The organism is Pleomorphomonas koreensis DSM 23070 (assembly GCF_000425185.1).
Lineage (GTDB): Bacteria > Pseudomonadota > Alphaproteobacteria > Rhizobiales > Pleomorphomonadaceae > Pleomorphomonas > Pleomorphomonas koreensis.
Genome location: NZ_AULH01000013.1, coordinates 55974 through 167916, shown reverse-complemented (window position 1 = coordinate 167916; position 111943 = coordinate 55974). Strand labels below are relative to the sequence as shown.

At 68.6% G+C, this 111943-nt stretch carries 102 protein-coding genes, 1 pseudogene and 1 riboswitch (1 of these 104 running past the window's edge); of the genes and pseudogenes, 36 read left to right on the top strand and 67 right to left on the bottom strand.

All coding sequences use genetic code 11. The features are described from left to right. The first annotated feature begins 71 nt into the window (after positions 1-71). Both H512_RS0112535 and H512_RS26365 read left to right on the top strand, forming a co-directional pair. On the top strand, positions 72-1016 hold the full coding sequence (locus tag H512_RS0112535) for a nucleoside hydrolase (protein WP_026783752.1): 945 nt from the start codon (positions 72-74) through the stop codon (positions 1014-1016). A 99-nt stretch (positions 1017-1115) separates the two neighbouring features. Continuing rightward, the gene (locus tag H512_RS26365) at positions 1116-1730 is read left to right on the top strand and encodes a DUF2155 domain-containing protein (protein ID WP_084798457.1); all 615 of its coding nucleotides are present in this window, start codon (positions 1116-1118) and stop codon (positions 1728-1730) included. 72 nt (positions 1731-1802) lie between these two features. Here H512_RS26365 and aat read toward each other — a convergent pair whose 3' ends face one another. Next, the gene (aat, locus tag H512_RS0112525) at positions 1803-2489 is read right to left on the bottom strand and encodes a leucyl/phenylalanyl-tRNA--protein transferase (protein WP_026783751.1); all 687 of its coding nucleotides are present in this window, start codon (positions 2487-2489) and stop codon (positions 1803-1805) included. Positions 2490-2613: 124 nt separating this feature from the next. Here aat and H512_RS0112520 point away from each other — a divergent pair, with 124 nt between their 5' ends. From H512_RS0112520 to H512_RS25820, 3 genes are all read left to right on the top strand, one after another. Beyond that, on the top strand, positions 2614-3714 hold the full coding sequence (locus tag H512_RS0112520) for a GNAT family N-acetyltransferase (protein WP_026783750.1): 1101 nt from the start codon (positions 2614-2616) through the stop codon (positions 3712-3714). A 138-nt stretch (positions 3715-3852) separates the two neighbouring features. Further along, positions 3853-4410: a menaquinone-dependent protoporphyrinogen IX dehydrogenase gene (gene hemG / locus H512_RS0112515; RefSeq protein WP_026783749.1), complete on the top strand. Its 558-nt coding sequence runs from the start codon at positions 3853-3855 to the stop codon at positions 4408-4410. A gap of 153 nt (positions 4411-4563) precedes the next feature. Then, positions 4564-5706: a DUF2778 domain-containing protein gene (locus tag H512_RS25820; protein ID WP_084798456.1), complete on the top strand. Its 1143-nt coding sequence runs from the start codon at positions 4564-4566 to the stop codon at positions 5704-5706. On the opposite strand, the gene H512_RS23810 is transcribed toward H512_RS25820, so the two are convergent. Beyond that, positions 5693-6580: a lipid kinase gene (locus tag H512_RS23810; protein WP_084798455.1), complete on the bottom strand. Its 888-nt coding sequence runs from the start codon at positions 6578-6580 to the stop codon at positions 5693-5695. The genes H512_RS25820 and H512_RS23810 overlap by 14 nt on opposite strands. Positions 6581-6587: 7 nt before the next feature. Continuing rightward, a complete protein-coding gene (locus tag H512_RS26360; protein ID WP_084798454.1) occupies positions 6588-7214 on the bottom strand; it encodes an exopolysaccharide biosynthesis protein in 627 nt (208 codons plus the stop codon). A 360-nt stretch (positions 7215-7574) separates the two neighbouring features. On the opposite strand from H512_RS26360, the gene H512_RS0112495 reads away from it, so the two are divergent. Both H512_RS0112495 and H512_RS0112490 read left to right on the top strand, forming a co-directional pair. Next, the gene (locus H512_RS0112495) at positions 7575-8969 is read left to right on the top strand and encodes an amino acid permease (protein ID WP_026783748.1); all 1395 of its coding nucleotides are present in this window, start codon (positions 7575-7577) and stop codon (positions 8967-8969) included. A 123-nt stretch (positions 8970-9092) separates the two neighbouring features. Further along, entirely contained in the window at positions 9093-10103 is a 1011-nt protein-coding gene (locus H512_RS0112490; protein WP_026783747.1) for an LLM class flavin-dependent oxidoreductase, read from the top strand. Positions 10104-10107: 4 nt separating this feature from the next. On the opposite strand, the gene H512_RS0112485 is transcribed toward H512_RS0112490, so the two are convergent. Beyond that, entirely contained in the window at positions 10108-11106 is a 999-nt protein-coding gene (locus H512_RS0112485) for an aldo/keto reductase (RefSeq protein WP_026783746.1), read from the bottom strand. A gap of 183 nt (positions 11107-11289) precedes the next feature. Here H512_RS0112485 and H512_RS0112480 point away from each other — a divergent pair, with 183 nt between their 5' ends. Beyond that, positions 11290-12447 (top strand): iron-containing alcohol dehydrogenase, encoded by a 1158-nt coding sequence (locus H512_RS0112480; protein WP_026783745.1) that lies wholly within the window; start codon positions 11290-11292, stop codon positions 12445-12447. Between the two features lie 147 nt (positions 12448-12594). On the opposite strand, the gene H512_RS0112475 is transcribed toward H512_RS0112480, so the two are convergent. The 4 genes from H512_RS0112475 to eno all read right to left on the bottom strand — a co-directional run bounded on the left by H512_RS0112475 (position 12595) and on the right by eno (position 22123). Continuing rightward, complete coding sequence (locus H512_RS0112475; RefSeq protein WP_036791449.1) at positions 12595-18072, bottom strand: MG2 domain-containing protein; 5478 nt, start codon at positions 18070-18072, stop codon at positions 12595-12597. A gap of 146 nt (positions 18073-18218) precedes the next feature. After that, positions 18219-20060, bottom strand: coding sequence for a single-stranded-DNA-specific exonuclease RecJ (gene recJ, locus H512_RS0112470; protein ID WP_026783743.1), 1842 nt, complete (start codon positions 20058-20060; stop codon positions 18219-18221). Positions 20061-20124: 64 nt separating this feature from the next. Next, the gene (locus tag H512_RS0112465; RefSeq protein WP_026783742.1) at positions 20125-20703 is read right to left on the bottom strand and encodes a DJ-1/PfpI family protein; all 579 of its coding nucleotides are present in this window, start codon (positions 20701-20703) and stop codon (positions 20125-20127) included. Positions 20704-20845: 142 nt separating this feature from the next. Continuing rightward, the gene (gene eno / locus H512_RS0112460) at positions 20846-22123 is read right to left on the bottom strand and encodes a phosphopyruvate hydratase (protein ID WP_026783741.1); all 1278 of its coding nucleotides are present in this window, start codon (positions 22121-22123) and stop codon (positions 20846-20848) included. 482 nt (positions 22124-22605) lie between these two features. Here eno and H512_RS0112455 point away from each other — a divergent pair, with 482 nt between their 5' ends. Beyond that, a complete protein-coding gene (locus H512_RS0112455) occupies positions 22606-23877 on the top strand; it encodes an NAD(P)/FAD-dependent oxidoreductase (RefSeq protein ID WP_026783740.1) in 1272 nt (423 codons plus the stop codon). 68 nt (positions 23878-23945) lie between these two features. On the opposite strand, the gene H512_RS0112450 is transcribed toward H512_RS0112455, so the two are convergent. The 6 genes from H512_RS0112450 to H512_RS25815 all read right to left on the bottom strand — a co-directional run bounded on the left by H512_RS0112450 (position 23946) and on the right by H512_RS25815 (position 32116). Then, on the bottom strand, positions 23946-25328 hold the full coding sequence (locus tag H512_RS0112450) for a class II 3-deoxy-7-phosphoheptulonate synthase (RefSeq protein ID WP_026783739.1): 1383 nt from the start codon (positions 25326-25328) through the stop codon (positions 23946-23948). A 498-nt stretch (positions 25329-25826) separates the two neighbouring features. Next, positions 25827-26261, bottom strand: a complete 435-nt coding sequence (locus H512_RS0112445) for a DUF1489 family protein (RefSeq protein WP_026783738.1) — start codon at positions 26259-26261, stop codon at positions 25827-25829. A 38-nt stretch (positions 26262-26299) separates the two neighbouring features. Beyond that, positions 26300-27223, bottom strand: coding sequence for a LysR family transcriptional regulator (locus H512_RS0112440; RefSeq protein ID WP_026783737.1), 924 nt, complete (start codon positions 27221-27223; stop codon positions 26300-26302). 21 nt (positions 27224-27244) lie between these two features. After that, entirely contained in the window at positions 27245-28291 is a 1047-nt protein-coding gene (locus tag H512_RS0112435) for a YeiH family protein (RefSeq protein WP_084798453.1), read from the bottom strand. A 114-nt stretch (positions 28292-28405) separates the two neighbouring features. Then, entirely contained in the window at positions 28406-30325 is a 1920-nt protein-coding gene (locus tag H512_RS0112430) for an ABCB family ABC transporter ATP-binding protein/permease (protein ID WP_053239819.1), read from the bottom strand. Between the two features lie 123 nt (positions 30326-30448). Next, complete coding sequence (locus tag H512_RS25815) at positions 30449-32116, bottom strand: LysM peptidoglycan-binding domain-containing protein (RefSeq protein WP_053239818.1); 1668 nt, start codon at positions 32114-32116, stop codon at positions 30449-30451. A 473-nt stretch (positions 32117-32589) separates the two neighbouring features. Here H512_RS25815 and H512_RS0112420 point away from each other — a divergent pair, with 473 nt between their 5' ends. Then, a complete protein-coding gene (locus H512_RS0112420) occupies positions 32590-33189 on the top strand; it encodes an LOG family protein (protein WP_026783734.1) in 600 nt (199 codons plus the stop codon). A 6-nt stretch (positions 33190-33195) separates the two neighbouring features. On the opposite strand, the gene H512_RS0112415 is transcribed toward H512_RS0112420, so the two are convergent. The 10 genes from H512_RS0112415 to H512_RS0112370 all read right to left on the bottom strand — a co-directional run bounded on the left by H512_RS0112415 (position 33196) and on the right by H512_RS0112370 (position 44206). Beyond that, a complete protein-coding gene (locus H512_RS0112415) occupies positions 33196-34500 on the bottom strand; it encodes a hypothetical protein (RefSeq protein ID WP_026783733.1) in 1305 nt (434 codons plus the stop codon). 88 nt (positions 34501-34588) lie between these two features. Next, positions 34589-36193: a citramalate synthase gene (gene cimA / locus H512_RS0112410; RefSeq protein WP_026783732.1), complete on the bottom strand. Its 1605-nt coding sequence runs from the start codon at positions 36191-36193 to the stop codon at positions 34589-34591. 29 nt (positions 36194-36222) lie between these two features. Next, entirely contained in the window at positions 36223-37176 is a 954-nt protein-coding gene (pip, locus tag H512_RS0112405) for a prolyl aminopeptidase (RefSeq protein WP_026783731.1), read from the bottom strand. A 3-nt stretch (positions 37177-37179) separates the two neighbouring features. Further along, positions 37180-37659, bottom strand: a complete 480-nt coding sequence (locus tag H512_RS0112400; protein WP_026783730.1) for a GFA family protein — start codon at positions 37657-37659, stop codon at positions 37180-37182. 25 nt (positions 37660-37684) lie between these two features. Further along, on the bottom strand, positions 37685-39049 hold the full coding sequence (cysS, locus tag H512_RS0112395) for a cysteine--tRNA ligase (protein WP_026783729.1): 1365 nt from the start codon (positions 39047-39049) through the stop codon (positions 37685-37687). A 279-nt stretch (positions 39050-39328) separates the two neighbouring features. Beyond that, a complete protein-coding gene (locus H512_RS0112390) occupies positions 39329-39850 on the bottom strand; it encodes a CreA family protein (RefSeq protein ID WP_036791444.1) in 522 nt (173 codons plus the stop codon). 95 nt (positions 39851-39945) lie between these two features. Further along, positions 39946-40695, bottom strand: coding sequence for a GDSL-type esterase/lipase family protein (locus H512_RS23790; RefSeq protein WP_053239817.1), 750 nt, complete (start codon positions 40693-40695; stop codon positions 39946-39948). 23 nt (positions 40696-40718) lie between these two features. Further along, positions 40719-42095, bottom strand: a complete 1377-nt coding sequence (gene gltX, locus H512_RS0112380) for a glutamate--tRNA ligase (RefSeq protein ID WP_026783727.1) — start codon at positions 42093-42095, stop codon at positions 40719-40721. Between the two features lie 94 nt (positions 42096-42189). Next, positions 42190-42642, bottom strand: a complete 453-nt coding sequence (locus H512_RS0112375) for a DNA polymerase III subunit chi (RefSeq protein ID WP_026783726.1) — start codon at positions 42640-42642, stop codon at positions 42190-42192. A 70-nt stretch (positions 42643-42712) separates the two neighbouring features. Then, positions 42713-44206, bottom strand: a complete 1494-nt coding sequence (locus H512_RS0112370) for a leucyl aminopeptidase (protein WP_026783725.1) — start codon at positions 44204-44206, stop codon at positions 42713-42715. 227 nt (positions 44207-44433) lie between these two features. Here H512_RS0112370 and H512_RS23785 point away from each other — a divergent pair, with 227 nt between their 5' ends. From H512_RS23785 to rsmA, 6 genes are all read left to right on the top strand, one after another. Next, entirely contained in the window at positions 44434-45585 is a 1152-nt protein-coding gene (locus H512_RS23785; protein WP_053239816.1) for an LptF/LptG family permease, read from the top strand. Beyond that, positions 45582-46676 carry an LPS export ABC transporter permease LptG gene (gene lptG / locus H512_RS0112360; RefSeq protein ID WP_026783724.1) on the top strand — a complete coding sequence of 365 codons (1095 nt, stop codon included), beginning with the start codon at positions 45582-45584 and terminating at the stop codon, positions 46674-46676. Before H512_RS23785 ends, lptG begins: the two co-directional genes overlap by 4 nt. 47 nt (positions 46677-46723) lie before the next feature. Beyond that, entirely contained in the window at positions 46724-49057 is a 2334-nt protein-coding gene (locus tag H512_RS23780) for an LPS-assembly protein LptD (RefSeq protein WP_053239815.1), read from the top strand. Positions 49058-49162: 105 nt separating this feature from the next. Next, positions 49163-50128 (top strand): SurA N-terminal domain-containing protein, encoded by a 966-nt coding sequence (locus H512_RS0112350; RefSeq protein WP_026783723.1) that lies wholly within the window; start codon positions 49163-49165, stop codon positions 50126-50128. 23 nt (positions 50129-50151) lie between these two features. Next, on the top strand, positions 50152-51168 hold the full coding sequence (pdxA, locus tag H512_RS0112345; protein WP_026783722.1) for a 4-hydroxythreonine-4-phosphate dehydrogenase PdxA: 1017 nt from the start codon (positions 50152-50154) through the stop codon (positions 51166-51168). Continuing rightward, positions 51165-52007, top strand: coding sequence for a 16S rRNA (adenine(1518)-N(6)/adenine(1519)-N(6))-dimethyltransferase RsmA (rsmA, locus tag H512_RS0112340; protein WP_026783721.1), 843 nt, complete (start codon positions 51165-51167; stop codon positions 52005-52007). Before pdxA ends, rsmA begins: the two co-directional genes overlap by 4 nt. 97 nt (positions 52008-52104) lie before the next feature. Here the strand turns inward: rsmA and H512_RS0112335 are convergent, their stop codons facing one another. Then, positions 52105-53460, bottom strand: a complete 1356-nt coding sequence (locus H512_RS0112335) for an esterase-like activity of phytase family protein (protein ID WP_026783720.1) — start codon at positions 53458-53460, stop codon at positions 52105-52107. 690 nt (positions 53461-54150) lie between these two features. Between H512_RS0112335 and H512_RS23775 the strand changes: the two genes are divergently transcribed. Next, entirely contained in the window at positions 54151-56184 is a 2034-nt protein-coding gene (locus H512_RS23775) for a HAMP domain-containing methyl-accepting chemotaxis protein (protein ID WP_053239814.1), read from the top strand. 60 nt (positions 56185-56244) lie between these two features. Here H512_RS23775 and H512_RS0112325 read toward each other — a convergent pair whose 3' ends face one another. The 9 genes from H512_RS0112325 to H512_RS0112285 form a co-directional block, all read right to left on the bottom strand. Continuing rightward, positions 56245-57357, bottom strand: a complete 1113-nt coding sequence (locus H512_RS0112325) for an ABC transporter permease (protein ID WP_026783719.1) — start codon at positions 57355-57357, stop codon at positions 56245-56247. Position 57358: 1 nt separating this feature from the next. Next, the gene (locus H512_RS0112320; protein ID WP_026783718.1) at positions 57359-58489 is read right to left on the bottom strand and encodes an ABC transporter permease; all 1131 of its coding nucleotides are present in this window, start codon (positions 58487-58489) and stop codon (positions 57359-57361) included. Continuing rightward, positions 58486-60231 carry an ATP-binding cassette domain-containing protein gene (locus H512_RS0112315; protein WP_026783717.1) on the bottom strand — a complete coding sequence of 582 codons (1746 nt, stop codon included), beginning with the start codon at positions 60229-60231 and terminating at the stop codon, positions 58486-58488. Before H512_RS0112315 ends, H512_RS0112320 begins: the two co-directional genes overlap by 4 nt. Continuing rightward, the gene (hlyD, locus tag H512_RS0112310) at positions 60228-61241 is read right to left on the bottom strand and encodes a secretion protein HlyD (RefSeq protein ID WP_026783716.1); all 1014 of its coding nucleotides are present in this window, start codon (positions 61239-61241) and stop codon (positions 60228-60230) included. Before hlyD ends, H512_RS0112315 begins: the two co-directional genes overlap by 4 nt. Further along, positions 61238-62005, bottom strand: a complete 768-nt coding sequence (locus H512_RS0112305) for a CerR family C-terminal domain-containing protein (RefSeq protein ID WP_245585403.1) — start codon at positions 62003-62005, stop codon at positions 61238-61240. The genes hlyD and H512_RS0112305 overlap by 4 nt, the downstream gene beginning before the upstream one ends. A 235-nt stretch (positions 62006-62240) precedes the next feature. Next, a complete protein-coding gene (locus H512_RS0112300) occupies positions 62241-64205 on the bottom strand; it encodes a MacB family efflux pump subunit (RefSeq protein ID WP_026783714.1) in 1965 nt (654 codons plus the stop codon). A 3-nt stretch (positions 64206-64208) separates the two neighbouring features. Beyond that, positions 64209-65450, bottom strand: coding sequence for an efflux RND transporter periplasmic adaptor subunit (locus tag H512_RS0112295; RefSeq protein WP_053239813.1), 1242 nt, complete (start codon positions 65448-65450; stop codon positions 64209-64211). Then, positions 65447-66634, bottom strand: a complete 1188-nt coding sequence (locus H512_RS0112290; protein ID WP_036791440.1) for a multidrug effflux MFS transporter — start codon at positions 66632-66634, stop codon at positions 65447-65449. The genes H512_RS0112295 and H512_RS0112290 overlap by 4 nt, the downstream gene beginning before the upstream one ends. A gap of 55 nt (positions 66635-66689) precedes the next feature. Then, a complete protein-coding gene (locus tag H512_RS0112285; RefSeq protein WP_245585402.1) occupies positions 66690-68201 on the bottom strand; it encodes an efflux transporter outer membrane subunit in 1512 nt (503 codons plus the stop codon). 231 nt (positions 68202-68432) lie between these two features. Between H512_RS0112285 and H512_RS25810 the strand changes: the two genes are divergently transcribed. After that, a complete protein-coding gene (locus H512_RS25810; protein ID WP_026783710.1) occupies positions 68433-68999 on the top strand; it encodes a GNAT family N-acetyltransferase in 567 nt (188 codons plus the stop codon). Here the strand turns inward: H512_RS25810 and H512_RS0112275 are convergent. From H512_RS0112275 to H512_RS0112245, 7 genes are all read right to left on the bottom strand, one after another. After that, a complete protein-coding gene (locus H512_RS0112275; RefSeq protein WP_026783709.1) occupies positions 68996-70240 on the bottom strand; it encodes a Gfo/Idh/MocA family protein in 1245 nt (414 codons plus the stop codon). The two genes, H512_RS25810 and H512_RS0112275, sit on opposite strands and share 4 nt — an antisense overlap. A gap of 23 nt (positions 70241-70263) precedes the next feature. Continuing rightward, positions 70264-71271: a LacI family DNA-binding transcriptional regulator gene (locus tag H512_RS0112270; RefSeq protein ID WP_425414177.1), complete on the bottom strand. Its 1008-nt coding sequence runs from the start codon at positions 71269-71271 to the stop codon at positions 70264-70266. Between the two features lie 5 nt (positions 71272-71276). Next, positions 71277-72233, bottom strand: a complete 957-nt coding sequence (locus H512_RS0112265; RefSeq protein WP_026783707.1) for an ABC transporter permease — start codon at positions 72231-72233, stop codon at positions 71277-71279. Positions 72234-72243: 10 nt separating this feature from the next. After that, positions 72244-73188 (bottom strand): ABC transporter permease, encoded by a 945-nt coding sequence (locus H512_RS0112260; RefSeq protein WP_026783706.1) that lies wholly within the window; start codon positions 73186-73188, stop codon positions 72244-72246. Further along, positions 73185-74687, bottom strand: coding sequence for a sugar ABC transporter ATP-binding protein (locus tag H512_RS0112255; RefSeq protein ID WP_026783705.1), 1503 nt, complete (start codon positions 74685-74687; stop codon positions 73185-73187). Before H512_RS0112255 ends, H512_RS0112260 begins: the two co-directional genes overlap by 4 nt. A 139-nt stretch (positions 74688-74826) precedes the next feature. Then, complete coding sequence (locus H512_RS0112250; protein WP_026783704.1) at positions 74827-75840, bottom strand: substrate-binding domain-containing protein; 1014 nt, start codon at positions 75838-75840, stop codon at positions 74827-74829. A 345-nt stretch (positions 75841-76185) separates the two neighbouring features. Beyond that, on the bottom strand, positions 76186-77367 hold the full coding sequence (locus H512_RS0112245; protein ID WP_026783703.1) for a trans-sulfuration enzyme family protein: 1182 nt from the start codon (positions 77365-77367) through the stop codon (positions 76186-76188). Between the two features lie 207 nt (positions 77368-77574). Between H512_RS0112245 and H512_RS0112240 the strand changes: the two genes are divergently transcribed. Continuing rightward, positions 77575-77973, top strand: a complete 399-nt coding sequence (locus H512_RS0112240) for a MarR family winged helix-turn-helix transcriptional regulator (RefSeq protein ID WP_026783702.1) — start codon at positions 77575-77577, stop codon at positions 77971-77973. Positions 77974-78016: 43 nt separating this feature from the next. Beyond that, positions 78017-79306, top strand: a pseudogene (locus H512_RS23765) (MFS transporter). A 6-nt stretch (positions 79307-79312) separates the two neighbouring features. Here the strand turns inward: H512_RS23765 and H512_RS0112230 are convergent. The 5 genes from H512_RS0112230 to H512_RS0112210 form a co-directional block, all read right to left on the bottom strand. Next, complete coding sequence (locus H512_RS0112230) at positions 79313-80149, bottom strand: oxidoreductase (RefSeq protein ID WP_084798446.1); 837 nt, start codon at positions 80147-80149, stop codon at positions 79313-79315. A 47-nt stretch (positions 80150-80196) separates the two neighbouring features. After that, positions 80197-80763 (bottom strand): TetR/AcrR family transcriptional regulator, encoded by a 567-nt coding sequence (locus H512_RS25805; RefSeq protein WP_053239812.1) that lies wholly within the window; start codon positions 80761-80763, stop codon positions 80197-80199. Between the two features lie 256 nt (positions 80764-81019). After that, positions 81020-81190, bottom strand: a complete 171-nt coding sequence (locus H512_RS26985; protein ID WP_156899476.1) for a hypothetical protein — start codon at positions 81188-81190, stop codon at positions 81020-81022. Positions 81191-81211: 21 nt separating this feature from the next. Further along, positions 81212-82234: an asparaginase gene (locus tag H512_RS0112215; RefSeq protein ID WP_026783700.1), complete on the bottom strand. Its 1023-nt coding sequence runs from the start codon at positions 82232-82234 to the stop codon at positions 81212-81214. Positions 82235-82239: 5 nt separating this feature from the next. Next, the gene (locus H512_RS0112210; protein ID WP_026783699.1) at positions 82240-83406 is read right to left on the bottom strand and encodes an aminotransferase; all 1167 of its coding nucleotides are present in this window, start codon (positions 83404-83406) and stop codon (positions 82240-82242) included. 121 nt (positions 83407-83527) lie between these two features. Next, positions 83528-83630, top strand: a riboswitch (TPP riboswitch). 49 nt (positions 83631-83679) lie between these two features. Between H512_RS0112210 and H512_RS0112205 the strand changes: the two genes are divergently transcribed. The 3 genes from H512_RS0112205 to H512_RS0112195 are packed head-to-tail and all read left to right on the top strand — an operon-like array spanning position 83680 to position 86809. After that, the gene (locus tag H512_RS0112205; RefSeq protein ID WP_026783698.1) at positions 83680-84012 is read left to right on the top strand and encodes an NIPSNAP family protein; all 333 of its coding nucleotides are present in this window, start codon (positions 83680-83682) and stop codon (positions 84010-84012) included. After that, on the top strand, positions 83973-85805 hold the full coding sequence (locus H512_RS0112200; protein ID WP_026783697.1) for a TRAP transporter large permease: 1833 nt from the start codon (positions 83973-83975) through the stop codon (positions 85803-85805). The genes H512_RS0112205 and H512_RS0112200 overlap by 40 nt, the downstream gene beginning before the upstream one ends. A 20-nt stretch (positions 85806-85825) precedes the next feature. Next, entirely contained in the window at positions 85826-86809 is a 984-nt protein-coding gene (locus H512_RS0112195) for a TRAP transporter substrate-binding protein (RefSeq protein ID WP_036791436.1), read from the top strand. Between the two features lie 88 nt (positions 86810-86897). On the opposite strand, the gene H512_RS0112190 is transcribed toward H512_RS0112195, so the two are convergent. Both H512_RS0112190 and secG read right to left on the bottom strand, forming a co-directional pair. Then, positions 86898-88526: a CTP synthase gene (locus H512_RS0112190; RefSeq protein ID WP_026783695.1), complete on the bottom strand. Its 1629-nt coding sequence runs from the start codon at positions 88524-88526 to the stop codon at positions 86898-86900. Between the two features lie 198 nt (positions 88527-88724). Continuing rightward, on the bottom strand, positions 88725-89234 hold the full coding sequence (gene secG, locus H512_RS0112185; RefSeq protein ID WP_026783694.1) for a preprotein translocase subunit SecG: 510 nt from the start codon (positions 89232-89234) through the stop codon (positions 88725-88727). Positions 89235-89418: 184 nt separating this feature from the next. Between secG and H512_RS0112180 the strand changes: the two genes are divergently transcribed. After that, positions 89419-89967, top strand: coding sequence for a GNAT family N-acetyltransferase (locus H512_RS0112180; RefSeq protein ID WP_026783693.1), 549 nt, complete (start codon positions 89419-89421; stop codon positions 89965-89967). 3 nt (positions 89968-89970) lie between these two features. On the opposite strand, the gene H512_RS0112175 is transcribed toward H512_RS0112180, so the two are convergent. From H512_RS0112175 to H512_RS0112165, 3 genes are read right to left on the bottom strand one after another with little or no spacing between them, the layout of a single operon-like run. Further along, positions 89971-90738 (bottom strand): ATP12 family chaperone protein, encoded by a 768-nt coding sequence (locus tag H512_RS0112175; protein WP_026783692.1) that lies wholly within the window; start codon positions 90736-90738, stop codon positions 89971-89973. 4 nt (positions 90739-90742) lie between these two features. Continuing rightward, positions 90743-91420: an HAD-IA family hydrolase gene (locus H512_RS0112170; protein ID WP_036791433.1), complete on the bottom strand. Its 678-nt coding sequence runs from the start codon at positions 91418-91420 to the stop codon at positions 90743-90745. Between the two features lie 19 nt (positions 91421-91439). Continuing rightward, a complete protein-coding gene (locus H512_RS0112165) occupies positions 91440-92375 on the bottom strand; it encodes a glycine--tRNA ligase subunit alpha (protein WP_026783690.1) in 936 nt (311 codons plus the stop codon). 181 nt (positions 92376-92556) lie between these two features. Here H512_RS0112165 and H512_RS0112160 point away from each other — a divergent pair, with 181 nt between their 5' ends. Continuing rightward, the gene (locus tag H512_RS0112160) at positions 92557-92862 is read left to right on the top strand and encodes a hypothetical protein (RefSeq protein ID WP_156899475.1); all 306 of its coding nucleotides are present in this window, start codon (positions 92557-92559) and stop codon (positions 92860-92862) included. Between the two features lie 81 nt (positions 92863-92943). Here the strand turns inward: H512_RS0112160 and H512_RS0112155 are convergent, their stop codons facing one another. After that, positions 92944-93123 (bottom strand): hypothetical protein, encoded by a 180-nt coding sequence (locus H512_RS0112155; protein ID WP_026783688.1) that lies wholly within the window; start codon positions 93121-93123, stop codon positions 92944-92946. A gap of 77 nt (positions 93124-93200) precedes the next feature. Continuing rightward, a complete protein-coding gene (locus tag H512_RS0112150) occupies positions 93201-94055 on the bottom strand; it encodes a S49 family peptidase (RefSeq protein ID WP_026783687.1) in 855 nt (284 codons plus the stop codon). 224 nt (positions 94056-94279) lie between these two features. Here H512_RS0112150 and H512_RS26980 point away from each other — a divergent pair, with 224 nt between their 5' ends. From H512_RS26980 to H512_RS0112135, 3 genes are all read left to right on the top strand, one after another. Continuing rightward, on the top strand, positions 94280-94441 hold the full coding sequence (locus H512_RS26980; protein ID WP_156899474.1) for a hypothetical protein: 162 nt from the start codon (positions 94280-94282) through the stop codon (positions 94439-94441). 191 nt (positions 94442-94632) lie between these two features. Then, positions 94633-95664: an acyltransferase family protein gene (locus H512_RS0112140; RefSeq protein WP_084798445.1), complete on the top strand. Its 1032-nt coding sequence runs from the start codon at positions 94633-94635 to the stop codon at positions 95662-95664. 13 nt (positions 95665-95677) lie between these two features. After that, complete coding sequence (locus tag H512_RS0112135; protein WP_026783685.1) at positions 95678-96325, top strand: SGNH/GDSL hydrolase family protein; 648 nt, start codon at positions 95678-95680, stop codon at positions 96323-96325. A gap of 96 nt (positions 96326-96421) precedes the next feature. Here the strand turns inward: H512_RS0112135 and H512_RS25800 are convergent, their stop codons facing one another. From H512_RS25800 to H512_RS0112125, 3 genes are all read right to left on the bottom strand, one after another. After that, positions 96422-96652 (bottom strand): hypothetical protein, encoded by a 231-nt coding sequence (locus H512_RS25800; protein WP_053239810.1) that lies wholly within the window; start codon positions 96650-96652, stop codon positions 96422-96424. A 120-nt stretch (positions 96653-96772) separates the two neighbouring features. Then, a complete protein-coding gene (locus H512_RS23755) occupies positions 96773-97324 on the bottom strand; it encodes an isocitrate lyase/PEP mutase family protein (protein ID WP_053239809.1) in 552 nt (183 codons plus the stop codon). Positions 97325-97410: 86 nt separating this feature from the next. Then, a complete protein-coding gene (locus tag H512_RS0112125; protein WP_026783684.1) occupies positions 97411-98010 on the bottom strand; it encodes a bifunctional transcriptional activator/DNA repair enzyme AdaA in 600 nt (199 codons plus the stop codon). Positions 98011-98124: 114 nt separating this feature from the next. Here H512_RS0112125 and H512_RS0112120 point away from each other — a divergent pair, with 114 nt between their 5' ends. The 3 genes from H512_RS0112120 (at position 98125) to H512_RS25795 (ending at position 100722) form a co-directional block, all read left to right on the top strand. Continuing rightward, positions 98125-99048: a DMT family transporter gene (locus H512_RS0112120; RefSeq protein ID WP_036791430.1), complete on the top strand. Its 924-nt coding sequence runs from the start codon at positions 98125-98127 to the stop codon at positions 99046-99048. 1 nt (position 99049) lies between these two features. Continuing rightward, positions 99050-99559: a methylated-DNA--[protein]-cysteine S-methyltransferase gene (locus tag H512_RS0112115; RefSeq protein ID WP_026783682.1), complete on the top strand. Its 510-nt coding sequence runs from the start codon at positions 99050-99052 to the stop codon at positions 99557-99559. Positions 99560-99693: 134 nt separating this feature from the next. Beyond that, entirely contained in the window at positions 99694-100722 is a 1029-nt protein-coding gene (locus H512_RS25795; protein ID WP_156899473.1) for an endonuclease/exonuclease/phosphatase family protein, read from the top strand. Between the two features lie 4 nt (positions 100723-100726). Here H512_RS25795 and H512_RS0112105 read toward each other — a convergent pair whose 3' ends face one another. Further along, on the bottom strand, positions 100727-101500 hold the full coding sequence (locus H512_RS0112105; protein WP_026783680.1) for a tRNA1(Val) (adenine(37)-N6)-methyltransferase: 774 nt from the start codon (positions 101498-101500) through the stop codon (positions 100727-100729). Continuing rightward, positions 101497-101742 (bottom strand): putative signal transducing protein, encoded by a 246-nt coding sequence (locus tag H512_RS27460; protein ID WP_026783679.1) that lies wholly within the window; start codon positions 101740-101742, stop codon positions 101497-101499. Before H512_RS27460 ends, H512_RS0112105 begins: the two co-directional genes overlap by 4 nt. 240 nt (positions 101743-101982) lie before the next feature. Between H512_RS27460 and H512_RS0112095 the strand changes: the two genes are divergently transcribed. Next, positions 101983-102939, top strand: coding sequence for a polyprenyl synthetase family protein (locus tag H512_RS0112095; RefSeq protein ID WP_053239808.1), 957 nt, complete (start codon positions 101983-101985; stop codon positions 102937-102939). A gap of 61 nt (positions 102940-103000) precedes the next feature. Here H512_RS0112095 and cobT read toward each other — a convergent pair whose 3' ends face one another. Then, positions 103001-104026: a nicotinate-nucleotide--dimethylbenzimidazole phosphoribosyltransferase gene (gene cobT, locus H512_RS0112090; protein ID WP_026783677.1), complete on the bottom strand. Its 1026-nt coding sequence runs from the start codon at positions 104024-104026 to the stop codon at positions 103001-103003. Between the two features lie 133 nt (positions 104027-104159). On the opposite strand from cobT, the gene H512_RS0112085 reads away from it, so the two are divergent. Genes H512_RS0112085 through H512_RS0112075 form a run of 3 tightly spaced genes read left to right on the top strand, consistent with a single transcriptional unit; the run spans position 104160 to position 105468 of the window. Beyond that, on the top strand, positions 104160-104951 hold the full coding sequence (locus tag H512_RS0112085) for an adenosylcobinamide-GDP ribazoletransferase (protein WP_026783676.1): 792 nt from the start codon (positions 104160-104162) through the stop codon (positions 104949-104951). A 4-nt stretch (positions 104952-104955) separates the two neighbouring features. Continuing rightward, a complete protein-coding gene (locus H512_RS0112080; RefSeq protein WP_026783675.1) occupies positions 104956-105153 on the top strand; it encodes a DUF1289 domain-containing protein in 198 nt (65 codons plus the stop codon). Between the two features lie 3 nt (positions 105154-105156). Continuing rightward, positions 105157-105468 carry a hypothetical protein gene (locus tag H512_RS0112075; RefSeq protein WP_026783674.1) on the top strand — a complete coding sequence of 104 codons (312 nt, stop codon included), beginning with the start codon at positions 105157-105159 and terminating at the stop codon, positions 105466-105468. Here the strand turns inward: H512_RS0112075 and H512_RS0112070 are convergent, their stop codons facing one another. Both H512_RS0112070 and dusA read right to left on the bottom strand, forming a co-directional pair. Further along, positions 105469-106440 (bottom strand): bile acid:sodium symporter family protein, encoded by a 972-nt coding sequence (locus tag H512_RS0112070; protein WP_026783673.1) that lies wholly within the window; start codon positions 106438-106440, stop codon positions 105469-105471. Positions 106441-106460: 20 nt separating this feature from the next. Further along, positions 106461-107447 carry a tRNA dihydrouridine(20/20a) synthase DusA gene (dusA, locus tag H512_RS0112065; RefSeq protein ID WP_026783672.1) on the bottom strand — a complete coding sequence of 329 codons (987 nt, stop codon included), beginning with the start codon at positions 107445-107447 and terminating at the stop codon, positions 106461-106463. A 146-nt stretch (positions 107448-107593) separates the two neighbouring features. Here dusA and arsC point away from each other — a divergent pair, with 146 nt between their 5' ends. Then, positions 107594-108025 (top strand): arsenate reductase (glutaredoxin), encoded by a 432-nt coding sequence (gene arsC / locus H512_RS0112060; RefSeq protein ID WP_026783671.1) that lies wholly within the window; start codon positions 107594-107596, stop codon positions 108023-108025. A 74-nt stretch (positions 108026-108099) separates the two neighbouring features. Here the strand turns inward: arsC and H512_RS0112055 are convergent, their stop codons facing one another. From H512_RS0112055 to H512_RS0112030, 6 genes are all read right to left on the bottom strand, one after another. Then, positions 108100-108777, bottom strand: coding sequence for an orotate phosphoribosyltransferase (locus H512_RS0112055; RefSeq protein ID WP_026783670.1), 678 nt, complete (start codon positions 108775-108777; stop codon positions 108100-108102). A 189-nt stretch (positions 108778-108966) separates the two neighbouring features. Continuing rightward, entirely contained in the window at positions 108967-109233 is a 267-nt protein-coding gene (locus H512_RS0112050; RefSeq protein ID WP_026783669.1) for an SEL1-like repeat protein, read from the bottom strand. Between the two features lie 254 nt (positions 109234-109487). After that, complete coding sequence (locus H512_RS0112045; protein ID WP_026783668.1) at positions 109488-109811, bottom strand: PilZ domain-containing protein; 324 nt, start codon at positions 109809-109811, stop codon at positions 109488-109490. Between the two features lie 262 nt (positions 109812-110073). After that, the gene (locus H512_RS0112040) at positions 110074-110781 is read right to left on the bottom strand and encodes a glutathione S-transferase N-terminal domain-containing protein (RefSeq protein WP_026783667.1); all 708 of its coding nucleotides are present in this window, start codon (positions 110779-110781) and stop codon (positions 110074-110076) included. A gap of 120 nt (positions 110782-110901) precedes the next feature. Further along, positions 110902-111765 carry an OmpA/MotB family protein gene (locus tag H512_RS0112035; RefSeq protein ID WP_026783666.1) on the bottom strand — a complete coding sequence of 288 codons (864 nt, stop codon included), beginning with the start codon at positions 111763-111765 and terminating at the stop codon, positions 110902-110904. A gap of 36 nt (positions 111766-111801) precedes the next feature. Further along, positions 111802-111943, bottom strand: the end of a protein-coding gene (locus tag H512_RS0112030; RefSeq protein ID WP_026783665.1) for a motility protein A. It continues 638 nt past the right edge of the window; 142 of the gene's 780 nt are visible here — the last part of the coding sequence; its start codon lies beyond the right edge, outside the window; it ends in the stop codon at positions 111802-111804.

Sequence of the window (111943 nt, the reverse complement as noted above, 5' to 3'; positions counted from 1 at the left end):
GGTCGCGATTAAAAGAGGTTAGCCATCCGATCACGATCACCGGGCGGCAAGCAGGAAAGAGGAAACACCCGATGTCTGCGCGTTCGATCATCATCGACACCGATCCCGGCCAGGACGATGCCGTCGCCTTCATGCTGGCGCTCGCCTTTCCGGAGGCGATCGACGTGCTGGGCATCACCGCAGTCGCCGGCAACGTTGGCCTCGCCAAGACGTCGACCAACGCGCTGAAGCTGATCGAGCTGGTCGGCCGCGCCGACATTCCGGTGTTCGCCGGCGCCTCGGCGCCCTTCGCCGTCAAGCTGGAGACCGCCGAATACGTCCACGGCGAGACCGGCCTCAACGGCTGGACCTTCCCCGACCCGGTGACGCCGCTGCGTTCGGAATTCGCGCCCGACTGGATCGTCGACGCGGTGATGAGCCGGCCGGAGAAGTCGGTGACGCTGGTGGCGCTCGGCCCGCTCACCAACGTCGCCCTGGCGATCGCCAAGGAGCCGCGCGTCGCCACCCGTCTCGACAAGATCGTGCTGATGGGCGGCGCCGCCATCGAGGGCGGCAACTCGACCCCCACCGCCGAGTTCAACATCTGGGTCGATCCGCACGCCGCGCAGCGGGTGTTCCGCTCGGGCGCCGACCTCGTGGTAATGTCGCTCGACGTCACCCATCAGGCGCTGATCCGCAAGTCGTGGCTCGCCGACCTCGGCAAGCTCGACCGCAAGGCGGCCAAGGCCTTCGTCGGCCTCCTCTCCTTCTACGAGCGCTTCGACGAGCAGAAATACGGCTCGGACGGCGGCCCGCTGCATGACCCGACCACCATCGCCTGGCTCTTGGAGCCCGAGCTGTTCGAGGGCAGGTTCGTCAACGTCGAGATCGAGACGACGCCCGGCCTGTGCTTCGGCCAGACCGTGGTCGATCGCTGGTCGGTCACCGGGCGCGAGAAGAACGCCACATGGATCACCAAAATCGACGCCGACGGCTTCTTCGAGCTGATTCTGGAAGCATTCCGGCGCCTGCCCTGATAAGGGATGCCCAGAGCTTGCCGCATTTGCCGTGTTGGGTGCCGGAAGGCCCCCGGCGCGGCCGGCGCCGCGCCCCGATACTCCGGTGACAGCCGCCTCATGACGATCAGACCCCTCCTCCCGCTCGCCGCCATCGGCCTGACGATCGCCCTCGCTGGCCCGGCGGCGGCCGAAAAGATCGCCAACAAGGTCGCCGTGTTCTCCGGCCTCGACAAGATCACCGGCCGGATCATCAACTTCGACGTCTATGTCGACGAGACCGTGCGTTTCGGCATGCTGCGGGTAACGCCCAAGGTCTGCTACACCCGCCCGGCCACCGAGGCGGCCGAGACCGACGGCTTCGTCGAGGTGGAAGAGATCACGCTGGACAACGAGGTGAAGCGCATCTTTTCCGGCTGGATGTTCGCGGCCAGTCCCGGCCTCAACGCCGTCGAGCACCCGGTCTACGACGTCTGGCTGATCGGCTGCCACATGGACAGTGACATTCCGCCGCCGGTGGCCGGCAGCAGCGAGGTGCGCGTCGCCGTCTCCAACCAGCCCGGCGGCGGCGCCGGCAACGTCGACGACGGCGCGCCGGTGATATTGACCTTTATCGGCGGTATCCCCATTCCGCCCGACAAGCCGGCTGCTTCCTCGATGATAATGGACGATACGGCGCCGGCCGATCAGCCACCGCCCGCCGAAGACGGCACCGAGGGCCAGATTCTCGACTAAACCGGTTTCTGAGCCGGGTAATATTTCTTCAAGTGGTTGCAACGGGTTGCAGCATCTTCCGAAGATGCCGCTTTAGCTCTGGCCACCGGTCTCGCGCGCCGGCAACCAGCGGAGCGCCTCGGCGCCGGAAACCGGGGCCGGCAGGGCGGCGAAATCGCCGTGCGTCGCCAGCGCCGCCTGAAGCCGCTGGGCATAGAGGCGCTTCGGGATCTCGATGGTGCCGAATCGGGCGAGGTGCTCGGTGACGAACTGCGTGTCGAGCAGCCGGTAGCCGCCGGCCCTGAGGCGCGCCACCAGATGCACCAGCGCCACCTTGGAGGCGTCGGTCACCGTCGAGAACATGCTCTCGCCGAAGAAGGCGCCGCCGATCGACACGCCGTAGAGGCCGCCGACCAGCCGGCCGTCCTGCCAGCTTTCGACGGTGTGGCAATGACCGCGCCGGAACAGCTCGCCGTAGAGCCGACGGATGGTGACGTTGATCCACGTCTTCTCGCGGCCCTCGGCCGGGGCGGCGCAGCCGTCGACCACGCCGTCGAAGTCGGTATCGACGCGCACCTCGAAGCCATCCTGCCGCACGGTGCGGGCAAGCCGGCGCGGCACGCGGAAGCCGTCGAGCGGAATCACCCCGCGCCATTCCGGCTCGATCCAGAACAGGTTGGGGTCGTCGGCGCTTTCGGCCATCGGGAACATGCCCACGGCATAAGCCTTGAGCAGGATATCCGCCGTCAGCGTCGGCACGCCCGATGTCCGGTCCGCCATCTCCGCAACTTCCTCTTCGCCGCCAAGGTGTTCGGCGCCCCCTGCCCGGCGCCTTTATAAACCCTTTGGTCAGTTGTATAACCTAGTCTCTCGCCGATCGCATGGGGCGGCGGAGCGGGACGCGATGGGCAGCTTGTCTGGATACGAGATTACTGTCCTTTCCGACGCCGCCGCCATCCCCGCCCTCCTGGCTGCCGGCGATCTGCAACGCACGCCTTTTCAGTCGGCCCGATGGCTCGACGTCTGGTTTGCCGTGCTGCAGCCGTCCGGCATGGACTGCTGCCTCGGCGTCATCCGCCGGGCCAGCGACCACCGGCCGCTGTTCGTGCTGCCGCTGGTGCGCGAACGACGTTACGGCCTCACCGTTCTCACCCTGCCCGATGGCGGCATCAGCGACTATCACGCGGCGCTGGTCAGCCCGGACTTCGCGCCCGACCCGGAGACCATGGATCGCCTCTGGAGCGCGCTGGTGGCGATGCTGCCGGCCGCCGATCTCATCTCGATCGAGCGCGTGCCGCCCGAGTACGCGGCGCGGATGCAACTCGCCCACCGGATGCGTCCGTCGTGCTGCTCGGCCCACGCGCTGCCGATCGACGCCGATTTCGCCACGCTGCGCGAACGGCGGTTTGATCCCTCCACCGGTCGCCGGCTGGTCAAGAATCGCCGCAAGCTGGAGCACAAGGGAAAGCTGACCTTCGATTTCGTCAGCGGTCCGGATGCCCTTCCCGACCTCGACCGCCTGCTCGACTGGCGCCGGCAACGGTTTCAGGAGGTCAACGATCCGGCGCAGGCGGCCATCCAGAGCGTCTTCTACCACCGGCTGGTCGAGGAAGGCTCGCTGGCCAAGGTCGGGCGGTTGCGCCTCGACGACGAGCTGGCCGCCGGCTGCCTCGGCCTTATCGAGGGCGATCGCATCCTGCTCCTGGTGCTTGCCTACAATACCCAGTTTGCCAACTGGGCGCCCGGCCTGTTGATGGTCGAGAGCTGCATCGAGGCGTCCGCCAAGCTCGGCCTCACCGTCGTCGACCTGACGATCGGCGACGAAACCTACAAGGATCTGTTCGGCGCCGAGACCATCGGGCTTCGCGAGCTGCTTCAGCCGCTGACGCTGCGTGGCCGCCTCGTGCTCGCCCTCCTCGACGGCAAGCCGAAGCTGAAGCGCGCCCTGGACAGACTGGGGCTTCTCGACGCGGCACGGCGCCTGCGCGACCGGCTGAAAAGCTGAAGATGGCCCCCAAGAAAAGACTACGGTAAAACAACCACTTGTGACAAACACCAATCCAGCGCCGCCGGTTTCTGGTCTAGGGTGCCGCCGGTCGGCCACGAGTCGTGCCGTATCGAAACGCCGAGCGGAAAGTCTGCCATGACGTCGGGGCGGCCGAGAATTGCCATCTATTTCGCGAGCCACGACGGCCACACCCGCAAGATCGTCGATTGCCTCGCCGGGCATCTCGGCGGGCGCGACGTCGGCGTCACCCTCATCGACCTGATGGCTGGGATGTCGCCGGCCATCGATCCCGAGGCCGATCTCATCCTCGTCGCCGCCGCCATCCGCTACGGCTACCATCTGTCCGCGGCGCGGCGCTTCCTCGCGCGATTGCAGGCCGAGGTGCCGGCCGGGCGCATCGCCGTCCTGTCGGTCAACCTGACGGCCCGCAAGCCCGGCCGCCAGACCGCCGAGGGCAACATCTACCTGCGCAAGTGGCTGATGCGGGCCGGCCTCCGCCCGGCGCTGTCGGCGGCCGTCGCCGGCAAGCTCGACTATCCCGCCTACCGCTGGTTCGACCGGATGATGATCCAGGCGATCATGCACATCTCCGGTGGCCCGACTGACGCCTCCACAATCATAGAATATACCGATTGGGCCCAAGTCGAGGCTTTGGCCGGCCAGTTGGCGGCGCTCGCCATGACCTCGCCGTAAAGACTTTCCTTACCATAGCTTGCGATCCTGATCTCGAAACGGAGCTTTTCCGCGCGAGGGTGTTCGCGTGGCGTGCGGGCGATGACGTCCGGGCGACGAATGCTCCCATGTGGCCGGGCAACGGGCCGGTGGTACTGAGTGGGTTCCTGAAGCATGGCGACGTTGGCAGCGTTTTCGAGCGGGTACGAGCCGATCTCCCTGAGATTGCCGCTGCGTCTTGCGGGGTGGCCGGCCGCTGCGGCCTTCCTGTCGGTCAGCGCCGCCGCCGCCCTGTGGATCGGGCTCAGCCTCACCGCCGTCGGCACGGTCAGCGAAAACCTGTCGGCCGCCCGCCAGTCGATCTTCGAGTCCGGCCTGTCGGTGCGGCCGCTGCCGGCGACGTTGCCGCCGGCGAGAAAGCCCGACAAGTTTGAAAAGCTGCCGCCGATCGCCGGCGCGACCTCCGGCAATCTCACCGCCGACGCCATTCTCTTGTCCCGCCAGAACAAGGCCACGGCCGCCGTCGCCATGCGGCTCGCCGAAGCCGCCGCCGGATTCCGACGGCAGCAGTTCGAGGCCAGGTTCCAGGCCAACGCCGCGCCGGCGGCGCGCCTCGCGCTCGCCGTCCGCCATGACGGCCTCGCCGCGCCGGACGCCGGACCGCGCCCGCCGGTGGCCATCGCCGAAGCGCCCCTGCCGGTGCCGCGCCCGGCCCTGCCGGCCAAGCCCGTCGAGCCGGCCGCCGAAGCGCCGAAAGTCGCGGCCGTGGCGCCGCCGCCGGCCGCCGTGGCGCCGGCCGCGCCGCAGAAACAGGACAAGCCGGCCGCCGCCTTGGTCGAGGTCAAGCCGAGAGCGGAGATCGCCGCCATCGCGCCGCCGGCGATGCGGGCGGGCGTCGCCATCTACGACATCGCGGCCGGCGTCGTGCACATGCCGAACGGCGAGAAGCTCGAGGCGCATTCCGGCCTCGGCGCCATGATGGACGACGTGCGCTACATCCACGTCAAGATGCGCGGCCCCACCCCGCCCGGTACCTACAAGCTGACCATGCGCGAGAGCCTGTTCCATGGCGTCGAGGCGATCCGCCTCACCCCCGTCGACGGCAAGAAGCCGTTCGGCCGCGACGGCCTGCTTGCCCACACCTACATGCTGCGCAAGCCGGGCGAGTCCAACGGCTGCGTCTCCTTCCGCGACTACGCGCGCTTCCTTGCCGCCTTCAAGCGCGGCGAGGTCAGGCAGATGGTGGTGGTGCCGCGCCTTGCCGGCAAGGAGGAGCCGCGCGTCGCCTCGCTGTTCTCGTGGTTCAAGAAGAGCTGACCTCAGGCACGAACACCGTCACGGCGCCCGGCCGGACGCGGAAGACGGCCGGCGTCGTGGTAACGATCTCGCCATCGGCGTTGACCGGCATCGGCCGGCGGGTGCGGATCTCGAAGCCCTCTCCGCTCAGGGTCCGCACCTCGTCCATCAGGCCGTGCCGGCCTTCCCAGAAGGCCAGCGCCATCAACGGCAGTTTCCAGACGTCCTCGAACTCCAGCGAATAGAGGTCGAGGCGGCTGTCGTCGATCTCGGCCGTCTCGGCGACGACCATGCCGCCGCCATAGTGGCGGCCATTGCCGACGGCGATCTGCAACGTCCGCACGGCGATCTCCTCGCCGCCGTCGGCGCGGATCACCGCGCTGAACGGCCGGGCGCCGATCAGCACCTCGGTGGCGGTCAACGCGTAGGCCAGCCGCCCCCAGCGGCGCTTGGTCTCGCGGCTCAGCCGATCGGCGAGGCTGGCGCTCATGCCGAGGCTGGCGACGTTGAAGAACGGCTTGCCGTTGACCTCGCCCACGTCGATCACCCTGGTCCGGCCGGCGGCGATCACCCGCGCCGCCTCGGCCATGTCGACCGGCAGGCCGAGCGTGCGGGCGAGATCGTTGGCGGTGCCACCCGGCAGGATGCCGAGCGGCAGGCCGGTATCTATCAGCCCCGGCGCCGCCGCGTTGAGGCTGCCGTCGCCGCCGACCACCACCACCCGGTCGACGGCGTCGCCGTGGCGGCGGATGGTCTCGGCGAGATCCTCGCCCTCGTGCCAGTCCGGCCGCAGCACGTCGATGCCGCCGCCACGCAGTTCCTCGATGGCGGCGTCGACGCCGGCGCCTGCCGAGCGGCTGTGCGGATTGGCGAGGATGAGCGCGCGTCGGTCCACTTCGGCCTCAGGTCAGAAAGCCGCCGAGACAGGCGGCGATATGGGTGCCGGCGACGATCAGGGCCGCCGTCCAGAGCATCGTCACCAGCGTCAGCACCAGGCCAACGACGAGGGCGAGGCCGTCGCGGGTCATCAGCGACAGGCCGATCACCAGCAGGCTGATCACCGGCCCGATATTGCCGAAGGGAATCGGCAGCGCCAGCACCACGGCGAGCAGCAGCACCGGGACGCCCATCAGCAGTCGGCCCGCCCGGCCGGTCAGCGAGCGCCAGCGGCCGGCCCGCATGAGCGCCTCCAGCCGGCGCACCCATGGCAGGGCGCCGGCAATGACCGTCTTGACGCCGTCGGCCGCCAGATGGCGATCGGCGAGCAGGCGCGGCAGGGCGAGGCGGCGGCGGCCCAGCAGCATCTGGCAGGCAACGAGCACCAGGCAGGTTCCGGTCACCATGCCGAACGGGCCGGGAATGGGGATCATCGCCGGCAGCGCCAGGGCGATCAGCGCCAGATCGAAACCGTTGCGGCCGAGGCGGCGGACGATGTCGCCGATCGACACCCGTTCGAGGCCGCCGATATCGGCGGCCATGCGGCCAAGCACCGACGAAGCGGAACCAGACGTTCCCTCGCGGACCGGCATCGGTCTCGTCTCCTTTTCCGGCGCGGCCGCGGACCGCGGACACGGGTGTCGCCGGACTTACTGCCATATTGGGGCGCCAGTAGGTATATTCAATTACGAAGCACGCGGCAGCCAACGACCAAAAGATGCGCACTGGCGCCGACGCCCGCTATGCGGCGAAAAGCAGGCGGGAAAGAATGCGACTTTTGGAGCACTGTTCGAGAAATCTTGCGAAATCCGACGGCCTTATGGCCTTCTAGTTATTTCTCCCAAGTTTCTTGACTGCCTGGTAAAGATAATAGCGATGGCTCCCGGGCATAGACCCACTTTCCCCGGCATCAGGCCGGTGGACAGCAATAAACACATTCACTGGGGGCTGGATTGAACCTCAAGCGAAAGAAAAGCATCGCCGACTTGATGGCGCAGGCGAGCGGCAAGGCCCTGCCGCGCACGCTCGGCGCCTTCGACCTGTTCATGATGGGCATCGGCGTGATCATCGGCACCGGCATCTTCGTGATGACCGGCGTCGCCGCGGCCACCTATGCGGGTCCGGCCATCATCCTGTCCTTCGCCTTCTCGGCGGTGGCCTGCGCCTTCATCTGCCTCGCCTATTCCGAGCTGGCCGCCGCGCTTCCCGCCGCCGGCAGCTCCTACGCCTACAGCTACGCCGCCGCCGGCGAGTTCGTGGCCTGGCTGGTCGGCTGGAACCTGATCCTCGAGTACACGGTGGGCGCCTCCGCCGTGGCGGCCGGCTGGTCGGCCTATTTCACCGGCATCCTGAAGGCCGGCGGCGTCGAGCTGCCGCACGCGCTGACCGCCGTGCCGCATGATGGCGGCATCATCAACCTGCCGGCCGTGCTGATCATCGCCTTCCTGACCTTCCTGCTGGTGCTCGGCGTCAAGGAGAGCATCCGTCTGTCGCGGATCCTCGTCTTCATCAAGCTCGGCGCCATCTTCCTGTTCCTGCTGCTGGCGACGCCGGCCGTCAACCCGACGAACTGGGTGCCTTTCCTGCCGTTCGGCATGCAGGGCATCACGGCCGGCGCGGCGATCATCTTCCTCGCCTACATCGGCTTCGATTCGCTGGCGACGGCGGCCGAGGAGACCGTCAACCCGCAGCGCAACATGCCGATCGGCATCATCAGCTCGCTGGTCGCTTGCACCGTGCTCTACATGGCCGTGTCGGCGGTGCTGACCGGCGTCGCGCCCTACACCGAGCTGAACAATGCCGAGCCGGTGACCTACGTGCTGCGCAAGATCGGCTACAACTTCGGCTCGGCCATCGTCGGCGTCGGCGCCATCGCCGGCCTGACCACCGTCTGCCTGGTGCTGATCTACGCCCAGACGCGCGCCTTCTTCGCCATGGCCCGCGACGGCCTGATCCCCGAGAGCATCTGCAAGGTGCACCCGAAGTATGGCACGCCGTACATCGCTACCATCCTGGTCGGCACGGTGATCGCGCTGATCTCCGGCTTCACGCCGATCGGTCTGGTGGCGGAGATGTGCAACATCGGCACGCTGTTCGCCTTCATCATCACCAGCGCCTGCGTGCTGATCCTGCGCAAGACCCATCCGAACCTCGAGCGGCCGTTCCGCTGCCCGGCGGCCTGGGTGGTGGCGCCGCTCGCCATCATCTGCAGCCTGATCATCATGTTCAGCCTGCCGGGTGCCACCTGGGTGCGCTTCGTGCTGTGGAGCGCCCTCGGCGTGGTGGTCTACTACCTCTACGGCGCCCGCCGCAGCAAGCTGGCCATCGCCGCCGCACCGGCCGAGTAAGCGGTCGACGCCGTCCGCCGCCGAGGCTCGCTCGCGCGATTGTCATCGGCGGCGGCGGTTCCGTCCCTTGCGGCCACGGACGAGCGGCGGCACCATGGGAGGATTATCCTCACGGAGACCTCCATGCCGCCGCTCTCCATCCTGGAACTCGTCCGCGTCACCGAACAGACCGACGCCGCCGGCGCCCTCCGCAATGCCCGCGAGGTTGCCATCCATGCCGAGCGTCTCGGCTATCGGCGCATCTGGGTGGCCGAGCACCACAACATCGCCGGCATCGCCAGCGCCGCCACCTCGATCGTCATCGCCCATATCGCCGAGGGCACCTCGACCATCCGCGTCGGCGCCGGCGGCATCATGCTGCCCAATCATTCGCCCTACATCATCGCCGAGCAGTTCGGCACGCTGGCCCGCCTCTACGGCGACCGCATCGACCTCGGCCTCGGCCGGGCGCCCGGCACCGACCAATTGACGTTGCGCGCCATCCGCCGGCCGCCCGAGGCGGCCGAGCATTTCCCCGAGGACGTCATCGAGCTTCAGGCCTATTTCGAGCCGGCGGCCGCGGGCCAGCGCCTTGAGGCGGTGCCGGCGGCCGGTACGCGCGTGCCGCTGTGGATCCTCGGCTCCAGCCACTTCGGCGCCATGCTGGCGGCCGAACTCGGCCTGCCCTACGCCTTCGCCTCGCATTTCGCGCCCGACCTGCTGCTGCCGGCCCTCGACATCTACCGCAGCCGCTTCAAGCCGTCGGCCGTGCTCGACCGGCCCTATGCCATGGTCGGCGCCAACGTCATCGCCGCCGACACGGACGAAGAGGCGCGGCGCCTGTTCACGACGCAGCAGATGTCGTTCACCGGCATCCGGCGCGGCGCGCGCGGCCTGTCGCAGCCGCCGATCGACGACATCGACGCCTTCTGGACGGCCGAGGAACGGGACTGGGTCAGCCGCATGCTGGCCCGCTCCATCGTCGGCTCGGTGGAAACGGTGCGGCGCGGCCTCGCCGACCTCGCCGGCGAGACCGGCGCCGACGAGATCATGCTGGTGTCCGACGTCTACGACCACCGGACGCGGCTGAAGTCGATCGCCCTGATCGCCGAGGCGGCCGGCATGACCGGCGACGCGGCGGTGGCGCTGCTCTGAGCCGTCAACTGAACCCGGCCACGGCGTGCGGCACGTAAGGGCCTTCGAGGGCGGCGATCTCCTCGGCGGTCAGGCGAACGTCGAGCGCCGCCACGGCGTCGTCGATGTGGCCGGGCTTCGAGGCGCCGACGATCGGCGCCGACACCTCCGCCTTCTGGAGCACCCAGGCGAGCGCCACCTGCGCCCGCGGCAGGCCGCGCGCCGCGGCGATCCTCGCCACCGTCTCCACCACCTGCCGGTCGGATTCTTCGGTGCCGAGATAGAGCGTCTTGCCGAAGGCGTCGAGGTCCTGGCGGCGCGAGCCGCTGTCCCAGTCGCGCGTCAGGCGGCCGCGCGCCAGCGGACTCCAGGGGATGACGCCGATGCCCTCGTCGCGGCAGAGCGGCAGCATCTCGCGCTCCTCCTCGCGATAGAGGAGGTTCAGGTGGTTCTGCATGGTGACGAAGCGCGTCCAGCCGTTTCGCTCGGCGACGTGCAGCGCCTTGGCGAACTGCCAGGCGAACATCGACGACGCGCCGATATAGCGGGCCTTGCCGGCCTTCACCACGTCGTGCAGCGCCTCCATGGTCTCCTCGATCGGCGTGGCGTAATCCCAGCGGTGGATCTGGTAGAGGTCGACGTAATCGGTGCCGAGCCGGCGGAGGCTGGCGTCGATGCCCTGAAAGATCGCCTTGCGGGACAGGCCGGAGGCATTCGGCGTCCTCTGTCCCCGCTCGGAGAAGGCCAGCGGGAAATAGATCTTGGTGGCCAGCACGATCTCGTCGCGGCGGGCAAAATCCCGCAGCGCCCGGCCGACGATTTCCTCCGAGGTACCGTCGGAATAGCTGTTGGCCGTGTCGAAGAAATTGATGCCCACCTCGATCGCCTGGCGGATCAGCGGTCGCGCCGCCTCCTCGGGCAGCGTCCAGGGATGAGCGCCACGCTCGGGCACGCCATAGGTCATGCAGCCGAGGCAGATGCGCGAAACGTCGAGGCCGGTGCGGCCGAGCTTGGTGTAGTCCATCGGAAATCTCCCTCGGTTTTGACGAGAGCCTAGCAGCTTCGATCGACCTCCGGAAAGCGTTCACCGGCAGGCCAGCCGCGCGCCGGAAGCTGATCGGCGGCGGAGACCAGAGCCATCGCCAATGCCGATTTGTCGGCCGGTCCGCGCCGCGCTAGACTCGCCCCACAAACCCGCGAGGATGCCATGCAGAGCTTCACCTACTGGAACCCCACCCGCATCCACTTCGGCAAGGGCCAGATCGCCCGCATCTCCGACGAAGTGCCGGCCGATGCCCGCGTCCTCGTCCTCTATGGCGGCGGCTCGGTGCTGAAGAACGGCGTCATGGACCAGGTGCGGACAGCGCTGGCCGGCCGGGCCGTGTTCGAGTTCGGCGGCATCGAGGCCAATCCGCATTTTGAAACGCTGCTGAACGCCGCCAAGCTGGCGCGTGCCGAGAAAGTCGACTTCCTGCTGTCGGTCGGCGGCGGTTCGGTGGCCGACGGCACCAAGTTCGTGGCCGCCGCAGCCCTTTATGACGGTGATCCCTGGGACATCCTGGTCGAGCGCGGCCGCAACGTGACGGCCGCCCTGCCGCTCGGCTGCGTCATCACCCTGCCGGCCACCGGCTCGGAAATGAACCGCAACGCCGTCATCACCCGCGCCTCCACGCAGGACAAGCTGCCGATGAATTCGGTGCACGTGCTGCCGCGCTTCTCGGTGCTCGATCCGGAGACCACCTTCTCGCTGCCGCCGCGCCAGACCGCCAACGGCGTCGTCGACAGCTTTATGCACGTGCTGGAGCAGTATCTCACCTATCCGGTTGGCGCCAAGGTGCAGGACCGCTTCGCCGAGGGCCTGCTGCTGACCATCCTGGAGGACGGGCCGGTCGCCCTCGCCGAGCCGACCAACTATCAGGCGCGCGCCAACCTGATGTGGGCGGCGACCATGGCGCTCAACGATCTGATCGCCTGCGGCGTGCCGGGCGACTGGGCGACCCATCGCATCGGCCACGAGCTGACCGGCCTCTACGGCCTCGATCACGCGGCGACACTGGCCATCGTGCTGCCGTCGCTGCTGACGGTGAAGCGGGCGCAGAAGCGCGGGAAGCTGCTGCAATATGCCGAACGGGTGTTCGGCATCACGACGGGCGACGAGGAAGCGCGCATCGACGCCGCCATCGCGCGGACGCGCGCCTTCTTCGAGGCGATGGGCGTCAGGACGAGGCTTGCCGACTACGGCCTCGACGCCACCGCCATTCCGGCCGTCACCGAGAAGCTGCGCCAGCACTGGCCGGTGCCACTCGGCGAGCATCGCGACGTGACGCCCGAGGCGGCGGCGGAGATCCTGACGCTGGCGCTTTAAGGGCGCCCTTTCCGGCATGACATGGCCCGCCTCCGCGGGCCATCTCTTTGTTTTTATTTACACCCTCCGCGCAGGCGGCGATCACGGGCAGGACGCGGCTTCCTCGGGCAGAAGGGGCAGCCGCCGCGCCGCCCCTCCCTCCCCCGATCATTGCAGCGGGCCGATCACCTCGACGTGGCCGGCACCGGTGCGGGCCTGCCGTTCCGGCCGGTACATGTCCTCGAGCGTGGCGGCCGGCTGGTTGAAGCTGCCGGGCGCGACGGCGCGGGCCATGTAGGCGAACTGGAACTCCGTGGTGTCCTTCAGGTCGAAGGCGACGGTGAAGCGGTCGGTCTGGTATTCGGTGTGGGCGGCGTTGTCGAGCGGCGCCAGCCAGTCGAGCGCCGCCACATCACCGGCCCGGATCAGCGACGGATTGTCGATGGCAAAGCCGGCCGGCAGCGGATCGTTCAGCAAGAGGCGCGCCCAGCCGGACTGCGTCGTGGTGACCGAAAGCACCACCACCAGCCGGTCGCCGAGCTTCACCGCCAACGGATCGACCTCGTTGCCGTCGAGGTCGTAGTAGGCGCGGGTCAGGGCATAGCCATTGCCGCCGGCCGGTTCCGGCGTTTCGGGAATGCCGGTCACCGTCAGCCGGGCGTCGACGACCGCCTTGCCGACATTCTTCACCGCAAGGCCGGCGGCGAGGTCGGCCGGCGCATACTTCGCCGTGAACACGCCGTCGTGCCGCGTGCCGCCGACGTCCAGTTCCGGCTTCAGGCCGTCCTTCAGCAGGGCGTGGGCGGCGAGCAGCATCCACGCCTTCTCCTGCGTCGAGGTAGCGGCGCTGGCCTTGTAGAGCTTGCCGACCTCGCGGCTGAGGCCCTGGTAGTCGAAGGCGGAGAGCTTCGATTCCGCGGCCAGCGCCAGGATGGCGGCACCGTCGCGCAGGTCGGAGCCGTAGTCGGCGCGCCACGGCCGCGCCTTGTCATTGGCCGCCTCCAGCAGATCGAGCGCCGAGCGGAAGGCACCGGCCGCCTTCTGGCTGTCGCCGTAGAGGGCGAGCGCCGCCCCGAGCTGGGCGCGGGCGAGCGGCGTCGCGAAGGCGTCGATCTTGGTCTCGGTGTAGAAGCGCAGATCGCCGATCGACGCCCGGCCGTTGCGGGCCAGCACGTAGAGGGCGTAGGCGACATCCTCGCCGCCGTTGTCGAAGTCGGCGGCATAGGCGATGCGGTTCTTGAGGTTGGTCACCGCCATGTCCTGGGCGACCGGCGGCACCTCGTAGCCCTTCTCCTTGGCGCGCGTCAGGAAGTCGGTGACATAGGCGCTGAGCCAGAGATCCTCCGACCCCGCCCCCCACAGGCCGAACGAGCCGTCCGAGCCCTGGTTGACCAGCAGCGCCTCGATCGCCTTCTGCACCCGCTCGCGCACCGGTTCCTCGCCGTCCAGACCGGCGGCCAGGATGACGTCATCGAGATAGACGAGCGGCAGCGCCCGGCTGGTGATTTGCTCCGAGCAGCCATAGGGGTACTTATCGAGCGCGTGGACGAGGCCCGGCAGGTCGATGCCGGCCACCGTGCCGACGGTCAGCGTCGCAACGCCGGTCTCCGGCTTCAGGCCGGCGAACACGTCCGGCGTCAGCTTCAGGTCGCCACTCCCAGGCTTCAGCGAGAAGTCGCTGACCCGGGTGACGGCCGGCTCGTTGTCGCGCACGCCGAGCGTCAGCGTCTTGGTGAGCGCGCTGCCGTCCGGCGCCTTCAGCTCGGCGGTGATCGTCTCGTCGCCGACCGCCCGGCCGGTGATCGGGATCAGCACGCGGGCCTTGCCCTTCTCAGTGAGCGACACGCTGGCGTGCGCCAGCTTGTCGTCGAGGCCGACGAAGTCGCCGGCCGCCGTCACCGAGAGGGAGAAGTCGCCGGAGGGACCCTCGACATGGGTGAAGTCGAGGGCGAGGCGCGAGCGGTCGCCCGGCGCCAGGAAGTTCGGCAGCGACGCCTGGATCACCACGGGATCGCGCACCAAGACGTCGCGCGAGCCGTGGCCGACACCGGTCTTCGACCAGGCGACCGCCATCACCCTAACCGTGCCGTTGAAGTCGGGCATCGGGAAGGAGGCGTGGGCGACGCCGTCGGCATCGACCTTGGTCACCCCCTGGAAGAAGGCGACCAGCCGTTCGGTGGGCGGCGGTCCCATCAGGCGGGAGATGCCGCCGCCGTCGCCGCCGGTGCGCACCTCGCCGAGCGCGCCGAGCGTGGTGTCGATCAGCTGGCCGTAGAGGTCGCGGAACTCCATGCCGAGCCGGCGCTGGGCGAAATACCAGTCCTCCGGCGCCGGCGCCTTGAATTCGGTGAGATTGAGGATGCCGACGTCGACGGCGGCAATGGTGACGTAGGCGTCCTCGCCGGCCTTGACGCCGTCCACCTTGACGGCGACGGAGAGGTCGGTCTGCGGCCGCATGTCCATCGGCGCGTCGATCGCGACGCCGAGCAGCCGCTCGCCGGGATCGACGCCGGCCCAGGCAAGACCGAGGGCGCGCGACGGCATGCGCTTCTCGGCCAGATCGAGCGGCCTGAGCAGCGAGGCGGTCACGTAGGCGCCCGGCCCCCAGTCGGCGGTGACCGGCAGCTCGATGGTGGAGCCGCCGGCCGGCACCTCCACCGTCTTCATGGCGATCAGCCGGTCGTCGACCACCGACACCACGGCAATGCCGGCAAAGCGCGGCTCGATGTGCGCCTTCAGCGTGTCGCCGATCCTGTAGCGCGGCTTGTCGAGGGTGATCTTCAGGAGGTCGGGCGTCTCTTCGGCGGTGGTCGGCACGTACCAGCCGGCCTCGAAGGTGGTGGATACCGGGATGACGTCGCCGTCGCCGCTCTTCACCGTCAGCTCGTACTCGCCCCACTCGACGCGCGCCTCGATGCGGGCCGGCTGGCCGGGCTCGACGTCGAGCTTGCCGTCGGCAACGCGGGTCGTCGACTTGACGGCGTGGTAGTCCCAGGAGCCGTCGCTCTGATACCACTGATAGTTGGTGTTGACGCGCGACAGCGTCCAGCTCAGATCCTTGGCGGCGACATTGGCATAGTCGGCGTCGAGCACGGCGACGTCGAAGGCGGCGTTGCCGCCCTCCTCCACCGCGTCCTGGAACAGCGGCCTGACGCCGATGCGCTGATGGCCGGTGGAGACCGGCAGCGTCAGGCGACGCTCGACCGCACGGCCGTTGGTGTCGAGCACGCGGATGTGCACGGCGGCCTGCAATGGCCGAGTGGTGTCGGAGACCTGCGGCGTCACCAGCGTCACCGTGGCGTCGCCGGCCTCGTCGGTGCCGTCGGACTGGACGTCCTCGACGGCCGACGTGAAATCGTCGTCGGCAAGGCCGAAGCGATAGCCCGGCGCCGAGGGAATGCTGGCGGCCGGCGTCACGTAGACCTCGCCCTCGATGGCAAGGCCGGCGGCCGGGGCGCCGTAGAGCCACTCGGCGGTGAGCGTCGCCTCGGCGCTCTCGCCGGCGTGCAGCAGGCTCGCCTCGGTCTTCACCGTGAAGTCGATCCGCTCGGGCTGGAAGTCCTCGACCTTGAAGGTCGCCTCCTGCAACGGATCGGCCTTGGGATCGGTGTAGGCGGCGGCGCGCCACGTGCCGCGCGGCGCCTCGCCGGGCAGCTCGAAGGATAGCGCGCGGCCACCGGCGCCCTGGTCGGCGGCAAGGCGGCGGATGAACTCGTTGCCGTCGGGCCGACGTACCACCAGCGTCAGCGGCAGGTCGGGCAGCGCCGCGGCCTTGGGATCGCGGGCGAGCACGGTGAGGTTGACCGTCTCGCCGGGGCGGTAGACGCCGCGCTCGGTGGTCATGAACACGTCGACCGGCTTGGGCGGATCGCGACCCTCGACGCCGCGGTCGGTCAGGTCGAAGGGGGCCTTCTGGAGGTTGAGGAAGGCGAAGTCGCCGTCCTTGGTGGCCAGCAGAAGCTGCGGCGCCGCGCCGCCGGTGCCCTTGACGAGGCCGGCGTCGAAGCGGGCATAGCCGGCGGCATCGGTGGTCGCCGAGCCGAGCACCTCGTTGTCGGCGGCGATCAGCTTCAGATCGACGCCGGCCACCGCCTGGGCATTGCTCAGCGCGTGGATCACCACGTTGAGGCCGTCGTTGCCGGTCATGGTGGCGAGGCCGAGATCGGAGACGATGAACCACTGTGTGGCGTCGGCGCTCCATTCGTCCTTCTTGTTGACGTCGCGGACCACCAGGGCGTAGACGCCCGGCTCCAGCGTCTTGACCAGTTCGGCCACCGGCACGGCGGTGGTCACCTCGCGATTGACGTCGCGCTTGACGGCGATGGTGCCCGACCACACCTCGCGCCCCTCGCGGTCGGCAACCGCCTCGGCGCTCCATTTGTCGAGCTGGCTCAGGAAGCGGTCCTGGCCGATGGCGTTGACGAGATTGCGGTCGCCGATCTTCAGCACGCGGGCATCGAGCGTGTCGATGTTGACCGACACGACGGGAATGGTGGCGTTGGGCGTCTTCGGCAGCACGTAGGCCTTGCCGACGAAGCGCACCGACGGATCGCGATCGCGAACGTAGAGGTCGAGTTCGGCCGTCTTGTTCAGGCTCTCCTCGCCGTCGCTGGCCGGCAGGCCCTTGCGGACGGTGATGTGGTAGCGCTTGCCGTATTCGACGCCGGCGGCGCAGATCTGGTTGGCCTCGGCCTCGATCTCCAGCTGGTCGCCACCCTCGACCGACAGGTAGCCGGTGATCGACGGATCGTTCCTGGCGATCGGGTCGGAGAAGGTGACGCAGATGCGCGGCGTCGACGATTGCGTGTCGATCGAATTGTCGGTGATGCGGAAACCGTGCTGGGCGATCCAGTCGTCGTAGGCGGAACGCCAGTCGGGGTCGTCCTGGAGCGCCAGCCGGCGGCGCAACGTCTTGATGCCGAGGCTCCAGTCCTCGCGCGTCACGAAGGAGTTGGCGAGCGAGTTGAGGGCGGCCACCTGCTCATCGACGTCGGTGGCGCGCAGATAGGCGTTGACGGCGGCGGCGGTCGATTCCTGCACGAAGGTGTCGTGCTTCTCGTTGTCGTCCGGCACCAGGATCGCCTGATCGGAATAGCGCCACCAGAGGTCGTTGCGATCGGGATCGAGGCGGATGGCCTTGCGCAGGGCCTCGGCGGCCTTCAGGTTGTCGCCGGCGTCGATCGCCTTGTCGCTGTCGGCGACGAGGCGGTCAAGATTGCCCTCAGCCGGCTCGTCGGCGATGGCGCCTTCGAGCTTGCGCGCCTCGTCGAAGAAGCTCTGGCCGATGAAGCCCAGTTCCTCGCGGCGGCTGTCGGCGACGGAGGGATCGACCGCTTCCGAGGCGACGATCTTGCCGGCCACCGCGCCAGCGAAGACGCGGAGATCGCCGACGGTGCTCTTCTTGAAGCACCAGCGGGCCTTGGTGTTGTAGGTGAAGGCGAGGCAGCGCTGGTCGGCTACGCAGGCCGCTTCGCAGTCGCCGAGATCGACGCCCTTCAGCGTCTCGATGTCCTCGCCGAAATAGTCGGCGCCCTCGGTGATCACCGCCCGCCGCTCGGCCGCCTCGCCCGGTGTGGCGAGAGCCAGTCCTGCCGCAGTCAGACAGACGAGCGACAGAAGCCGCGCGAAGCGCCGAACGGATAGCATGGAGACCCCTCCGAAAGCCGGCAGCGGCCGGGCAATGACATCGATCAAAAGGCAACCAGATAAAACAGCTCGTCAAGGAATACCCGTAGAGCGAGCCGCCGGCAACCCGGCCAAAGGCCATGTCTGCGGACTGAGAAAAGGCGGTCTCAGAAACGGGACTTGGCCGGATCGGCGGCATCGACGACGCGGATCTGCACGCGCGGCGCCCCCTGCCACCAATCGAGATCGACGTGGCCGGCGACATGCAGCGGCGCGCCCCGGCTCCCGGCCAGGAAGTCGCCGAGCGGCTGGCCGACAGCCCGGAAGGCCATGGCTTTCAGCTTGGTGCCGGCCGACGAGCAGAGCGTCAGGCGCAGGTGATTGCGGCCGACGGCATCGAGATAGAGCAGCCGGTGGGAGGGGAAGACGAACAGCGGCTCCGGCTGGGCCGAGCCGAACGGACCGACCCGGCCGATCGCCTCGACGAGGTCGGGCGTGGCGCCGTCGGCGGTCAGCGCCGCGTCGATCTCCAGCGCCTCGGCGGCACGGGCCATGGCAACGCCGTCGGCGACGGCGGCGGCGACGAAGGCGCGGAAGGCGTCGACGCCGGCCGCCGGCAGCGACACGCCGGCCGCCATGGCGTGGCCGCCCCCCTTGGCGATCAGTCCGCGCTCGCGGGCAAGGCGCACCACGGCGCCGAGGTCGACGCCGGCGATCGACCGGCCGGAGCCGACCGCGCCGCCGTCACGATCGAGGGCGATGGCGAAGGTCGGGCAGCGGTAGCGCTCCTTGAGGCGGGCGGCCACCAGGCCGACGATACCGGGGTGCCAGTCCTCCGACGCCTCGACGATCACCGGCGGCGCCTCGCCGCCGAGGCGGGCGGCCACCATCAGCTCGGCGGCGTCCACCGCCTCGGCCTCCAGCGCCTGCCGCTCGCGGTTGAGCCGGTCGAGTTCGACGGCGATGCGTCCGGCATCGACGGCGTCGTCGGAGGTCAGCAGGCGGGCGCCGAGGCCGCTGTCGCCGATGCGGCCGCCGGCATTGATGCGCGGCCCCAGCATGAAGGCGAGACTGTAGGGTGTCGGCGGTCCGGACAGCCTGACGACGTCGGCGAGCGCCGCAAGGCCACGATTGCCGCGCGCCCTGAGCACGGTGAGCCCCTTCACCACGAAGGCGCGGTTGAGGCCCTTGAGCGGCACCACGTCGCAGACCGTGCCGAGCGCCACCAGATCGAGCAGCGACAGGAGGTCGGGCGGCGGCGTGCCGCGCCGCTCGAACCAGCCGCGTCGCCGCAGTTCGCGGTTGATGGCGACCAGCGCCACGAAGGTGACGCCGACGGCGGCGAGGTGGCCGTGGCCGGACAGGTCGTCCTGCCGGTTGGGGTTGACGAGGGCCAGCGTCGGCGGCAGCTCGACGCCGGCCTGATGGTGGTCAAGCGTCACGACGTCGAGGCCACGCCGCTTCGCCTCATCGAACGCCTCGAAGCTGGAGGTGCCGCAGTCGAGCGTCACCAGCAGCGTGGCGCCGCCGGCCGCCAGCTCACCGACGGCACGCGGGTTGGGGCCGTAGCCGTCGACGAGGCGATCGGGGATGTAGACGGCGGGGTCCAGCCCCTGCCCCCGCAGATAGCGGACGAGGACGGCGACCGAGGTGGCGCCGTCGACATCGTAGTCGCCGAACACGGCCAGCTTCTCGCCGCGTTCGACGGCGTCGGCAAGGCGGGCGGCGGCGGCATCCATGTCGGTGAACAGCGACGGATCGGGCAGCAGCGTCTTGAGCTGCGGGTTGAGATAGGCCTCGGCGGCGTCGGCGGCGACGTCGCGGGCGGCCAGAAGGCGCGACACCACGTCCGGCAATCCGGCTTCCTGGGCGATCTGACGGGCCAGCGCGCCGCCGCGCGCATCGAGCCGGTCGCGCCACGGGCGCGCAGTGGCCGAGCGGGTGACGCCGAGCACGGCGCGCCGTTCGGCCGACTCGGAACGGAGATCAGATTCGGCGACGAGGGTCATCGCTTCTCAATAGAGCAAGCGAGACGGCGGCGCAAAGCCGGGGGCTGACGCGGCAGTGGATGGCTCAGGCAGGGCGATGCTCGGCGGCGATCATCGTCGCCAGTTCGCCGACCAGCGGATGACCCGGCCAGATCAAGCCGAGGAGGCCGGTGGCGAAGCTTCCCGGCGCCGAGCCCGGCGCGGTCACCAGCCCGTCGTCGACCACGGCGCGCGGCATGTCGACGTAGAGCGAGCCGTCGTAGTCGGGCAGACGATCGCCAAGATAGCCAGCAGCGTTGCTGGTATGGCGGCGCCGGTTCAGCACGCCGGCCCGTCCGACCGCCAGCGTGCCGCCGCAGATGGCGCCGACCGGACGCCCGGCCGCCAGCATCTCGCGGACGGCGGCGCCGATATCCGGCGCGTCGGCCGCTTCCCAGCCGGACGAACCGATCACGCAGAGCGCGTCGAATTCCGCAACCGCCAGCGTTTCCAGCGGTGCATCCGGCGTGACGGTCAGTCCGCCCATGGAGCGGACGACGCGGCCGCCGGGCGTATGGTGATCGACGCGGGCGCCGAGCCAGGCGCGCGCGGCCGCCGCGAACATGCCGACTTCCCAGTCGGCGAACGCGTCGAGCAGAATGACGGCGATGCGCTTGTCGGTCATGCCCTGTCCTTTCAGGCGATGGTCGGGGCGACCCTCGCACCGGGGCGGACAGCTTCCTGTCAGCAGCAGGGGCGCCCGGCAAAGGAAAAGGCCCGGCGCGGGGCCGGGCCTTTCCTCATTTCCTGGCGGAAGCCGTCAAGCCTCAGGCGCCCTTGACGACGCTGATGCCGGCGTACTTGGCCTGGTCGCCCAGCTCTTCCTCGATGCGGATGAGCTGGTTGTACTTGGCGATTCTGTCCGAACGGGCCAGCGAGCCGGTCTTGATCTGGCCGCAGTTGGTGGCCACGGCGAGGTCGGCGATCGTCGAGTCTTCCGTCTCGCCCGAGCGGTGGCTCATGACGGCGGTGTAGCCGGCCTTGTGGGCGGTCTCGACGGCGTCGAGCGTCTCGGAGAGCGAGCCGATCTGGTTGACCTTGACCAGGATCGAGTTGGCCGTACCGGCCTTGATGCCCTGGACGAGGCGCTTGGTGTTGGTGACGAACAGGTCGTCGCCGACCAGCTGCACCTTGCTGCCGATCTTGTCGGTCAGCTGCTTCCAGCCGGCCCAGTCGTCTTCCGACATGCCGTCTTCGATGGTGATGATCGGATAGTCGGCGGCCAGCTTGGCGAGGTATTCGACCTGCTCTTCGATCGAGCGGACCTTGCCTTCGCCTTCGTAGTGGTACTTGCCGTCCTTGAAGAACTCGGTGGAGGCGCAGTCGAGGCCGAGATAGACGTCCTTGCCAGCCGTGTAACCGGCCTTCTCGATCGAGGCGACGATGAAGTCGAGCGCCTCGACGGCCGAGCCGAGGTTCGGAGCGAAGCCGCCCTCGTCGCCGACGTTGGTGTTGTGGCCGGCCTTCTTCAGGCCCGACTTCAGGGTGTGGAACACCTCGGTGCCGATGCGCACGGCGTCGGCGATCGACTCGGCGCCGACCGGCAGGATCATGAACTCCTGGAAGTCGATCGGGTTGTCGGCATGCACGCCGCCATTGACGATGTTCATCATCGGCACCGGCAGGATGTGGGCGTTCGGGCCGCCGACGTAGCGGTAGAGCGGCAGGCCGGCGGCCTGAGCGGCGGCCTTGGCGACGGCGAGCGACACGCCGAGGATGGCGTTGGCGCCGAGGCGGGCCTTGTTCGGCGTGCCGTCAAGCTCGATCATCGCCTTGTCGATGGCCAGGAGATCCTCGGCATCCATGCCGGCGACCGCCTTGTAGATCTCGTCGTTGACGGCGGCGACGGCCTTGGTGACGCCCTTGCCGAGATAGCGGGAGCCGCCATCGCGCAGCTCGACCGCCTCATGGGCACCGGTCGAGGCGCCCGACGGAACCGCGGCGCGACCGAACGAGCCGTCTTCCAGGGTGACGTCGACTTCGACGGTGGGGTTGCCGCGGCTGTCGAAAATCTGGCGACCGACGATATCGATGATGGCTGTCATTGTGCGATGCACTCCCAGTTGGATGGACGGCGAAGTCCTGATAACCCGCGCGTTCTATAGCCCGTCAATGTGACGCTGCAAAGATGCGAACTGGCACGGATGTCAAGATTGTAATTGGTTTAGATGAACCGTTTGACGTCGGCTCGAATCGACATCCGCCTGTGCGTCAGGAAACGCTTTTCAAAGCGGCTTTGGAAGAGGTGGAGACGGAGAGCGCCCCGGAACCGGCCTCGGCGGGCATGGCAAGGCGCCCGGCCAGCCTTCAGCCGGCACGCTCGCCGCCAAGCCAAGGTTGCGACTTTGGTCTCGGCCGGCCCGGCCGGAGCGGCCCGAAGGCGTTCCCTTTCAGCCATCTGGCGGGGTTTTCAGCCGAACTTGCAATGGCTTGAAGGCGATGTTTCTTGACCTCCGGGGACCGTTGGCGAAGGCTTGCGTTCCTCGGCGGCTGCCGGACGGCGGCGTCGGGGAAACGGGGGGATTTCATGACCAGTCATCGCGTTGTCGTCGTCGGAGGCGGATTTGCCGGTCTCCAGCTCGTGCTCGACCTCAAGGGCGCGCCGGTCGACATCACGCTGATCGACCGCCGCAACCACCACCTGTTCCAGCCCCTCCTCTACCAGGTGGCGACGACGGTGCTGGCCACCTCGGAAATCGCCTGGCCGATCCGCCGCCTGTTCCGCGACCGGCCGGAGGTGACGACGGTGCTCGGGCACGTCGTCGGCGTCGACCGCGAGGCGAAGACGGTGCGGCTCCGCGACGGCAACGTCCTTCCCTACGACACGCTGGTGCTGGCCACCGGCGCCCGCCACGCCTATTTCGGCCGCGACGAATGGGAAGCCTTCGCGCCCGGCCTGAAGACGCTGGAGGACGCCACCACCATCCGCCGCCGCGTGCTGCTCGCCTTCGAGCGGGCCGAGATGGAGGCCGATCCGGACAAGCGGCAGGCGCTGCTCACCTTCGCCATCATCGGCGGCGGCCCGACCGGCGTCGAGCTGGCCGGCATCATCGCCGAACTGGCCCACCGCACGCTGGTCAAGGAATTCCGGGCCATCGACACCCGCACCGCCCGCATCCTGCTGATCGAGGCGGGGCCGCGCATCCTGCCGGCCTTCACGCCGGACCTCTCCGACTACGGCCGTCAGGCGCTCGACAGGCTCGGCGTCACGGTGCGCACCGGCCTGCCGGTCACCGACATCTCGGCCGACGGCGTGCGCATCGGCGAGGACTTCGTGCCTGCCAGGACGGTGCTTTGGGCGGCCGGCGTGCAGGCGTCGCGCGCCGCCGAATGGCTGGGCGCGCCGGCCGACCGGGCGGGACGGGCGATCGTCGAGAAGGACCTTAGCGTGCCCGGCGCGCCGGATATCTTCGTGATCGGCGACACGGCGTCGGTGACGACGGCCGAGGGAAAGCCGGTGCCGGGCGTGGCGCCGGCCGCCAAGCAGCAGGGCGCCCACGTGGCGAAGACCATCCGCCGCCGCCTCGCCGGCCAGCCGGCGCCGGGGCCGTTCGTCTATCGCCACCAGGGCAACCTCGCCACCATCGGCCGCAGCGCCGCCGTGGTCGACTTCGGCTGGATCAAGCTGAAGGGCGCCGTCGCCTGGTGGGTGTGGGGCATCGCCCACATCTACTTCCTGATCGGCACGCGCAGCCGCTTCGCCGTGGCCTGGAGCTGGCTGTGGATCTTCGTCTCCGGCCAGCATTCGGCGCGCCTGATCACCCAGAAGGAGACACTGAAGGACGAGAACGGCCGATAGCCGAACGAGAAAGGCGCCCTTTCCGGAGCGCCTTTTCCCTTGTCAGTCAATAGCCTGCGGCGATTTGTTCACTCGCCGGCGATCGCCCATTCCAGCGGCTCGCGGCCGTCGCGGGTCTTGCGGATGCGCTCAGCCACCAGGAAGGCCAGTTCCAGCGCCTGATCGGCGTTGAGGCGCGGATCGCAATGGCTGTGATAGCGGTCGGCAAGCTGCTCGCCGGAGATGGCGATGGCGCCGCCGGTGCATTCGGTGACGTCGCGGCCGGTCATCTCGACGTGGATGCCGCCGGGATGGGTGCCCTCGGCGGCGTGGACGTCGAAGAAGGCGCCGACTTCCTTCAGGATGCGGTCGAACGGCCGCGTCTTGTAGGAGTTGAGCGTGATGGTGTTGCCGTGCATCGGGTCGCAGGACCAGACCACCGAGCGGCCCTCGCGCTGCACCGTGCGGATCAGCGCCGGCAGGTGGTCGCCCACCTTGTCGGCACCGTAACGGGTGATCAGCGTCAGCCGGCCGGGCTCGTTGTCCGGGTTCAGCGTGTCGATCAGCCGGATCAGTTCTTCCGGATCGAGCGACGGGCCGCATTTCAGGCCGATCGGGTTCCTGATGCCGCGGCAATATTCGATATGGGCATGGCCGGGCTGGCGGGTGCGGTCGCCGATCCAGATCATGTGGCCGGAGGTGCCGTACCAGTCGCCGGTGGTCGAATCGACACGGGTCAGCGCCTGCTCGTAGCCGAGCAGCAGCGCCTCGTGGCTGGTGTAGAAGTCGGTGGTCCGCATCTCGGAGACGCTTTCCGGATGCACGCCGCAGGCCCGCATGAAGGCGAGGCTTTCGCTGATGCGGTCGGCGATCTCCTGATAGCGCGACGACTGCGCGCCCTTGACGAAGCCGAGCGTCCACTTGTGGACGTTGTCGAGGTTGGCATAACCGCCGCTCGCGAAGGCGCGCAACAGGTTCAGCGTCGCCGCCGACTGGCGGTAGGCCATCTCCTGGCGCTGCGGATCGGGGATGCGCGCCTCCGGCGTGAAGTCCATGCCGTTGACGATGTCGCCGCGGTAGGACGGCAGCTCGACGCCGTCGATCAGCTCGGTCGGCTTGGAGCGCGGCTTGGCGAACTGGCCGGCGATGCGGCCGACCTTCACCACCGGCTGGGCGGCGCCATAGGTCAGCACCACCGCCATTTGCAGGAAGACGCGGAAGAAGTCGCGGATGTTGTCGGCGCCGTGCTCGGCGAAGCTCTCGGCGCAATCGCCGCCCTGCAACAGGAAGGCCTCGCCGGCCGCCACCTTGGCCAGGGATTTCTTGAGCTTGCGCGCCTCGCCGGCAAACACCAGCGGCGGATAGCTGGCAAGATGCGCCTCGACGGCGGCGAGCGCCGCCTGATCGGGGTAGTCCGGCACCTGCTCGATGGGCAGGGCGCGCCAGGAATCGGGCTTCCAGGTGGTGGGCATGACGCGGCTCTTCTTCTCGATGCATCGCCCCGCGAAAACCACCGCGGAGCCTTCAGGATTTGGCGCCTTATACATGAGGCGCCGGTGAGGCACCACCGCCGATACGCATGCGCGGCAGAAGTGCGGAAGGCGGCGGTTCCGTTTCGACCGATCCGGCACGGAGGCCGGAGGCAGGCGGTCACGGAACCGCAAATGCAAAAAACCCCGCCTTTCGGCGGGGCTCGTTCTCGCGCTGGGCCTGTCGATCAGACAGCTGCGGAACCGGCCACGCCGAAGCGGCGACGCCACGCATAAAAGCCCATAAAGCCGAAGAAGGTCGGAGCCGCGGCCCGCGCAAGCGGGGCGGTCAAGGATGTCCGAAGGTGCCGAGAGCACGACATGGATATCGTCCGACAGAAGACGCTTCCGCAGAGACTGCCGAAGCAAGGTTAGCGGACAAAAACCATCGCCGGCCGACGGCGTCAAGCGAAATCGCGCAGCCCCCTACGAGAGAACAGGTCAGATCAGCGCCAGCTCGCGCAGCGCCCGTCGCATGCCCTCGGGGATGTCGCCGTCGATCTCCGACTGGCGGATGTCGGCCGGCGCGTCCTTGGCCGGCAGGTAGCGCCAGCCCTGGAAGGCGCGGCAGGGCCGGTATTCGGTGCGGTGCAGTTCGGGATCGAGCACCAGGCCGCAGCGCTCGATGCCGTCGTGCCCGCGAATCGGCCGCAGTTCCAGGATGCTCTGGCGCACCTGCACGATGCCCTTGATCACCCAGTAGATCGAGCCGCCGTCGAGGATCTCGTCAGCGCGCTTGGGGAACATGCGGGTGACGTGGATGCGCTCGTAGCCCTCGCCACGGGCGGCGTGGGCGAGCACCTCCTCGCGATACCACTGGTCGAGTTCCTCGACCGTCTCGACGCCGACGCAGAGCTTGATGATGTGAAGCGGCATAAATCCTGTCCGTGCGGGAGGCCCCTCCCCGCAGCCTCCTAACATGGTCCGGCCGGCGGTGCGAGGCAAGGCGCCGCGAAAGGTCCCGGCCGGCTCAGCTCGACGAAGGCGGCGGCCGCCCGGCCGAAATGGCGTTCCCTGTGGCGCAGCGCATTGAAGCTGCGGCCGGGCAGCGGCAGCGGCACGGCCACCAGCGCGCCGGTGGCCAGCGCCGCCTCGACCACCATGCGCGACAGCACGGTGACGCCGGCGCCCGCCTCGACGGCGGTGCGCACCGTCTCGTTGGACGGCAGTTCCAGCGCCACCTCGACGTCGCTTTCCGCAAGACCGAAGTGCCGGAGCGCCTGTTCGAGGGCGATGCGCGTGCCCGATCCGCGCTCGCGCAGCACCCAGCGGGCCGCCTTGAGCCGCGCCGCCACATCGCCGGACTGCGACAGCCAGGGATCGCCGGGCGCCGCCACCAGCAGCAGTTCGTCCTCGAACAGGCGGTCGACGGCGAGCGCCGGTTCGTCCACCGGCCCCTCGACGAAGCCGAGCAGCGCGGCTCCGTCGCGCAGCCGGCCGGCCACGAACTCGGTATTGCCAAGCTCCAGACTGACGCGGATGCCGGGGAAGCGGCCGGCAAACGCCTGGATAACGCGCGGAATCCAGTAGGCGCCGATGGTCTGGCTGGCGGCGACGGTCAGCTCGCCGCGCCGGAAGTCGGCGAGATCGGCCAGCACCGCCTCGGCGTCGGCGGCGCGGGCGAGGATCGCCCTCGCCTCGTCGAGAAAGGCGCGGCCGGCCTCGGTCAGGGCGATGCGGCGGCCGATGCGGTCGAACAGGCGCACGGCGTAGCGGCTTTCCAGCGCCGTGATGGCGGCGCTCACCGCCGACTGGGTGAGATGCAGCTCGCGCGCCGCCTGCGTGACGTGCTGGCGGCCGGCGACGGCGACGAAGATGCGCAGTTGTTCGAGAGTCATGGCGAAGCCGAGGGGACCGGGTCAGGTCAGCCTTATCAGCACGAGGGCGAGGCCGGCAATGAAAAGGCTGGCGCAGGCGCCGGTCAGCGCCGGCCGCAGCCCCTTGGCCCTCAGCTTCACGACGCTGGTCTCAAGGCCCATGGCGGCGAGCGCCATGGTCAGCAGGAAGCTGCTGGCCACCGACGCCTCGGCCTTGAACGGCACCGGCAGGCTGACGGCGCTGTTGACCGCCACCAGCGCCACGAAGCCGAATACGAACCAGGGCAGCGGCGGCCGCGGCCGGTCGCCCTCGCCGGCCGCACCGCCGGCGCGCGGCAGCACGGCGGCCATGGCCAGCACCATCGGCGCCAGCGTCATGACGCGGGTGAGCTTGGCCACCGTGCCGGAGTCGCCGGCTTCGCGGCCGACGGCGAAGGCAGCGGCCACCACCTGGGCGATCTCGTGGATGGAGGCGCCGGCCCACAGGCCGTAGTCGCGCGGCGCCAGATGCAGCACGCCCTGCAACAGCGGATAGGCGAACATGGCGATCGACCCGAACACCGTGACGCAGGCAACGGCATAGGCGACGTCCTCGTCGGGCGCCTCGACCGCCGCATTGGCCGCCGCCACCGCCGAGGCGCCGCAGATCGACGTGCCGGCGGCGATCAGCCGGACGAGGCGGGCGTCGGCGCCGAGCAGCCGGCCGACGGCCAGCGTAAACAGGAAGGTCAGGGCGACGCAGCCGACGATGACGGCGACGCCGCGCAGGCCGGTCTCCGCCACCTCGGCGAAGGTGAGCTGCAAGCCGAGCAGCACGATGGCGAGGCGCAGCAGCCGGCGCATCGCAAAGCCGATGCCGGCCGTCAGCGCCGGATGGGTGCCGAGCGTGTTGCGCACCAGCATGCCGACGGCGATGGCGATGATCATCGGGCTGAGCCTGCCGACGCCCGGCAGCAGCCGGAGGCCGGCGGCAAGGCCGGCAATGGCGGCGCAGGCGAGAACGCCCGGCAGGATGCGACTTATGCGAGCAACCGTCTCCTGGAGAACAGAATTCGATGCATCGGCCGATTTGGAGAAAGAATTGCTCATTCAGGAAGATCCGTTGTTACGGATTTCCTATGGAGCACGGCTTTCCATCAGACCAACGCATTGTTTCGCACGAACCGTTCGATCGGCTCGAACGGTCGCCGCCGGCCGGACCGCTCAGGCCGGGTCGGCGGTCTCCTCGCTCTTGCTGCCGCGGCCGAGGATGCCGAGATCGTCCTCGGCCTTGACGCGAGCGAGCCGCGCCTCCGCCTCGTCGGCCTCGCGCTGGCGGGCCCACATGGTGGCGTAGAGGCCGCCCTTGTCGATCAGCTCGGCATGGGCGCCGCGCTCGGCGATGCGGCCCTTCTCCAGCACGATGATCTCGTCGGCGTTGACCACCGTCGACAGGCGGTGGGCGATCACCATGGTGGTGCGGCCCTCGGCGACGCGGTCGAGTTCGGCCTGGATCTCGCGCTCGGTGTTGGTGTCGAGCGCCGAGGTCGCCTCGTCGAGAATCAGGATGGGCGGCGACTTCAGGATGGTGCGGGCGATGGCGACGCGCTGCTTCTCGCCGCCGGAGAGCTTGAGGCCGCGCTCGCCGACCGGCGTGTCGTAGCCGGCCGGCAGGCCCTCGACGAAATGGGCGATGCGCGCCTGCCGCGCCGCCTCGCGCACCTCGTCGGGCGAGGCGTCCGGCCGGCCGTAGCGGATGTTGTAGAAGATGCTGTCGTTGAACAGCACCGTGTCCTGCGGCACCATGCCGATGGCGGCGCGCAAGCTCTCCTGCGTCACGGTGCGGATGTCCTGGCCGTCGATGGTGACGCGGCCGGAGGTGACGTCGTAGAAGCGGAACAACAGGCGCGACAGCGTCGACTTGCCCGCCCCCGACGGGCCGACGACGGCCACCGTCTTGCCGGCCGGAATCTCGAAGCTGACGCCCTTCAGGATCTGCCGGTCGGGGTCGTAGGCGAAATGCACGTCCTCGAAGCGGACGGCACCGCCGCTCACCTCCAGCTTTACGGCGCCGGGCGCGTCGACGATCTCGGCCGGCTCGCCGAGCAGGTCGAACATCTGTTCGAGGTCGGTGACGCCCTGGCGGATCTCGCGGTACATGAAGCCGATGAAGTTGAGCGGAATGCCGATCTGCATCAGCAGCGTGTTGATCAGCACGAAGTCGCCGAGCGTCTGGGTGCCGGCCATCACCTCGTGCGCCGACATCACCATGCACAGGGCGACGCCGATGGTGAAGATCACCGCCTGCCCCATGTTCAGCCAGGACAGCGAATACCAGGTCTCGTTGGCGGCCGCCTCGTAGCGCTCCATGGCGACGTCGAAGCGGGCGGCCTCCATCTTCTCGTTGCCGAAATACTTGACCGTCTCGAAGTTCAGGAGGCTGTCGACCGACTTGGTGTTGGCGTCGGTGTCGCTGTCGTTCATGCGGCGGCGGATGGCGATGCGCTTGTCGGAATAGCGGATCGAGAACCAGACGTAGATCCAGATGGTGACGCCGATCACCAGCAGATAGCTGACGCCGAAGTTCACCACGATGACCACCGCCGACAGCGCGAACTCCAGCACGGTCGGCATGGCGTTGAGGATGGTGAAGCGGACGATCGATTCGATGCCCTTGACGCCGCGGTCGATGACGCGCGTCAGGCCGCCGGTGCGCCGCTGCAAGTGAAAGCGCAGCGACAGGCGGTGCAGGTGGGCGAAGGTGAGGTTGGCGAGGCGGCGGACGGCGTACTGGCTGACGTCGGAGAACAGCGCGTCGCGCAGGTTGTTGAAGCCGTTCAGCAGGATGCGGCCGACGTTGTAGGCGACCACCATGGCCACCGGGTAGCTCAGCCACATCAACGTCGGCTCGGGCACGTTGATCTTGGGCGCCAGCGCGTCGGTGGCGAAGGCGTAGAGATAGGGCACCAGGACGGTGATCACCTTGGCGAGCACCAGCGCCGCCATCGACAGCACGACGCGCAGCTTGAGGTCGGGCCGCCCGTCCGGCCACATGAAGGGCCAGAGCTGGAGCAGCGTCGTCCACAGCGACTTGTCGCCGCTGATCCTGGCTTTGGCACTGGCGTGGGAATCGACTTCGCTCATGGTCCACCGGAAATGCGTTGCTCAAAAAACCGCCCGACGCGAACGCGCCGGGCGGCTTGCCGATCTCTAGATAGTCTCTTTTTCCATCGCGCTCCATCATCACGGCGCGCGATGGCGGGAATGTTACTGGCCGATCGGCCTCCAGGCGGAATCGCCCTCCGGGATCACGAACACCTGGCCGGGGTAGATCAGGTCCGGATTGCGGATCTGGTCGGTGTTGGCCTGATAGATCGTCGAATAGCGGATGCCCTGGCCGTAGAGCCGCTTGGCGATCATCCAGAGATTGTCGCCGCGGCGGATGATGAAGGTGGACGGCTGCGTCGGGCCGGCCTCGCCGGCCGAACCGGCGCCGGCCTGCGCCGAACCGACGCCGGACGCCAGCGTCGGCGCCGACAGCACGTCGTCGGCGATCTCGAAGGGCACCTCGGCACGGGCCAGCACGGCGCCGCCGGCGCCGATCTGGTCGATGCGGACCAGATGCTTGCCGGGCGCCAGCTTCACATCGCCCTGGAACAGCCAGCGGCCCTTGTCGGCCTTGGCGTCGCCCAGCGCCTTGTCGTCGACGTAGAGGCGGATAACAGCGCCGGCGGCGGCCGAGCCGGCGGCATAGAAGCGGCTGCCGTTCTCAAGCTCGACGGCGTCGATGGTCACCACCGGAGCCGGCGCGGCGGCGGGCGCGGCCGGCGGCGCGGCGGGCGTCTCAACGGCGGGAGCCGGCGCAGCCTCGACAGCCGGCGTTTCGGCGGCAGGCACCGGAGACTCGGTCGCGGCGGCAGCCGGAGCCCCGGCGGCAGGCGCCGGCGCGGATGCGGCGGCCGGTGTCTCGGCCGCAGGAGCCGGCGCGGCGGCCGGCGTCTCAGCCACGGGTACCGGAGCGGCGGGCGTCAGGGCGGGCGTCGCGGCGGCGGCCGTCATGTCGGCCGGCGGCGCCGGAATCGCCACTGTCTCCGCAGGGGCAGGAGCCGGCGTGGTCGGAGCCGGCGTGGCAGCGGCCGGCGCCGGAGCAGCCGCGTCGGTCTTGACGGAAGCGGCGTCGGCCGGCTGTTCGGCAACGTCAGGCGCGGCCGGGGCCGGCGCAACGGCGGCTGGCGCCGGCTGATCGGGCGTCGCGGCGGCGACGACGGTCGGCGCGGCGGCGGCTGGTACCGGCTGATCGGACGGAGCGGCATCGATTGCTGCGGCCACCTTCTCCGGCTCGACGCCGGCATCGGCCAGCTTGGCTTCGGTCTCCTTGAGGCCGGGCACCTGCAGTACGGCGGACGGCGAACCCGGCTGGTTCAGCACCACCAGCACGTCGCCGTTGCCGCCCTCGGGCACCGAGACGGCCACCGACTGCTCGGAGGTCGCCACCTTGCCGTCCTTGTCGGTGACGCGCACCGACAGGTCGTGGGCGCCCGGCTTCAGCGGGTCGGAAAGGACGATGGCCCAGGAGCCGGTGTCGTTGGCCTTGCCGCCGGCCACCACATCCTGGCCGGAGAGGATCTCCACCTTGGCCTCGGGGTCGCTGCGGCCGGCGATCACCGCGTCGCCGGTCGGCTCGACGCGGACGAGATCGAAGATCGGCACCACCGTCTCACCAGGGGCGACCGGACCGGCGTCGGCCTTGGCGGGAGACGGGGCCGCCACGACGTCGGTCGAACCGGCGGCCTCGGCGACGGGCGCGGGATGACCGGCGAGACGAACGTCGAGCCGGCGCAGCACGCTGTCGAACGCGCCGGAGAACAGACCGGCCAGAAGAACGACGATCACGCCGACGGCGCCGATCAGAACATTGCGAAGTCTCTTGCTCATCACCCGCTCACGCCCCCGTCGGCTTCGCCGACAATTTTACAGCCCGCAGCTTTGCCGACAAACTTGCAGTCCCCGGCTTTGCCGACATGACACACGCCCACGAACCGGCCCAATCTGCCAGTCGGTCCGATCGCCACCCACGGTTACGACGGATGATCCACCGAGTCGCAACCGATCGAACACAATGAATTGAGCCACCTTTATGGCGACTTTTACGTGGCGGCAGCGTCGAACGTCGCCGCACGGTGAGTTTTCAGCCTGTATACTCAAATGTTTAGGCCGACAAGTGCGGCGCAGTACGGGCGACGGCGGGTTCGAGACGGGCGACGGATTCCCCGGCGACCGATGCAAGAAAGCCGCACTTCCTCAGGTTTTTCGTCCGCCGCTCCGACCGTTCCGGTTCGGCGCCCGCCGCGCCGCTTGCCGGCGGCGACCGCTTGACGGCGGCGCGGCGGCGATGCGACAAGCCAATCATGACCCAAATCAACAGCATCTGTGTCTTCTGCGGCTCGGCCAACGGCCGCAGTCCCGCCTATGTCGCCGCCGCCGAGCGGCTCGGCGCCGACATGGCGAACCACGGCATCCGCCTCGTCTATGGCGGCGGCGACGTTGGCCTGATGGGCACCACCGCCCGGGCGGTGATGGCCGCCGGCGGCCGGGTAACCGGAATCATCCCCGAGTTCCTGGTCCGCAAGGAACGCATGCTCGACGGCCTCGACGAGTTGCGCGTCGTGCCGGACATGCACACCCGCAAGCGCATGATGTTCGAGGCGGCCGACGCCTTCGTGACGCTGCCCGGCGGCATCGGCACGCTGGAGGAAGTGGTGGAGCAGATGACCTGGGCGCAGCTCGGCCGGCACAAGAAGCCGATCGTGCTGGCCGACATCGACGGCTTCTGGCAGCCGCTGGTCGAGGTGATCCGCCACATGAACCGCGAGGCATTCATCCGCGAGGGCTTCGAGGTGCGCTATCACGTCGCCCGGACGGCGGCCGACATCCTGCCGGCCGTGCTCGCCGCGGCCGGCCACAACGGCGAGATCGCCGGCGACGCCGAGACCATCGCCAGGATGTGAGAGCGACTATTCGTCCGGATGCCGCGGCTCGGCCAGCAAAGCGTCCAGGCCGCGCGTCCGCACGTCCTCGGCGATCCGGCCGATGACCTCTGCCTCCTCCGGCGCGATGCCGGACAACTCGGCCTGTACCCGCTTCCGGCGGATGTCGTCGCTCCACTGCGGCGCCGTCGCGAGCAGCGGACTGCCGGCATAGGCGAGGCCATAAACCACCGCCTTCCGATAGTCCGCCTCGAACTCCGGCGTCACGACGGCCTGCGCCCGCTCGCGGTCGAGGCCATCCTCCAGCAGCGCGCCGAGGTCGGAACGGCCGGGCTTGCGGTTCAGCAGGAACCCGATGGACACCGGTGCCGCCAGCTTGGCCCTCAGGAGGTCGCGGGCATAGCCGAGTTGCGCCTCCGTCGCCGCGTCGGATACCTCGGGCATGGGCTTTTCCAGCAGGCGGCGCATGGCGTCGGCGGCGCCATCGTCGCCGAGCACCCCCAGGACCGTCAGCGCATTGGCCCAGAGGGGATGGGCCTCCTCGTGGTCGAACACCCGGGAGATGCTCGCAATATCCTCGGGCGCGAGCGCCCTGATGGCGTCGAGCGGCAGTTGCTCGGCCCAGCCGGCATCCAGCAGCGCGAAAGCCTTCGGCGTCAGGCCGAAATCGGTTGCGCCCGCCGTGTTGTCGGCGACCATCAGCAGGGCGAGGAAACTCCCGCCGCCGGCCCGCGCCGTTCCGCCGTAGGTCTGGCATTCGGCGGCCGTCAGCACCCGCGAGTCCGGGCGGGGGTCCCAGAACATGACGTCGGTTCGCTGGGTCTTGCTCGCCTGCTCCCAGGCAATGCCCTGCGCCACATGGTGCATGCCGCGCCTGTGGCCCTGCTCGTGTCCCCAGACGATCGACGTGCGCGGCTTGCGGTAACCGTCGTAGATCACCGAGGCCGGCTTGCCCTTGGTGGCGCAGCCGGAGGCGTTGGTGGTGGCCGGCAGGCAGGAGAGGCTTTGGACGATCAGGAAGTCGGCCGTCGGCGCAACCTCCTTCAGCGCCTTGAGATGGGCGCTCCAGTCGCCGCTATCGGGCAATCTCGCGTCGCGGATGACCGGCCTGGTGCGGACGAACTTGACATCGCAGGCAACGTCGCCGCTGCCGTCGGCCTTCTGGAACGCCTCGTTCAGCCCGAGGATGATGTCGTCGATTTCCTTGTCCCGCACCGCCAGCGACGATGGCCGCTGCGCGAAGACGACGTCGACCGTGGCGGCCGCCGACGTGGCCGCCGAGACGATCAGGGCACAGCACGCCAGCGGCAACATGACCATCGCACGCGCCATCGCAGCCTCCCCAGAAGAGGCGACGACGATGCCATGATTAACCCCAGGCTGCAATTCCCTCCGAATTGCACATCGATTTTGATGACGGTCAGGCGCCGGCGTGGCCGTTCTTCAGCAGCTTGTAGGTGATGGAGTCGTCGAGCGCCTCGAAGGAGGCTTCGACGATGTTGGCCGACACGCCGACCGTCGACCAGCGGCGGCCGGTCGCCCGGTCGAGGCTCTCGATCAGCACGCGCGTCACGGCACCGGTGCCGCCGTTGAGGATGCGCACCTTGTAGTCGACCAGCTCCAGCGCGGCGATCTCGTCCTGATACTTGCCGATGTCCTTGCGCAGCGCCTGGTCGAGCGCGTTGACCGGGCCGTTGCCCTCGGCCACCGACATCAGGATCTCGTCGTCCACCTTCACCTTGACCACCGCCTCGGTGACCACGACGCGCTCGCCGATGGCGTTGATGCGGCTCTCGACCATGGTGCGGTAGGAGATGACGTCGTAGAAATGCGGCACGCCGCCGAGGTGGCGCAGCGCCAGCAGTTCGAAGGAGGCGTCGGCCGCCTCGTAGGAATAGCCGCGCGCCTCGCGCTCCTTCAGCTCGGCGAGCAGGCCGGTCAGCCGGCGGTCGTCCCTGGAGTAGACGATGCCTGCCCGGTCGAGTTCGGCGAACAGGTTGGAGCGGCCGGCCTGATCGGACACCAGGAGGCGACGGCGATTGCCGACGCTGTCCGGGCTGACGTGCTCGTAGGTGCGCGGGTCCTTCAGGATGGCCGAGGCGTGGATGCCGGCCTTGGTGGCGAAGGCCGACAGGCCGACATAGGGCGCATGGCGATTGGGCGCGCGGTTGATGATCTCGTCGAAGGCGCGCGATACCTGCGTCAGCGTCTTGAGCCGCTCGGGCGTGACGCCGGTATCGAAACGGCTGGCGAATTCGTCCTTCAGCACCAGCGTCGGCAGGATGGTGGTGAGGTTGGCGTTGCCGCAGCGCTCGCCGATGCCGTTGAGGGTGCCTTGAATCTGACGGACGCCGGCCCGCACGGCGGCCAGCGAATTGGCCACCGCCTGCCCGGTGTCGTCGTGGGCGTGGATGCCGAGCCGGTCCCCCGGCACCACCTCGGCTACCGCCGCGACGGTGGCCGCCACATCGTGCGGCATGGAGCCGCCGTTGGTGTCGCAGAGCACCACCCAGCGGGCGCCAGCTTCATAGGCCGTTCTGGCGCAGGCCAGCGCATAGGCCGGGTTGGCCTTGTAGCCGTCGAAGAAGTGCTCGCAGTCGACGATGGCCTCGCGGCCGGCCTTCACGGCCGCCTCGACCGACTGGCGGATGCAGTCGAGATTGTCCTCCAGCGTCGTCTTCAGCGCCACGTCGACATGGTAGTCCCAGGTCTTGGCGACGAAAGTCACCGCATCGACCGGCGCGGCGAGCAGCGCGGCGACGCCGGGGTCGTTGGAGAGCGACACGCCGGGCCGCTTGGTCATGCCGAAGGCGGCGAAGCGCGCCTTGGTAGTGCGCTTCTCGGCGAAGAAGGCGTCGTCGGTGGGGTTGGCGCCGGGATAGCCGCCCTCAATGTAGGAAAAGCCCAGCTCCTCGATGAGCCCGGCCACGACGATCTTCTCCTCGACGGAGAAGTCGATGCCCGAGGTCTGGGCGCCGTCGCGTAGCGTCGTATCGTAGAGGTGGAGGCGGGCCTTGTCCGTCATGATGGCTCTTTCGGCAGGAAATCCGGCGTTCAGGAAGCGGCGAAGCGGTCGGTGGCGGAAATCAGTTCGTTGAGGAGGCCGGGCTCGACCAGCGAGTGCCCTGCCCCCTCGACGATCCTGAGATCCGCCTCCGGCCAGGCCTTGTGGAGGTCCCAGGCGTTCTGGAGCGGAGTACACATATCGTAGCGGCCGTGGGCGATGACACCCGGAATCCGCTTCAGCTTGTGGGCGTCCTCGAAGATCTGGCCCGGCCGCATCCACCCTTCATGGACGAAGTAGTGGTTCTCGATACGGGCAAAGGCCAGCGCGAAATCGTCGTCGATGAAGCCGGCGGTGACTTCCTCATTGGGAAACAGCGTCAGCGTCGAGCCTTCCCAGAGCGACCAGATGCGGGCGGCGGCGACCTGCGTGGCGCGATCGTCCGACACCAGCCGGCGGCGATAGGCGGCGATCAGGTCGTGGCGCTCGTCCTCGGGGATGTGCTCGCGGAACGGCTCGAACTTCTCGGGATGGATCAGCGAGGCGCCGTATTGATAGAACCACTTCAGCTCGAAATCCCGGAGGCCGAAGATGCCGCGCAGCACCAGTTCGGACACGCGCTCGGGGTGCGTCTCGGCATAGGCGAGCGCCAGCGTCGAACCCCAGGAGCCGCCGAACACCAGCCACTTGTCGACGCCGATCATCTGCCTGAGCCGCTCGATGTCGGCGACGAGGTGCCAGGTGGTGTTGGCGTCGAGCGAGGCGTGCGGCGTCGAGCGGCCGCAGCCGCGCTGGTCGAACAGGATGACGTCATATCTGTCCGGATCGAAGCAGCGGCGCTGGTTGGGTGAGCAGCCGCCGCCGGGGCCGCCGTGCAGGAAGACGGCCGGCTTGCCGCCCTTGCGGCCGACGCGCTCCCAATAGATCCGGTGGCCGTCGCCGACGTCGAGCATGCCGGTCTCGAACGGCTCGATCTCGGGGTAGTAGCTGCGCAGTTCGGTCATCTCTCAGGCTTTCGGAAGCGGCCAGACGGCGGTGTCGTGGTCGGGATGCTGGTAGGAGCGCAGCGGCTCGGCGCTGCCGGCTTCTGCGGCGACGTCGCCGGTCTCCTCGCGCGGCAGGGCGGCAATGCCGTCCACGAAGGGCAGCATGCCCTCGACGCCGCACTGGAGCGTCGGCGGCAGGGCGGCCGGATCGTCGAAGGCGCCGCCGGCGATCGACGGCTCGCAGCCCTCGAACTCGAAGGTCAGCGGCGTGCCGCAGTCGCCGCAGAAGCCGCGCGAGGCGAGGTTGGACGAGCGGTAGAGCTTGCGCGCGCCGCGCGTCCAGGTGACGGCGCCCGGTCTGAAGGAAACATAGGGCGCGGAGTAATTGCCGACCGCCTTCTGGCACATGCGGCAATGACAGACCGAGGACTGGCCCACCTTGTCGCTGTCGCAGGCAAAGCGGATGGCGCCGCACTGGCAGCCGCCGGTGAGAATGGTCATGGCGCGTCCTCCCGTTGCCTCGTCCCTACCTCTTGACGTCCCAGGTGGTTTCGATCTCGCCGGTGTCCTTGTTCCTGCCGTCCTTCAGCTCAATGCCCATGGCGGCGAGTTCGTCGCGGATGCGGTCGCTCTCGGCGAAGTTCCTCGCCTTGCGGGCATCGAGGCGGGCGGCGATCAGCGCCTTCACCTGGGTCTCGTCGATGTCGGCGGCCGGCCGGCGCGCCGCCCAGCCGGCGGCGCTGTCGTGGAAGAAGCCGAGGAGGCGCAGCGAGGCGGCAAGCGTCGCCGGGTCGTGCTTGACGGCGTGCAGTTCGGCGATTGCCCTGGCGGTGTTGAGGTCGTCGCTGAGCGCCTCGATCAGCCCGTCGGACGGTCGGCCGGGGGGCACGTCGGCGGCGACGGCATACCAGTCGTCGAGCGTTCGCCAGCCCTCTTCCAGCCCGCGGACCGTGAAGTCGATCGGCTGGCGATAGTGCGTCTTCAGCATGTTGAAGCGCAGCACCTCGCCGGGCCAGTCGTTCAGCAGCTCGCGGATGGTGAAGAAGTTGCCGAGCGACTTCGACATCTTCTCGCCCTCCACTTGCAGGAAGCCGTTGTGCATGAAGATGTTGGCCATCACGTCCTTGTGGAAGGCGCAACGCGACTGGGCCACCTCGTTCTCATGATGCGGGAAGACCAGATCGACGCCGCCGCCGTGGATGTCGAAGGTCTCGCCGAGGTGCTTCCAGCTCATGGCCGAGCATTCGATGTGCCAGCCGGGCCGCCCCCTGCCCCATGGGCTCGGCCAGCCGGGCTCGTCGTCGGTCGACGGCTTCCACAGCACGAAATCCATGGGATCGCGCTTGTAGGGCGCCACCTCGACGCGGGCGCCGGCCAGCATGTCGTCGAGCGAGCGACGGGCCAGCTTGCCGTAGTCGGGCATGGAAGGCACGTGGAACAGCGCGTGGCCCTCGGCGACATAGGCGAAGCCACCAGCGATCAGCCGCTCAATGATGGCGATCATCTCGGCGATATGCTCGGTGGCGCGCGGCGTCACGGTGGGCTTGAGGCAGCCGAGGTCAGCCACATCCTGCTCGAATTGGGCGTAGGTGGTCTCGGTCAGATGGCGGATGGCCTCGACCGGCGGCTCGCCGGGATAGTCGCGGGCGGCGCGGGCGTTGATCTTGTCGTCGACGTCGGTGATGTTGCGCACGTAGGTGACGTGATCCTCGCCGTAGAGGTGGCGCAGCAGGCGGAACAGCACGTCGAAGACGATCACCGGCCGGGCGTTGCCGATATGGGCGAAGTCGTAGACGGTCGGGCCGCAGACGTACATGCGCACGTTACGGGCATCGATCGGCACGAAGTCATCCTTGCCGCGCGTCAGCGTGTTGTAGAGCTTGAGTGCCAAATACCGTCTCCCCTTGCCATGGACCTTGCGAGAAGCCACGCCACCGCCGGGCCGGGGGCCTGGTCATCCGTTCTGGTCTTTTGGGAAGATCGTGACGGGACGTCCGCGGCCGGCGTGAAGCTCAGCCACAAATAATGCTGGCGGTGATGATGCTGCGCGCGTCCCCGAACATGGCCGTCGATATGCCGTCAAATGCCCGGTGCCGTCAAGGGAAGCGATGAAAAAACGCCGCCCGGACCAGCCGGACGGCAGCTTGAGCGCTTCGGATTTTCGCGAGCCTCACTTCAGCCAGTCGCCGCACTTCAGCGGCGGCGCGTCGCCCCAGGGCATGATGGGGACGCTGGAGGTGGAGTTCTTCGGGCTGCCCTCGATCAGCTTGTCGGAATAGACGAGGTAGACGAGGACGTTGCGCTTGGCGTCACAGCCGCGGACGATCTGCATCTTCTTGAAGAACAGCGAGCGGCGCTGCTTGTACATATCGTCGCCCTGCTCGAACTTCTCCTTGAAGCTGATCGGGCCGACCTGCCGGCAGGCGAGCGAAATGTCGGAGGTCTCCTCGGCGACGCCGAACATGCCCTCGACGCCGCCCTTCTCCGGCAGCGTGAAATGGCAGGCGACGCCCTCCACCACGGGATCGTCGATGGCGTAGACGGCGAGCTTGTGGTCGGGCGTCAGGAAATGCCAGACGGTCGACCGCTTGAAGATCAGCTCGGGATCGCCGGCGGCCGAGGCCAGCGACGGGGCGACGAGCGCGAGGCCGAGGGCGATCAGACCGGCCAGCGACTTCAGGGAATTGCGCATGTGCGAGGCATCCGGTTGCGACGGGGCCGGACCGGCGGCTGCCGTCCCTCGCCCCTCCGGACATATAGGCGCCGGGCGCGGCCGTCCAAGGCCCGTCAGCGAAAGACGTTTTCACCGAGCGCGTCGGCGCTCGCCCGCCGGAGAATGCGTCCGAGTTCGACATATCCCCTCGCGGAGAAATGGAGATTGTCGTCGGCATAGTTGCCGCAAGGCTGGCGATCGGCCGCGAGCGAGTTGCCGTAGCGGCCGCAGGTGAAGGCGTCGTCATCGATCTTCACCGCGTGGACGCCGCCGAGGCGGTTGCCGAGCGACAGGATGGCGGCGTTCACCTCAAGCCGGCCCGCGTCGATCTCGTGAAAGTCGCGGCCGCGCGGCGGGATGGTCAGCACGAAGACCGGCGTGTCGGGCCAGAGCACACGCAGCCGCTCGACGATCGCCGCGATACCGGCCGCCACGGCACAGGCCGGCGTACCGGCGGCGAGGTCGTTGGTGCCGATCAGCAGCGCCGCCACCGACGGCCGAAGCGGCGACAGATCGGTGTTGTCGAGCCGCCAGAGCACGTTGGCCACCCGGTCGCCGCCAACCGAGAAGTCGTAGACGGCGGTGGCCGGGAAGGCGGCCGGCAGGTCGGTGCGCCAGCCGGCGAGCAGCGAATCGCCGATCAGCACGGCCTCGGCCCGCGCCGGACGGGCCGCCTGCACCTTCACCGTCTCCCTGAGACCCGGATAGGACTGCGTGCGCTGCGGCGTCCGCGTGAGGTCGAGGGCGAGCGGATCGCAGACCGGCTCCGCCGCCCAAGCCACGGATGCCGCCATCAGCCCGGCCAGGAGAGCAACCGTCCGCATCGAGGCCCGTCGGCGCATCGCGGTCAGCCGCCTGTTGCCGCGGACAGGCGCTCGCGCACCGCCGCGGCGCCGATCAGCGGCAAGAGCGGCGCCAGTTCCGGCCCATGGTCGAGGCCGGTCAGCGCCTTGCGCAGCGGCAGGAACAGGTCGCGGCCCTTGCGGCCGGTCCTGGCCTTCAGCGCCGAGGTCCATTCGCGAAAGCTGTCGGCGGTCCACGGCTCGGGCGGCAGCACGGCGAGCGCCGCCGCGAGGAAATCGCGATCGGCGGCGTCGACCAGCGGCGTCACCGGGCCGGTGATCAGCTTCCACCAGTCGGCGGCGTCGGCGAGGCGCGTGCAGTTGCCCTTCACCGCCTGCCAGAAGGCCGGATGGGCGGGAATGCCGAGGTCGGTCAGCCGCTTCTGGACGGAGGCATAGTCGAGGCCGTGAACGATGCGGGCATTGAGGGTCTTCAATTCGGCAGGATCAAAGCGGGCGGCCGAGCGCGACACGGCGGCGAGGTCGAAATCGGCGGCCAGTTCGGCGAGCGAACCCACCTTTTCCACGGCGTGCGAGGTGCCGACGTTGACGGCAAGCGCCGCCACCGCTTCCGGCTCGTAGCCCTCGGCCTGAAAGCTCCTGAGCGACAGCGAGCCGGTGCGCTTGGAAAAGCCCTCGCCGCTGGCGTCGGTCAGCAGGTTGTGATGCGCAAAGATCGGCACGGCGCCGTCGAGCGCCTGGAACAGGGCGATCTGGACGCCGGTGTTGGTGATGTGGTCGCCGCCGCGGATGATGTGGGTGATGGAGGTATCGATATCGTCGACCACCGAGGTCAGCGTGTAGAGACAGGTGCCGTCGGCGCGGATCAGCACCGGGTCGGACAGCGAGGCGAGATCGACCGTCTCCTCGCCACGGCAGAGGTCGTTCCAGTGCACGAGATGGCGGCTCGGCGACAGCGGGTCCTTGTCGAAATTGGGCAGCAGGAAGCGCCAGTGCGGCTCTCGGCCCTCGGCCTCCAGACGGGCGCGATCCGCCTCGGTCAGCTTGAGCGCCGCCCGGTCGTAGACCGGCGGCAGATGGCGGGCCAGCCGGCGCTTGCGGGCGTATTCCAGCTCCTCGGCCGTCTCGTAGCAGGGATAGAGCAACCCCTTGGCGACAAGATGAGCCTTGGCCGCCGCATAGCGGTCGAGCCGGTCCGACTGGCGGAAGGAGGCGTGCGGCTTGATGCCCAGCCACGACAGGTCGGCGACGATGTTGGCCGCGTATTCCTCGGTCGAGCGGGCGCGGTCGGTGTCGTCGAAGCGGAGGATGAAATGGCCGCCGGTCTTCAGCGCGAACAACCAGTTGAACAGCGCCGGACGGGCGTTGCCGATATGGAGATTGCCGGTGGGGGATGGGGCGAAGCGGACGACGGTGTTCATGATCGAGGTTCTAGCCGAGACCGGATGCGAATGTCAGAGGGCTTTTCGGGGGACTTTAAAGATTGAACGGCCGAGCGGTGCGACTGTTCCCGCCTCACGCCTTGCGCACCCAGCGCCCCTCCCCGTCCTGTTGCCAGTAGGTGACGTCGAGCCCACGCTCCTTCAGACTCTTCCAGGCGGCACGGGCATCGGCGAGCGCCGCCTCGTCGGTGCCGTCGAAGATCAGCACCAGGCGCTGGTAGCGCTCGGCGTCGTCGGGCGGCGGCGCCCGGTCGACGAGGAAGCGGACGGTGGCGTCGTTGGGGGTTTCCGGCCCGGCGGCGAGATAGACCGGTTGCAGGTCCGCATGGCCGTCGGCGGCCGTGCCGTGCGGCAGGAAGGCGGCGTCGTCGAAGGTCCAGAGATGGCTGTCGAGGGCGGCGAGCCGCTCCGGCGTTCCCGCCTCCACCACGACGCGCCAGCCGCGCTCCACCGACTTCTGCAGCAGCACCGGCAGGATGCGTTCGAGCGGCTGGCCGTCGAGATGGTAGAACAGGGCTTCGGTCAACGTCGCACCCCTTGCGGCAGGTCACCCTCCGCCTTCGCGGAGGATGACGACCCATACTTGCTGTTCGCCCTCAGCTCTCGAAGCGGTTGCGCACCAGACGGTCGAGCAGACGCACGCCGAAGCCCGAGGCCCAGGCCCGGTTGATGTCGGTCTCCGGGCTCGACATGGCGGTGCCGGCGATGTCGAGATGCGCCCATGGCGTATCGCCGACGAAGCGCCGCAGGAACTGCGCCGCGGTGATCGAGCCGGCGTTGCGGCCGCCGGAGTTCTTCATGTCGGCGAAGCGGCTGTCGATCAGCTTGTCGTACTCCGGCCCCATCGGCATCCGCCACAGGCGTTCGCCGGTGTCCTCGCCGGCCTTGACGAGATCGGCGGCAAGCTGGTCGTCGCTGGCGAACAGGCCGGCCATCTGCGCGCCGAGCGCCACCACGATGGCGCCGGTCAGCGTGGCGAGGTCGATCATGAAGGCCGGCTTGAAGCGGTCCTCGGCATAGGCCAGCACGTCGGCCAGCACCAGGCGGCCCTCGGCGTCGGTGTTGACCACCTCGATGGTCTGGCCGGACAGCGAGGTCAGGATGTCGCCGGGGCGATAGGAGGCGCCGTCCGGCATGTTCTCGACGATGCCGAGCAGGCCGACGGCGTTGACCCTGGCCTTGCGGCCGGCCAGCGCCTTGAACAGGCCGGTGACGGCGGCGGCGCCGCCCATGTCGGCCTTCATGTCCTCCATGCCGCCGGCCGGCTTGATGGAGATGCCGCCCGAATCGAAGACGAGGCCCTTGCCGATGAACACGGCCGGCCGGTCGCCGTCCTTGCCGCCGTTCCAGCGCATGACGACGAGGCGCGGCGGCCGGGCCGACCCTTGCGCCACGGCAAGCAGCGCGCCCATGCCGATCTTGCGGAGATCCTTCTCGCCCAGCACCTCGACGTCGACGCCGAGCTTCTTCAGCTTCTCGGCCTCGGCGGCGAATTCCTGCGGCCCGAGCGCGTTGGGCGCCTCGTGGACGAGGTCGCGGGCGAGCAGCACGCCATCGGCCACCGGCTCGACCTCGGCCCAGGCCTTCTTCAGCTTGCCGGCCTGCTCGGCGACGATGGTGACGGCGACCGGCGCCGCCGCGTCGTCCTTCTTCTTCGTCTTGTACTTGTCGAACTCGTAGGCGCGCAGGCTGAGACCGAGCAGAAACTCGGCGCCGCGCTCGGGCAACAGCGGCCCGTCGGCGCCTTCGAGCACCACCGTCGCCGCCTTGATCTTCAGGTCCTTCAGCTTGCCGTAGACCTGGCCGCCCAGCCGCAGCGCCGCCTTGTCGTCGAATTCGGCGGACGGGCCGGCGCCGGCGAGGATCAGGCGGCCGGCATCGAGGCCGACCGGCGCCAGAACATCGAGGAAGGCGCCGGCCTTGCCGGAGAAGCCGGTGGCCGCCACGGCGCGGTCGAGGCCGCCGACCAGCCGGTCGAGCACGCCCTTGCCGAGCGGGCCGGCCCGGTTGTCCGGATCGACCAGCACCACCAGCACCGGGACGTCGGTCTCGAGCGTCTTGGAAAAGGAAAGAGAGGAAAGAGCGGCCATGATTTCATCCTGATTGCCGTGCACCCCTCGGCGGGCGCGATCCGGACATATCGGCCGAATGTGGCGCTTGATGCATGAGAGAGCAAGACGTGAGTTGCATGTGAGCGATGTTGCCGCCGGGAGGCTGCAAGAACAACGCAAAAATTTACCCTTTCCGGGAAGGAAGGATTCACTATAGCCCTGATAGCCTCATTTGCCTGCCATCGGCAGGTCCAACAGGATTCACGATGCGGCGTTTCGGTACCTATCTCTTCTTGCGTACGCTCTACGCCTGCATCGGCGTGATGCTGACGCTTGCCGGCATCGCCTGGGTGACGCAGGCGCTGCGCCGCTTCGATCTGGTTACCGCCAAGGGACAGGCGATCGCCGTCTATCTCGGTCTCACCCTGCTGTCGATGCCGCGCCTGCTCGGCATAGTGGCGCCTTTCGCGCTGGTGGTGGCGCTGGTCATCGTGCTGCAACGCCTTCAGGCGGAAAGCGGCATCGTGGCGATCACGGCGGCCGGCGTGTCGCCGCGGCGCCTCGCCCTGCCCTTCGTCGCCGCCGCGCTGACGGTGGCGACCTTCATCGGCGTGCTGGCTTTCTGGGCCGGTCCCGGCGCCTCGCGCGTCATGTACGACATGATGCAGACCGTCCGGGCCGACGTCGTCGCCAACGTCATCCAGCCCGGCCGCTTCACCTCGATCGACGCCGGCCTCACCTTCCATATCCGAAACCGGGCCGGCGACGGCTCGCTCCTCGATCTGTTCATCCTCGATGACCGCAGCCCGGAGTTCTCCTACACCTATACGGCCAAGCGCGGCCGCGTCGCCCAGGTGATGGACCGGCCGATGATCGTCATGGAGCAGGGAACCGTCGAGCGGAAGGCCAAGGACAGCGGCGCCAACACCTTCGTCACCTTCGGCTCCTACGCCTTCGACCTCAGCCAGCTGACGGCCAAGGCCGGCGAGTCCAGCTATGGCCTTTCCGAACGCTCGCTGGGCGATCTGGTCGCCCTTGGCAGGACCGACGACGATCCGCAGATCGCGCCGGAGATCATGAATCGCCTCGCCGAACCGATCTATCCCCTCGCCCAGACGCTCGTCGTGTTCCTGTTCCTCGGCTTCCCGACCAGCAACCGGCGTGGCCAGACGCTGCCGGTGACGCTGGCGCTCATCGCCGGCTCGCTGGTGCGCGTGCTCGGCTTCGCGGTGATTGGCGTCCTCAAGGCAACACCGGAGATCTCCATCCTGGCGGTGGCGGTGCCGGCGCTGCTGACCGTGCTGTTCGCCGCCATGATCGTCGCCGGCATCCATCCGGTGGTCTCTACCAGCTTCGCCGACACGCTGGTCGAGCGGCTGCGCCGATCCATAACCGCCCGGCGGGAGGCACAGCCATGATCGGCCGCTCGCTCGCCACCTATTTCACGCTGCGTTTCGCCGTGTGGATCCTCGGCATGTTCGTCGGCATCTTTCTCCTGGTGTTCCTGATCGACTCCATCGAGCTGCTGCGCTCGGCCGGCAGCCGCGACGACGTTTCGGTACTTCTCGTCATGGCCGCCTCGGCCCTGCGCGTGCCGGCGCTGATGGAGCAGGTGCTGCCGTTCGCCGTGCTGCTCGGCTCGATCGCCGCCTTTGTCACGCTGTCGCGCGGCTCGGAGCTGATGATCGTGCGGGCGGCCGGACTGTCGGTCTGGCAATTCACGCTGCCCGCCCTCGTCTTCGCCCTGCTGCTGGGGGTGGCCACCACCACCATCTACAACCCGCTCGCCACCTACGCGCGCAACCTCTCGGCCGACATTCTGGTCGGCTCGCGGGCCAGCGTCATGACGACGCTGCTGTCGGGCGCGGCGACGCCGAGCTGGACGCGGATGCGCACCGGCGACGGCGACGCGGTGCTGCATACCGAAGGCGTTTCGGACGGTGGCCGCACCATCCAGCAGCCGGTGTTCTGGGTATTCGGCGCCGACGGCATGCTGGCGCGGCGAATCGAGGCGCGGGTCGGCCAGCTCGAACCCGGCCGCTGGCTGCTCTCCGACGTGACGACGACCGAGAGCAGCGGTGTTCCCGTGCACCGCGACACCGATTTCCTGCCGACGACGCTGACCGCCGAACAGGTGGCCGGCGGCCTCGGCTCACCCGACAGCATCTCGTTCTGGCAGCTGCCGCAAGCCATCGCCCAGGCGCGCGGCTCGTCGCTGCCGGCGAACAGATTCAGCCTTCAGTATCAATCGCTCCTGGCCCGTCCGCTGCTCCTGGCGTCGATGGTTCTCATTGCTGCAACAGTGTCGCTGGGATTTGCGAGATACGGCGGAGGCGAGAAGATGATTCTCGGTGGCGTCGTCGCTGGCTTCGTGCTTTATGTCGTCATCGAGGTTGCCCGTTCGTTGGGGCGCGAGGGGCTGGTGTCGCCGGTGCTGGCCGCATGGGCGCCCTCAATCGTAGCGATCCTTCTGGGTTCCACGGTTCTGTTGTTCCGCGAGGATGGGTGAGCGTGCGTAGATCTGTCGTATCGCAGGCATCGGAGCCGAGGACCGCCGTGCGCCTTCTGTGCGGCGTGGCGGTGACGATTCTCGTCTTCCTGCCGTCCGGCACCCTGGCCCAATTCCTCAATGACACCTCGCTGACCGGCATGATCAGCGGCGCCAAGATGCCAAATCCCGACGCCAAGATGATGGTCGAGGCCGATACGGTGGCCTACGACATGGACGCCGATTCGATCACCGCCACCGGCCGCGTCGTCATCTACTATCTCGACCACGTGGTGGTGGCCGACGAGGTCAACGTCAACCGCAAGACCCGCAAGGTGACGGCGGTCGGCCACGTCGAGATCACCGATCCCAGCGGCAACGTCGTCCGCGGCGACCGCGTCGACCTCGACGACGACCTCGCCAACGGCGTCGTCGAGGGCCTCGAACTCGTCACCTCCGAGCGGATCGCCTTCACGGCCCGCAACGCCACGCGGACGGACGGCGACGTCACCACCTTCAACGAGGGCGTCTACCTTCCCTGCGTCGACTGCAACGGCGTGAAGGGCAAGAAACCGATCTGGCAGATCAGGGCGAACCGCATCCTTCACAAGCAGAAGGACCAGACGATCGTCTTCGAGAATGCCACATTCGAATTCCTCGGCGTGCCGCTCGCCTGGGTGCCGGTAATGTCGCAGCCCGACCCCTCGGTGCAGCAGAAGACCGGCGTGCTGATGCCGAGCGCCAAGAGGAGCAAGACGCTCGGCTATTCGGTGTCGGTTCCCTATTACGTGGCGCTCGATCCGAGCTACGGCCTGACGCTGACGCCCTCCGTCTATTCGCGCCAGGGCCTGCTGTTCTCTGCCGAGTGGCGGCAGCGCCTCGACAGCGGCCAGTATTCGGTGACGCTGTCCGGCATCCACCAGAACGATCGCGACGCCTTCTCCGGCACCTCCGGCGACGAGTTGTGGCGCGGCTCGGTGGAATCGTCCGGCAGCTTCACCATCAACCAGCACTGGTCCTGGGGCTGGAACGTCGCGGTGGCCAGCGATACCACCTTCATGAAAGATTATGACCGCAAGTCCGGCAACTCGGACGTGGCGGTCAACAACCTGTACCTGACAGGCGTCCGCGACCGCAATCGCTTCGATATGGCGGCCTATGGCTTCTTCGTGCAGCAGGACGATGCACAGACACCGATCTTCGCCCAGGACCACGACCTCCAGGAGAAGCAGCCCTACGTCTATCCGGTGATCGACCACAAGGTCTACGCCAAGGATCCGATCTGGGGCGGCGAGGCATCGCTGACCACCAACTTCACCAACATCACCCGCACCAAGGACGACATCTACCAGATCGACATGAACGGCAATGGTGTCTTCGATGCGGGTGACAAGACCCGCACCCGCGGCGCGGCCGGCACTTTCGATCGTTTCAGCATCGACGCCATGTGGCGGCGGCGGATGATCGACCAGACCGGCGGCGCGCTGACGCCGTTCCTGTATTTCCGCGGCGACGCCATCTTCTCGGACCCGCACAACAGCAGCGTGCTGCCGGAAACATCGAGCGGGCTTTTCGGCCGGGCGATGCCGGCGGCTGGCCTTGAATACAGCTATCCGGTGGCGATCACCTCGCCCATCGGCAACCAGATCATCGAGCCGATCGCCCAGTTGATCGCCCGTCCCAACGAGACGGAAGCCACCTACATCCCCAACGAAGATGCGCAGAGCCTCGTCTTCGACGCCAACAGCCTGTTCGACTACGACAAGTTCTCCGGCTACGACCGCGTCGAGGGCGGCACGCGCGCCAATATCGGCGTCCGCTACTCCGGCTCGTTCAGCCATGGCTTCGGCGTCAGCGGCACCTTCGGCCAGTCGTTCCAGCTCGCCGGCGTCAACTCCTTCGCCAAGGCGACCAGCTACGACACCGGCTCCTATTCCGGCCTCGAGTCCGACGCTTCCGACTATGTCGCCGGCCTCAGCCTCAGCACCAAGACCGGCTTCCTGGCCAGCGGCGGCGTCCGCTTCGACAACGACAACTTCGAGGTCAACCGCTTCGACACCCAGATCCTCGGCATCGGCGGACCGCTGACGGCGGCGCTGACCTATGCCTACATTCGCGAGCAGCCCGACCTCGGCATCAACGACAATCGCTCCGAGTTGCAGGCGGCGGCCAGCCTTCGCCTCAGCGAGAACTGGCGTGTCTTCGGCTCCAGCCGCTACGATCTCGTCAACGACGAGTTCGTCCGGCATGCCCTCGGCCTTGCCTACGACTCGGAGGAGTTCTCGCTGTCCTTCTCCTACTCGAACGACCTGACCACCACGCCCAGCGACCAGACCTTCTATCTCCGGGCCGGCTTCCGGACGCTCGGCGAGGTCGGCAGTTCGGTCGGTCTTGCCAAGTAGCGGCGACCGTCGCCGTTCCACGCCCCCACGCGGACCATCGACTTGACAAATTCCATCGCTAGATGCTTCCCAAGGTTCAAATACCAGAGGGCGGAGATGGCCAACATGCTTCATATCGGGACGATCGCGAGAACCGTGCGCGGCACGCTGACGGCAACGGCCCTTGCCGCCGCCCTGTTGTCGCCGGCCGGCACCGCCTTCATCGGCTCCGCCAGGGCGGAGAGCATCATCAAGGTGGTGGTCAACGACGACGCCATCACCTCGATGGACATCCAGTCGCGGGCCCGCCTATTGCAGCTCGCCATGCATCTCGCACCCGGCCCGGCCGCCAAGGCGGCCCAGGACGAGCTGATCGACGAGCGGCTGCGCGTCCAGGAGGGCAGCCGTCGCGGCGTCGTGGTCAGCGAGGACGCGGTGACCGCCGCGGTGACCAGCATCGCCGAGCGCTCCAAGATGACGCTGCCACAGTTCGAGCGGGCGCTGGGCCAGGGTGGCGTGCCGATCAAGACCTTCAAGGACCGCATCCGCGCCCAGATGGTCTGGGGACGCATCGTGCGCGCCAAGATCCAGCAGGACATCAAGACGGAGTCGGCCGATCTCATCCAGCAGATGCGCAACCGTGAAAAGAACGCCAACGCGATCACCGCCAGCGACTACATGCTCCAGCGCGTGGTGTTCGCCGTGCAGCGGAGCGCCTCGGCGGCCGACGTCAACCGCCGCAAGGTCGAGGCCGAGGCGTTGCGCGGCAAGTTCCGCAGTTGCGACGAAGGGTTGAAGCTCGCCAAAAGCCTCCGCGAAGTGGCGGTGATCAACGTCGGCCGCAAGCTGGCCAGCGAGGTGCCGCCCGGCCTGAAAGACGAGCTTGAGAACACCGCCGAAGGCCGCCTGACGTCGCCGCAGCGCTCCGACCTCGGCTTCGAGATGTACGCCATCTGCAGCAAGATCGCGGTGACCGGCGAAGCCGCCGTCACGGCCGGCCTCGACGCCGAGGCCCTCGACAAGCGCGGCGAGGAAACCTCGAAGAAGCTGACGCAGGAACTGAGGCAAAAAGCCAACATCATCTACCGCTGACCATGCCGGACAGTTTCGCCGCCATGCCCGGTCTTCCCCTTGCCCTGTCGGTCGGCGAGCCGGCCGGCATCGGTGCGGAAATCATCGGCCGGGCCTGGACGCTTCGCCATGAGAAAGCGTTGCCGCCCTTCTACGCGGTCGCCGATCCGGCCTTTCTCGTCAGCCGCCTCGCTCGCCTTGGCATCGATGCGCCCGTCGTCGCGGCGACGCCCGAGACGGTGGCCGGCCTGTTCGCCGACGCGCTGCCGGTGTTCGATCTCGGTCATCAGGTCGAGGACCGGCCGGGCGAGTTGTCCGGCGCCACGGCGGCAGCCACCGTCGCCGCCATCGAAACGGCGGTCCGGCATGTACGCGACGGCCGCGCCGCCGGCCTCGTCACGGCGCCGATCCAGAAATCAAGCCTCTACGCCGCCGGCTTCAAGTTTCCCGGCCACACCGAATTCCTCGGCGACCTCGCCCGGCGGATTTGGCCGGGCGCGCCGCACGAACCGGTGATGATGCTGGCCGGCCCGCAGCTCGCCACCGTGCCGGTCACCGTGCACATCGCCTTGCGCGCGGTGCCGGAGGTGCTGACCGAGGAGATGATCGTCGCCACCGGCCGCATCGTCGATCGCGAGATGAAGGCGAAGTTCGGCCTCGCCCGGCCGCGCCTCGCCGTCGCCGGCCTCAACCCGCACGCCGGCGAGGATGGCGGCATGGGCCGCGAGGACATCGACATCGTGGCGCCGGCCGTCGCCCGGCTCCGGGCGGACGGCATCGAGGCGCGCGGGCCGCTGCCCTCCGACACGCTGTTCCACGCCGCCGCCCGCCAGACCTACGACGTGGTGCTGGCCATGTACCACGATCAGGCGCTGATCCCGGTGAAGACCATCGCCTTCGACGAGACGGTCAACGTGACGCTCGGCCTGCCGTTCGTCCGCACATCGCCCGATCACGGCACGGCGCTCGACATCGCCGGCAAGGGCATCGCCGATCCGTCGAGCCTGATTGCCGCCATTCGCATGGCCGGCCGCATGGCGGGAAACGGGGCCGGCGCATGAGCCAGATCGACGACCTGCCGCCGCTGCGCGAGGTGATCGAGCGGCACGGCCTCTCGGCGCTGAAAAGCCTCGGGCAGAACTTCCTGCTCGATCTCAACCTGACCGCCCGCATTGCCCGCGCCGCCGGCGATCTCGCCGGCCGCAACGTCATCGAGATCGGTCCGGGGCCGGGCGGCCTGACGCGCGCCATCCTGGCGGCCGGTGCCGCTCACGTGCACGTCGTCGAGCGCGACCGGCGGGCGATCGCCGCTCTCGAAGAGATCGCCGCCCACTATCCCGGCCGGCTCAGCATCACCGAGGGCGACGCGCTGGCCCTCGATACCGCGTCGCTCGGCGACGCGCCGCCGGTGATCATCGCCAACCTGCCCTACAACATCGCGACGCCGCTTCTCACCGGCTGGCTCAGCCCGGCGAGCTGGCCGCCGCGCTGGACGGCGATGGTGCTGATGTTCCAGAAGGAAGTGGCCGACCGCATCACCGCGCAGGCCGGCGACGACGCCTACGGCCGGCTCGGCGTGCTGTGCGGCTGGCGCAGCCAGGCGACGCAGATGTTTGACATCTCGCCCAAGGCTTTCGTGCCGCCGCCCAAGGTAACGTCGACAGTGGTGCATTTCGCGCCTCGGCCCGAGCCCCTGCCCTGTGCCCTCGCCGATCTCGAAGCGGTCACCGCCGCCGCCTTCGGCCAGCGCCGCAAGATGCTGAGGCAGAGTCTGAAGGCGCTCGGCGTCGATCCGCTCGCTCTGTGCGCGGCGACCGGCATTGAGCCGACGGCCCGCGCCGAGACCATCCTGGTCAAGGGCTTCGTCGATCTCGCCAACGCCTGGAAGGCAATGCGCTAGCCCGTCCGGATTGAAACGCCACGCCGGCACAGGTGCCGTCCAGACGAAAAGGCCCCGGCAGCGCATCGCCGCCGGGGCCTTTCGTTTGTGCGGCCCCTCACTTGGCAGCGAGGAAGTCACCCACTTCGAGCAGCACGAATTCGTTGTCGTCGGCCTTGTCGAGCGCGCGGCCGGCCGAGAACGGCAGGTTGTTGTCGTTGCCGACGATGATGTGCGTGGCGTCGACCACGTCGACGTTCTCGATGGTGACGAAGGGCATGGTGTAGACGCCGTTCACCGTGCCCTGCTTCGCCTTGCTCTGGGGATCGGCGATGTCGAGGAGATCGATGTAGCCGATCTTGCGCACCGTCTTGCCGACGTTGTCGTCACCGAAAGCGATCTTGTAGATGCGCTTGTGCTTGGCCGGCTGGTCGAAGCAGGTCGGCTCCGGCTTCTTCGGATCGGCGCAAGCCTTGTCGGAAAGCCCGGTGCCGCCATCGCGCTCGATCACCAGCGCCGTGGCATCGTCCACCATGTTGAAGTCGCCGATGTTGGTGCCGGCGCCCGAGAACGGATAGAGCCAGGACCGGCCGGTCCACGCTTTCTTGACCGCGTCGAACTCGACGATGCGGATGGCCGTCTGGCCGTCGGCCGTCTCGAACTTGCCGTCGCCGACGTAAAGCGGGCCTTCGAGCAGCCCATAGAGCTTCGCCCCGTCCTTGGACCGGGCGAGGCCCTCGAAGCCGTTGGAGCGGCGGAGATTGTAGGCCGGCAAGGGCTTGCTCGGGCTGGACGGCAGCGACAGCGTCGGGTTGTCCGGCGACAGCACCGGCTTGCCGTCGACGACGGTCGGCACGACGTCGGTCAGCTTGCCGTCGGCGGTGACGTGGATCAGATAGGGACCGAGTTCGTCGCCGATCCAGAAACCGTCGGCAACCGGCTGGATCGACTCGATGTCGAAGTCGGCGCCGGTGAGGTAGCGCTTGTCGGCGCCTTCAAGGACGATCGGGAACGGCGCCACCTTGTCGGGATCGGAGAGAAATATCGTTTCGAGGCGGTCGACCGTGCCGGCCGCCCAGTCGAACTTGACGTGATGCAGCATCAGCGCGGCGTCGGTCGAGTTGGACTTGCTGCCGAAACCGTTATCGGACAGCGTCCAGAAGCTGCCGTCGGCCATCGTCTTGATGCCCGAGAAGCCTTGCACCGCCTGTCCATCGAACGGCAGGCCGAGGCCGGTCGTGCGCACGCCGTCGAGGCCCGGCACCGAGCCGAGCGTCGTGGCGCGCTTGCGGTCGGGCGTCGTGAACTTGCCGGCCTGCTTGAGGAACTCCGGCGCATCGGCCGGCGCGGCGATCACCGTGTTGGCGGGCAGCACCGCCTGCGACACCAGCGTCGCCTTGAATGCGGTTTCATCGGCGCTGGCAAGAGTGGAGGAAATGACGAGGGCGACGGACGCCATAAGCAAGGTTTTCATCGGGCTCACCTGACAGGGAGTTGGCAAAGCCCCGTCTTGGTAGAAAACGCCGGTGTCAGTTGGTTGACGCTGCGATGACGCTTCGATGATGTCTCATCGCCCCGGCCGCCGGCCACTTTCGCCGATGAATCCGGCGACGCAGGTCGAGACTGTCGTATCCGGCCGAGGTTCCGCGCGCCCGTCGGTGTAGTATTGGAATCGGCTAATCCTTTGGTCTATATGTAGAGCAACGTGGTTGCCAGCCGGGCCGGTTCTACATCGAGAACCCGGCGAACAAAGCCGGCTTCCTGCCCTGGATATGCGGCCGTTCCGGCCAATATACGCCACCGTGCCGCCCGGCCGCAGCAGGTCAACGCTCGAAAAACCGGCGACGGATTTCTTGAAAAGCACGACAAGTACAGCGGCGTTACGCTATATCACCGCCCTGACGGACAATATGCTTGAGTTCATTCCCTCTATACATCGACGGTCCACACCACCGAACTTGATCCGCATCGTTTCGATCCAAGCTGAAATGGACCACCTCAGCAAGAATCTGCTGTCCCTGGCAGTCGCCGCGGCCAAATGCTCAAGTTCGAGACCCGAATAAACGGCGGATTAACCTACCAAGGGCTGAAATCACCACCGACAAATTGCATGGGCGGTTCAGCCGGGGCGCTGGGCTGGACGGATTGCTTCGGGGAGAGAGACATGCGCAGAACGATCGGTAAGCTCGCGTCGCGGCTCTGGCAGCTTGGCATATCCGGCAAGATCGTCTTCGGCTTCATGGTAGCGCTAACGTTAATGGCAATCGTCGCCGGCGTGGCGCTCCGCACCTTCTCCCAGTCGAACGGCGTGGTGACCGCCCTCGCCGTCCGCAACCTTGAAGTCAGCGTCGCCAACGACATCCAGGCGAAGTTCCTGGAATACCATCGCCTCAGCCGCGAACTGATCTACACCTCGCTGCCCGGCACGGCCGAGGCGACCGAGAAGCAGGCCGAGGCGTTGCGCGCCGCCATCACCGACGGCCTCGGCAAGATCTCCGACTTCGGCCAGCGCGACACGCTGAAGCAATTGAGCCTCGACTTCGAGTCCTACGCCACTGAACTGGCCCGCATCGGCGCCAAGAAGGCCAAGCTCTCCACCCTGCGCGTAAAGTCGATGGAACCGGCCGTTGCCGCGGTGCAGAAGGGTCTGGAGGACGTCGCCGCCATCGCGCTCGCCACCAGCGACGCGGCGACGCGCGACACCGTGAGCGAGATCCTGCGGCTGGTGCTTCTGGTGCAGAACCAGGTCAACGTCGCCCTCGCCGGCCTCGATGACGACAGCTTGCAGGCGGCGCTCGACACGCTGATGACCGCCGACACCTGGATCGATTCCTCGGCCAAGACCGGCCCCAAGGAGCTGCGCTCGACCTTCGCCGAGTTGCGTGACAAGGCCAAGCAGTACGAATCCGACTTCACGGTCATCCAGGCCGCCAGCGTTCAGAACATCAAGGATGTCGCGGCGCTGAACGACAAGGTCGCCGCCATCAACGATACGCTCAACGCCTTCATGGGCGTCGCCAACAAGAGCCAGGCGGCGTTGCAGGCCAAGTCCGAGCAGATGCTGGCGTCGTCCGAGACCATGCTGTGGGGCATCTCGGCCGGCGGCCTCGTCCTCGGGCTGGTGCTGGCCCTGCTGCTCGGCCGCGGCATCTCGCGGCCGATCGTGTCGATCACCCGCGCCATGCAGCGCCTGTCGGCCGGCGAGCTGTCCGTCACCGTCCCCGGCCTCGGCCGCAGCGACGAGGTCGGCACCATGGCGGCGACGCTCAACGTGTTCAAGGAGGGCTTGCAGGAGAACGAGCGGCTTCGCGTCGAGCAGGAGCACCAGAAGGCGGCGGGCGAGGAGCGCCGGCGCGGCGAGATGAACCAGCTCGCCGACGCCTTCGAGATGGCGGTCGGCGGCGTCGTGCAGTCGGTGGTCACCGCCTCCTCGCAGTTGCAGCTCGCCGCCCGGTCGATGACCTCGGCCACCGAGGAGGTGTCGGGCCAGTCGGTCACCGTGGCCAGCGCCGCCGAGGAAGCCTCCACCAACGTCGAGACCGTCGCCGCCTCGGCCGAGGAGCTGGCCTCCTCGATCGCCGAAATCAAGCGGCAGGCCGACGAGAGCACCCGCGTCGCCTCGCGCGCCGCCAGCGACGCCCAGGCCACCGCCAACCGCGTCCGCGAGCTGGCCGACAGCGCCAACCGCATCGGCGAGGTGGTCAACCTGATCGACAACATCGCCAGCCAGACCAACCTTCTGGCGCTGAACGCCACCATCGAGGCGGCCCGCGCCGGCGAGGCCGGCAAGGGCTTCGCCGTCGTCGCGGCGGAAGTCAAGCAGCTCGCCGACCAGACCTCGAAGGCGACGTCGCAGATCTCCCGGCAGATCGGCGAGATCCAGTCGTCCACGCAGTCGTCGGCAGAGGCGATCGTCGGCATCACCTCGATCATCGAGCAGCTCAACGCCATCGCCTCGTCGATCGCCGCCGCCGTCGACCAGCAGGGCGCCGCCACCAACGAGATCGCCCGCAACGTCAGCCAGGCGTCGGCGGGAACGCATCAGGTGTCGCAGAACATCGTCGGCATCACCCAGGCGGCAACGGAATCCTCCAGCGCCGCAACGCAGGTGCTGGCCTCGGCCAACGATCTCGCCCATCAGTCGGACACGCTGCGCGACGAACTCGGCCGCTTCCTGACCTCGGTGCGCAGCGCCTGAGACCCGCATCTCCGAAAGCAACCAACGGCGGCTCCCCGGGGCCGCCGTTGCCGTTTTGCCTCACTCCAGGCGGCTGCGGAACAGCCAGCCGGCCACCGGCAGCGTCACGCAGGCGATCAGCGCCAGCGGCACCGTCTGGGCGATGATCTCGGCAATGGGAATATCCTTCAGGAACACGCCGCGCACGATCACCAGGAAATAGCGCAGCGGATCGGCGTAGGTGAGGATCTGCAGCCAGCCGGGCATGTTGGCGATCGGCGTCGCCAGCCCCGACAGGAGCATGGCCGGCACCAGGAACAGGAAGGCGCCGAGGATGGCCTGCTGCTGCGTCGCCGCCAGCGCCGACACGAACAGCCCGACGCCGATCAGCGAGACCAGATAGAAGAAGGCGGCGCCGTAGAGCGCCAGCAACGAGCCGCGCAACGGAATGCCGAAGATATAGACCGAGGCGAGCACGAACAGGGTGATGTGGAAGAAGCCGATCAGGATCGGCGGGATCACCTTGCCGGTCAGGATTTCGTGCGTCCTGAGCGGCGACACCATCAACTGGTCGAAGGTGCCGAGTTCGCGCTCGCGGGCGATCGACAGCGCCGTCACCAGGAGGCCGACCAGCATGGCGATCGAGGCGACGAGGCCCGGCACCATGAACCAGGTGAAGTCGAGATTGGGGTTGAACCAGTTGCGCGTCACCGTCTGGACATGCATCGGCGCCAGTTGCTTGCCGGCCGGCGTGTCGGCGGCGAGGCCGGCGGCGATCGACGAGATGTAGCTGGCGACGATCTGCGAGGCGTTGGAGCGCCGGCCGTCGAGGATGACGGCGAGGTCGGCGGTGGCGCCGGCCTCGATCGCCCGCGAGAAGTCGGGGCCGATCTCGATGGCGGCGATCACCCGCTCGCGGTCGATCGCCTCGGCGAGTTCGGCCGGATCGTCGGTATGCCGGACGGACCGGAACTGCGGCGACGCCTCGATGCGGCTGATCAGCTCGGCGCCCCAGCGGCCGGCGTCGCGGTCGAGCACCAGCACGTCGATGTTGCGGACTTCCAGCGTCGCCGCGTAGGAGAACACGAGGAGTTGCAGCAGCGGCGGCGCGATCAGGATCATCCGGCTCTTGGGGTCGCGGAAGAGGGCCAGGAACTCCTTCCGGACGAGGGCGAGGAGGCGCGTCAGGCCCATGTCAGGCGATCCTCTTGGCGGTCTTGCGGATGGCGATGGCGAACAGGACGAGGCCGAAGCCGATCAGGATCAGCATCGAGCGCAGGAACATCGGCCAGATGTCGCCGGCGAGGAACACCGATTGCAGGCTGGGGATCAGGTAGCGGGCCGGCACGATCATCGAGATGTACTGGATCGGCAGCGGCATCGAGTTGATCTCGAAGATGAAGCCGGACAGCAGGAAGCTCGGCAGGAAGCCGGAGAGCAGCGCCAGTTGCGAGGCGAGGAACTGGTTCTTGGTGACGGCCGAGATCAGGAGCCCCTGCCCCAGCGCCGGCATCAGGAAGGCGGCGGAGAGGGCATAGAGCGCGACGACCGATCCCCGGAACGGCACGCCGAACAGGAACACCGCGAGGCCGACGCAGAGGCTCATCGAGGCGAGGCCGAGCAGGAAATAGGGCACGATCTTGCCGGCCAGCAGCTCCCAGGCGGTGACCGGCGTCGCCATCATCGCCTCCATGGTGCCGCGCTCCCACTCGCGGGCGATCACCATCGAGGTGAGCAGCGTGCCGACCAGCGTCATGACGATGGCGATCGAGCCCGGCACCAGGAAATTGCGGCTCTTCAGCTCCGGATTGAACCAGAAGCGCTGCTCTATGCGGAGCGGCGTGGCGTTCAGCGCCCGCTCGGCCGCCCGCTGCGCCTCCCAGGTGGAAACGGTGCCGGCCGTGTAGCCTTGCACGAAGTTGGCGGTGTTGGGGTCGGCGCCGTCGACGATCACCTGCACCGCAGGGTGGCGGGCCGCCGCGAGGTCGGCGGTAAAGCCGGCCGGCACGACGAGGATGCCGCCGATGCGGCTTTCGACGAGGTCGTCGGCGAAGTCCCGCCGGTCATGGCCGATCGCCACGTCGAAATAGCGGGAGGCGCGGAAGCTCGCCGCGAGGTCGAGGGTGACCGGCGTCGTTTCTTCGAGCACCAGCCCGACGCGGGTGCGCGCCGTGTCGAGTGACACGCCGTAGCCGAACAGGAACAGCAGGATCAGCGGCAGCACCAGGGCGATCAGGATGCTGGAGGGATCGCGGACGATCTGGTGGCTTTCCTTGCGGATCAGGGCGAGGAGGCGGCGCGCCCGCCCGCGGCGATAGCTGGTCATGTCGCCTCCCCCTCGCTCGCCTCGATCAGCGCGATGAAGGCGTCCTCCATGGTGGGGTCGGGCCGCTCGGCGGTCGCCACCTTGGCCTTCAGCTCGTCGGGCGAGCCGAGGGCGATCGACTTGCCGCGATAGATCAGCGAGATGCGGTCGCAGTATTCCGCCTCGTCCATGAAATGGGTGGTGACCAGCACCGTCACGCCCTTCTCGACGAGGCCGTTGATGTGGGTCCAGAACTCGCGGCGGGTGATCGGATCGACGCCCGACGTCGGCTCGTCGAGGAACAGCGCCTCCGGCTCGTGCATGACGGCGGCAGCCAGCGCCAGCCGCTGCTTGAGGCCGAGCGGCAGGTCCTTGGCCGACATGGACGCGTGCGGCTTCAGGTCGAAGATGTCGAGCATCATGGCGATTCTCTCCCGGCGGCGCTTGCCGGAAAGGCCGTAGACGCCGGCGAAGAAATCGAGGTTCTGGGAGACGGAGAGGTCGCCGTAGAGCGAGAATTTCTGCGCCATGTAGCCGAGCCGGTTGCGCGCCTCGGCGGCGTCGCGGCGGAGGTCGAAGCCGGCCACCCGGCCCTCGCCCTCGGTCGGCTTCAGAAGGCCGCACAGCATCTTGAAGGTGGTCGACTTGCCGGCGCCGTTGGGGCCGAGCAGGCCGAAGATCTGGCCGCGCGGGATGTCGAAGCTGATGCGGTCGGCGGCCGTGAAGTCGCCGAAGCGCTTGGTGAGGCCGTGCGCCTCGATCACCGGCCGGCCATTGCCGGCCTCGCGCGGCGCCTGCGCCTCGGCGAGAGCCGAGCGGCCGCCCGGTCCGCCGCCCAGCATGTCGACGAAGGCGTCCTCGAAGCGCGGCGCGGCGGCGACGAGGCTGGCGGCATCGGTGCCGGCAGCCCTGGCGACGCCGTCGGCGGCGGCTTTGTCGGCGAGCACCAGCCGGATCGCTTCGCCCTGGATGACGCCGTCGACCACCGCGTCCTCGTCGAGCAGGCGGGCGAGCAACTTGCGGCGGCTGCCCTCGATGCCGGTCAGCCGACGGACCCGCCCCTCGACGCGGCCGGTGAGCCCGGCCGGCGGGCCGGCGTAAAGGAGCTTGCCGACATTCATCAAGAGCACGCGGTCGCAGGCTTCCGCCTCGTCGAGATAGGCGGTCGACCAGACGACGCCGATGCCCTCGGCGGTCAGGTTCTCGACCATCTTCCACAGCTCGCGCCGCGAGATCGGATCGACGCCGACGCCCGGCTCGTCGAGCAGCAGCAGGCGCGGCTTGCGGATCAGCGCGCAGGCGAGGCCGAGCTTCTGCTTCATGCCGCCGGAGAGCTTGCCGGCGAGGCGGTCCGTGAAGCGCTTGAGGTCGGTGAAGGTCAAGAGTTCGTCGAACACCGCCGGCCGCTCGCGGCGCGGCAACCCGCGCATGTCGGCGTAGAGGTCGAGGTTCTCCTGGACGCTGAGGTCCTCATAGAGGCCGAAGCGCTGCGGCATGTAGCCGATCGCCGCCTGGATGGCCGGCGCCTCGGTGCGGGCGTCGTGGCCGAGCACGCTGATACTGCCGGCCTCCGGCCGCATCAGGCCGGTCATCAGGCGGATCAGCGTCGTCTTGCCGGCGCCGTCCGGCCCGACGAGACCGGTGATCTCGCCGCCGCGGATGTCGCCCGAAACGCCGTCGAGCGCCGGCGCATCGGCGCCGAAGCGCTTGACGATGCCGTCGAGATGGACGAGGACGGGCCTCTCGGCGGCGGACGCGGTCATTTTGCCGCGTCCGCCTGCGGCGGCAGGTGGACGGTGACGGGCATGCCCTGCCTGAGGTCCTTGCCGGGATGATCGACGATGATCCTGAGGCGGTAGACGAGGTCGGTGCGGAGGTCGGGCGTCTCCACCGACTTCGGCGTGAACTCGGCCACCGGCGAGATGAAGCCGACCTGCCCCTCGTAGCCGGCGCCGACCGTGCTGTCGGAGGTCACCTTGACCTTGAGGCCGGGATGGACGCGGCCGAGGTCGGTCTCCGACACGTAGGCGCGCACCCACACCGGCTCGGTGAGCGACAGCACCAGGACGTTGGTCGATGGAGCGACGATGGCGCCCGGTTCGCTGACCCGCGACAGGATCACCCCGCCGGCCGGCGCCTTCAGCTCGGTATCGGCGAGCGAAGTGCGGGCGGCGTCGAGCTGCGCCTCGGCGGCGCGAAGCTGCGCCCTGGCGGCAGCGACGTCCTCGGCCCGGCTGCCCTCCTCGATCAGGTCGAGCGCCGCCTTGGCGCTGGCGACGCGGGCGCGCGCCATGTCCTTGGTGGTGGTCGCGGTGTCGAGGCTCGACTGGGCGACGGTGCCCTGGCTGCGCAACTGCTCGGCGCGGCCGAGCGCCTGCTCGGCGTTGGCGAGGCTGGCCACCTGCTCCTCGTAGGCGGCGCGCGCCTTGCCGATCTCCGAGGGACGGGCGCCGGCCACCAGCTTGTCGAGCGTGGCGTTGAGCGCGGCGACATTCTCCTCGGCGGCGCGCACGGCGATCTCGTAGGGGCCGGCGTCGAGCCGGGCCAGCACGTCGCCGGCCTTCACCGCATCGCCCTCCTCCACCGTCACGGCGGCGAGCCGGCCGCCGACGCGGAAGCCCAGCGACACCTGGCGGATGTCGACGTTGCCGTAGAGGACTTCGGCCGGCGCCGCCGGCAGGAAATAGCCGTAGCGCTGCGGCACGCCCCAGTACCAGGCGGCAGCGGCGCCGGCGGCGGCGACAAGCAGGACGACGGGAACGATCTTGTTCATGAGGCGCTTTCCCCGGCGGGACGGATGCTGGCGACGAGATCGGCGGCGATGCTGCGGATCGCCGCGACCTGTTCGGGGCCGACGGCCGACCAGCCCATCTCGCGCAGGATGGTGGCCCGGCCGACGCGGTAGATGATCAGCGAGCCGATTAGCGACAGAGTCCGGAGGCGCACGCGCTCCGAGTCGGCGTCGGCCCCGACGAGGATGCCGACCAGATGGCGGGCGGCGGCCAGCATCGGCCGCATGAATCCGTCGTAGATGTGCTCGAAAGCCTCGGTCGGCTCGGCCTGCTCGCGCACCATGTAGCGCACCCAGACGGCCGACTCCTCCTCGGCGAACAGCGTCAGCATCGTCTCGCCGATCATCGTCAGGATGGCGCGCGCCTCGTCGGGGTCGATCGGCCGGCCGCCGGCCTGCGCCTCGCCGAAGCGGTCGAGCACCATCTTCCGCGGCTCGCCGATCCGGATCTGCAACCGCTCGACCAGATAGTCGGCGACGGCGTTGTAGAGGCCGCGCTTGGTGCCGAAATAGTAGTTGATGGCCTGGAGGTTGACGCCGGCCCGCTCGGCGAGCTTGCGGGTCGACACGCCATCGAAGCCGAAGTGGCCGAACAGCTCCAGCGCGGCCAGCAGCAGCTTGTCGCGCGTGCCGTCCGGGCCGGAGGCGGAGGGGGCGCCGCCGCGGCGATGACCGGCGGAACGGGCGCCCGCCGCGACGATATCGCCATCGCGAGCGCCAGCTGGGATGGAAGACATCTTGCTCATGCCCGCCAATCTACACCTATCATTATTTCAGTCAATCGACTGATTTACGGATCGTGAAGGAAAGGTTAATCCTTGCCAGGGAAGAGGGAGGCTGATCGCCGCGGCGTGCTTCACTCGGCCCGAGATGGTCCGCCTGCGCGGACCATGACACTGTAATTACTATATTTTCCAGTATGGTCCACGCAGGCGGACCATCTCGGACAGGCGGAGGCCCTGCCGGATTATCGGTGGCCCCTCAATCCCGCGACAGCGCCACCACCGGGTCGAGCTGCGAGGCGTTGCGGGCCGGCAGGAAGCCGAATACCACGCCGATCAGCGTCGAGCAGAGGCAGGCGGCGACGATCGAGGTGGTCGAGTAGATCAGTTGGAAATCGCTGGATAGAAGCCGCACCAGTTGCCCGAGAGCGAAGGCGGCGGCGACGCCGCAGAGGCCGCCGATCAGGCAAACCAGCACCGCCTCGATCAGGAACTGTTGCAGGATGTCGCCCTGCCGGGCGCCCACCGCCATGCGCACGCCGATCTCGCTGACCCGTTCCGACACCGACACCAGCATGATGTTCATGACGCCGATGCCGCCCACCACCAGCGAGATGACGGCGATGGCGGCGATCAACAGCGTCAGCATCTGCGTCGTCGAGGTGATGGTCTGGCGGATGTCGTCGGTGTTGAGGATGAAGAAGTCCTGGCTGCCGTGACGCTGCGTCAGGAAGCGCGTCACGTCCTGCTGGGCAAGGCCGGTATCGACGTCGTCGGCAACGCGCACGGTGATCGAGCGCAGCGACATCGAGCCGAGGAAGCGGGTCTGTACCGTCGTATAAGGCAGGAAGACGGAGAGGTTCTGGCTGGAACCGAAGCCGCCCTGCTGCGGCTCCGTCACGCCGACGATGCGGGCCGGCACGTTGCCGATCAGCAGCACCTGCCCGACCGGCGAGCGCGGGCTGTCGGCGAACAGCGTCTTGCGGGTGTTCTCGTCGATCACCACGTCGGTCGCCCGCGCCCGCACCGAGCCGGCGTCGAAGAAGCTGCCCTCGGCGAGCTTGGTGCCGCGCGCCGAGAAATACTGTTCGCCGACGCCGTTGACGAGAGCGCTCGCTTCCTGCGAGCCGACGCGCAGCGTCTTGCTGGTGGAGACGGTGGGCGTCACGGCGGCGACGTAGCTCTGCCGGGCCAGCGCCTCGGCGTCGGCCGCCACCAGCGTGGTGATGCGGGCCGAACGCGTGTCGCCGAAGCTGCGGCCGGCGAAGATCTCCAGCGTGTTGGTGCCGAGGTTGGAGATGTTGGCCAGCACCTGCTGCTGCGTGCCCTGGCCGATCGCCACCACCGACACCACCGAGGCAATGCCGATGATGATGCCGAGCATGGTCAGGAAGGTCCGGAGGCGATGCGCCGCCATGGCCAGCACCGCCATGCGCAGCGCCTCGCGGAAGCGGTCGACCAGCGAGCGCAGGCCGCCGCCGCGCCGCTTCAGCTCGATGGCGGCGGCCGGCGCCGTCGGGGCCGGTGCCGGCTGTTCCGGCGTGTTGGTGCGGTCGGAAATGATGACGCCGTCCGACAATTCGATGATACGGCGGGCGCGGCGCGCCACGTTCATGTCGTGGGTGACGATGATGATCGTCTTGCCCTCGGCGTTCAGCTCCTCGAGGATGCGCAGCACCTCCTCGCCGGAATGCTTGTCCAGCGCGCCGGTCGGCTCGTCGGCGAGGATGACGTTGGCGCCGTTCATCAAGGCGCGGGCGATGGAGACGCGCTGCTGCTGGCCGCCGGAGAGCTGGCCTGGCCGGTGATCGGTGCGGTCGCTCATGCCGAGCCGGTCGAGCAGGCTTTCGGCCCGCGCCCGCCGGTCGCGCGGCGCCATGCCAGCATAGATGGCGGGGATCTCGACGTTGGCGAGGGCATCCAGCTCGCCGAGCAGGTGATAGCGCTGGAAGATGAAGCCGAAATGCTCGCGCCGCAGCGCCGCCAGCTCGTCGGGTTCGAGCGACGCGGTCTCGCGGCCGGAAATGCGGTAGCTGCCGGCGGTCGGCCGGTCGAGGCAGCCGAGGATGTTCATCAGCGTCGACTTGCCCGAGCCCGAGGCGCCGACGATCGCCACCATCTCGCCCGCCGCGATGGTGAGGTCGAGGTCTTTCAGCACGGTGATCGTGCCCTCGCCGGAGGGAAACTCCCGTCTGAGCTTTTCGAGGCGGATCAGTTCGGCCATGGCTCACATCCCCGGCGGCGGGCCGCCGCGACCGAGCCGCACCGACGAGGCGGAGGCCGCCCGCTGCGCGGCGGTCATCTCGCCGGTCACCACCTTGTCGCCCTCGGAAAGGCCCGACTTCACCTCGGCGGTGACCTTGTCGTTGAGGCCGATCTCGACACGGCGGTCGGCGGTGCTGCCGTCGGCATTCAGCACCTTGACGCGGTACCTGCCCTCGCCGTCGCGATTGCCGAGGGCGGCGGCCGGCACGGTCAGCACGTTGTCGGCGCTGCCGAGCACGATGTTGACCTCGGCGGTCATGTAGGTCCGGAGACGGCCATCGGGGTTCGGCACGTTGAAATTGCCGTAATAGTAGATGGCCGACGACGAACTGGACGACGACGACGACGAACTGGACGAGACGATCGCCGCGTCGCTGCGGATGGTGTCCGGCGCCGGATCGATGGTCTCAAGCGTGGCGTCGTAGCGGTGGTCGGGATCGCCGATGATGGTGAAGTAGACCTTCTGCCCCGGTTTGACGTTGACGACGTCGGCCTCGGAGATCTCGGCCCGCACCGTCATGGTGTCGAGCTGCCCCAGCACGACGATGGTCGGCGCCGACTGGGTGGCGTTGACCGTCTGGCCGGCCTGGCTGACCACGTCGAGCACCGTGCCGTCGATCGGCGCGGTGATGCGGGTGTAGCCGAGGTTGACCCGCGCCGTCGCCACCGCCACCTCGGCCGACTGGATCTCGGCGTCGAGGGCGGCGATCTGCGCTTCCGTGGTCGCGACGTTCGCCTGGGCGCTGTCGAGATCGGCACGGGCGACGGCGTTCTGGCTGACCATGGTCTGCTGACGTTCGAGCGTCTGGCGGGCCAGCGTCAGCGTCGCTTCCTTCTCGTCGCGCTGGGCGTGAATGCTGGCCAGAGACGCCTCGGCGGTCTTGAGGTTGTTCTGCTGCGTCACCGAGTCGATCTCGGCGATCAGGTCGCCCGTCTTGACGCGGTCGCCGAGCTTGACGTCGAGCGAGATAATGCGGCCCGACGCCTGGGCGCCGACGGCGACCAGCGTCACCGGCCGGACCTGCCCGGTGGCGAGCACCGTCTCCTCGACGCTGCCGCGCGTCACGGCGGCGGTCATCATGGTAACGGCCGGCGCCGTGTAGTAGCGCTCCTTGACGTAATAGCCGGTCGCCGCCAGGACGGCGAGCGCCAGGAGGAGGACGAGGCCGCGACGGCTCTTGCGTTTCTTTGGTGCGGCGGTCATGCGCGGCGTCCCGTGACATAAGCCAGCGAGGCGAAGACGCCGCCGGCGAGGATGATACCCACCATCGGGTAGACGGTTCCGTTGTGCAGCAGCCCGACCGCCGCGCTGGCGAGGCCGGCGACGGCGAACTGCGTCACGCCCATCACCGACGACGCCGTGCCGCGATGGCCGCCGGCCCGGCTCATGGCGATCGCCATGGCGTTGGCGCCGATCAGCGGGCCGGTGGCCAGGCAGAGCCAGAGAAGGCCGACCAGCACCGGCAGCGACGCCTTCGCGGCGAAGGCGACCAGCATCGCCGCCATGGTCACGTTGAACAGCAGCGCGCCGCCCATCACCGCCCGCGTCGAGAACCAGCGCAGCAGCAACCGGTTGACCTGCGAGGCGAGGATCATGCCGAAGGCGTTGAAGCCGAACAGCCAGCCGTAGTGCTGCTGGCTGACGCCGTGGAGCTGCATGTAGACGAAGGGCGAACCGCTGATGAAGGCGAACAGGCTGGCGGCGGCGAAGGCGCCGGCCAGCGCCGGCGCCATGAACGAGCGGTCGGCGAGCAGCGCGCCGAAGGCGCGGGCGATGCCCACCGGCCCGGCGGCATGGCGCCTTTCGGGCAGCAGCGTCTCCGGCAGGCCGCGCGCCGCGGCAACCACGCAGCCGACGCCGAACAGCGTCAGCACGGCGAAGATCGCCTGCCACGGCGCCACGGCCAGGATGTAGCCGCCGAGGAGCGGCGCCACGATCGGCGCCAGGCCCTGCACCAGCATCATCTGCGACAGGAAGCGGGCGCTGCCGCGCTCGTCGAACAGGTCGGCCACCATGGCGCGGCTGACCACCATGCCGGCGCAGCCGCCGAGCGCCTGGAAGAGCCGCAGCAGGATGAAGCCGTCCACCGTCGGCACCACGACGATGGCAGCCGAGGCCAGCGTGAACACGATAAGGCCGGCGATCAGCGGCGGCTTGCGGCCGAAGCGGTCGATCAGCGGGCCGTAGATCAACTGGCCGACCGAAAGGCCGAAGAAGAACACCGACAGGGAAAGCTGCACCCGCCCCTCGTCGGTGGCGAAGGTGTCGGCGAGGCTGGAGAAGCTCGCCAGATACATGTCCGTCGACAGCGGCGCGAAGGCGGTCAGCGCGGCGAGGATGAGGGTGAGGCGAAGGGTGTCGACGACGGCAGGAACGGGAGAAGGCATTGTCTCGTGCGGTTGCCGGGGGAGCGCCGGCTCGCGGCCAGAGGCCGAAGGGAGATCAGTTGGCGGTCGCCGTCCTGAGGCGCGGACCGGTCTGCGTGTCCACCACCTCGGGCCTGGAGGCATCGACCACGCCGTCCCAGCCGCCGCCCAGCGCCTTGTTGAGGGCGATGTAGGTGTTGGCGATGGCCACCGTGCTGGTCAGCAGCGAATCCTCGGCCGAATAGAGCGACCGCTCGGCATCGAGCACGTCGAGGAAGCTCGACGAGCCCGACTGGTAGAGCGACTGCGCCAGCTCCGACGCCTTGCGATAGGACTGGGTGGCGGCGGCGAGGCGGCCGTTCTTGATGCGCTCCTGCCGGTAGGCGACGATGGCGTTCTCGACGTCCTCCAGCGCCCCCAGCACCGACGTCTTGTAGGCGACGAAATACTGGTCGCGCGTCGCCTCCGCCGCCTCCTGCGCGGCGGCGAGCCGGCCGGCGTTGAAGATCGGCACCGACAGCGACGGCCCGAAGCTCCAGGTCAGCGTCGATGCCTTGCCGAGGTCTCCGATCGAGGTGGCGGTGGTGGCGAGCGTGCCGGCCAGGCTGACCGACGGATAGCGGGCAGCAGCGGCGGCGCCGATCTTGGCCGTCGCCTGCGCATACTGGCGTTCCGCCTGGCGGATGTCCGGACGGTTGGCGAGGAGGTCGGCCGGTAGCCCGGTCGGCACCGGCTTGCGCGGCCGCGGGATCGGCCCGCCCTTCCTCATGCGGGCGTCGAGTTCGGCCGGCGCCCGGCCGGTCAGCACCGACAGCCGATGCACGGCCTCGGCATAGGCGGTCGTAAGGTCCGGCAGCTTGGCTTCGGTGCTGGCCGCCTGCCCTTCGGCATTGGAGACGTCGACCGCCGAGGCCGAGCCGGCCTCGAACTTCTTGCGCGTCAATCCCGCCGTCTCGCGCTGCGAGGCGGCGCTCTGGCGGGCCAGCGCCATGCGCGCCTGATAGCCGCGCGCCGCCACGTAGTTGGAGGCGACGTCGCCGACCAGCGTCAGCAGCACGGAGTTGAGGTCCTCGTCGGCCGCCTCGGTGCCGTAGCGCGCCGCCTCCGCCGAGCGGGCGTTGCCGCCGAACAGGTCGAGTTCCCACGAGGCGTCGAAGCCGCCCTTGAACTGGTTGCGCACCTCGCCCTGCGACTTCTGCCGGCTGGCCGAGGCCGAGGCATCGGCCGACGGCAGCAGCGCGGCGCCGGTCTGCCGCTCGCTGGCGCGCGCCGCGCGGATCTTGGCCTTGGCGGCGGCGACGTCGAGGTTGCCGGCCACCGCTTCCTCGACGAGGGCGTTGAGTTCCTTGTCGCCGAGCCGTTCCCACCAGCGGGCAAGCTCGACCGGACGGGCCGGCGTCTCGGCGCCCGACGTGCTCCAGCTCACCGGCAGCGCGAGGCGCGGCACCATGTAGTCGGGGCCGACGGCGCAGCCCGTCAGCAGCAGGCCGAGAAGCGGCAGGGAAATGCCGGCGGCGCGCCGGAGGGAGGAGGAACCGTCGACCGTCCTGGTCATATCCGCGCGCAGGGCCATGGCTGTTCTGGTCATCCGTTTTCAAGGGTTGGAGGGATTTGGACCGTTCCAAACCCGGTCGGCAAGTCAAAAGAGGTCGAAAAGTGTAACGGCCGCCGGCTACCAACCGAAATGTTGATGGCGGCCGTTTCCGGAAACATTCGGATACGATGTTTCCGCCCCCCTGTCGGGAAAAGCACGACGGTTGACGGGGCGCGCCGGCCGCCGTCAGGTCGTTCCATCCGCCTGTTGTCCGGAGTGTGCCCGATGCCCGCCCTTCCCTCAAGCCTGGTCACCGAACGTCTGATCCTGCGCCGCTACCGGCCGGACGACGCCGCCTGGTATGCGGCGATGGCGCTGCGCAACCGTGCCCATCTCGCCCGCCACGAAAGCGGCAACGCGGCGATGACGATCGCGACCGAGGCCGACGCCCTCGCCGCCATCAAGGGCTTCGAGGCGGCGGCAGGCATCGGCCGGGCCGCCTTCCTCGGCGCCTTCCGCCGGAGCGACGCGGCATTCGTCGGGCAGGTCTACGTCGGCGTCGCCAACGCCGAGCTGCCCGGCTACCTCCTCGGCTATTTCTGCGACGAGGCGCATCTCCGGCAGGGCTACGCCGGCGAGGCGGCGGCCGCCACGCTGGCCGCCCTGTTCCGCGACTGCGGCGCGCTCCGCGTCGGCCTCTGGTGCGACGACAGCAACGAGCCGAGCCGGCGCATCGCCGAACGGCTCGGCATGCGCCGCGAGGGCCACATCCGCGCCGACAAGCGACACGCCGACGGCTCGGTCACCGGTTCCCTCTGCTACGGCCTGTTGCGCGACGAGTTCCCGGCCTAGCCGGGCCGGCCGACCGCCGGCACGAAATCGGAGAGATCGTCGCGGTCGAAATAGACCGTGCGTCCCTCCTCGGCCGACTTGTAGAGCGCCATCAGCATCTCGATCACCGCCACGCCGTCGGCAAACGTCTCGTCCGGCGCCTGCCCCTTGCGGAAGCGCTCGACCATGTGGCGGTTCTCGTCGGTGTAGCCGTAGACGCCGGCCTCGTCTTCGAGCACCGGCATCAGGCCCTGCTCGGCGTTCTGCTTCTCGACGAGGTCCTCGCCCTCGCTGCCGGTCACCCGCCGCGACATGAACACCTTGAGGCCAGTGTTGAGCGAGGAGAACTCCAGCGCATATTCCGGCCCGAGAAGTTCGAGCTGGATGCGCAGTCCGGCGCCGACATAGGCCCAGGAGGTGGTCGCCTCGATGATCACCTCCTGGCCGAGATCGTCTTCGAGCGTGATCATGCCGCGCGCGAAATCCTCGCTGGCCCGCCGGCCGTAGTCGACGCTCGGCCCCATGCGCTCCTTGAGTTCGGCGGCGTAGTTCGGCCGCGTCCACTTCAGGCTGGCGATGGCGCCGGTCGCCGACTTCAGCTTCAGCGACGAGCGTGGCGCGTCCGGCCGCGTCAGCATGAAGCGCGCCACCTCGACGGAGTGGCACATCATGTCGAGTAGCACGCCGCCGCCCTGCTGGTCGCCCTTCCAGAACCACGGCTCGTGCGGGCCGGCGTGCTCCTCGGCGGCGCGGGCGAGATAGGGCCGGCCGGCGGCCGGCACGGCGCGCCGCCAGATGATGTCCTTGCCGCGCGTCACCGCCGTCGAGAACACCTGGTTTTCGAGATAGCCGTGAATCAGCCCGGCATCCTCAACCAGCCGCAGCATCTCGCGCGCCTCGGCAAGCGTGCGGGCGAGCGGCTTCTCGCAGGCGACGGCGTAGATCGTCGAGCGGCCGGCCTTCCGGAGATCGTGCAGCGCCCGCATCACATCGAGGCGGGTGTAGTTGGGCGACAGAACCCAGACCGCGTCGACATCGGGCGCCGAGAGCAGCGCCTCCAGCGTCGGGTGGGCGGTGCAGGCACCTAGGTCGAGGTCGCGCACCGCGTCGGCGAAGGCCCGACGCTTGGCCTCGGTCGGCGAATAGACGCCGGTGACCTCCACGTTGCGAACGCCCAGAAGCGACTTCAGGTGGAAGTGGGCGATGAAGCCGCTGCCGATGAAGCCGATGCGGAGGGTCGGGCGTGGAAAGGCGGTCGTCATCTCTGGTTATCCTCCCAGTTTGGTTATCGTTGTCCGGCGGGCGCGGTCGAGGCACGCACCACCAGTTCGGTCGGCACGACGACGGTGGCGTCGGGCGCCAGAAGCCCTTCCAGCCGCTCGATCATCAGCTTCATCACCTCGACGCCGATTTCCCGCTGCGGCTGGCGAATGGTGGTCAGCGGCGGATTGCAGACCGCCGCGAAGATGGTGTCGTCGAAGCCGACGACGGAAACGTCCTCCGGCACCCTCTTGCCGCGCGCCCGGAGCCGGTTGATGGCGCCCGCCGCCATCTCGTCGTTGGAGGCGAAGAGGGCGGTGAACGGCACGCCGCGGTCGTAGAGCGCGTCGACGGCCGCCTCGCCCGAGGCGAGGCTGTAGTCGCCGCGCACCTCCAGACGCTCGTCGGGCGGGACGCCGGCCTCGACGAGCGCCCGCCGCCAGCCGGCGACGCGGGCGACGCTCATCACCTCCGGCACCGGCCCGGAGAGGTGGGCGATCGCCGTGTGGCCGAGGCCCAGGAGATGGCGCGTCGCCGCGGCGGCGGCACCCTCGTTGTCGATCCGCACGGTCGGCAGGTGGCGCGTTGTCAGGTATTCGAGCGCCACCACCATCGGCGGCAGGCCGGCGTCGTCGAGTTCCACCGGCATCGAGCCGGTCATCAGGATCAGGCCGTCGGCGTGTCGCTCGCGCACCATGTCGATATAGTGGTGGACGCGGGCCGGATCGGAGCGGGCGTCGCCCATCAGCACCTTGTAGCCGGCCGACGACGCCACGTCCTCGACACCCTTGAACACGTCGAGATAAAACGGGTTGGAGATGTCGCGGACGAGCAGGATCACCGTGTCGGTGGCCTGCCGGCGGAAGTGGCGCGCCTGGGCGTTCGGCACGAAGCCGAGCGCGGCGACGCAGCGCAGCACCTCCTCGCGCGTCGCCGGCCGGACGAGGTCCGGGTTCTTCAGCGTGCGCGACACGGTGGCGACCGACACGCCGGCCATGGCGGCGACGTCGCGGATGTTGACGGACCCGGCCATGTTGTTCACACCCTCAAGCGCGCCTGCCGGCCGTAAAGCAGCATCAAGAGCAGGAGCGTCACGCCGAAGATCACCTGCCGTCCCCAGAATTCCAGGTTGAGCGTGGTCAGTACGCTCTGGAGGAGGACGAGCGCGATGGCGCCGAGCGCCGTGCCGGTGTAGGAGCCGGAACCGCCGGCCAGCGACGTGCCGCCGATCACCACGGCGATGATCGACGGCAGCACATACTGGTCGCCGACGCTGATGAACGAGTTGCCGGTGTAGCCGATGACGCAGACGCCGGTGAAGCCGCCGCAGAGGCCGGCGAGGCCGTAGAGCAGCACGCGGATGCGGCGGGCCGGCAGGCCGGTCAGCACGGCGGCGTTCTCGTTGGAGCCGACGGCGTAGATCGACCAGCCGAAGCGGGTCCGCTTCAGCATCAGCGCCATCAGCACGACCAGTGCCGCCCAGACGAACAGGATGCCGGGGATGCCGAGGAAGGCCGAGCGGTTGACGAAGGCCATCAGCGCCGGCGCCGCGTTGCCCGAGGGAACGCCGCGCGACAGCACGACCAGGCCGCCCTGGATCACCCCCATCATGCCGAGCGTCATGACCAGCGGCGGAATGCGCAGGTAGGTGACGCCGAGGCCGTTGACGACGCCGATCAGGAAGCCGGCGCAGCAGGCGGCGGCGAAGGCCAGCGGTATCGCCGCGTCGGAGCCACTCATCACGTTGCCGGCGATGACGGCGCCGAGCGAGATGACGGCGCCGATGGAAAGATCGATGCCTTCGCGGCCGCCGAGGATGACGAGATTCTGCCCGGCGGCGGCGATGCCGAGGATGGCCGACACCGTCAGGAGGCGGACGACCTGATCGCCGCGGGCAAAGCCCGGCGACACCAGTTCGCCGATGATCAGCAGCGCCAGGATGGCCGCTCCGGAGATCACCAGCGGGTTCTTCGCGATTTCGACGAAGCGGTTCATGGTCTTCCCCTCAGCGCCGCGTGACGAGGACGCCGCCGGCCAGCGCGGCGAGGATGATCAGGCCCTGCACCAGCGTCTGGTACTCGAATGGCAGGCCGGCGAAGAAGATCACCGATCCGATCATCCCAACCACCCAGGCGCCGAGCACCGAGCCGAGCGTGCCGCCGACGCCGCCCGACAGCGCCGTGCCGCCCAGCACCACCGCCGAAATGGCCGTCATGGCGAGGCTCTGGCCCATCAGCGGGTCGCCGCTCGCCGTCTCGCCGGTCAGGCACAGGCTGGCGAAGGCCGCGAACAGGCCCGACAGCACGAAGGCGGAGACGCGCAGCGCGCCGAGGCGGAGGCCGGTCTGGTAGGCGGCGGTGCGGAGGCCGCCGGCCGCCTTGAGCCGCGTCATGAACGGCCGGGCGGCCAGGAAGGCGGCGATCAGGAAGGCGACGACGTAGATGGCATAGACGGTCGGCAGGCCGAGGATGTCGCCGGCGTAGGTGCGCCAGTAGGGCTCCGGCACCGACATGCCGGCCTGCGGCAGCACCCAGAGGGCGAGGCCGGAGAAGACGATCGAGGTGGCGAAGGTGGTGACGATCGGCTGGAAGCGCAGGCCGGCGATGATCAGGCCGTTCAGAAGACCGCAACCGGCGCCGACGGCCATGCCGACCAGCAGGCCGAGCGCCACCGCCGTGCCGTCGCCGCCCAGCGCGGCGATCACCGAGACGGTGACGACATTGACCAGCGCCACGATGGCACCGACGGAGAGGTCGATGTCGCCGCCGAGGATGACGTAGGTCTGGCCGATCGCCACCAGCACCAGCGGCAGGAAGGTGGTGAGGTTGGACTGGACGACCGACGGTTCCAGGAAGTTCTTCTGGAGCACGGTGTTGACGACGAGCAGGACGATCAGCGCCGCCGCCGTGACGATCCAGGTGCGGCCGCCGAATTTTCTGAGGCCGGTCATGCCGCGTCTCCATAGGAAGCGCGTGTCAGCTCGAAGGGCGTCAGCCGTTCGCCGGTGAGGTCGGCGGTGACGGTGCCGCCGTTCAGCACCAGCACGCGGTCGCAGAGGGAGAGGAGTTCGCTGTCCTCGGAGGAGTAGATGATCACGGTCGCCCCTTCGTCGGCGAGCTTGCGCGCCAGGAGATAGAAGTCGCCCTTGGCGCCGAGGTCGATGCCCTTGGTGGGATCGTCGAGCAGCAGGAGGCCCGGCGACGGCGACAGCCAGCGCGAGATGAACACCTTCTGCTGGTTGCCGCCCGAGAGCGAGCCGATCGGCGCGTCGAGCCCGGCATAGCGGGTGTTGAGGCCGGAGAGCACCTCGGCGAAGCGCGTGCGGAACAGCGCGCCGGGAATGACGTGCCGCCGCTCGCGCACCAGACTGGCGATGGCGGTATTCTCGAAGATCGAACGGCCGGGCAGCGCGCTGTCGCGGCCGCGGTCGCCGGAAACATAGGCGATGCGGTGGGCGATGGCCTCGGCCGGCCGGCGGGCGGTGACGTCGACGCCGTCGAGCGTGACGCGGCCGGCGGCGAACGGCTCGGCGCCGAACAGGCCGGAGAGCAGCGCCTTCTGCCCCTGCCCCTGCAGGCCGCCGAGGCCGAGGATCTCGCCCCGCTGCGCCGTGAACGACACCGGCCCGAGCCGCGCCGCCTTGACGCCCTCGACCACGAGGCGGGCGTCGCCCTTGAGCGGCGCGTGGTCGCGCACCGAGGCGGCGATGGCGCCGGTCTCGCCGACCATGGCGTAGACCACGGCATAGCGGTCGGTTTCGGCGGCGGAGAACTCGGCCACCGTCTGGCCGTTGCGCATCACCGTGATGCGGTCGGCGATGGCGAACACCTCGTCCATGCGGTGCGAGATGAAGATCGAGGAGACGCCGCCGGCCCTGAGTTCGCGCAGGATGTCGAAGAACACCTCCACCTGCCGGCGGTCGAGCGTCGCGGTCGCCTCGTCGAAGATGATGATCTTCGGCTTGCGGGCCAGCACCTTGAGGATTTCGGTGAGCTGGCGCTGGTCGGGCGAGAGATCGGCGACGAGGGCGTCCGGCGTCAGCCCGGCGCCGGCCACCGTGGCGACACGGGCGATCAGCGCCTCGGTCTCGCGGAAGATGGCGGCGCGGTCGGTGAAGCCGAGGGCATTGCGCGGCTCGCGGCCGAGGAAGACGTTGTCGCCGACCGAAAGCTGCGGCACCAGCGACAGTTCCTGATAGAACAGCGCCACGCCCTGTTCCTCGGCAAGGCGCGGCGAGCCGAGCGCCGCCGGCGCGCCGTCGATCAGCACCTCGCCGGCATCGCAGCCGACGGTGCCGGCGATGATCTTGCAGAGCGTCGACTTGCCGCAGCCGTTGGCGCCGAGCAGCGCGTGGATCTCGCCGCGCTGCACCGTCAGGCGCGCCTTTTCCAGCGCGCGCACGGCGCCGAAGCTCTTGGATATGTCGGTGGCGCGAAGGACAGGTTGCATCGGGACGCATCCGGGTTTCGGATCGACAGGACGGGTCCGCCGCGCGCCCTTTCAGGCGCGCACCGGATGGGGAGGAAAAAGGACGGGCCGGTCCCGGGAGGAAGACAGGCCGGCCCGTTCAGTCGCTTGGTTCAGGAGCTTACTTGAAGAACTTCGCCGCGTCGTCGATCGACACGACGTCGGTCACCGACCAGTAGCCGGGCTTGCCTTCGGCTTCCTTCAGCTTCTCGTCGAGGTTCTCGTTGGAGACGAACGGGATCGGGATGTAGATGGCGTTGCCGTAGACGCCGCCGAAGATGCCGTCCTTGAACTCCTTGCCCTGCAGCTTCCACACCGCGACGTTGAGCGCCGAGGCCATGACGCCCGGCGGGTTGACGGAAGCGCCCGACGTCAGGCCTTCCTTCTTCCACATGTCCATGAAGTCCTTGCGGATCTCGCCGGTGGCGACGATCGACTTCTGCTTGCCGGCCGCCATGATGGCGCGCCACGTGCCGGCGGCCATGCCGTCCTGCACCCAGATGCCGTTGATGTCGGGATAGGTGGCGAGCAGCGTCTGCGCCGTCTGCTGGCCCTGCGCCTGGTCCCAGTTGGCGTTGGCTTCGTTGAGAACCTTGATGTCCGGGAACTTCTTGAACACCTCGGTGTAGCCCTCGACGCGCATCTGGTTAGCCGGATGGCCGGCGACGCCGTTGATGGTGACGACGTTGCCCTTGCCGCCCAGCGTGTTGGCCAGCCAATCGGCCGACTTCATCGCCCAGTCCTTCTGGTCGATGCCGACGTAGATGGCGTCCTTGGACGACACCTCGGCGTCGGTGGCGATCACCAGGATGTTCTTGGCCTTGGCCTGCGCGAAGATCGGGTCGAAGGCCGTCGGGCTGTTCGGGTTGACGATGATCGCGTCGACGCCCTGGTTGATGAAGTTGCGGATGTTGCCGATCTGGCCCTGCACGTCGACGTTGGACGACTGCACGACGACGTTGACGGTGACGCCCTTGTCGGCCCACGCCTTGGCGGCCGCCTGCGCCTCCTCGATCATCTGGGTGCGCCACTCGCTGCCGACCCAGCCGTTGGACAGGCCGATGGTGTACTCGGCAGCCGAAGCCGTGCCGACCGCGGCCACGGCGATGCCGGCCGCCAACAGAACTGATTTCATTGTCGCCTCCCTGACGCGCCGCGAACCGGACCTCCGGCCCGTCGGCCTGTCGCTTGGTTTGCTTGTTTGAACTCCGCGTCGCGAGCAGCCCGCCGGCGCAAGCTCCGCCGGGGCACTGGCCGCCCGAAACACATGATGTAACCGGTTACATCGACGGTCAATAGGTCCTTTCGCCTATGCGGACCGGAAACGTCTGATCAAAGGGCGCTTCAGGTACAGGCGGCGGTATATCCTGACCGATATCCTCCATCTTGCGTGGAGGATAAGGATCTATGGTATTGTTTTATATACTTTATCAGACGCGATGATCCGCGAAGGCGGATTATCTGCCGGGGGCCGCCCGCATCAGCCGAGCGCCTGCGCCAGATCGGCGATGATGTCGTCGGCGTTCTCGATGCCGACCGACAGGCGGAAGACGCCGTCGCCGGCGATGTCGCGATAGGCGGCGGCATCCTCGCCTTCCAGGCGGAAGGACGAGGCGATCAGGTCGCCGGTCGGGATGTAGAACAAGAGGCCGCGCGTCTTGCCGAGCGACACGGCATAGGCCACCGTCTTCAGCCGGTCGGCGAATTGACGCGCCAGCGCCGGCCCGTCGTCCGGGACGAAGGACACCATGCCGGAGAAATTCCGCATCTGGCGAACGGCAAGCTCGTGCTGCGGATGGCTCGCCGCGCCCGGCCAATAGACGCGCCTGACGCGGGGATGAGTCTCCAGGAAGGCTGTGACGGCGCGGGCGTTGTCCTCGTGCGCCTTCATGCGGATCGGCAGCGTTTCGAGGCCGCGCAGGATCAGCCAGGCGGCGAACGGACTGAGCGCGGCGCCGAGATGAATCAGCGACGTCTTGCGCAGGTCGGCGATGGCGGCGGCCGGGCCGATCACCGCGCCGCCCAGCGCGTCGCCGTGGCCACAGGCGTATTTGGTCAGCGAATGCACGACGAAGTCGGCGCCGAGGTCCAGCGGCCGGGTCGCCACCGGCGTCGCCATGGTCGAGTCGACGGAGAGTTCGGCGCCCGCCGCGTGGGCGATGCCGGCGATGGCGGAAATGTCCGAGAGGCGGAGGACAGGGTTGGCCGGCGTCTCGATGTGGACGAGCCTGGTCTCCGGCCGGATCGCCGCCGCCACCTTGGCGAGGTCGGAGCTGTCGACCGCCGTCGCCGATATGCCAAGCCGCGGCAGTGCGTCGTGGGCGAATTCGGCGACGCCGGCATAGCACACGTTGGAGAGCAGCAGATGATCGCCCGCCTTCAGCCGGTTGAGGAACAGGCCGGTCACCGCCGACATGCCGCTGGCGAAGGCCAGCGCCGCCTCGCCGCCGTCGAGCGCCGCCAGCCGCGCTTCCAGCGCCGCCAGCGTCGGGTTGCTCCAGCGGGTGTAGAAATGCGGCGCCGCATCGGAAAGATCGTTGGCCGAGAAGCCGGCGTCGGGATGGGCGTAGAAGCTCGAAGCCGGCACCAGCGGGCTCAGCACCGGCTCGCCCGGCCGGGCAGCCGGCAGACCGACGTGGATGGACTGCGTCTCGATCTTCATGGCGGCTTTCTCCCGGACATCGGCGCCCGACCGGCCATGTGGCGGCGCGCCCTCCGTCGCACATTAGCGCTGCCTCGATGGCGATTTAAGGAAAACCGTTCCCGAACGGTCAGGATTGCCGCATTTTCATTCTCCATCGCGGCAGCCGATACGCTTCCGCCGCGCCGCACTCTTGCCGGCGGCGGAATCGGGGCATATACCCGTGTCATGGACGCTACCTGCTATTGCGATCTCCTCAGGACGGCGGCGCGCAAGACGACCGCCATCTACGACCGCCACCTCGCGGCCGTGGAGCTGACGCTCGCCCAATACAGGCTGCTGAAGAAGATCAGCCGCGCCGGTCATCTGTCGATCACCGAACTGGCCGCCGTCTGCGATCTCGACCGCTCGACCATCGGCCGCAACGTGCAGGTGCTGCAGCGGCACGGACTGGTGGAGGAGACCGGGTGTCGGGATCTCCGGCGCTCGATGCTGGGCCTCACCGATCTCGGCCGACAACGGCTCGACGCCGCCGCGCCGCTCTGGCAGGCGGCGCAGGCCGAGATCGAGGCGACGCTCGGCCCCGACCGCCTCGCCGTCATCGCCAGCCTGTCCGGCGCCTTCTAGCCTGCCCTCCTCCGTCTTTCCATCCTCCAGCGAAAGCCCGCCGATGACGACGTTTTCCGCCTTCCTCGCCCGTCGCGACATCCATTACGGCTGGGCGGTGGTCGCCGTCACCTTCGTCACCATGCTGGCGACGGCCGGCGCGCTCGGCGCGCCCGGCGTCATGCTGAGACCGCTCGAAGCCGAGTTCGGCTGGACGACGGCCGACATCTCCACCGCCTTCGCCGTGCGCCTCGTCCTCTACGGTTTGATGGGACCATTCTCGGCGGCGCTGATGAACCGCTTCGGCGTGCGCAAGGTGGTGGTCAGCGCGCTGCTGCTGATCATCGCCGGCTTCGGCCTTTCCGTCACCATGACAATGCTGTGGCAGTTGATGCTGTTCTGGGGGCTGATCATCGGCTTCGGCACCGGCATGACGGCAACGGTGCTTGGCGCCACGGTGGCGACGCGCTGGTTCGTCCACCGGCGTGGTCTGGTGGTCGGCCTGCTCACCGCGTCCACCGCCACCGGGCAGCTGATCTTCCTGCCGGTGATCGCGGCGGCCACCGAGGCCTGGGGCTGGCGGGTGGCGCTCGGCATCGTCGTCGCCATGCTGGCCACGGCGCTTGTCGGCGTGCTACTGCTGATGCGCGACCGGCCGTCCGACATGGGCCTTGCGCCCTACGGCGGCAGTTTCCAGCCGGCGCCGGCGCAAACCGCCGGGCTGCTGCCGCTGATTTCCGCGCCGATCGTCGGGCTGAGACAGGCGGCGGGCTCCTATGTGTTCTGGGTGCTGGCCGCCACCTTCTTCGTCTGCGGCCTCTCCACCAACGGCCTGATCCAGACGCACTGGGTGTCGATCTGCGGCGATTTCGGCATCCAGCCGGTCAGCGCCGCCGGCCTGCTGGCCTTCGTCGGCGTATTCGACTTCGTCGGCACGCTGCTGTCCGGCTGGCTCAGCGACCGCTACGACAACCGCTGGCTGCTGTTCTGGTACTACGGCCTGCGCGGCCTCTCCCTGCTCTACCTGCCGATGACCGGCTTCGACCCCTACCTCCTGTCGATCTTCGCCGTGTTCTACGGCCTCGACTGGGTGGCCACGGTGCCGCCGACGGTGAAGCTCGCCGCCGAGCGCTTCGGCGCCGAAAAGGCCGGCCTGGTCTTTGGCTGGGTGTTCGCCGCCCACCAGCTCGGCGCCGCCACCGCCGCCTATGGCGCCGGCTGGAGCCGCACCGACCTCGACAGCTAGTTGCCGGCGCTGCTGGTGGCCGGCGGCTTCTGCCTCGCGGCGGCGGCGCTCTGCCTCACCATCGACCGCCGGCGGCAGCCGACCGCGCCGGCGCCGCAGGCGGCGTGAGACCCGTCACAGACGGGCTGGCATGCCCAGCACGCGGCGGACGACGGCGTCGCGAAGGCGATCGCTTGCGAGCAGCGACACCAGCCGCAGCAGGACGCGGGCGGCGCGCGGCGCCGTGTAGGACGTGCGGGGACGCCGGGCGGTGGCGGCGCGCACCACCACGTCGGCGATCGCCGACGGCTCGCCCGCCATCCTCTCCGCCCGGTCGCTGGCAAACAGCTCCTCGGCCAGCTTGACCATCGGCGCATAGGCGCCGTGTCCCGAGGTCTTCCTGAAATTGTCGAGCGCGATGCCCGCCCATTCGGACTTGATGGCGCCCGGCCGGATCAGCACCACATCGACGCCGAACGGCCGGAGTTCCTGCCTGAGGCTCGACGACAGCCCCTCGACGGCGAATTTGGTGGCGTGGTACCAGCCGCCGAACGGAAAGGCGCGGACGCCGCCGATCGAGGTGATGTTGATCACCCGGCCCCAGCGCTGCCGCCGCATGTAGGGCAGGACGAGCCGGGTCAGCGCGGCAAGGCCGAACACGTTGACCTCGAACTGGCGGCGCGCCTCGTCGAGCGGCACGTCCTCGACGGCGCCGTAAGAGCCGTAACCGGCGTTGTTGACCAGCACGTCGATGCCGCCGCTTTCCGTCTCGATGGCGGCCACCGCCGCGGCGATCGATGCCTCGTCGGTGACGTCGAGCGGCAGCGCGCGGATGCCCTTCGCCTTCAGAGGCTCCATGCGGTCGAGCCGCCGCGCGCCGGCGTAGACGCGGAAGCCTTCCGCCGCCAGCCGGATGGCGACCGCCTCGCCGATGCCGGCCGATGCGCCGGTGACCAATGCCGTTCTCGTCATGATCAGCCCTTTCCCGCGCGTCCCGAGCCGCTCCGGCCCTGTTGCCGTCACCGGGACGTCACGCCGTTGAGAAACACTGAGAATCCCCTGTCGATCAGGGCGTCGAGCGCCGCGTCGGTCACCCCGCCCTCGCGGGCGAGCGCGATCACCACGTCGGCCTCCGCCTCGGCCAGCCGGACGAAATGCGTAAATCCGATCGCCACCAGCCTGCCGCCCGCCATTTCCGCGTCGACGAACCGGCTCACCTCGGCAAAGACCTGCTCGCCTTCCGCGACGGCTGCCGGCGAAACCGCGCCGCCGCCCTTGAGGAGATGCATGACCCGGTGCCGGTCGGGAGCCGACACCGCCCAGAGAACGTAGCTCCGCCAGGCGCCCCCCAACGCGACAACGAAGTCGCCGCCGGCAAGGTCCAGGCTGCCGAAAGTCGCCGTCATCTCGCCCTTGAGCGTGACATAGACCCTGTCGAGCAGCGCCTGCTTGGTCGGAAAGACGTTGAACAGCGTGCCGTTGGCAACCCCGGCTGCGCGGGCGATGCGCGCCGTGGCAATGCCGAGTCCTTCCTCGGCAAGGAGGCCGATGGTGACCTCCAGAATGTGTCGCTCTCTGTCGTCCATGGTGGAGAGATGACTCCGACTGACTAGTCAGTCAAGCGGGCGAAGCAGGGATGACGGGGAGTTGATCGCGGGACTGGAGCATTTCCGGCGAACAGGATTTCACCGGAAATGCTCTATCTTTTTGTTTTGACGCAATTCCGGACGCAGAACCGGTTTCCACTTTTGCTGGAATTGCTCCAGGCCGGATGGACGGCCATGACAAGGGGTATCGCCCGATCGATCGGCGCGAAGCCCCCTCGCCGCAGCGCGGGTCCGGTCAGAGCACGAAGGTCACCACGATCATCAGGACGAGGATCAGTCCGCCGATGACCGCCGCGACGGCGCGGCCGCCGCCCGGTGCCTTGCCCGCCGCGCCGTTCGCCTTGGCGGCCTCGGCCTTGCGGCGCGCCTCGCGCGCCTTCCTGTCCAGCTTGACGACTTCGCCCATGCTGTCCTCCGTGCTCCTTGATCAGCCGACGAGGCCGCCCAGCGCCCCCGTAACGCGGATTTCGCCCACCGTCTCGCCGGCCCAGGACTTCACCGGCGGATTGGAAAGCTGCCGCATCTCGTCATAACCCGGATCATCGGGGGAGAGTTTCAGGAGATCGATCAGAATGGCGGCCATCGCCGCTTCCGAGGCTCGGCCGGCGCCGTCGTCGATCTTCAGCGCGATGCCGAGGCCAAGCTCCTTGACGGCGCCGATGAACACGCCTTCGGCGCCGGTCTTGACCAGCACGCGCGTGCCGAGCGCCGTCATCACCCGCGTGCAGAAGCGGCCGGTGCCGGCCACCATGAACGGCTCGGCGGCGGCGGCCAGCCTGAGCCGCTCGGCGGCGCGGGCGCGCGTCGCGGTCAGGCCGACGCCGGTGACGAAGCGGGCGAAGCCGTGGGCAAGCGCTCGCGGCGCCACCGCGAAGGTGGGGATCGAGCAACCGTCGGTACCGCAGATGTCGGTGGCGTGCGGCGTGCCGGTCATCGACGCGCCGGCGGCGATCACCTCGCGCATGACAGGGTGGTCGGCCTTCTCGTAGCCGCGCGGATCGGCGCCGGTGACGGCGCATGTGCAGAGGAATCCGGTGTGCTTGCCAGAACAGTTGTTGTGGATGCGGCCGGGCTTCATGTCGGCCTTGTGCAGCGCGCCCTGGTCGGCGTGGCGGGCCGGCCAGTGCGGGCCGCAGGCAAGGCATGCTTCGTCGAGCCCGGCGGCGGACAGCATGGCGCGCACCGTCTCGACATGGCGTGGCTCGGCGTTGTGCGAGGCCATGGCGAGCGCCAGCTCGGCGTCGCCAAAGCCCAGGCGGTCGGCGGCGCCGCTTTCCACGAAGGGCAGCGCCTGGAACGGCTTCACCGCCGAACGCGGGAAGCTCGGCCGCTCGATGTCGCCGACGCCGAACAGCAGGTGGCCGTCGCCGTCGACGATCGCCACCGATCCCCGGTGGAAGCTCTCGACGATGGGGCCGCGCGTCACCTCGACCAGAACCGGATTCTCCATCTCGATCACCGTCCCTGTCTGTCAATCCAGCCGGCGAGGCGGGACACCGCCTCGTCCAGCACTTCGTCGCGCTTGGAGAAGCAGAAGCGGATGAAGCGCTTCGGCGGATCGGAAACGTAGAAGGCCGACAGCGGCACCGCCGCGACGCCGGCCTCGCGCGTCATCCTGAGACAGGCGTCCGCGTCGTCGTCGACGCCGAGCGGTCCGGTGTCGGTCGTGACGAAAAAGGTGCCGGCCGACGGCAGCACGGTAAAGCCGAGCGTCGCGAGGCCGTTCGAGAGGCGGTCGCGCTTGCCCTGCAAGTCCGCGACGAAGCCGTCGAAATAGTCGTCGCCGAAGGCAAGGCCGTGGGCGACGGCCACCTGCAAGGCCGGCGGCGTCGTGAAGGTGACGAACTGGTGCGCCTTGGCGATTGGCTCCATCAGCGCCGGCGCCGCCGTGACGTAGCCGATCTTCCAGCCGGTCAGCGAGAAGGTCTTGCCGGCCGAGCCGATGCGCACCACGCGGTCGCGCATCCCTGGGATCTGCATCGGCGACAGGTGCCGCCCGCCGTCGAACACCAGATGCTCGTAGACCTCGTCGGAGATGATCACCGCGTCGTGCTTGCGGCAGAGGCCGGCGATCAGCTCCAGCTCGGCCCGCGAGAATACCTTGCCGGCCGGGTTCATCGGCGTGTTGATCAGGATCGCCTTGGTCTTGTCGGAGAAGGCGGCGGCGAGTGCATCGGGATCGAGTTCCCAGGTCGGCGGCGCAATGCGCACCGGCTTGGCAATGCCGCCGGCCTGCCGGACGATCGGCAGATAGCTGTCGTAGAGCGGCTCGATCAGCACCACTTCGTCGCCCGGCCGGACGAGGCCGAGGATAGCGTCGGCCAGCGCCTCGGTGGCGCCGGAGGTGACCATCACTTCGCTCGCCCAGTCGACGTCGAGCCCGTAGAAGCGCTTGTTGATCGCCGCCACCGCCTGTCTGAGCGCCGGCAGGCCCATCATCGGCGGATACTGGTTCGGCCCGGCGATGAACGCCTCGGCGGCGGCGCGGCGCACCTCCTCCGGGCCGTCGATGTCGGGAAAGCCCTGGCCGAGGTTGATGGCGCCCGTCTCGCGGGCAAGGCCGGACATCACCTCGAAGATGGTGGTGGGGAGGCCGGTGAAGATCGGATTGGTGGGTTTCATCTGGCAATCAGTTGCAATGGATGCGCCGACCCTAGTTGCCCCCCGCCGCCCCCGCAAGCGGCTTGCTGACCGCCAGCGGCATCTTTCCGGTGGCGCAGCGGCGGCCGCGGGGCTAAGCTCAGTACATCTCACGGGGTGCCCCATGCGGGGCTGAGAGGAGCTTCTCCAACCCGACGAACCTGATCCGGGTCATGCCGGCGGAGGGATAGAGCCATGCAGACATTTGCCTGACGCGCGTTCCGCCGCTCCCATTCCAACGACGGCCGAACGACGATGATTCTCGACGAACGCACCTATTCCATCGAGCCGGCGCATGTCGGCACCTATCTCGACCTCTACGTTGCCAAGGGCATGGCGATCCAGGCCGGCCATCTCGGCACGCTGCTCGGCTGGTTCACCCAGGACATCGGCGCCGTCAACGACGTCGTCCACATCTGGCAATATGACGACCTCGCCGACCGCCAGCGCCGCCGCGCCGCGCTGGAGGCCGATCCCGCCTGGCTGACCTTCCGCGCCAAGGCGGCGCCTTACGTGCAGACCATGCGGAGCCGCATCCTGAAGCCGACATGGTTCTCGCCGCTCGGCGGCAGCGGGGTGCGGCCGTGAGGCGGACGGCGGCACGGGCAGCCGCGGCGATCGACCGCCTGCTGGCCGGCCTTGCGGCGACCATCCTCGCCGTGCTGCTCGCCGCCGTGTTCGCCGCCACCCTGTCGCGCTACGCCCTCGGCGCCGGCTTCGTCGCCAGCGAGGACTTCGGCATCTGGCTGCACACGGCGCTGGTCTTCCTCGGCCTGCCGTTCTGCGCCCGCGGACCGCTCGCCATGCGCATTGATGTCGTGATCCACCGTCTTGGACCGCGCGGCCGCGCCGTTGCCGACGCGGCGGCCGACGCCGTGGCGCTGGCCGCCGTGCTGGTGCTGACATCAGGCGCCGGCAAGGTGGCGGTGCTGATCGGCGGCACCTCGCCCACCCTCGGCCTCTCCGAAAGCTGGCGCTTCGTACCGGTGATCATCGGCGGCGGCCTGGCGGCGCTCGAACGCATCCTCGCTTCGCTGGCCGGCGGCCGGTCGGTGCCGGCCACCTTCGCCGTGATCGCCGGCGGCGTCGTGCTGGCCACCGCGCCGCATCTGCCGGTGCTGCTGCCGGTCGGCCTGCCGAGCCTGATCGCCTGCGCCGCCGCCACGCTGGCGCTTGTAGTAGGCGCACCGTTCTCGCATTCGTTGATCGTCGGCCTTGCGCTGGCGGTGCCGTTCGGCGCCCGCCTGCCGGAAGCGGCCATCGTGCAGCAGACGGTGTCGGGCATGGGCAAGTTCCTGCTGCTTGCCATCCCCTTCTTCCTGCTGGCCGGCATGCTGATGAACGCCGGCGGCCTCGCCCATCGCCTCGTCCGCCTCGCCTCGGCGCTGGTCGGCCATCGGCGCGGCGGCATGGCGCAGGCGACGCTCGTCACCAACCTGATGTTCTCCGGCGTCTCCGGCTCGTCGATCGCCGACGCCGCTTTCGGCGCCAAGGTGCTGGCGCCGGCGCTGGTCGCCGACGGCGTCCGGCCGGAGAAGGCGGCGGCCATCGTCGCAGCGACGGCGGTGCTGCCCAATATCATACCGCCGTCGATCGCCTTCCTGCTGCTGGCTTCGGCCACCGGCCTGTCGGTCGGCGCACTGTTCGAGGGCGGCCTGATCGCCGGCCTGATCCTGGCGGCGGCCATGGCGGTGATGCTGCATCTCTCCGCCGATACGCCGGCCCGGCCGGCCGCCGGCCGGCGCGAGCGCCTCGCCGCTTTCGTCGCGGCGGCACCGGTGTTCGGTCTGGCGCTGATCGTCTTCTTCGGCATCCGCCTGGGCGTCGCCACGCCGACCGAGGCGGCGGCCGTCGCCTCGGTCTATGCGCTTGTCGCCACCCTTGCGGCGCCGGACGGCCGCCGGGCCAGCCTCGACGCCTTCCTCCAGGCCGGCCGCGAGACGGCGGCGATCGGCCTCTTGGTCGCCTCGTCGGCGCCGCTGGTCTTCCTGCTGGCCATCGACGGCCTGCCGCAGGCGCTGGCCGGATGGGTAACGGCATTCGGCGGCCATCCGCTGGCGGTGATGCTGGTCGCCAACCTGATCCTGCTCGCGGTCGGCGGCCCGCTCGACGTCGGCCCCGGCATCCTGCTGTTCGCGCCGCTCTTGCTGCCGTCAGCCGTCGCCGCCGGCATCGACCCGGTGGCCTTCGGCGTTGTCCTCACCGTCAACCTGATGATCGGCGGCCTGACGCCGCCGGTCGGCGTGCTGGTGTTCGTCGCCGCCGGCATCACCGGTCTGTCGGCCGGCCCCGTGTTCCGCGCCGTGCTGCCGCTCACCCTGTTCCTCATCGCCGCCACCATGGCGATGGCCCTCGCCGCCGCCCTCTGGGCGCTCGTCTGACCCTGACCTCGGAGATAACCATGCTCACCCGCCGCAGCTTCGCCACCGGCCTTGCCGGCGCCCTCGCCCTGCCAGCGATTGTCCGGCCGGCTCGCGCCGCGCCGAGGCCGCTGACCGTCGCCTCGCTGCTCGCCGACGACAAGCCGGAGACCAGGATCTGGCTGAAGGTGGGCGATCTCGTCGAGGAGAAGCTGCCCGGCCGCTTCGACTTCCGCATCGTCGGCAACGCCGCGCTGGGCGGCGAGAAGGAGGTGGCCGAGGGCATCCGCCTCGATTCCATCCAGGCCAGCCTGTCCACCCTGTCGGCGCTGTCGAGCTGGGTGCCGGAGACGCAGCTGTTCGACCTGCCCTTCGTCTTCCGCGACCGCGACCACGTTCGCCGCGCCACCGCCGGCCCGATCGGCGACGCGTTCAAGGCCAAGCTGACCGACGAGGGTTTCGTCACCCTCGGCTTCATCAACTACGGCGCCCGCCACCTGCTCGCCAAGGAGCCGGTGACCACGCCGGCCGGCGTCGCCGGCAAGCGCATCCGCGTCATCCAGAGCCCGCTGCACGTCGAATTCTGGAGGGCCTATGGCGCGCTGCCGACGCCCATCCCGATCACCGAGACCTACAACGCGCTGAAGACCGGCGTCGTCGACATGATGGACCTGACGAAATCGGCCTATGCCGGCTTCCGGCTCTATGAGGTGGTGCCCTATCTGATCGAGACCGCCCATATCTGGGCGACCGGCGCCGTCTATCTGTCGGCCGGCTTCTGGAACAGCCTCAATGACGAGGAGAAGGCCGTCTTCGCGGCGGCCATCGCCGAGGGCGCCACCTGGTTCGACAGGCTGATGCAGGCTGACGAGGCGACCTCGATGGACGCCGCCAAGGCGGCCGGCGGCGCGGTGATCGTTCCCGAGGATCGCGATTCCTGGACGAAGGGCGCCGAGAGCGTCTGGACGGCGATGGCGCCGGCGGTGGGCGGCATGGACCGGATCAGGGAACTGGCCGAGGGCTGAACAACAAAAAAGCGCCGGATGACCGGCGACTCTTCTGGCTTGAGATGGTCGGCCTTCGCGGACCATGCTGATTGAAATCTGGCTCCCCTCAGACCAGACGGCTCTGCTCCACGGCGGCTTCGATGAAGCTCGCGAACAGCGGGTGCGGCTCGAACGGCCGGCTCTTCAGCTCGGGGTGATACTGCACGCCGATGAACCAGGGATGGTCGGGGATCTCCACCGTCTCCGGCAGCACGCCGTCCGGCGACATGCCGGCGAACGACAGGCCGCAGGACTCCAGCCGGTCGCGATAGTCGATGTTGACCTCGTAGCGATGACGATGGCGCTCGTGGATGATCTCCGAGCCGTAGATCTCGGCGATCTTCGAGCCCTTGGCGAGATGCGCCTCGTAGGAGCCGAGGCGCAGCGTGCCGCCCATGTCGCCGCCGGCCCGGCGCTTCTCAAGCGCGTTGCCCTTCAGCCACTCGGTCATCAGGCCGACCACCGGCTGGCTGGTCGGGCCAAACTCCGACGACGAAGCGTCCGCGACGCCGGCCAGCGCCCGCGCCGCCTCGATCACCGCCATCTGCATGCCGAAGCAGATGCCGAAATAGGGCACGCCGTGCTGACGGGCGAAGCGGGCGGCCAGGATCTTGCCCTCCGAGCCGCGCTCGCCGAAGCCGCCCGGCACCAGGATGCCGTGCACGTGGTCGAGATAGGGAGTGGGGTCTTCCTTCTCGAACACCTCGCTCTCGATCCACTCGATCTTGACGCGCACGTTGTTGGCGATGCCGCCATGCACCAGCGCCTCGATCAGCGACTTGTAGGCGTCCTTCAGCACCGTGTACTTGCCGACCACGGCGATGTTGACCTCGCCCTCGGGGTTCTTGATGCGGTTGACGATGCCCAGCCAGCGGTCGAGCTTGGGGGCCGGCGCCGCGTCGATGCCGAAGGCGGCCAGCACCTCGTCGTCGAAGCCTTCCTTGTGGTAGGCGAGCGGCACCTCGTAGATGGTGCCGACGTCAAGGCCGGGAATCACCGCCGACTGGCGGACGTTGCAGAACAGCGACAGCTTCTTGCGCTCGCCCTCGGGGATCGGCCGGTCGCAGCGGACCAGCAGGATGTCCGGCTGTATGCCGATGGAGCGCAGTTCCTTCACCGAATGCTGCGTCGGCTTGGTCTTCAGTTCGCCGGCCGAGGGGATGTAGGGCATCAGCGTCAGGTGGATGTAGACGCAATGCCGGCGCGGCAGCTCGTTGCCGAGCTGGCGGATGGCTTCGAGGAACGGCATCGCCTCGATGTCGCCGACCGTGCCGCCGATCTCGCACAGCACGAAGTCGTAATCCTCGTTGCCGTCGAGGATGAAATTCTTGATCGCGTCGGTGACGTGCGGAATCACCTGCACCGTACCGCCGAGATAGTCGCCGTGCCGTTCGCGGGCGATGATCTCCTGGTAGATGCGGCCGGTGGTAATGTTGTCCTGCTTGTTGGCCGGGCGGCCGGTGAACCGCTCGTAATGGCCAAGGTCGAGGTCGGTCTCGGCACCGTCGTCGGTGACGAACACCTCGCCGTGCTGATACGGAGACATGGTCCCCGGATCGACGTTCAGATAGGGATCGAGCTTACGGAGACGAACCTTGTAGCCGCGCGCCTGCAGGAGAGACGCCAGAGCCGCCGCCGCGAGCCCCTTGCCCAAGGACGAAACCACGCCGCCAGTAATGAAGATGTACCGCGCCATGGGCCTTCAACCTATCTTTTCGCGGACCCTTTGGGGAGAGGCCCGACCGGTTTATCCAAAACAAAACGAAAAGGCCGTTCCGGAAGGGGCTGCCCCTCCGGCCGACGCATCGTTTCAAGTCACTGATCCGTCTCGTGAAAACGGTCGCGGAAACCCGCGACCGCCTTGCATCCGCCGTCTTCCGGACGGGGTTAGTCCTCAGGGCGCCGGCGTGGCCGGCGCGGGAGCGGCGGGCGCCGCCGGGGCCGAATCAGTGGCAGGCGCCGCCGGCGTCTCGGTGGCCGGCGCCTCGGTGGACGGGGCGGCGGGCGCCGGCGCGGCCGGGATCTCCACCGCCGGGGCGACCGGGGCGTTGGCCGGCTGCTGCGCCGGCTTGCTGATCTGGTTGAGCTGGTCGAGCACGCCGCCCTTGCCGGTGCCGATCGGCTGATCCGGGGTCGGCGCGACCGGCGAGGTCTGCACCTTGTCGAGAATCGACTGATGCGAGCCGGTGAGGCGCGGCAGGATCGACAGGCCGATCGAGGTGGCGAAGAACAGCACCGCCAGGATGGCGGTGGTGCGGGTCAGCACGTTGGCGGTGCCGCGGCTGGTCATGAAGCCGCCGCCGCCGCCAATGCCGAGCGCACCGCCTTCGGAACGCTGCAGGAGCACGACGCCCACCAGGGCTGCGACCACCATCAGGTGGATGACGAGAAGAACGGTTTGCATGTAACCCCAAAACTCTGAAAGGGTATCCCGGCCGGGGACACGCCAAAGGGCACACCGACCGCCAAAGCGGTCCGAGTCCGCGGCGTTGTACACGAAGGCCGGCGGCCTTTCCACCTTTCCGTGGCGTTTATTTTGGCGAACCGAGACGTTATCAAAAGCTCAGCCGACGCAAAGGACAACCGCCATGATCCTCGAAACGCCGCGCCTCGTGCTCGCGCCCTGGACGGAGCGCGATCTCGCTCCCTTCGCCGCCCTCAACGGCGACCCGGAGGTGATGCGCTACTTCCCGCGCACCATGAGCGCCGAGGAGAGCGACGCGCTGGCCGGCCGGCTGCGCGCCATGTGGGCCGAGCACGGCTACGGCTTCTCGGCGGTGCGGCGCAAGGCCGACGACGAGTTCATCGGCATGGTCGGCATCCAGAAGGTGCTGAACCCGGTCTATTCCTTCGCGCCGGCCGTCGAGGTGGGCTGGCGGCTCGCCAGGCCGTTCTGGCGGCAGGGATATGCCGGCGAGGCGGCGCGCGTCGCGCTGGCCTGGGGCTTCGACGTGCTCGGCCTCACCGAGATCGTCGCCTTCACCACCGTCACCAACCTGCCGTCGCGGGCGGTGATGACGCACCTCGGCATGAGCTACGATCCGGCCGACGACTTCCTGCACCCGCTGCTGCCAGAGAATCATCCGCTGCGGCCATATGTGCTCTACCGGCTGCAGGCGGAAGATTTCCGCCGCTGAGGCTCAGTCCAGCAGCAGGCAGGCGGCGTCGAAATCGGCGCGCCGGAAATCGCGCCGCTGCCGCGCCTCCTCGTCGACGCCCCAAAGCTCGGCGTTCCAGTCCTCGTCGACATGGGCGGCAAGCCAGACGTCGTCGGCCGCAAGGTGCCGCTCGGCCAGTGCCAGCGCCAGAAACACCGAGCCGGTCAGCGTGGTCACCTGCTCGATGGCGGCAAGGCGCAAGGGATCATCCGGCAGGGCGGCGCGAATCGCCGCGATGAGTCCGGGCGGCTGGGCCACCGCCACCACGCCCACGATCGTCAGCGGGCGGACGCCGAACCGGTCGGCGACCCAGTCGAGAACCGGATCCCAGGCCACCCGCTGGCGATGGTCGAGGCGCGGCGGTTCGCCGGCCCGGTAGCAGGTGAGGTCGGAGCCGGCATAGGCGGCCACCGCGTCCTTCACCGCCTCCATCTCGCGCGAGACGCCGTCGATCGCCGAGTTGACCAGCCGGGTGAGCGGCATGGTCATGGGGTCGACGAATTCGCCCTGCGCCGCCCATTCGGCCTCAAGGGCGCAGGCGGCGCGCAGCGAGGCGACGGCCAGCGCGTTGCGGGCCGGCGTCCTGACCGGTTTGCCGTCGAGCAGCACGCGGTGAAGGCCGTCGGCCGGCTCTACCGATACGGCCTTGTAGAATCGCTTGGGCAGCACGCGCTGCACGTTGGCGCGCGCCCGCTCGGTGGCGGCAACCGGATCGAAGGACGAGGCCAGTTCCTCGAACAGATCGGCCATCGGCTCACTCCTTTCGGTCAAGGAGGCCCATCGCCAGCCCCGGCACCTCGGAAAAGTCGTTCGCCAGCGCCTGCGCGCCGGCCTCGACCAGTTGGTCGCGGCTGTTGTAGCCCCAGGTGACGCCGAGCGCCAAGGCGCCGGCCGCCCGCGCCATCAGCATGTCGTAGCCGGTGTCGCCGACCACAACCGTCCGGGCGACGTCGCCGCCGAGTGCCGCCACCGCGTCGACCACCATGAAGGGATGCGGCTTGGACGGGCCATCGTCGGCGGTGCGCAGCACGGAAAACGTGCCGGCAAGGCCGTGGGTTTCCAGGATGGCGTCGAGACCGCGCCGCGACTTGCCGGTGACGACACCGAGCAGCACGTCGTCGTGGGCGGCAAGCGCCCGCAGCGCGTCGAGCGCGCCGGGATAGAGCGGCGCCGTCTCGGCGAGGCGGAAGCGCATCGCCTGGTAGGTGTCGCGATAGGCATCGGCGACGAGGCCGACGGAGACGGTGTCGAGGCCGGGGCCGAGGCGGCCGATCGCCTCCGGCAGCGACAGGCCGATGATCGACAGCACGCCGGCCCGCTCGGGCGGCGCGTGGCCGACCTTGGCGAACGCCTCGGTCATGGTGGCAACGATCATCTGCTGGCTGTCGACCAGCGTGCCGTCGCAATCGAACAGGACGAGCTTCGGCATCATCGGTCGGTACCCGCCTTCGTCACGCCAGCGCGCCGCCGCCGGCCGTCTTCAGCCACGCCTCGCCGCAGGCTTTCGCCAGTTCGCGGACGCGCAGGATGTAGCTCTGCCGCTCCTGCACCGAGATGACGCCGCGCGCATCCAGGAGGTTGAAGCGGTGGCTGGCCTTGATGCACTGGTCGTAGGCCGGCAGCACGCACTTGTTGAGGCCATCGGTGCCGGCCGCCGCGCCCTTTTCGAGCAACGCCTTGCACTCGGCTTCCGCATCCTTGAAGTGCTGCATCAGCATGTCGGTGTCGGCGTATTCGAAATTGTGGCGGGAGTATTCTTCCTCGGCCTGATGGAAGACGTCGCCGTAGGTGACCTTGTCGGCGCCCTCGCGGCCGTTGAAGTTCAGCTCGTAGCCGTTGTCGACGCCTTGCAGATACATGGCGAGGCGTTCGAGGCCGTAGGTCAGCTCGCCGGAGACGGGCGAACACTCGATGCCGGCCACCTGCTGGAAATAGGTGAACTGGCTGACCTCCATGCCATCGCACCAGCATTCCCAGCCGAGGCCCCAGGCGCCCAGCGTCGGGCTTTCCCAATCATCCTCGACGAAGCGCACGTCGTGCAGCCTGAGGTCGATGCCGATCGCCTCCAGGCTTTCGAGGTAGAGGTCCTGGAGATTGTCCGGCGACGGCTTCAGGATCACCTGGAACTGGTAATAGTGCTGGAAGCGATTGGGGTTCTCGCCGTAGCGGCCGTCCTTGGGCCGGCGCGACGGCTGCACGTAGGCCGCCTTCCAGGGCTTGGGGCCGAGCGAACGCAGCGTCGTCGCCGGGTGGAAGGTGCCGGCGCCCACTTCCATGTCATAGGGCTGGAGGATGACGCAGCCCTTCTCCGCCCAGAAGTGCTGCAGGGTCAGGATCAGCCCCTGGAAGGAACGGCGGGGATCGTTGACGTCGATCGGCTGGGTCATCGGGAGCTACCTGGAAAAGGCGGAAAGGCCGGCGGACGCCGGGCGGGATCGGGCGCGAAATTAGGTGCGCCCCCTCGCCCCGTCAACCGCAAAAAGGCGCCGGCCGGCCGCCCGGAAAAGCCGGAACCATCGTCAAACAAGGAAAGCGCATCCAGCCCGGATGCCGCCATGGGACAACACGATGACCTCGGGAACCTTCCGCCTCGCCATGACGCTCGCCGCCGCGCTGCTCGCCGCCGCGCCGGCCCTTGCCGCCCGGCAGCGCCACCAGTTGATCGAGCCGATCCAGCCGGACCGCCGGCATGAGGAGAAGGCTGCGCCATCCCGTCCCGGCGACAGGCTCTGCTTCTGCCGCACCGTGCATCAGCGGAACGCCGCCGGCCGGCTGACCTGGCAGGTGGTCTGCTCGGACAAGGGACCGGCGCAAGGGGCCCACAAGATCCGCGCGCCCGATTGCCGGACCATCCGCAACCTGCCGCCCCGGTGAGACGGGCATGAAAAAGGCCGAAGCAATGCTTCGGCCTTCCGGCTTCAAACGGAGGGGCGACCTCCGGAACGGGCGCGACGCTCAGCGGCGGTCGCGGTAGATGCCGGTCACCGGATCGCGCTCCATGCGGATCTCGACGCGCACCGGTTCGGCATTGGCGTCACGGAGTACCTCGGCCACGCGAGCCATTTCGCGCTTCAGCACCTGCACCACGACGTAGACGCCGGCGCCGATGAGAGCATATCCAACCAGATGGGACATGAGCCGATCTCCTCTGCTGACCAAACCATGAGACCACCGTCCCGGTTATCTGGCAAGCGCAAATTCCCGTGAAGGGATCACAAACCGTAGCGCGAGAACATGGCGCGCCGCTCGATCGACGCGAGTGCATCGTCAAAATCGACGAGGCCGCCGGCGGCGTCCGCCGCTCCGCCGAACAGCCGGCGGCGCAGGAAGCCGGCCCGTCCCGGCTCGAAGACACGGATATCCACCTTGTCGCCGTAGCGGGCGGCGAGATCGTCGTGCCAGGTACCGACGCGATCGGCGAGTCCGAGCGCCACCGCCCGGTCGCCGGCCCAGTAGAGGCCGGAGAACAGGTCCTCGCCCTCCTTGAGACGGTCGCCGCGCCGGCCCTTCACCAGTTCGATGAAGAAGGCGTGGATGTCGCGTTGCAGCGTCTTCAGGTGTTCGACGTCGTCGCCGTTCTCCGGCTGGAAGGGATCGAGCGTCACCTTGCGCGTGCCGGCCGTGTAGACGCGGCGGTCGATGCCCAGCCGGGCGATCGCCTTGTCGAGGCCGAAGGTGGCCGACACCACGCCGATCGAACCGACGATCGACGAGCGGTCGGCGACGATCTCGTCGGCGGCGCAGGCCAGCATGTAGCCGCCGGACGCCGCGATGTCCTCGACATAGGCGATCACCGGCAGCTTCTTCTCCTCGGCAAGCTGGCGGATGCGGCGGAAGATCAGGTGCGACTGCACCGGCGAGCCGCCGGGCGAGTTGAGGGCGAGCGCCACCGCCTTCGCCCCCTTCACCGAGAAGGCCCGCTTCAGCGCGCCGTCGACGGCGGCCAGCGACAGGGAGCCGCGGCCCATCGCCGAGGGCATGCCGATGGCACCGGACAGCCGGACGAGCGGCACAACAGGGGTATCGCCGCGCAGGCGGCGCGGCAGCCAGGACCGTAAGTCGATCAAGGAAAGCTCCTTGCCTAGAGGTTGTCGCAAGGCATGTGGGAAGCGCCGCGGCGCGATTCAATCTCGGCGAAGGCGGCAAAAGCATGTCACCGACCGGCCACGGGACCTTTTCCAGTTGCAGGAAATCTGAAGGCGCCCTTCAGAAGATACGATTTGTTCCTATTGGGCCCTTTACCTATATTAAGGCTGCAAGAGAGAGACAGAAAGAGACAAGGAGAACAACGATGGACGCCATGATGTTCGCCATGCTGGCCGCCAACCACAAGGGCCACCGCCCCAGCACCGCCGAGCGCGAGATCGCCGAGGCGATCGCCAACTACGAAGAGACCGCTCCCCGCCGCGCACGCGCCCAGAAGCGCGGTTTCCTGAAGGGTCTCGGCCTCTGACGGCCGACTGATCCCGATGCAGCGACAACATCGAGCGCCCGATCCCCGAGGGGGATGCCGGGCGCTTTGTCGTATCCGGGGGCAAGTGAATCATCGGCGGGTCGCCGCCACCGTTTCATCACGATTCTGCTGAACTACTGCCGCACCCCGGCCGCACCTCGCGCGACGGTCCGTTGCGAGCCTCGTTCATCATGACTCTTGAGACTATGGTGTCTTCGTCGGCGCGCCACGGCGGCAGCGAACTCAAGCGCATCGACTATCTGGACGGCTGGCGGGGCCTTGCCATCTTCCTGGTGCTGCAAGGGCATTTCTTCGCCATCCAGGGCTGGCACAGCGGCCGCATGGGCGTCGACGTGTTCTTCTGCCTGTCGGGCCTGTTGATGAGCCGCATCCTGTTCCAGCGCCGTGTGCCGCTCACCACCTTCTACAAGCGGCGCATCTCGCGCATCATCCCGGCCTTCTTCCTCTACCTGCTGATCGTCTTCGGCGTCGCCGCGCTGATCGGCAAGGCCGCGCCGGCCCGCGAGGTGGTGCCAACGCTGCTGTTCCTGCGCTCCTACCTGCCCGCCGACCTCCACATGTTCGCGAGCCCCTACCCGATCGGCCATCTGTGGTCGCTCAACGTCGAGGAGCACTCCTACATCTTCCTGTCGCTGCTGACGCTGCTGCCCTTCCTGCGCGGCCGCGAGGGCTGGGCCCTGATCGCCTGCGCCTTCGTCACCATCGCCATCCATCTGTCCTACTTCGAATTTCCGGCCATCGCCCCGCCGATCGAATACTGGGTGCGCAGCGAGGTGGCGGCAACCAATCTTTTGCTTTCGGCCGGCTATGCTCTCATCCGGGACCGAACCGCGCCACACGTCCGCCCGTGGATGCCGGTGGCCGCCTTCGCCGTGGCGACGGCGCTTTACGTCGGCTCGGTGGTGCCATGGATGATGACGATGACCATCGCGCCCTTCTTCCTCGCCTTCACCGTCAACCATCTCGCGGAAGCGCCGGGGTGGGTGCGGACGGGCCTGTCGTTCTCGCCGCTCAGGCTGCTCGGCATCGGCTCGTTTTCGATCTATCTCTGGCAGCAGCCGTTCTACCAATACAAGAAGCTCCTGTTCGCCGGCCTGCCGTTCCACGCCGGGATCGGCCTCGCGCTGTCGGTGGCGGTCGGCTTCCTGTCGTTCTACGCCTACGAGAACCGCGTCAGGGCCTGGCTCAACCGCGTCTGGTGAGGGGACATACGAGATGAAGATCCATGCGGACAGCAAGCTGCTGTTCATCGGCGACTCGATCACCGACTGGAGCCGCGCCCGGCCGGTCGGCGAGGCGCTGTTCGATTCCCTAGGCACCGGCTACGTCGGCCTCGTCAACGCCTTCCTCAACGTGACGCATGCGGCCAGCCGCATCCGCGTCGTCAACATGGGCGTCAGCGCCAACACCGTGCGCGACCTCGAAGCCCGCTGGGCGAGTGACGTCGAGGCGCTGAAGCCCGACTGGCTGTCGATCATGATCGGCGTCAACGACGTCTGGCGGCAGTTCGACGCCCGCCTCCAGACCGAGAACCACGTGCTGATCGGCGAATACGAGGCGACGCTGGAACGGCTGATCGAGCGCACGCAGCCGTACCTGAAGGGCCTCGTGCTGATGGCGCCCTATTTCGTCGAATTCAATCGGGCCGACCCGATGCGCCGGATGATCGACGACTACGGCGCGGTGATGCGGAAGCTCGCCGACCGCTACGGCGCCGTCTTCGTCGACACGCAGGCCGCCTTCGACGAGGTGATGGCCGAGATCCACCCGATGGGCATCGCCACCGACCGCGTCCACCCGACGCTGACCGGCCACCTGATCATCGCCCGCGCCTTCCTGAAGGCGGTGGGATATCCAATCTGAGGGCTGCCCAGGGGTCGGCAAGCCGCCGCCCGGACCGGCCGTTCCCTGCCGGCCGATCGAGGCAGCATGTTCGCTCTTGTCGGAGCGGATGGCGTGTCACTCCTTCGGCTGGAAGCGGGCCTCGATCTCGGCCCAGTCGGGCAGATCGACCAGTTCCTCGAAGGCCTTCATATCCACGCTTGTCGCGCCGTCGAGGGGACGGCCGCCGCGCAGATTGTCGAGCGTGCGCTCGATCGCCTTGGTGACGCCGAACAGAACGGTTGTCGGGTAAAGGATCATCGCGTAGCCGAGCGCGCGGAAATCGGCCGGATCGAGCCACGGCGTCACGCCGCCGTTCTCAAGCACGCTGGTGGCAAGCGGTACGTGCCGGAACGCCTGGCCGACCCGTTCAATCTCCTGCTCGCTGCGCGGCCCCTCGACGTAGAGTCCGTCGGCGCCGGCCTTCAGTTAGGCTTCGCCGCGCCTCAGCGCGCTGTCGAGCCCCTCGGGCTGGATCGCGTCGGTGCGGGCGATGAGAAAGGTGTCGTCATCCTGCCGCGCCGCCACCGCCGCGCGCACCTTGGCCACCATGTGCTCGACGGGCACCACCTTCTTGTCGGCCATGTGGCCGCAGCGCTTGGGCGCCGCCTGATCCTCGAAGAAGATCGCCTTGGCGCCAATCGCCTCATATCCGCGGATCGTCCGCGTCATGTTCTTGACGTCGCCATATCCGTCGTCGGCATCGACCAGCACCGGCAAGGCGCAGCCGTCGATCACATCTTGTACAGCGCGGTTCTTCTCGCCGAAATGTTCGAGATCCACGTCCGGACGGCCATAGCGCGCGCCGACCAGCGCGAAGCCGCCGACCTGATAGGCGGGAAAGCCGGCCCGCTCGATCAGCCTGGCCGTGAGCGCATCATGCGCGGCGGGAAGCTGCAGGAACGTCTCGCGTTCGAGCAATGCCTTCCAGGTGATCCCGGTACGGCGAACGGCGGGAATGTCGAGTTCGAGTTCGCGCATGTCGCCATGCTCCTTTCCGTCCTTCGGAAGAAACGCGCATGACGCCGACTGGTTCGGTACTTGTCGGAATACCCTCGAAGGCGATGTCAGGCGTATGCCGACGCGACCGCCTTGCTGGAGGCTCGCCACCGCCGCATCTCGCCCGGCGGCCGCCGGTAGACCTCCTGGAACACGGCGTTGAAGCGGCGGAGGCTGCCGAAGCCGGCCTGAAGCGCCACGTCGGTCATGGGCAGATCGGTGTCGGTCAAAAGGCGCTTGGCCCGCTGGACCCGCGCTGTCCGAGCAACCTCGGTCGGGCTGGCGCCGAGATGGCGGCGGAACAGGCGCGTCAGGTGCCGGCCGCCGATGCCGACGCGGGCGGCCAGCGCCTCGACGCCGCCGCGTCCGTCGAGCGCGCCCTCGTTCCGGATGAGGCGTGCCGCCTTCTCGACGATGGAGAGCGTGCCCTTCCAGGCCGGACAGAACGGCGCCGTCTCCGGCCGGCAGCGCAGGCACGGCCGATAGCCGGCCAGTTCCGCGGCGGCGGCGCTCGGCAGGAACTCGACGTTGCGCCGAAGCGGCGGCTTCACCGGGCAGACGCAGCGACAGTAGATGCCCGTCGTCCGGACGCAAACGAAGAAGGCGCCGTCGTAGGCGGGATCGCGGGCCGCCCAGGCCGTTTCGCAGAGGGTGACATCGAGGCTCATGACAGGAATTGTACACGGACACGGTGCAAGGTCACGCATCCGAGTCCGATTCCGGCGAGCGGACGAACCGCCGGCGAGGCATTCTGCAGCCAGTCCACCATCCATGGAGCCGACATGACCAGACAGATGGGCCTCCTCGAATGGGGCCTCCTCCTCTTCCTGTCCGTCCTTTGGGGCGGCTCCTTCTTCTTCTCCAAGGTGGCGCTCGCCGAGTTGCCGCCGTTCACCGTGGTGCTCGGCCGCGTCGGCATCGCCGCGCTGGCGCTTCTCGTCTATCTCCGGGCAACCGGCCGGCCGATTCCCACCGATGGCGCCGTCTGGCGCGCCTTTTTCGGCATGGGCCTTCTCAACAACCTCATCCCGTTCAGCCTGATCTTCTGGGGCCAGACGGCGATCGCCTCGGGCCTTGCCTCGATCCTCAACGCCACCACGCCGATCTTCTCCATCCTGGTCGCCCACCTGATGACCACCGACGAGAAGATGACGGCGAACAAGGTGGCCGGCGTGCTGCTCGGCATCCTCGGCGTCGCCGTGCTGATGGGCGGCAGCGCCTTTTCCGGCGAGGGGCCCCCTCTCTGGGCGCTCTTCGCCTGCCTCGGCGCAGCCCTCTCCTACGGCTTCGCCGGCACCTTCGGCCGCCGTTTCCGCCGCATGGGCATCGCGCCGGCCGTCGGCGCCTTCGGCCAGACCACGGCGACCACCGTCATGATGCTGCCGCTGGTGATCCTCGTCGATGCGCCCTGGAAGCTCGCCGCGCCCGGCCCCGTCACCGTCGGCGCGCTGATGGCGCTGGCGCTGATCTCGACGGCGCTCGCCTACATCATCTACTTCCACATCCTTGAGGTCGGCGGCGCCACCAACTCGTCGCTGGTGACGTTGCTGATCCCCGTTTCGGCCATCCTGCTCGGCAGCCTGGTGCTCGGCGAGCGGCTGTCGTCCAACCATTTCCTGGGGATGGCGCTGATCGCCCTCGGCCTGTTGTCGATCGACGGCCGCGTCTTCACTATCCTGAAACGCGCGCCAAGCCCCGGAGGCTGACATGCCCGACACCCTCTACACCTATCTCGTGAGCCCGATCGGCCCGCTGCTTCTGGCCGGCGACGGCGCGGCGCTGTCGGCCATCGGCTTTCCCTCCGGCAAGGGCCGCGTCGCCCCGCGCGACAGCTGGCGGCGCGACGACGATTTGTTCGTCGAGGCGCGCGCCCAGCTCACGGCCTATTTCGCCGGCGAACTGCGCGACTTCGACCTCGTGCTGAACCCGACCGGCACGCCCTTCCAATTGGCCGTCTGGCAGGCGCTCCGGGCCATTCCCTACGGCGCCACCCTCTCCTACGGCGCTATCGCCGCGCGTATCGGCCGTCCTTCGGCAAGCCGCGCCGTCGGCGCCGCCAACGGCGCCAATCCCATCCCGATCGTCGTGCCCTGCCACCGGGTGATCGGCGCCTCCGGCGCGCTGACCGGCTTCGGCGGCGGCATCGACACCAAGCGCTGGCTGCTGGCGCACGAGACCGGCGGCCGGCCCGGCGATCTCCAGGGCAGCCTGTTCTGAGCCGGAGCCGCCGGCCCGCTCCTTGCTTTTCCGGTGCCGGGCGGGCAAGTTTGGCCGCCGCGACGCTCACACGACCGCCGCAGACTTTCTCGACCATTGAGTCCGGCCGGTTCGGCAAGGATCCGGGAGTCCATATGACGGCATCCGAGTTCAGCGCGGCTCCCGCCCGACACAGGTTGTCCGGCTCGGCCGCCGTCGTCATGGTCGCGGCGGTCGCCTTGGCGACGCTGGCCCGGCTCAACGCCGACGTCTTCTATTTCGGCGACCTCGTCAGCTTCTTCCTGCCGGTGCTGTTCGGCCTGTCGTTGGCCGCCGCTCTCCTCTGCCTTGTCACGCGTCGCCGCCTCGCCGCCGCCGTCGCCGTGGTGCTTGCCGTGGTCAACGGTCTGCCGTTGTTCATGCCGGTCGAGCATGCCGCAGCCTCGGCCGCCGGCCCGACCCTGCGCGTCGCCACCAGCAACGTGCTGGGTGGCCGCGCCGATTTCAGCGACCTCATCACCTGGAGCACGTCGTCGGGCATCGACGTGCTCGGCCAGCAGGAAGTCAGCGGCTGGGTGATGCGGCACTTCGAGGCGCTGCGCGGCCATTTTCCGGAAGCGCCACCGGCCGACCTCCTCGGCCGCAATCCGGGGGTGATGGCCTGGTCGGCCTGGCGAATCGTCAAGGCCGGGCACATCGACAATATCCCGGTCGTGCCGGACTACGGCTGGGGCGGCCAGCCCCTGCGGCTGGAACTGGCCCCGCCCGGCGTGCCGGATGCCGGCGCCGACGCGCCGCCGACCCTCGTCGTCTACGTGCTGCATCCCTCGTCGCCGCGCAGCCCCGCCCAATGGGAGACCCGCAACACCTATCTCGACATCGTGGCGCGAGCGATCGCCGCCGAGCCGCCGGGCACGCCCGTTGTCGCCATGGGCGACTTCAACACGCCGACATGGTCGCCGTTCTTCCAGTCTTTCCTGAAGACATCCGGGCTGGTCGACGCCGCCGGCACCGGCTGGCCGGCCACCACCCGCTTCGCGCGGCGGTTCGCGAAGGTCTTCCATTTCGGCTCGCCGGTCGACCATATTCTGGTGTCGCGCAATGTCGAGGTGAAGCGCTTCGAAGTCGGCCCCGACATCGGCTCCGACCATTTCCCGGTCATCGCCGACCTGCGCCTGCCCTGAAGCCTTACCACCAGACGACCGGCAGGGCGGAACCGCGCAACACCGCGTCAACCTCGGCTCGGAAGCGGCCATCCGCCTCATGCAGGACGAGGCTCGGCAAAATGCGGAGCGGCGCCCGCCCCTGCGGCCGGCCGCGCAGGATCAGCCGGTGCGCCGGCTCGCCGGCATGGGCGTGGATCGGCAGCAGGCCGAGCGAGCCGAAGCGGCTGCCGATCGCGGCGAGAAGGCGCGGCAACTCGTCGGCGCGGAAGATCACCGTCAGCGTGCCGGACGGCTTCAGAAGGGCGGCGGCGGCGCGCACCCAGCCGTCGATGGCGTCCGGCGCCACGGCATGCGCCCGCGCCCGCCCCGGCGCCGGCGAGCGGCGGCCGCGATCCTCGGGATGGAACGGCGGGTTCATGACGAGATGGTCGGCCATGTCGTCGGCGAGGCCGGCCGCCCGGCGCACCGCCGCCGGCGCCAGCACGTCGGCGACGACCACCTCGACGCGGCCGGCGGTGGCCGCGTTGAGCGCCGCGTTGCCCGCCGCGAGCCGCGCCAGCGCCGGATCGATCTCCACCAGCGTGACGGCGATGTCCGGCAGCCGGTGCGCCGCCGCGAGGCCGGCAACGCCGACGCCGGCGCCGAGATCGACCACGTGGCCGGCGGTGCCGTCCGGCAGCGCGGCGGCCAGCAGCACGGCGTCGAGGCCGGCCCGATGGGCGCCGGCCGCCGGCTGGTCGATCAGCAGGCGGTTGCCGAGAAAGCCGTCGCGGCTGGTGCCGCCCGCCGCGGTCACGTCCTGGCTTCTCGCTTCTTGTCCGGCCGCAGTTCGGCGCCGAGGCCGGCATCGGTGAGAAGGCGGCGGGCACGGATCGCCTCGTCGGCGTCGACCAGCACGCGGCGCGGGAAGACGCCCAGCATGCCCTCGACGCCGCTCATCGCCTGGTCGGCCACGAGGTAGCCGATGCCAGCGTCCTTCAGCAGCGCCTCCACGAAGGAGATGGTCACCAGATCGTTGGTTCGGATCAATTCTTCCATGAAGCCTCCGGAATTGCCGATGGTCATCCCCGACGGGATTCGACATTATCCCCTTGGCGGCCTAATGGTCACCCACTTAATCTTTCTCCTGCGCGGGCACCGACTCGTGCCGGAAAGCGTTATGGATACAACCGGCGGCAAGCCGGACGGACGGTTTCGGGAGTGAAGGGTTTGAGCTCGGTCGCACCTCAGCACAGCAACGCTCCGGCGGCACCGCGCGAGAAATCGATCGCGCCCCTGATGCAGCTCGTCGACGCCGACATGCAGCGGGTCAACCGGATGATCCTCGACATGGCCGCCGCCAATGCCGACATGATCCCGGAGATCGCCCGCCACCTGATCGATTCCGGCGGCAAGCGCCTGAGGCCGATGCTGACGCTGGCCGCCGCGCTGGCCTGCGGCTATCGGGGCGACGGCCACGTCAAGCTGGCCGCCACCGTCGAGTTCATGCACACGGCGACGCTGCTCCACGACGACGTCGTCGACGAGAGCGAACTCCGGCGCGGCAAGCCGTCGGCGCGCATGCTGTGGGGCAATCAGGCCAGCGTGCTGGTCGGCGACTATCTGCTCGGCCAGGCCTTCCGCACCATGGTCGAGGTCGGCTCGCTCGACGCGCTGGCCGTGCTGTCGCGCGCCGCCGCCGTCATCGCCGAGGGCGAGGTGCTGCAACTGGTCGCCGCCAAGCACCTGACCACCAGCGAAGAGCAGTATCTCGAAGTGATCAACGCCAAGACGGCGGCGCTGTTCTCGGCGGCCACCGAGGTCGGCCCGATCATCGCCGGCAGTTCCGCCGAGGTGCGCGCCGGGCTCGCCGAATACGGCACCCAGCTCGGCCTCGCCTTCCAGCTCGTCGACGACGCGCTCGACTACGGCGGCTCGTCGATGACGCTCGGCAAGAAGGTCGGCGACGACTTCCGCGAGGGCAAGGTGACGCTGCCGATCCTGATCGCCGCCGCCCGCGGCGGCGACGCCGATCGCGACTTCTGGCAGCGCACCATCGAGCGCGGCGAGATCGAGGACGCCGACCTCGACCGGGCCATCGAACTGCTCGGCCGCCATCAGGCGATCGCCGCCACCGTCGAGCGCGCCCGCGCCTACGGCGATCGGGCGATCGCCGCCCTCGCCGTGCTCGACGACGGCCCCTACCGGGCGGCGCTGGAAGACGTGGTGCATTTCTGCGTCAGCCGCGTGAGCTGAACGCATCTCTCCGAACAGATGAGGAAGCCCGGTCAAGTCCTTGATCGGGCTTTCTGTTCATTCAGTCCCTGTTGGCGACGCCGGCCTCCGCGAAGGTGGCCATGCCCGCGTGGACGTCGGCCGCCGCCCGGATGATCGAGCCGGCGATGGCGGCGCCGGTGCCCTCGCCGAGGCGCAGGCCGAGATCGACGATCGGCTCCTTGCCCAGCCGGGCGATGACGTCGCGATGGGCGCCTTCCACCGAGGCATGGGCGATCTGCACGTGGTCGATCGAATGCGGATCGACGGCGTGCAGCACGGCGGCGGCGGCGGTCACCACATAGCCGTCGACGACCACCGGAATGCTCTGGTGGCGGGCGGCGATGATGGCGCCGACCATGGCGGCGATCTCGCGGCCGCCGACCCGGCGCAGCACCTCCAGGCCGTCGCGCTCGCCCGCGCCGAGCCGCGCCACGGCGGCGGCCACCGCGTCGCGCTTGCGCGTCAGGCCGGCGTCGTCGACGCCGGTGCCGCGGCCGATCCAGTCGGCCGCCGCGCCGCCGTAGAGGGCGTGGTAGATGGCGGCGGCCACCGTGGTGTTGCCGATGCCCATCTCGCCGAGCATCAGGAGATCGGTGCCGCCGGACACCGATTCCATGCCGAAGGCCATGGTGGCGGCGCAGCCGGCCTCGTCGAAGGCGTCGGCCTCGGTGATGTCCGGCGTCGGCACTTCGAGCGCCAGCTCGAACACCTTGAGGCCGTAGTTGTAGCTCTTGCAGAGCTGGTTGATGGCGGCGCCGCCGGCCGAGAAATTGGCCACCATCTGGAAGTTGACCTCGACCGGGAAGGCCGACACGCCCTTGGCCGCCACGCCGTGGCTGGCCGCGAACACCGATACCATCGGCCGCCGCACCGCCGGCCGCTCCACCCGCTGCCAGGCGGCCAGCCATTCGGCCAGCTCCTCCAGCCGGCCGAGCGAGCCGAGCGGCTTGGTCAGCTCGGCGTTGCGGGCGCGGACGGCGGCGACGGCCGCCTCGTCCGGTCCGGGCATGTCGGCGATCAGCTCGCGGAAATCGTCGAACGGCAGGCCGGACATCGAGGGAATCATGGCTTGATCTTTCTGGCTGGGCTGGGGCGACGGGGCTGGATCTAGCGCCAGAAGCGTTGCAACGCCCCGAAACGACACAACATTTAGCGGCTTCCCGCTATACACGACTCGGCTTGCGGCCTACAAATGAAGAATGCTGCGCGACGAACTCCTCCACCGTCTGGCCGACCTCGGCGCCTGCCTGCGCTTCTTCTCGCGCCTTCCCGTGCCGCAGCTCGGCCGGCTCGACGACACCGGCGCCCTGCCCGACCTGCCGCGGGCGGCGGCGGCGATCCCGCTCGCCGGTCTGCTGATCGCCCTGCCGGCGGCGCTGATCGGCCTTATGGCCGGCGCGGCCGGCCTGCCGAGCCTGCTCGTCGGCCTCCTCGTCGTCGCCGCGCTGGTAGCGCCGACCGGCGCCCTGCACGAGGACGGCCTCGCCGACAGCGCCGATGGCCTCGTCGGCGGCGCCACGGTGGAAAAGCGCCTGTCGATCATGAAGGACAGCCGCATCGGCACCTTCGCCGGCCTGGCGCTGATCCTCACGACGCTGATCCGGGCCAGCGCCTACGGCGCGCTGTTCGCTCACCCGGCGCTCGGCGTCTTCGCCGTGCTCGGCGCCGGCGCCCTGAGCCGCCTTGCCATGGCCGCCCTGTGGGCCGCCCTGCCCGCCGCCCGGCCCGACGGCCTCGCGGCCCGGCTCGGCCGGCCGGACGGCCGCGCCCTGGCGCTCGGCGCCGGGCTGACGGTGCTGCTGCTGTCGCCGCTCGCCGCGCTCGCCGGCGCGCCGGCGACGCTCCTCGGCATTGCCTTCGCCGGCCTCGCCGCGCTCGTCTTCGCCGCCTTCGCCCGGGCGAAGATCGGCGGCCAGACCGGCGACATCCTCGGCGCGACGCAGGTGCTCGCCGAGGCGGCTTTCCTGGTCGGCCTGCTGATCGGAGGATGACGGAATGGTCGAGACGCCCTGCGTCAAGGTCTGCCGGATTCTGGAGGGCGGCGGCCTCTGCCGCGGCTGCGGCCGCACGCTCGACGAGATCGCCCGCTGGACGACGATGACCGACGATGAACGGCGGAAGATCATGGCCGGCCTTGCGAAACGGCTGCGCCGCATCGACATTGAGGAACGTGCATTCCGATCGGAGAGCTAGCCGATGCGGCAACCCGTCCTCTACATCGCCGTGGCGATCCTCATCGTCGCCACCGGCGCGCTGCTGATCTTCGGCAGCTCCGGCAGCGTCGCCGGCCTGCCGCCGGCCCGCTTCGTCGACGCCGCCTATCTCTCGATCTTCGCCCTGCTGATCGGCGCTTCGCTGGCCTTCGGCCGCCACCGCATCCACGCCCGGCTCTGGCATATCGCCGTCTGGCTGGCCGTCTTCCTGGCGCTCGCCGCCGGCTATCGCTGGTTCCATCAGCAGCCGACGGTGGTGGTGCCGACCGAGGATGCCCGCTCGACGGCGGTCTGATCAGTCGGCCGGCCGCCGGGCGAAGCGCGCCGCCAGCACGCTGACGATGACCAGTTGCAGGAAGTGGAAGACCATGATCGGCGCGACGATCAGGCCGAGGGCGGCGCTGTGGCCGAACATCACCGGCGCCAGCGGCACGCCGGTCGCCAGCGACTTCTTCGAGCCGCAGAACTGGCAGGCGATGCGATCGCGGATATTGAAGCCCATCAGCGAGCAGACGCCGTTCATGGCGAGATAGACCACCAGGAACAGAGCCACGGAGGCAAGCGCGATCTTGACCACCAGCATCAGGTCGCCGGCGCTCCAGACGCCGGCCGCCACCGAATCGCAGAACGAGTTGTAGACGATGGCGAGGATGGTGGAGCGGTCGGCGAGCTTCACCCAGAAAGCGTTGCGATGCGCCCAACCGCCCAGCCAGCGGCGGGCGATCTGGCCGAGGACGATCGGCACCAGCACCAGCATCACCACCTTGAGGATCACCGGCAGGAGCGGCATGTCGATGCCGTTGCTGTGCATGTACCAGCTCATCAGGAGCGGCGTGATGAATACGCCGAGCAGGCTCGACAGCGAGGCGTTGAACACGGCGGCCGGCACGTTGCCGCGGGCGATGTTGGTCATCGCCACCGACGACGAGACGGTGGACGGCAGCGCCGCCACGTAGAAGAAGCCGAGCCAGACGTCGTCGGAGAACAGGCCCGGCACCAGCGCCCGCGCGGCGAGCAGGATCGCCGGGAACAGCACGAAGGTGGCGAACTGCACGCAGAGATGCAGCCGCCAGTGCAGCACGCCGGCCTTCATCCGCTCCGGCGACAGCGTCAGGCCGTAGAGGAAGAACACCACGGATACGCCGTAGGTGGTGACATACTCGAAATGCAGCGGCCCGCCGCTCATGCCGGGCGTCGGCCAGACAAGCGCCAGCACCACCATCAGGACGAGGCCGACGAGGAAGTAATCGAGCTTGGGGAGACGCACGGGAAGCGGACTTTCGGAAATCAGGCGGCCTTGCGGCGGACGAGCCCGTCCAGCGCCGCGTCGATGACCTCGAGGCCGGCGCCCTCCCTGACGCCCCCCTCGGTCAGGATGCGGCGCCAAGCGCGGGCGCCGGGGACCTTGTGGAAGAGGCCGAGCATGTGGCGGGTGAAGGCGGAGAGCCTGCCGCCGGCGGCGAGATGGGCGGCGATGTGCGGCCGCATGGCCTCGACGACGGCGAACGGATCGGCGTCCTCCGTCGCGGCGCCGTAGATCAGCCGGTCGACCGAGCCGAGCAGCGCCGGCTCCTGGTAGGCGGCGCGGCCGAGCATGACGCCGTCGAGCGACTTCAGAAGATCGAGCGCCGCGTCGAGGCCGGCGATGCCGCCGTTGATGCCGATGAACGTCTCGGGATGGCGCGCCTTCAGGCGGCGCACGCGGTCGTAGTCGAGCGGCGGAATGTCGCGGTTCTCGCGCGGGCTGAGCCCCTTCAGCCAAGCCTTGCGGGCATGCACCCAGAGCGCGGACACGCCGGCGGCGATCACAGCATTGGCGAGGCGATCGAGCGCTTCCTCCGGGTCCTGCTCGTCGACGCCGATGCGGCACTTGACGGTGACCGGCACGCCGACCGCCGCCCGCATCGCCGCCACGCAGTCGGCGACGAGGTCCGGCTCCAGCATCAGGCAGGCTCCAAAGCGGCCGGACTGCACACGGTCGGACGGGCAGCCGACATTGAGGTTGATCTCGTCATAGCCCCAGTCCTCGCCCACCTTCGCCGCGAAGGCCAGCTCGGCCGGATCGGAGCCGCCGAGCTGCAAGGCCACCGGATGTTCGGCGGGAGAGAAGCCGAGCAGCCGCTCGCGGTCGCCGAAGCGGATCGCCGCCGTCGTCACCATCTCCGTATAGAGCAGCGCGCGCGAGGTCAGTTGCCGGTGGAACAGCCGGCAATGGCGGTCCGTCCAATCGAGCATCGGCGCGACGGCGAAGACGGGGGCGGCGTAGAGGCTCATCGGGTCCTTTCGGCAATGGCGGCTTTGCGCCTTCCCATAAGCCAAAAGTCGGAAAAAGACGAGGGACGGCCGGCGTCAAAAGCACGGAAGCGGCGGCAAATCGTTTCGGCTCGGGTTATAAGGGGGGCAAATCCAGGGAGGCCGCCATGCCCGTCACCGACGTCGTCATCCACCACAATCCCGATTGCGGTACCTCGCGCAACGTCGTCCGCATCGTCGAGGCGGCCGGCTACCGGCCGGTGATCGTCGAATATCTCAAGACCGGCTGGACCAAGCCGCAGCTCCTCGCCCTCTTGGCCGACGCCGGCCTCACCCCGCGCGACGTGCTCAGGCTCAAGAAATCGCCGGCCGAGGAGCTGGGCCTCACCGATCCCTCGGTCGCCGACGAGGACATCCTCGAAGCGATGATCGCCCACCCCATCCTCGTCGAACGGCCGATCGTCGTGACGGCCAAGGGCACCGCCCTCTGCCGGCCGAGCGAGACGGTGCTCGACCTCCTCGACCGCTGGCCGCCCGGCCCGTTCGCCAAGGAGGATGGAGAACTGGTCATCGATGCCGACGGGAAGCGGGTCGGGTAAGGCGGCCGGAGTTCTCTCTGCCCGAGATGGTCCGCCTTCGCGGACCTTCTCGTGCCGGAAACGGCGCCTGACCCTCACCCCTCGAAGGACGCCCTGCCGCCGTGCGCGGCCGACCACTCGGCAGGGGCGTTGAGGAATTTCTCGACTTCGGCCAGCATCGCCGCCGGGAAGCGGTTCGATGCCTTGGCCTCGGCCAGCACGTCCCACCAGGTGGCGAGCGCGTGCAGCGTGATGCCGTCGGCGGCCAGCACCTCGGTCGACGACGGGAAGATGCCGTAGTGGAAGACGACGAAGGCGTGGCTCACCTTGAGGCCGGCGTCGCGCATCGCCTTGGTGAAGATCAGCTTGGAGCGGCCGTCGGACGCGAGGTCCTCGACCAGGATGGCGCGGGCACCTTCCTTGACGTCGCCCTCGATCTGGGCGTTGCGGCCGAAGCCCTTCGGCTTCTTGCGCACGTAGAGCATCGGCAGCTCCAGCCGGTCGGACAGCCAGGCGGCGAAGGGGATGCCGGCCGTCTCGCCGCCGGCCACCGCGTCGAGCGACTCGGCGCCGATCTCGGAGAGGATGATCTCCTCGGCGAAGGCCATCAGCCGCTTCCTGAGGCGCGGGAAGGAGATCAGCTTGCGGCAGTCGGTGTAGACCGGGCTCGCCCAGCCCGAGGTGAAGATGTAGGGCTTCTCGGGGTTGAACTGGATGGCCTCGACCTCCAGCAGGAGGCGGGCGGTCTCGCGGGCGATGAAAGACTTGTCCATGAACGGGTCCCTCGACTGGCATCGGCGGCTGATGCCCGGCCCATAGCACAGCCTCGGCGCCCTGTCCCGCCCTTCCATGACGAAACGGCGGCCCTTCCCTCGGGAAGAACCGCCGTCAGCCGCCCGCTATGCCGGGCATGAGTTTTCCGATCCTTGACGCGAGGCCCGTTCCGGGGCCGGCCGCGTCGATCAATGCAGCGAGATCCACTCGCGGGCTTCGCGCTGGGCAGCGGCGATATCGGAGGACGACATCTCGTCAGCGAGTTCGCGGCGGTAGCGGGCGGCGCTCTCCGAGCCGCGGAAGGCGGCGATGTTGAACCACTTGTGCGCTTCGATGAGGTTCTGCTGCACGTCGCGGCCGACCGCATACATCACGCCGAGTTCGTAGAGGATATCGCTGGTGGCGCCGGCGCCGCCGGCCAGTTGATCGATCGAGTTCAGTTCAAGACGAGCCATGATGACATTCCCTGTTCTGTATAATCCGAGGTCTTTCGCCCCGTCACTTCGTTCTCCGAAGATGTCACCATGCTGCGCCAATTGATTAAAAAGCAGATTAAATTGCAGACTTAACAAGCGCCAAACGAAAACTGAACGGAAGGTTGTCTTCAGGAGCCGTCAACCATGGAATCCGCGGCTTTCGGGGAAATCGACCTTGCAGGCCGCCGCGCGCCGCCGACGCGCCTAAACCATGCGGAAACCAAGATGGAAGGTCAGTGGCTCGACAGGTTGAAGCAGAGTCCGGCCATTTTGCCGCGCACCCACATCACCATGCCGTTCAGCGACATCTTCTGTTCGGGGATGTTGATGACCACCGTCTCGCCGATCGTCAGCAGTCCGTCGGTGTTGTTAACCTTGCAACCACCGACACTCATATCCTCAACAATACATTCAAAAGTATATTTATTGTGCTGAACGGTCGCCAGCAAGAAACACAGGACGCGCTTATGCTGGCGGCCGTCAACAACCCTGATGTTCGGGTTGCGGAGATTCTTGAGGATCTCCTGCATATCCGGCGATGTCTGCGACGTTGCCATGATTGAACTCCGCCACGGGTGCAAGACATGACAACAACGACAAGCTAACAAATCATTTATTCATGACCGCCCACAAAATACATAAAAAAGGAGAAGTTTCCGGTCAGAGGACTGAATGCATGAAGAATTCATGCTTTTGACGAAAAAGCCCCGGCGTCCTGACGACGCCGGGGCGGTATCATACTTTAGGCGCAACTGCCATTGAGGGGGCCACACCTGGCCATCACGTCGTGCAGGCATCGCCGGCCTGCCGGCGGCGCCGTCAGCGGGCGCGCTGGTTGAACAGGATCTTCTGCGCGTCCTTGTCGTCGGCGAGGTTGGAGGGCGGCGTCGGCGCGGTGATGGCCAGCGCCTTGGCGACGGCCGGCCGGCTGGACACCCGGTCGATCCAGGCCATCACGTTCGGGAATTCCGCCGCTTCGATGCCCTGCCGCTCCCAGCCGCGCGCCCAGCCGACGCACGCCATGTCGGCGATGGAATAGTCGCCGCAGATGTAATCCTTGCCGGCCAGCTGCTTTTCGAGCACGCCGTAGAGGCGGTGCGTTTCGTCGCGGTAGCGGTTGATGGCGTAGGGGATCTTCTCGGGCGCATAGAGCGCGAAATGGTGGTTCTGGCCGAGCATCGGCCCGAAACCGGCCATCTGCCACATCAGCCATTGCTCCACGTCGACGCGGCCGCGCTCGTCGGACGGATAGAACTTGCCGAACTTGCGGCCGAGATAGAGCAGGATGGCACCCGATTCGAACACCGAGATCGGCTGGCCGTCCGGCCCTTCCGGGTCGACGATGGCCGGCATCTTGTTGTTGGGCGAAATCGCCAGGAAGTCGGGCTGGAACTGGTCGCCCTTGCCGATGTTGATGAAATGCAGCTCGTAGGGAACGCCGAGTTCCTCCAGCATGATGGTGATCTTGTGGCCGTTGGGCGTCGGCCAGTAATAGAGGTCGATCGGCTTGGTCTGGGTCGCGGTCATCGGCTTGTCCTCGCCTGGTTCACATATTATGGCGCAATGCGGTCAGCATATTGCGCCATGGCGGCGGCGAAAAGAGGCCGGCGATGAACTCGGCGTGTTCGGGTGGACCGGGCCGGTCGCTCAGAACGGGCTGTCGCTCGGCAAGGCCGGCGCTTCCTTCATCAGCACCAGCTCGATGCGGCGGTTGCCGGACAGGAAGGGGTCATCAGGGAACATCGGGTCCTTGTCGGCGACGCCGATCACCTGGGCGAGGCTACCCGGACCGAGGCCGAAGCTGCCGAGGATTTCCGCCGTAGCCAGCGCCCGCTTGGCCGACAGCGCCCAGGCGGCGCCGCCGGGCACGGCCATGTCGCCGGTCGATTCGGTGTGGCCGATGATCTGCAGCCGGCCCGGCATCTGCTGGATGACCGGTGCGATGCGCGACAGCAGGACCTTCATGCGGTCGGTCGGCTCGCTCGACTGCGAGGCGAACATCGGCCGGCCGTCCTGATCGATGATCGAGATGTGCAGGCCGTCGTTGGCGACACTGAGCACGATCTGCTTGGACAGCTCGGCGTAGTCGGGCAGGTCCTGAAGCGCCTGCCGCAGCGATTCGGACGCGGTGAGATAGTCGCGCGGCTTGCTTTCAACGGCCTTCTCGAACCGGTTGGTGTTCACCTCCGCGCCCTGCTTCTCGTATTGGTCGTTGAAGTCGCTGGCGAACTCCACCGCCTCGGCCAGCGACATCGGCTGGACGTTGCGCAGGTACTTGCGCTCCGGCAGGCCGTTCTGCTCGATCATGCCGGCCGGCCGCTGCACCGACTGATAGCCGAAGGCGTCGCGCATCGAGCCGGCGGCATCGTGCAGCTTCTGTTCGTCCTGGTTGGAGAAGGAGACGATCATCACGAAGAGCGCCATCAGGAGGCTCATCAGGTCGGCAAAGGTGATGACCCATGGCGCGCCGCCATGCCCACCGCCACCGCCGCCCTTCTTCTTGCCGCTCATCCCAACGACCTCTCGTCTTCCTGTTCAGCGCGCCGCTCAGGCCGCTTCCTTGTCGGCCTCGGCCTTGGCGCGGTGCTTGAGCGGCAGGTAGGAGAGCAGTTCCTCGTGCACCTGCTTGGGGCTCTTGTTCTCGCGGATCAGCAGCACGGCGTCGATGATCATCGACTGGATTTCCGCC

Coding starts and splice junctions, on each gene's coding strand:
- H512_RS0112535 (WP_026783752.1), top strand. CDS start 72: ATGTCTGCGCGTTCGATCATCATCGACACCGATCCCGGCCAGGACGAT.
- H512_RS26365 (WP_084798457.1), top strand. CDS start 1,116: ATGACGATCAGACCCCTCCTCCCGCTCGCCGCCATCGGCCTGACGATC.
- aat (WP_026783751.1), bottom strand. CDS start 2,489: ATGGCGGACCGGACATCGGGCGTGCCGACGCTGACGGCGGATATCCTG.
- H512_RS0112520 (WP_026783750.1), top strand. CDS start 2,614: ATGGGCAGCTTGTCTGGATACGAGATTACTGTCCTTTCCGACGCCGCC.
- hemG (WP_026783749.1), top strand. CDS start 3,853: ATGACGTCGGGGCGGCCGAGAATTGCCATCTATTTCGCGAGCCACGAC.
- H512_RS25820 (WP_084798456.1), top strand. CDS start 4,564: ATGGCGACGTTGGCAGCGTTTTCGAGCGGGTACGAGCCGATCTCCCTG.
- H512_RS26360 (WP_084798454.1), bottom strand. CDS start 7,214: ATGCCGGTCCGCGAGGGAACGTCTGGTTCCGCTTCGTCGGTGCTTGGC.
- H512_RS0112490 (WP_026783747.1), top strand. CDS start 9,093: ATGCCGCCGCTCTCCATCCTGGAACTCGTCCGCGTCACCGAACAGACC.
- H512_RS0112485 (WP_026783746.1), bottom strand. CDS start 11,106: ATGGACTACACCAAGCTCGGCCGCACCGGCCTCGACGTTTCGCGCATC.
- H512_RS0112480 (WP_026783745.1), top strand. CDS start 11,290: ATGCAGAGCTTCACCTACTGGAACCCCACCCGCATCCACTTCGGCAAG.
- H512_RS0112475 (WP_036791449.1), bottom strand. CDS start 18,072: ATGCTATCCGTTCGGCGCTTCGCGCGGCTTCTGTCGCTCGTCTGTCTG.
- recJ (WP_026783743.1), bottom strand. CDS start 20,060: ATGACCCTCGTCGCCGAATCTGATCTCCGTTCCGAGTCGGCCGAACGG.
- H512_RS0112465 (WP_026783742.1), bottom strand. CDS start 20,703: ATGACCGACAAGCGCATCGCCGTCATTCTGCTCGACGCGTTCGCCGAC.
- eno (WP_026783741.1), bottom strand. CDS start 22,123: ATGACAGCCATCATCGATATCGTCGGTCGCCAGATTTTCGACAGCCGC.
- H512_RS0112455 (WP_026783740.1), top strand. CDS start 22,606: ATGACCAGTCATCGCGTTGTCGTCGTCGGAGGCGGATTTGCCGGTCTC.
- H512_RS0112450 (WP_026783739.1), bottom strand. CDS start 25,328: ATGCCCACCACCTGGAAGCCCGATTCCTGGCGCGCCCTGCCCATCGAG.
- H512_RS0112445 (WP_026783738.1), bottom strand. CDS start 26,261: ATGCCGCTTCACATCATCAAGCTCTGCGTCGGCGTCGAGACGGTCGAG.
- H512_RS0112440 (WP_026783737.1), bottom strand. CDS start 27,223: ATGACTCTCGAACAACTGCGCATCTTCGTCGCCGTCGCCGGCCGCCAG.
- H512_RS0112435 (WP_084798453.1), bottom strand. CDS start 28,291: ATGAGCAATTCTTTCTCCAAATCGGCCGATGCATCGAATTCTGTTCTC.
- H512_RS0112430 (WP_053239819.1), bottom strand. CDS start 30,325: ATGAGCGAAGTCGATTCCCACGCCAGTGCCAAAGCCAGGATCAGCGGC.
- H512_RS25815 (WP_053239818.1), bottom strand. CDS start 32,116: ATGAGCAAGAGACTTCGCAATGTTCTGATCGGCGCCGTCGGCGTGATC.
- H512_RS0112420 (WP_026783734.1), top strand. CDS start 32,590: ATGACCCAAATCAACAGCATCTGTGTCTTCTGCGGCTCGGCCAACGGC.
- H512_RS0112415 (WP_026783733.1), bottom strand. CDS start 34,500: ATGGCGCGTGCGATGGTCATGTTGCCGCTGGCGTGCTGTGCCCTGATC.
- cimA (WP_026783732.1), bottom strand. CDS start 36,193: ATGACGGACAAGGCCCGCCTCCACCTCTACGATACGACGCTACGCGAC.
- pip (WP_026783731.1), bottom strand. CDS start 37,176: ATGACCGAACTGCGCAGCTACTACCCCGAGATCGAGCCGTTCGAGACC.
- H512_RS0112400 (WP_026783730.1), bottom strand. CDS start 37,659: ATGACCATTCTCACCGGCGGCTGCCAGTGCGGCGCCATCCGCTTTGCC.
- H512_RS0112390 (WP_036791444.1), bottom strand. CDS start 39,850: ATGCGCAATTCCCTGAAGTCGCTGGCCGGTCTGATCGCCCTCGGCCTC.
- H512_RS23790 (WP_053239817.1), bottom strand. CDS start 40,695: ATGCGGACGGTTGCTCTCCTGGCCGGGCTGATGGCGGCATCCGTGGCT.
- gltX (WP_026783727.1), bottom strand. CDS start 42,095: ATGAACACCGTCGTCCGCTTCGCCCCATCCCCCACCGGCAATCTCCAT.
- H512_RS0112370 (WP_026783725.1), bottom strand. CDS start 44,206: ATGGCCGCTCTTTCCTCTCTTTCCTTTTCCAAGACGCTCGAGACCGAC.
- H512_RS23785 (WP_053239816.1), top strand. CDS start 44,434: ATGCGGCGTTTCGGTACCTATCTCTTCTTGCGTACGCTCTACGCCTGC.
- lptG (WP_026783724.1), top strand. CDS start 45,582: ATGATCGGCCGCTCGCTCGCCACCTATTTCACGCTGCGTTTCGCCGTG.
- H512_RS0112350 (WP_026783723.1), top strand. CDS start 49,163: ATGCTTCATATCGGGACGATCGCGAGAACCGTGCGCGGCACGCTGACG.
- pdxA (WP_026783722.1), top strand. CDS start 50,152: ATGCCCGGTCTTCCCCTTGCCCTGTCGGTCGGCGAGCCGGCCGGCATC.
- rsmA (WP_026783721.1), top strand. CDS start 51,165: ATGAGCCAGATCGACGACCTGCCGCCGCTGCGCGAGGTGATCGAGCGG.
- H512_RS0112335 (WP_026783720.1), bottom strand. CDS start 53,460: ATGAAAACCTTGCTTATGGCGTCCGTCGCCCTCGTCATTTCCTCCACT.
- H512_RS23775 (WP_053239814.1), top strand. CDS start 54,151: ATGCGCAGAACGATCGGTAAGCTCGCGTCGCGGCTCTGGCAGCTTGGC.
- H512_RS0112325 (WP_026783719.1), bottom strand. CDS start 57,357: ATGGGCCTGACGCGCCTCCTCGCCCTCGTCCGGAAGGAGTTCCTGGCC.
- H512_RS0112320 (WP_026783718.1), bottom strand. CDS start 58,489: ATGACCAGCTATCGCCGCGGGCGGGCGCGCCGCCTCCTCGCCCTGATC.
- H512_RS0112315 (WP_026783717.1), bottom strand. CDS start 60,231: ATGACCGCGTCCGCCGCCGAGAGGCCCGTCCTCGTCCATCTCGACGGC.
- hlyD (WP_026783716.1), bottom strand. CDS start 61,241: ATGAACAAGATCGTTCCCGTCGTCCTGCTTGTCGCCGCCGCCGGCGCC.
- H512_RS0112305 (WP_245585403.1), bottom strand. CDS start 62,005: ATGAGCAAGATGTCTTCCATCCCAGCTGGCGCTCGCGATGGCGATATC.
- H512_RS0112300 (WP_026783714.1), bottom strand. CDS start 64,205: ATGGCCGAACTGATCCGCCTCGAAAAGCTCAGACGGGAGTTTCCCTCC.
- H512_RS0112295 (WP_053239813.1), bottom strand. CDS start 65,450: ATGACCGCCGCACCAAAGAAACGCAAGAGCCGTCGCGGCCTCGTCCTC.
- H512_RS0112290 (WP_036791440.1), bottom strand. CDS start 66,634: ATGCCTTCTCCCGTTCCTGCCGTCGTCGACACCCTTCGCCTCACCCTC.
- H512_RS0112285 (WP_245585402.1), bottom strand. CDS start 68,201: ATGACCAGAACAGCCATGGCCCTGCGCGCGGATATGACCAGGACGGTC.
- H512_RS25810 (WP_026783710.1), top strand. CDS start 68,433: ATGCCCGCCCTTCCCTCAAGCCTGGTCACCGAACGTCTGATCCTGCGC.
- H512_RS0112275 (WP_026783709.1), bottom strand. CDS start 70,240: ATGACGACCGCCTTTCCACGCCCGACCCTCCGCATCGGCTTCATCGGC.
- H512_RS0112270 (WP_425414177.1), bottom strand. CDS start 71,271: ATGGCCGGGTCCGTCAACATCCGCGACGTCGCCGCCATGGCCGGCGTG.
- H512_RS0112265 (WP_026783707.1), bottom strand. CDS start 72,233: ATGAACCGCTTCGTCGAAATCGCGAAGAACCCGCTGGTGATCTCCGGA.
- H512_RS0112260 (WP_026783706.1), bottom strand. CDS start 73,188: ATGACCGGCCTCAGAAAATTCGGCGGCCGCACCTGGATCGTCACGGCG.
- H512_RS0112255 (WP_026783705.1), bottom strand. CDS start 74,687: ATGCAACCTGTCCTTCGCGCCACCGACATATCCAAGAGCTTCGGCGCC.
- H512_RS0112250 (WP_026783704.1), bottom strand. CDS start 75,840: ATGAAATCAGTTCTGTTGGCGGCCGGCATCGCCGTGGCCGCGGTCGGC.
- H512_RS0112245 (WP_026783703.1), bottom strand. CDS start 77,367: ATGAAGATCGAGACGCAGTCCATCCACGTCGGTCTGCCGGCTGCCCGG.
- H512_RS0112240 (WP_026783702.1), top strand. CDS start 77,575: ATGGACGCTACCTGCTATTGCGATCTCCTCAGGACGGCGGCGCGCAAG.
- H512_RS0112230 (WP_084798446.1), bottom strand. CDS start 80,149: ATGACGAGAACGGCATTGGTCACCGGCGCATCGGCCGGCATCGGCGAG.
- H512_RS25805 (WP_053239812.1), bottom strand. CDS start 80,763: ATGGACGACAGAGAGCGACACATTCTGGAGGTCACCATCGGCCTCCTT.
- H512_RS26985 (WP_156899476.1), bottom strand. CDS start 81,190: ATGGGCGAAGTCGTCAAGCTGGACAGGAAGGCGCGCGAGGCGCGCCGC.
- H512_RS0112215 (WP_026783700.1), bottom strand. CDS start 82,234: ATGGAGAATCCGGTTCTGGTCGAGGTGACGCGCGGCCCCATCGTCGAG.
- H512_RS0112210 (WP_026783699.1), bottom strand. CDS start 83,406: ATGAAACCCACCAATCCGATCTTCACCGGCCTCCCCACCACCATCTTC.
- H512_RS0112205 (WP_026783698.1), top strand. CDS start 83,680: ATGATTCTCGACGAACGCACCTATTCCATCGAGCCGGCGCATGTCGGC.
- H512_RS0112200 (WP_026783697.1), top strand. CDS start 83,973: ATGGTTCTCGCCGCTCGGCGGCAGCGGGGTGCGGCCGTGAGGCGGACG.
- H512_RS0112195 (WP_036791436.1), top strand. CDS start 85,826: ATGCTCACCCGCCGCAGCTTCGCCACCGGCCTTGCCGGCGCCCTCGCC.
- H512_RS0112190 (WP_026783695.1), bottom strand. CDS start 88,526: ATGGCGCGGTACATCTTCATTACTGGCGGCGTGGTTTCGTCCTTGGGC.
- secG (WP_026783694.1), bottom strand. CDS start 89,234: ATGCAAACCGTTCTTCTCGTCATCCACCTGATGGTGGTCGCAGCCCTG.
- H512_RS0112180 (WP_026783693.1), top strand. CDS start 89,419: ATGATCCTCGAAACGCCGCGCCTCGTGCTCGCGCCCTGGACGGAGCGC.
- H512_RS0112175 (WP_026783692.1), bottom strand. CDS start 90,738: ATGGCCGATCTGTTCGAGGAACTGGCCTCGTCCTTCGATCCGGTTGCC.
- H512_RS0112170 (WP_036791433.1), bottom strand. CDS start 91,420: ATGATGCCGAAGCTCGTCCTGTTCGATTGCGACGGCACGCTGGTCGAC.
- H512_RS0112165 (WP_026783690.1), bottom strand. CDS start 92,375: ATGACCCAGCCGATCGACGTCAACGATCCCCGCCGTTCCTTCCAGGGG.
- H512_RS0112160 (WP_156899475.1), top strand. CDS start 92,557: ATGACCTCGGGAACCTTCCGCCTCGCCATGACGCTCGCCGCCGCGCTG.
- H512_RS0112155 (WP_026783688.1), bottom strand. CDS start 93,123: ATGTCCCATCTGGTTGGATATGCTCTCATCGGCGCCGGCGTCTACGTC.
- H512_RS26980 (WP_156899474.1), top strand. CDS start 94,280: ATGGACGCCATGATGTTCGCCATGCTGGCCGCCAACCACAAGGGCCAC.
- H512_RS0112140 (WP_084798445.1), top strand. CDS start 94,633: ATGACTCTTGAGACTATGGTGTCTTCGTCGGCGCGCCACGGCGGCAGC.
- H512_RS0112135 (WP_026783685.1), top strand. CDS start 95,678: ATGAAGATCCATGCGGACAGCAAGCTGCTGTTCATCGGCGACTCGATC.
- H512_RS23755 (WP_053239809.1), bottom strand. CDS start 97,324: ATGCGCGAACTCGAACTCGACATTCCCGCCGTTCGCCGTACCGGGATC.
- H512_RS0112125 (WP_026783684.1), bottom strand. CDS start 98,010: ATGAGCCTCGATGTCACCCTCTGCGAAACGGCCTGGGCGGCCCGCGAT.
- H512_RS0112120 (WP_036791430.1), top strand. CDS start 98,125: ATGACCAGACAGATGGGCCTCCTCGAATGGGGCCTCCTCCTCTTCCTG.
- H512_RS0112115 (WP_026783682.1), top strand. CDS start 99,050: ATGCCCGACACCCTCTACACCTATCTCGTGAGCCCGATCGGCCCGCTG.
- H512_RS25795 (WP_156899473.1), top strand. CDS start 99,694: ATGACGGCATCCGAGTTCAGCGCGGCTCCCGCCCGACACAGGTTGTCC.
- H512_RS27460 (WP_026783679.1), bottom strand. CDS start 101,742: ATGGAAGAATTGATCCGAACCAACGATCTGGTGACCATCTCCTTCGTG.
- H512_RS0112095 (WP_053239808.1), top strand. CDS start 101,983: ATGCAGCTCGTCGACGCCGACATGCAGCGGGTCAACCGGATGATCCTC.
- cobT (WP_026783677.1), bottom strand. CDS start 104,026: ATGATTCCCTCGATGTCCGGCCTGCCGTTCGACGATTTCCGCGAGCTG.
- H512_RS0112085 (WP_026783676.1), top strand. CDS start 104,160: ATGCTGCGCGACGAACTCCTCCACCGTCTGGCCGACCTCGGCGCCTGC.
- H512_RS0112080 (WP_026783675.1), top strand. CDS start 104,956: ATGGTCGAGACGCCCTGCGTCAAGGTCTGCCGGATTCTGGAGGGCGGC.
- H512_RS0112075 (WP_026783674.1), top strand. CDS start 105,157: ATGCGGCAACCCGTCCTCTACATCGCCGTGGCGATCCTCATCGTCGCC.
- dusA (WP_026783672.1), bottom strand. CDS start 107,447: ATGAGCCTCTACGCCGCCCCCGTCTTCGCCGTCGCGCCGATGCTCGAT.
- arsC (WP_026783671.1), top strand. CDS start 107,594: ATGCCCGTCACCGACGTCGTCATCCACCACAATCCCGATTGCGGTACC.
- H512_RS0112055 (WP_026783670.1), bottom strand. CDS start 108,777: ATGGACAAGTCTTTCATCGCCCGCGAGACCGCCCGCCTCCTGCTGGAG.
- H512_RS0112050 (WP_026783669.1), bottom strand. CDS start 109,233: ATGGCTCGTCTTGAACTGAACTCGATCGATCAACTGGCCGGCGGCGCC.
- H512_RS0112045 (WP_026783668.1), bottom strand. CDS start 109,811: ATGGCAACGTCGCAGACATCGCCGGATATGCAGGAGATCCTCAAGAAT.
- H512_RS0112040 (WP_026783667.1), bottom strand. CDS start 110,781: ATGACCGCGACCCAGACCAAGCCGATCGACCTCTATTACTGGCCGACG.
- H512_RS0112035 (WP_026783666.1), bottom strand. CDS start 111,765: ATGAGCGGCAAGAAGAAGGGCGGCGGTGGCGGTGGGCATGGCGGCGCG.